At 42.0% G+C, this 112,264-nt stretch carries 79 protein-coding genes and 2 pseudogenes; 53 read left to right on the top strand and 28 right to left on the bottom strand.

The annotated features are described in order from the left end of the window. Positions 1–93: 93 nt before the first annotated feature. The 6 genes from ACM0OX_RS06645 (at position 94) to ACM0OX_RS06620 (ending at position 5,267) form a co-directional block, all read left to right on the top strand. A complete protein-coding gene (locus tag ACM0OX_RS06645) occupies positions 94–393 on the top strand; it encodes a DUF705 domain-containing protein (RefSeq protein WP_414514085.1) in 300 nt (99 codons plus the stop codon). A 63-nt stretch (positions 394–456) separates the two neighbouring features. Beyond that, positions 457–843: a BrnT family toxin gene (locus tag ACM0OX_RS06640; protein ID WP_414514083.1), complete on the top strand. Its 387-nt coding sequence runs from the start codon at positions 457–459 to the stop codon at positions 841–843. Beyond that, entirely contained in the window at positions 824–1,066 is a 243-nt protein-coding gene (locus ACM0OX_RS06635) for a hypothetical protein (RefSeq protein ID WP_300415970.1), read from the top strand. The genes ACM0OX_RS06640 and ACM0OX_RS06635 overlap by 20 nt, the downstream gene beginning before the upstream one ends. Before the next feature lie 27 nt (positions 1,067–1,093). After that, positions 1,094–2,209: a cobalt-precorrin-5B (C(1))-methyltransferase CbiD gene (gene cbiD / locus ACM0OX_RS06630; protein WP_414514080.1), complete on the top strand. Its 1,116-nt coding sequence runs from the start codon at positions 1,094–1,096 to the stop codon at positions 2,207–2,209. Positions 2,210–2,437: 228 nt separating this feature from the next. Beyond that, on the top strand, positions 2,438–4,060 hold the full coding sequence (gene guaA / locus ACM0OX_RS06625; protein ID WP_414514078.1) for a glutamine-hydrolyzing GMP synthase: 1,623 nt from the start codon (positions 2,438–2,440) through the stop codon (positions 4,058–4,060). An 802-nt stretch (positions 4,061–4,862) separates the two neighbouring features. Continuing rightward, positions 4,863–5,267, top strand: a complete 405-nt coding sequence (locus tag ACM0OX_RS06620; RefSeq protein ID WP_414514077.1) for a response regulator — start codon at positions 4,863–4,865, stop codon at positions 5,265–5,267. Positions 5,268–5,516: 249 nt separating this feature from the next. Here ACM0OX_RS06620 and ACM0OX_RS06615 read toward each other — a convergent pair whose 3' ends face one another. Then, a complete protein-coding gene (locus ACM0OX_RS06615) occupies positions 5,517–6,422 on the bottom strand; it encodes a cation diffusion facilitator family transporter (protein ID WP_414514075.1) in 906 nt (301 codons plus the stop codon). 473 nt (positions 6,423–6,895) lie between these two features. Further along, complete coding sequence (locus ACM0OX_RS06610; protein WP_414514093.1) at positions 6,896–7,429, bottom strand: TetR/AcrR family transcriptional regulator; 534 nt, start codon at positions 7,427–7,429, stop codon at positions 6,896–6,898. A gap of 165 nt (positions 7,430–7,594) precedes the next feature. On the opposite strand from ACM0OX_RS06610, the gene ACM0OX_RS06605 reads away from it, so the two are divergent. Continuing rightward, positions 7,595–8,341 carry a 3-oxoacyl-ACP reductase family protein gene (locus ACM0OX_RS06605; protein WP_334841023.1) on the top strand — a complete coding sequence of 249 codons (747 nt, stop codon included), beginning with the start codon at positions 7,595–7,597 and terminating at the stop codon, positions 8,339–8,341. Positions 8,342–8,588: 247 nt separating this feature from the next. After that, positions 8,589–8,942, top strand: coding sequence for a hypothetical protein (locus ACM0OX_RS06600; RefSeq protein ID WP_289797408.1), 354 nt, complete (start codon positions 8,589–8,591; stop codon positions 8,940–8,942). A 524-nt stretch (positions 8,943–9,466) separates the two neighbouring features. On the opposite strand, the gene ACM0OX_RS06595 is transcribed toward ACM0OX_RS06600, so the two are convergent. The 3 genes from ACM0OX_RS06595 to ACM0OX_RS06585 form a co-directional block, all read right to left on the bottom strand. Further along, complete coding sequence (locus ACM0OX_RS06595; protein WP_094347157.1) at positions 9,467–9,703, bottom strand: DUF4327 family protein; 237 nt, start codon at positions 9,701–9,703, stop codon at positions 9,467–9,469. 839 nt (positions 9,704–10,542) lie between these two features. Further along, positions 10,543–10,962: a 30S ribosome-binding factor RbfA gene (gene rbfA, locus ACM0OX_RS06590; RefSeq protein WP_414514072.1), complete on the bottom strand. Its 420-nt coding sequence runs from the start codon at positions 10,960–10,962 to the stop codon at positions 10,543–10,545. Between the two features lie 121 nt (positions 10,963–11,083). Further along, positions 11,084–11,290, bottom strand: coding sequence for a DUF751 family protein (locus ACM0OX_RS06585; RefSeq protein WP_334841026.1), 207 nt, complete (start codon positions 11,288–11,290; stop codon positions 11,084–11,086). 165 nt (positions 11,291–11,455) lie between these two features. Here ACM0OX_RS06585 and ACM0OX_RS06580 point away from each other — a divergent pair, with 165 nt between their 5' ends. After that, on the top strand, positions 11,456–12,292 hold the full coding sequence (locus ACM0OX_RS06580; protein ID WP_414514069.1) for a DNA adenine methylase: 837 nt from the start codon (positions 11,456–11,458) through the stop codon (positions 12,290–12,292). Here ACM0OX_RS06580 and ACM0OX_RS06575 read toward each other — a convergent pair. The 3 genes from ACM0OX_RS06575 to ACM0OX_RS06565 form a co-directional block, all read right to left on the bottom strand. Beyond that, positions 12,289–12,765 (bottom strand): PD-(D/E)XK nuclease superfamily protein, encoded by a 477-nt coding sequence (locus ACM0OX_RS06575; RefSeq protein WP_335181444.1) that lies wholly within the window; start codon positions 12,763–12,765, stop codon positions 12,289–12,291. The two genes, ACM0OX_RS06580 and ACM0OX_RS06575, sit on opposite strands and share 4 nt — an antisense overlap. Before the next feature lie 387 nt (positions 12,766–13,152). Continuing rightward, complete coding sequence (locus ACM0OX_RS06570; protein ID WP_414514067.1) at positions 13,153–14,373, bottom strand: HetZ-related protein; 1,221 nt, start codon at positions 14,371–14,373, stop codon at positions 13,153–13,155. 405 nt (positions 14,374–14,778) lie between these two features. Beyond that, complete coding sequence (locus tag ACM0OX_RS06565) at positions 14,779–15,438, bottom strand: L-threonylcarbamoyladenylate synthase (RefSeq protein ID WP_322694998.1); 660 nt, start codon at positions 15,436–15,438, stop codon at positions 14,779–14,781. Between the two features lie 133 nt (positions 15,439–15,571). Between ACM0OX_RS06565 and larC the strand changes: the two genes are divergently transcribed. Continuing rightward, positions 15,572–16,858 carry a nickel pincer cofactor biosynthesis protein LarC gene (gene larC / locus ACM0OX_RS06560; RefSeq protein WP_414514065.1) on the top strand — a complete coding sequence of 429 codons (1,287 nt, stop codon included), beginning with the start codon at positions 15,572–15,574 and terminating at the stop codon, positions 16,856–16,858. Positions 16,859–16,918: 60 nt separating this feature from the next. Here the strand turns inward: larC and ACM0OX_RS06555 are convergent, their stop codons facing one another. From ACM0OX_RS06555 to ACM0OX_RS06535, 5 genes are all read right to left on the bottom strand, one after another. Continuing rightward, a complete protein-coding gene (locus tag ACM0OX_RS06555) occupies positions 16,919–17,452 on the bottom strand; it encodes an REP-associated tyrosine transposase (protein ID WP_414514063.1) in 534 nt (177 codons plus the stop codon). 72 nt (positions 17,453–17,524) lie between these two features. Then, positions 17,525–19,078: an NAD(P)H-hydrate dehydratase gene (locus ACM0OX_RS06550; RefSeq protein WP_414514061.1), complete on the bottom strand. Its 1,554-nt coding sequence runs from the start codon at positions 19,076–19,078 to the stop codon at positions 17,525–17,527. Positions 19,079–19,155: 77 nt separating this feature from the next. After that, entirely contained in the window at positions 19,156–20,562 is a 1,407-nt protein-coding gene (locus ACM0OX_RS06545) for a family 2B encapsulin nanocompartment shell protein (RefSeq protein WP_414514059.1), read from the bottom strand. Between the two features lie 307 nt (positions 20,563–20,869). Further along, positions 20,870–22,273 carry a family 2B encapsulin nanocompartment shell protein gene (locus ACM0OX_RS06540; protein WP_414514057.1) on the bottom strand — a complete coding sequence of 468 codons (1,404 nt, stop codon included), beginning with the start codon at positions 22,271–22,273 and terminating at the stop codon, positions 20,870–20,872. A 96-nt stretch (positions 22,274–22,369) separates the two neighbouring features. Then, on the bottom strand, positions 22,370–24,604 hold the full coding sequence (locus ACM0OX_RS06535; RefSeq protein WP_414514055.1) for a family 2 encapsulin nanocompartment cargo protein terpene cyclase: 2,235 nt from the start codon (positions 24,602–24,604) through the stop codon (positions 22,370–22,372). A gap of 1,234 nt (positions 24,605–25,838) precedes the next feature. On the opposite strand from ACM0OX_RS06535, the gene ACM0OX_RS06530 reads away from it, so the two are divergent. Next, complete coding sequence (locus tag ACM0OX_RS06530) at positions 25,839–27,014, top strand: homospermidine biosynthesis protein (RefSeq protein ID WP_414514053.1); 1,176 nt, start codon at positions 25,839–25,841, stop codon at positions 27,012–27,014. Between the two features lie 89 nt (positions 27,015–27,103). Here the strand turns inward: ACM0OX_RS06530 and ACM0OX_RS06525 are convergent, their stop codons facing one another. From ACM0OX_RS06525 to ACM0OX_RS06510, 4 genes are all read right to left on the bottom strand, one after another. Then, positions 27,104–29,011 carry an adenylate/guanylate cyclase domain-containing protein gene (locus ACM0OX_RS06525; protein WP_414514052.1) on the bottom strand — a complete coding sequence of 636 codons (1,908 nt, stop codon included), beginning with the start codon at positions 29,009–29,011 and terminating at the stop codon, positions 27,104–27,106. Between the two features lie 676 nt (positions 29,012–29,687). Then, complete coding sequence (locus ACM0OX_RS06520) at positions 29,688–30,554, bottom strand: hypothetical protein (RefSeq protein WP_414514050.1); 867 nt, start codon at positions 30,552–30,554, stop codon at positions 29,688–29,690. Between the two features lie 657 nt (positions 30,555–31,211). Further along, on the bottom strand, positions 31,212–32,279 hold the full coding sequence (gene speB / locus ACM0OX_RS06515; protein WP_414514048.1) for an agmatinase SpeB: 1,068 nt from the start codon (positions 32,277–32,279) through the stop codon (positions 31,212–31,214). Between the two features lie 171 nt (positions 32,280–32,450). Next, positions 32,451–32,753, bottom strand: a complete 303-nt coding sequence (locus ACM0OX_RS06510) for an acylphosphatase (protein ID WP_292775585.1) — start codon at positions 32,751–32,753, stop codon at positions 32,451–32,453. 239 nt (positions 32,754–32,992) lie between these two features. On the opposite strand from ACM0OX_RS06510, the gene ACM0OX_RS06505 reads away from it, so the two are divergent. From ACM0OX_RS06505 to ACM0OX_RS06485, 5 genes are all read left to right on the top strand, one after another. After that, entirely contained in the window at positions 32,993–33,370 is a 378-nt protein-coding gene (locus tag ACM0OX_RS06505; protein ID WP_414514046.1) for a DUF1823 family protein, read from the top strand. Positions 33,371–33,723: 353 nt separating this feature from the next. Then, complete coding sequence (locus tag ACM0OX_RS06500) at positions 33,724–35,382, top strand: alpha-amylase family glycosyl hydrolase (RefSeq protein ID WP_414514044.1); 1,659 nt, start codon at positions 33,724–33,726, stop codon at positions 35,380–35,382. Between the two features lie 198 nt (positions 35,383–35,580). Further along, positions 35,581–36,639, top strand: coding sequence for a 3-deoxy-7-phosphoheptulonate synthase (locus ACM0OX_RS06495; RefSeq protein ID WP_414514042.1), 1,059 nt, complete (start codon positions 35,581–35,583; stop codon positions 36,637–36,639). 654 nt (positions 36,640–37,293) lie between these two features. After that, positions 37,294–39,486, top strand: a complete 2,193-nt coding sequence (locus ACM0OX_RS06490; RefSeq protein ID WP_414514040.1) for a transglycosylase SLT domain-containing protein — start codon at positions 37,294–37,296, stop codon at positions 39,484–39,486. 479 nt (positions 39,487–39,965) lie between these two features. Continuing rightward, a complete protein-coding gene (locus tag ACM0OX_RS06485) occupies positions 39,966–41,342 on the top strand; it encodes an MATE family efflux transporter (RefSeq protein WP_414514038.1) in 1,377 nt (458 codons plus the stop codon). 375 nt (positions 41,343–41,717) lie between these two features. Here the strand turns inward: ACM0OX_RS06485 and ACM0OX_RS06480 are convergent, their stop codons facing one another. Further along, positions 41,718–44,096: a transglycosylase domain-containing protein gene (locus ACM0OX_RS06480; protein ID WP_414514036.1), complete on the bottom strand. Its 2,379-nt coding sequence runs from the start codon at positions 44,094–44,096 to the stop codon at positions 41,718–41,720. Positions 44,097–44,350: 254 nt separating this feature from the next. Here ACM0OX_RS06480 and folK point away from each other — a divergent pair, with 254 nt between their 5' ends. The 14 genes and pseudogenes from folK to ACM0OX_RS06410 all read left to right on the top strand — a co-directional run bounded on the left by folK (position 44,351) and on the right by ACM0OX_RS06410 (position 59,028). Beyond that, positions 44,351–44,866, top strand: coding sequence for a 2-amino-4-hydroxy-6-hydroxymethyldihydropteridine diphosphokinase (gene folK / locus ACM0OX_RS06475; RefSeq protein ID WP_414514034.1), 516 nt, complete (start codon positions 44,351–44,353; stop codon positions 44,864–44,866). A 68-nt stretch (positions 44,867–44,934) separates the two neighbouring features. Further along, the gene (locus ACM0OX_RS06470; RefSeq protein ID WP_414514033.1) at positions 44,935–45,483 is read left to right on the top strand and encodes an NUDIX hydrolase; all 549 of its coding nucleotides are present in this window, start codon (positions 44,935–44,937) and stop codon (positions 45,481–45,483) included. 7 nt (positions 45,484–45,490) lie between these two features. Beyond that, complete coding sequence (locus tag ACM0OX_RS06465) at positions 45,491–46,336, top strand: ADP-ribosylglycohydrolase family protein (protein WP_414514031.1); 846 nt, start codon at positions 45,491–45,493, stop codon at positions 46,334–46,336. Between the two features lie 136 nt (positions 46,337–46,472). Continuing rightward, positions 46,473–47,024, top strand: coding sequence for a hypothetical protein (locus ACM0OX_RS06460; RefSeq protein WP_414514030.1), 552 nt, complete (start codon positions 46,473–46,475; stop codon positions 47,022–47,024). A gap of 942 nt (positions 47,025–47,966) precedes the next feature. Further along, a complete protein-coding gene (kdpA, locus tag ACM0OX_RS06455) occupies positions 47,967–49,712 on the top strand; it encodes a potassium-transporting ATPase subunit KdpA (protein WP_414514029.1) in 1,746 nt (581 codons plus the stop codon). Continuing rightward, entirely contained in the window at positions 49,675–50,331 is a 657-nt protein-coding gene (locus tag ACM0OX_RS06450) for a hypothetical protein (RefSeq protein WP_414514027.1), read from the top strand. Before kdpA ends, ACM0OX_RS06450 begins: the two co-directional genes overlap by 38 nt. Next, positions 50,235–52,295 (top strand): potassium-transporting ATPase subunit KdpB, encoded by a 2,061-nt coding sequence (gene kdpB, locus ACM0OX_RS06445; protein WP_414514025.1) that lies wholly within the window; start codon positions 50,235–50,237, stop codon positions 52,293–52,295. Before ACM0OX_RS06450 ends, kdpB begins: the two co-directional genes overlap by 97 nt. A 6-nt stretch (positions 52,296–52,301) precedes the next feature. After that, complete coding sequence (locus ACM0OX_RS06440) at positions 52,302–52,571, top strand: potassium-transporting ATPase subunit F (RefSeq protein ID WP_414514023.1); 270 nt, start codon at positions 52,302–52,304, stop codon at positions 52,569–52,571. Then, positions 52,571–53,209, top strand: coding sequence for a K(+)-transporting ATPase subunit C (kdpC, locus tag ACM0OX_RS06435; protein ID WP_414514021.1), 639 nt, complete (start codon positions 52,571–52,573; stop codon positions 53,207–53,209). The genes ACM0OX_RS06440 and kdpC overlap by 1 nt, the downstream gene beginning before the upstream one ends. Before the next feature lie 283 nt (positions 53,210–53,492). After that, positions 53,493–53,858, top strand: a complete 366-nt coding sequence (locus tag ACM0OX_RS06430; protein WP_414514019.1) for a TrkA C-terminal domain-containing protein — start codon at positions 53,493–53,495, stop codon at positions 53,856–53,858. A 130-nt stretch (positions 53,859–53,988) separates the two neighbouring features. Next, positions 53,989–54,387: a hypothetical protein gene (locus tag ACM0OX_RS06425; RefSeq protein WP_414514017.1), complete on the top strand. Its 399-nt coding sequence runs from the start codon at positions 53,989–53,991 to the stop codon at positions 54,385–54,387. Positions 54,388–54,510: 123 nt separating this feature from the next. After that, positions 54,511–55,971, top strand: coding sequence for a hypothetical protein (locus ACM0OX_RS06420; protein ID WP_414514015.1), 1,461 nt, complete (start codon positions 54,511–54,513; stop codon positions 55,969–55,971). Between the two features lie 414 nt (positions 55,972–56,385). Beyond that, positions 56,386–56,655: pseudogene (locus ACM0OX_RS06415) on the top strand (chorismate-binding protein); the annotation flags it as partial. A gap of 609 nt (positions 56,656–57,264) precedes the next feature. Then, a complete protein-coding gene (locus tag ACM0OX_RS06410) occupies positions 57,265–59,028 on the top strand; it encodes an iron uptake porin (protein WP_414514014.1) in 1,764 nt (587 codons plus the stop codon). Positions 59,029–59,235: 207 nt separating this feature from the next. On the opposite strand, the gene ACM0OX_RS06405 is transcribed toward ACM0OX_RS06410, so the two are convergent. Continuing rightward, positions 59,236–62,049 carry a CHAT domain-containing protein gene (locus ACM0OX_RS06405; protein ID WP_414514012.1) on the bottom strand — a complete coding sequence of 938 codons (2,814 nt, stop codon included), beginning with the start codon at positions 62,047–62,049 and terminating at the stop codon, positions 59,236–59,238. 526 nt (positions 62,050–62,575) lie between these two features. On the opposite strand from ACM0OX_RS06405, the gene ACM0OX_RS06400 reads away from it, so the two are divergent. From ACM0OX_RS06400 to ACM0OX_RS06390, 3 genes are all read left to right on the top strand, one after another. Further along, positions 62,576–66,877: a beta strand repeat-containing protein gene (locus ACM0OX_RS06400; protein ID WP_414514010.1), complete on the top strand. Its 4,302-nt coding sequence runs from the start codon at positions 62,576–62,578 to the stop codon at positions 66,875–66,877. A 247-nt stretch (positions 66,878–67,124) separates the two neighbouring features. Next, positions 67,125–67,487 (top strand): hypothetical protein, encoded by a 363-nt coding sequence (locus tag ACM0OX_RS06395; RefSeq protein ID WP_414514009.1) that lies wholly within the window; start codon positions 67,125–67,127, stop codon positions 67,485–67,487. A gap of 313 nt (positions 67,488–67,800) precedes the next feature. After that, positions 67,801–69,528 carry a ShlB/FhaC/HecB family hemolysin secretion/activation protein gene (locus tag ACM0OX_RS06390; RefSeq protein WP_414514007.1) on the top strand — a complete coding sequence of 576 codons (1,728 nt, stop codon included), beginning with the start codon at positions 67,801–67,803 and terminating at the stop codon, positions 69,526–69,528. A gap of 33 nt (positions 69,529–69,561) precedes the next feature. On the opposite strand, the gene ACM0OX_RS06385 is transcribed toward ACM0OX_RS06390, so the two are convergent. Continuing rightward, positions 69,562–70,548 carry a 2-hydroxyacid dehydrogenase gene (locus ACM0OX_RS06385; protein WP_414514005.1) on the bottom strand — a complete coding sequence of 329 codons (987 nt, stop codon included), beginning with the start codon at positions 70,546–70,548 and terminating at the stop codon, positions 69,562–69,564. A gap of 118 nt (positions 70,549–70,666) precedes the next feature. Here ACM0OX_RS06385 and ACM0OX_RS06380 point away from each other — a divergent pair, with 118 nt between their 5' ends. From ACM0OX_RS06380 to ACM0OX_RS06335, 10 genes and pseudogenes are all read left to right on the top strand, one after another. Beyond that, on the top strand, positions 70,667–73,249 hold the full coding sequence (locus ACM0OX_RS06380; protein ID WP_414514091.1) for a BsuBI/PstI family type II restriction endonuclease: 2,583 nt from the start codon (positions 70,667–70,669) through the stop codon (positions 73,247–73,249). 380 nt (positions 73,250–73,629) lie between these two features. Then, on the top strand, positions 73,630–74,685 hold the full coding sequence (locus ACM0OX_RS06375; protein WP_414514003.1) for a glutathione S-transferase family protein: 1,056 nt from the start codon (positions 73,630–73,632) through the stop codon (positions 74,683–74,685). Next, positions 74,682–75,566, top strand: a complete 885-nt coding sequence (locus ACM0OX_RS06370) for an aspartoacylase (protein ID WP_414514001.1) — start codon at positions 74,682–74,684, stop codon at positions 75,564–75,566. Before ACM0OX_RS06375 ends, ACM0OX_RS06370 begins: the two co-directional genes overlap by 4 nt. A 132-nt stretch (positions 75,567–75,698) precedes the next feature. Next, positions 75,699–76,118: pseudogene (locus ACM0OX_RS06365) on the top strand (four helix bundle protein). Between the two features lie 732 nt (positions 76,119–76,850). Further along, complete coding sequence (locus ACM0OX_RS06360) at positions 76,851–77,834, top strand: polysaccharide deacetylase family protein (protein WP_414513999.1); 984 nt, start codon at positions 76,851–76,853, stop codon at positions 77,832–77,834. 214 nt (positions 77,835–78,048) lie between these two features. Next, a complete protein-coding gene (locus tag ACM0OX_RS06355; protein WP_414513997.1) occupies positions 78,049–80,436 on the top strand; it encodes a dynamin family protein in 2,388 nt (795 codons plus the stop codon). Positions 80,437–80,635: 199 nt separating this feature from the next. Next, a complete protein-coding gene (locus tag ACM0OX_RS06350) occupies positions 80,636–82,633 on the top strand; it encodes an ATP-binding protein (RefSeq protein ID WP_414513995.1) in 1,998 nt (665 codons plus the stop codon). A gap of 386 nt (positions 82,634–83,019) precedes the next feature. Further along, on the top strand, positions 83,020–84,084 hold the full coding sequence (locus tag ACM0OX_RS06345; RefSeq protein WP_414514089.1) for a S66 peptidase family protein: 1,065 nt from the start codon (positions 83,020–83,022) through the stop codon (positions 84,082–84,084). 259 nt (positions 84,085–84,343) lie between these two features. Then, positions 84,344–85,963 (top strand): NAD(P)/FAD-dependent oxidoreductase, encoded by a 1,620-nt coding sequence (locus ACM0OX_RS06340; RefSeq protein ID WP_414513993.1) that lies wholly within the window; start codon positions 84,344–84,346, stop codon positions 85,961–85,963. Between the two features lie 369 nt (positions 85,964–86,332). After that, complete coding sequence (locus tag ACM0OX_RS06335) at positions 86,333–87,559, top strand: response regulator (RefSeq protein ID WP_414513991.1); 1,227 nt, start codon at positions 86,333–86,335, stop codon at positions 87,557–87,559. A gap of 296 nt (positions 87,560–87,855) precedes the next feature. Here the strand turns inward: ACM0OX_RS06335 and ACM0OX_RS06330 are convergent, their stop codons facing one another. Then, positions 87,856–88,122 (bottom strand): hypothetical protein, encoded by a 267-nt coding sequence (locus ACM0OX_RS06330; RefSeq protein ID WP_334698352.1) that lies wholly within the window; start codon positions 88,120–88,122, stop codon positions 87,856–87,858. A gap of 293 nt (positions 88,123–88,415) precedes the next feature. Then, positions 88,416–89,540 carry a THUMP domain-containing class I SAM-dependent RNA methyltransferase gene (locus tag ACM0OX_RS06325; protein WP_414513989.1) on the bottom strand — a complete coding sequence of 375 codons (1,125 nt, stop codon included), beginning with the start codon at positions 89,538–89,540 and terminating at the stop codon, positions 88,416–88,418. Positions 89,541–89,815: 275 nt separating this feature from the next. Between ACM0OX_RS06325 and ACM0OX_RS06320 the strand changes: the two genes are divergently transcribed. Further along, positions 89,816–91,207: a hypothetical protein gene (locus tag ACM0OX_RS06320; RefSeq protein WP_414513988.1), complete on the top strand. Its 1,392-nt coding sequence runs from the start codon at positions 89,816–89,818 to the stop codon at positions 91,205–91,207. A gap of 200 nt (positions 91,208–91,407) precedes the next feature. Here ACM0OX_RS06320 and ACM0OX_RS06315 read toward each other — a convergent pair whose 3' ends face one another. Beyond that, the gene (locus tag ACM0OX_RS06315; RefSeq protein ID WP_414513986.1) at positions 91,408–92,295 is read right to left on the bottom strand and encodes a sugar phosphate nucleotidyltransferase; all 888 of its coding nucleotides are present in this window, start codon (positions 92,293–92,295) and stop codon (positions 91,408–91,410) included. Positions 92,296–92,345: 50 nt separating this feature from the next. Further along, on the bottom strand, positions 92,346–93,527 hold the full coding sequence (hemW, locus tag ACM0OX_RS06310; protein ID WP_414513984.1) for a radical SAM family heme chaperone HemW: 1,182 nt from the start codon (positions 93,525–93,527) through the stop codon (positions 92,346–92,348). A gap of 405 nt (positions 93,528–93,932) precedes the next feature. Between hemW and ACM0OX_RS06305 the strand changes: the two genes are divergently transcribed. Next, on the top strand, positions 93,933–95,009 hold the full coding sequence (locus ACM0OX_RS06305; protein ID WP_292775495.1) for a PIN/TRAM domain-containing protein: 1,077 nt from the start codon (positions 93,933–93,935) through the stop codon (positions 95,007–95,009). Positions 95,010–95,076: 67 nt separating this feature from the next. Here ACM0OX_RS06305 and ACM0OX_RS06300 read toward each other — a convergent pair whose 3' ends face one another. Beyond that, on the bottom strand, positions 95,077–95,871 hold the full coding sequence (locus tag ACM0OX_RS06300) for an Rpn family recombination-promoting nuclease/putative transposase (protein ID WP_414513982.1): 795 nt from the start codon (positions 95,869–95,871) through the stop codon (positions 95,077–95,079). A gap of 519 nt (positions 95,872–96,390) precedes the next feature. On the opposite strand from ACM0OX_RS06300, the gene ACM0OX_RS06295 reads away from it, so the two are divergent. After that, complete coding sequence (locus ACM0OX_RS06295; protein ID WP_414513980.1) at positions 96,391–98,337, top strand: amino acid transporter; 1,947 nt, start codon at positions 96,391–96,393, stop codon at positions 98,335–98,337. Between the two features lie 275 nt (positions 98,338–98,612). Continuing rightward, positions 98,613–101,855, top strand: a complete 3,243-nt coding sequence (locus ACM0OX_RS06290; RefSeq protein ID WP_414513978.1) for a PAS domain-containing protein — start codon at positions 98,613–98,615, stop codon at positions 101,853–101,855. Between the two features lie 332 nt (positions 101,856–102,187). Here the strand turns inward: ACM0OX_RS06290 and ACM0OX_RS06285 are convergent, their stop codons facing one another. Both ACM0OX_RS06285 and ACM0OX_RS06280 read right to left on the bottom strand, forming a co-directional pair. Then, positions 102,188–103,030 carry a DUF928 domain-containing protein gene (locus tag ACM0OX_RS06285; RefSeq protein WP_414513976.1) on the bottom strand — a complete coding sequence of 281 codons (843 nt, stop codon included), beginning with the start codon at positions 103,028–103,030 and terminating at the stop codon, positions 102,188–102,190. A gap of 60 nt (positions 103,031–103,090) precedes the next feature. After that, entirely contained in the window at positions 103,091–105,259 is a 2,169-nt protein-coding gene (locus ACM0OX_RS06280; protein ID WP_414513974.1) for a PAS domain S-box protein, read from the bottom strand. Positions 105,260–105,909: 650 nt separating this feature from the next. On the opposite strand from ACM0OX_RS06280, the gene ACM0OX_RS06275 reads away from it, so the two are divergent. From ACM0OX_RS06275 to ACM0OX_RS06250, 6 genes are all read left to right on the top strand, one after another. Beyond that, positions 105,910–107,253, top strand: coding sequence for an adenylosuccinate synthase (locus ACM0OX_RS06275; protein ID WP_414513972.1), 1,344 nt, complete (start codon positions 105,910–105,912; stop codon positions 107,251–107,253). A gap of 102 nt (positions 107,254–107,355) precedes the next feature. Further along, positions 107,356–107,955, top strand: a complete 600-nt coding sequence (locus ACM0OX_RS06270; RefSeq protein WP_414513971.1) for a 50S ribosomal protein L25/general stress protein Ctc — start codon at positions 107,356–107,358, stop codon at positions 107,953–107,955. A 99-nt stretch (positions 107,956–108,054) separates the two neighbouring features. Beyond that, entirely contained in the window at positions 108,055–109,584 is a 1,530-nt protein-coding gene (locus ACM0OX_RS06265) for an AAA family ATPase (protein WP_414513970.1), read from the top strand. An 85-nt stretch (positions 109,585–109,669) separates the two neighbouring features. Then, positions 109,670–110,176: a hypothetical protein gene (locus ACM0OX_RS06260; protein ID WP_414513968.1), complete on the top strand. Its 507-nt coding sequence runs from the start codon at positions 109,670–109,672 to the stop codon at positions 110,174–110,176. A gap of 117 nt (positions 110,177–110,293) precedes the next feature. Continuing rightward, positions 110,294–111,085: a YdcF family protein gene (locus ACM0OX_RS06255; RefSeq protein ID WP_414513966.1), complete on the top strand. Its 792-nt coding sequence runs from the start codon at positions 110,294–110,296 to the stop codon at positions 111,083–111,085. Between the two features lie 249 nt (positions 111,086–111,334). Next, positions 111,335–111,556 carry a hypothetical protein gene (locus ACM0OX_RS06250; protein WP_414513964.1) on the top strand — a complete coding sequence of 74 codons (222 nt, stop codon included), beginning with the start codon at positions 111,335–111,337 and terminating at the stop codon, positions 111,554–111,556. Positions 111,557–111,561: 5 nt separating this feature from the next. Here ACM0OX_RS06250 and ACM0OX_RS06245 read toward each other — a convergent pair whose 3' ends face one another. Beyond that, entirely contained in the window at positions 111,562–111,783 is a 222-nt protein-coding gene (locus tag ACM0OX_RS06245) for a ferredoxin-thioredoxin reductase variable chain (protein WP_414514087.1), read from the bottom strand. Positions 111,784–112,264 lie beyond the last annotated feature (481 nt).

Raw genomic sequence — 112,264 nt, 5'->3', positions numbered from 1 at the left:
GTTTTTGTGATCGCTCCTAATTATACTTTGTCGAGAGTGATAAAAGAGGGTTAAGTAGAATTAAGCGCAAGCGTTAGCACGGAAAACTCAACTGTGGTCATTTTTGTTGATGTCGATGACACTCTTGTTCGATCGGTTGGAACGAAACGAATTTCAATACCCAGTGTCATTGAAGTAGTTCGACAGTTAAAGGCGCAAGGAGCAGTACTATACTGCTGGAGCAGTGGAGGCAGTGATTATGCTCGTGCTTCAGCAAAAGAGTTTGGACTAGAGGATTGCTTCGTCGGTTATCTCCCAAAGCCAGAAGCAATGATTGACGATCAACCATTTCAGGCTTGGCGAAGCTTACGCCATGTGTATCCATTGCTAGCTAACAGTTTGCTCAGTGAGTAGGACTCTGGACGACTGTGATAGAGCGATCGCCTAGTTTGATAAGATGGTTGGCATAGTTGGAGCTTGAACGCAGCCGAACAACTGCGCTGCAATTGGTTCTCGCTATGTTCGTCGATTCGGCGATCGCCGGAATCGTCAACGCGGATTTGGAACCTCAGTTATGATTTAGACATGGAGTTTGAGTGGGATAAGTCAAAAGCAACAGCTAATCTAACAAAGCATGATGTCAGCTTTGAAGAAGCTAAGACCGTCTTTGATAATGTACTAGCAGTTATTTTTGATGATGAAGCTCACTCAGTGGGTGAGAAGCGAGAGATTATTATTGGGCACTCCCGAAACAATCGCTTGCTATTAATTTCTTTCACCGAACGTTCTAATACCATTCGCATTATCAGTGCCCGTTTAGCCACTCGAAGGGAGCGTGAAGATTATGAACAAAACGCCTTTTGAGGAGTCATACAATTCAGATGACGAGCTTCTAGCTGAGTACCACTTTGATTATAAAAAGGCGAAGCCCAACCGCTTCGCTGCGAAAAGTAGAAAGCAACTGCTAAAAGTTGTGGTTCTAGATGAAGATGTAGCTCAAGTTTTTACAACACCAGAATCGGTCAATAAGGTGCTAAGGGCACTAATTGAGTCAATGCCACAAGTCACAGATGGCGACACAGCCTAACATTATTTTGACTTTTAAATTTAAAAAATGTCCCGTTCTGGATACACTCTTCCCGTCTTTGCCTGCGCTGCTGCTGTTGCAGCTTTACACTGGTTACACGATCGAAAACCCCTAAGCATCGCCTCAGTAGATTTGATTGAACCCGCTCAAATCGCAGAAATCCCCATTGAACAGGTAGCCGGACTATCTGAGAATACAGCTTTAGCAATTACCCGCAGCGATCCCGGTGATAATCTCGATTTGACTAAAGATACACCGATTTGGGCATTGGTGGAATGGCGAGAACAGGGTGATGATGCTGTAATTATTAAAGGTGGCGAAGGGATTGGTAGGCAATTAAATGCTGATGACAAGCCGGCTATTTATGCTTACGCTCAAAGGCTGTTGCAAGAGAATTTGCAACGGATACTAGCACCGGGGGAAAAAATCACGCTGACGATTATTCTACCCGAAGGGCGATCGCTTGCTGTTAGAACTTCAAATTCTGCCTTTGGTGTGGTTGAAGGACTTTCTCTTTTAGGCACAACTGGCATTTCGCAACCCTTAAGTACACCCGATCAGCTTGCAGTTTTTCGGGCGGAATTACAAAATAAAGCCAGTCGTTTTGAGAGTTTAGTATTTTGTATCGGGGAGAATGGCCTAGATTTGGCGCGTAAACTAGGGATTAATCCCGATCAATTGGTCAAAACTGCTAACTGGCTCGGCCCAATGTTAGTAGAAGCTAATGTGCTGGGTGTAAAAGAAATCTTATTATTTGGCTATCACGGTAAGCTGATGAAGCTGGCTGGAGGGATTTTTCACACCCATCACTACTTGGCTGATGGACGGCGGGAAATTTTAGCAGCCCACTGTGCGATCGCAGGTTTAAAATTACTAGATATCCAAGCTGTATTTAACAGTGCAACTGCTGAAGCAGCACTAACACATCTAAAATCCCTAGATGCTGCAACTGGTAGTGATTGGGTAAATAAAGTTTACAGTGCGATCGCCGAAACTATCGATGTTCGTGCCCAAGAATACATCCAAAGCCATAGCGAAAGCGGCACAAAAGTAACAATCTGTGGCTCTATTCTCTTCGATCGCGATCGCAAAATTATCGTGAAGAGTAAAACTGCTGGTCTGTTGATGGGAAAATTATGTTAATTTATTATGAATAATCGTAAACAATCCAAAAAAATAATCCTTTAAGTAACCACTCTAGGGTAGATTTATCGTTTTAATACCATCTCCAACTCCGGGGTTTGACAAAGGCACGTAAACTAGCGTTTGTCAAGGCTTTCTATACCATTATCAGCCTATCCAGGCTGGATAATAGCATCACCATAGACCACAAAGCATCTATTTATCCTTAACAGATATAACACTTCCGTCATGAATACAGCGGTGACTCTACCAACAGAACAAGCGCCCCAAACATTAGAAACTTTTGGGCGGCTCGATCGCCAATTGATTGTAATTCTGGATTTTGGCTCTCAATATTCTGAGCTGATTGCCCGTCGCATCCGCGAAACTCAAGTATACTCCGAAGTTTTATCCTATCGCACTACTTCTGAACATTTGCGCCAACTCAATCCCAAGGGAATCATCCTCTCAGGTGGCCCAAGTTCAGTTTATGGTGATAACGCTCCCCATTGTGACCCAGAAATCTGGAATTTGGGAATACCCATTTTGGGTGTTTGCTATGGGATGCAGCTGATGGTAAACCAACTCGGCGGTGAGGTAGCAAAGGCCGATCGAGGTGAATACGGCAAAGCCTCATTATATATTGACGATCCCACAGATTTGCTTACTAATGTTGAAGATGGCACTACCATGTGGATGAGTCATGGAGACTCAGTAACTCAAATGCCATCGGGGTTTGAATTGCTAGCACATACAGAAAATACTCCTTGTGCTGCTATTGCTGACCACGAAAGGAAACTTTACGGCGTTCAGTTCCATCCAGAGGTGGTACATTCTGTTGGTGGTATAGCATTAATCCGCAATTTTGTCTACCATATCTGCGATTGCGAACCCACTTGGACAACAGCAGCTTTTGTCGAAGAAGCAATTCGAGAAATTCGCGCCAGAGTTGGTGAAAAGCGGGTGCTGTTGGCGCTGTCTGGTGGAGTGGATTCTTCTACCCTGGCTTTCTTGCTGTATAAAGCGATTGGCGAGCAACTGACTTGTGTGTTTATCGATCAAGGCTTTATGCGAAAATATGAGCCAGAGCGATTGGTAAAGCTGTTTCAAGAACAGTTTCACATTCCTGTTGAATATGTTAACGCCCGCGATCGCTTTTTGGCTAAAGTTGCTGGAATCACCGATCCTGAAGAAAAACGCCGCCGCATCGGACACGAATTTATCAGTGTATTTGAGGAAACATCCAAGCGCCTCGGCCACTTTGACTATCTAGCTCAAGGAACTCTTTATCCAGATGTGATCGAATCTGCTGACACCAATGTAGATCCCCAAAGTGGTGAGCGGGTAGCGGTGAAAATTAAGAGTCATCACAATGTTGGCGGTTTGCCCAAAGACCTAAGATTTAAATTGGTCGAACCACTACGGAAACTATTTAAAGATGAAGTCCGCAAACTTGGACGTTCCATTGGTTTACCAGAAGAAATTGTTCAACGGCAACCTTTTCCTGGTCCTGGTTTAGCAATTCGGATTCTGGGGGAAGTTACATCTGAGCGGTTAAATATTTTGCGCGATGCTGATTTGATTGTGCGGCAAGAAATTAACCAACGCGGTATGTATCATGATTTCTGGCAAGCATTTGCTGTATTGCTGCCAATTCGTAGTGTTGGCGTTATGGGAGATCAACGTACTTACGCTTACCCCATTGTTTTGCGCATTGTTACTAGTGAAGATGGCATGACTGCTGATTGGGCGAGAGTGCCTTATGATGTCCTGGAAGTGATTTCGACTCGAATTGTGAATGAGGTAAAAGGGGTGAATCGGGTAGTTTATGACATCACCTCTAAGCCACCTGGAACCATTGAATGGGAGTAATCAAGTTTTGAGTTGACTTAACTAAAAGCTCATTACTTTTTGCTATGCTTCAGATTACTTCCAGGAGTTTAGATTCACATACAGCAGTTTGCAAGTTAATAGTCAAGCATACAGCAGTTTGCAACTAAATGAGGTACAGAACCAAGAATTCACAAACCAAATTATTCTTCTGCTTCCTGCCTCCTGCCTCCTGCCTTCTGCCTCCTGCCTCCTGCCTCAAAACCAGTGACTTTGTACCTCATGCAAAAGAAAACTGCTGTATCACTTCTGACTCCTAATTACTGACGCATCTAGAGCGTCTTCGGCTCCGTTTCAATAAGCTTGAGTTAAAAGTTATTAGTGTAGATAATTGGTCTTTCACGACGCGATAAATCGTGTCTCTACATCTAAGTTTTGAGCTTATCTGAACTGTATTGATTTAAAAATGACAATGCCGACCTGACTCGTTTTAAGACTCGGCATTGTCTATTTTTTTTGGCTTTTTTCAAGCTTCATCAAAATCCAAACCTGTTAGTAATAAAGCAGTCAGTAGCTAGTAAAATTATTTTTTAACTTAAACTATTTGTTAAAGTTAATTTTTTAATGTAAAGGAATTTCAACACTAACATAATTTTATCCAGTCGATAATTATAAATGCCAGTGAATAATTAAGCATCAATTGGATGGTGACAAGACAAATTGAGTTATTTTCTAGGAAAATCGGCGCGATCGCAGTAAAATTACCAATGGTATGGTGATAAAGATAAAAAATAAGCAGCTCATTGGAAATACATTTCATTCGATCAACATTAATGGAGATGTTATGGAACCTGCTCTTCCCCTTGCTGGCTTAAACATCCTCGTAGTTGATGATGATGATGATAGCCGCTTTTACATTACTACTGTGTTGGAAGCTGATGGAGCCACCATTATGGCAGTTGCATCGGCAGCGGTAGCATTGAAAGTATTACCTGAGTTGCAACCAGATGTCTTGATTTGTGATATTGCTATGCCTGATGAAGATGGCTACACCCTTATCCGCAAGATCCGGGCACTGAAGCCCGATCTTTATGGAAAACTTCCGGCGATCGCTTTAACTGCTTATGGTGATAGCGAGTATCGTAGTCGTGCTTTGGAAGCGGGTTTTCAGACTCATGTACCTAAACCAGTCGATCCCGGAGAACTAGTTACGATCGTCGCAGAATTGGTTGCTTCTTATAAGAGTTAATACAAAGATGCAGTTATTTGTCGGTCGTTATTTGTTATTTTCCCTATCATATTTTTTAATCGAAGAAATTAAGGTTATAGAATATCACTTTTAGTAAGCTATTGGCTTGGGAAAAAAATGTTGGTAATAACACAATATACTTAATTTCAGGCTTGATCCCCCCTAACTCTCCTTTTTAATGAGGGAATTAAAGCAAGCCTTTTTAAGGGGAACCAGCATAGAATAGGGCATGATTTAGAATTTCTGAGACTACTTTGCTCCAGCTTCAAAGCTAATTTGCTCAGACTTATACGCTGGTGGCTCGACGTGAATTAAAATTCTCACGGGACGAAATCGTTCTTCTAATCGGCTTTCTACTTCTTCAGTTATGTGGTGGGCGGTTTCTACGTCTGATGCATCCACTATTAAATGCATTTCAATAAATACTTGACGACCAAGAACACCACGAGAAGCGATCGCATGACAGTTAATTACACCTGGAACAGAAGTAGCGATCGCATGTATTGCTTCTGGTGCGATCGCCATTCGATCCACAAGCCAAGGCAAATTCTCTTTTAAAACTGACCAGCCACTCCAAAATACCAACAAGGCGACAGGAAAAGCTAACACCAAATCCATCCATTGATAACCTAGCCAAACTCCTATCAAGCCACCAATTACAGAGATTGTCACCCAAATATCGCTCATGGTATGTGTCGCATCAGCGATGAGAATTGAGCTACCTACCCGCTTACCTACAGCACGTTCATAAAACGCCACAAAAATATTCACACCCAGCACAATTAGTAATAACCACAATTCCGGTGGCGATATTTTTATCGGTTCACCACCACCTTTGAGAATTCGTTCGATTGCTCCTTGCAGAATTTCAAAACAGGCTATTCCTAAAAACGAGGCAATTCCTAGAGCGCCTATTGCTTCAAACTTGCTGTGTCCGTAGGGATGTTCGCGATCGGGTTGTGGAGAAGAAAATTTACTCGCAACTAATCCTAAAACGTTGTTTGCGCTATCTGTCACACTATGCAAGGCATCAGCTAATAAACTCAAAGAACCTGTCCAATAGCCCACAACTGCTTTCAATCCCATTACAAACAGGTTGAGCAATAGGGTAATAATTAAAACCTTTCTTACTTCGGCGCGGTTATCGTAAATCATAGATAATTTATCACATCAAGTTCTATGACTTCTAATGTAGACCTCAAAATAGAAATAAACACAAATGAAGTGTATCAAAGTCTTACACAGTAAGAGCTAAGTCTCTCTATAGTCTCTATTTTTTAGATCGATTTGTTGAGATTCTTTTTAACTAACAACAGCTACAAGTTGGATAGGCATTAGTAATGGCTTTATAAATAACCGCGTATATTTAGCATTAATTTCAGTAATATTTTAATTAAATTTGTTATTAATACATCAACTCAGATCGTATCGAATTGTATTCAAAGATATTATGACGACCATCAGTGGTCTGTATTTACTCTAAATAACCGATCGGCTTAATGAGTGTTATTTACTGCCTGATAAGGATAAGTAAGCTCATGGTTTGTTCTGAAAATTGTCAAAATTTGAGGAGCGAAATCTGACAGTTTCCACCTCAGATGTCTATGTGATACCAAATAGGTCTTATCCTACTCAGGCCATGCTTGCAACGCTGTCTCCACAACCCGCAGGAGTTCTGTTCGGGTAGCTCCGGTTGCCGCCAGAACTGATATTCCACAATTGACCGTCACAACAAAGCTAGCGAGAGCAGCTGGATCTGAATCGGCTGGCAAGTCCCCTTCCGAAATCGCTTGCTCGAAACGCTTATGCAGAGAAGCTTCACTCGATTTTCGGCGTGCGGACAATTCCTGCCGGATCGGATCGCCTGGATCTCCGCATGAAAGCATGCCATGAACCCAGAGACATCCCGGTGGATTGTGCGGATCGGTTCCCAAGTCAACGACCCCGTACATCATCCTTTCGGCGACCTGGCGCGCAGTTGGCTCTTTGAGAGCTTCACGAAGATAGGCTGATGGCCCGTCGGCATAACGCTCCAGCACTTTCCGGAAGAGAGATTCTTTGTTCCCAAAGGCTGCGTAAAGGCTAGGACGATTAATGCCCATAGCCTCAGTCAGATCCGAGAGGGATGTGCCTAGATAGCCCTTGCGCCAGAACACATACATTGCACGATTGAGCGCGTCATCGGTATCGAACTCGCGGGGTCGGCCTATGGCCGCAGTGGTTTTTTCCTGTTTCATACTCATCAGTATAATAATTTCTTGACAGGCTTACCCCCATGCTTTATATCTATACCAGACGATACAAAACTTTAACGACAAAAGAATACTATGAGCAACAAAAAACTTACAGGTAAGGTGGCATTGGTAACAGGTGGCTCACGCGGTTTGGGGGCAGCGATCGCTAAACGTCTTGCACAGGATGGCGCAACTGTTGCCCTCACCTACACTAGTTCGCCGCAAAAAGCCGATGAGGTGGTGCTTGCGATCGAAACAGCAGGTGGGCAAGCTTTGGCTATCCGCGCCGACAGTGCCAATGCTGAAGCGGTGAAAAATGCTGTCACCGAGACTGTAAAAGCTTTTGGCCGTCTCGATATCCTCGTGAACAATGCGGGGATCGCCACCTTGGCCACTATCGACGAGTTCTCATTAGATGATTTTGACCGAATCATCGCGGTTAACATTAAGGGCGTGTTTGTGGCAACTCAAGAGGCTGTCCGCCATATCGGTGAGGGCGGACGGATCATTATGATTGGCAGCGTCAACAGTGATATCATGCCATTTGCGGGTGGTTCCGTTTACGCTTTGACCAAGGGTGCGATCGCTAGTTTTACGCGCGGTCTGGCCCGCGATCTCGGCCCTCGTGGCATCACAGTAAATAATATCCAACCCGGCCCTGTGAATACTGACATGAACCCAGCGGAGGGTTCCTTTGCCGACACGATGAGAAGTATGATTGCCCTCCAGCGCTATGGTCGGAGTGAAGAAGTCGCCGATATGGTTTCCTATCTTGCCAGTGCGGAAGCTGGCTTCGTCACTGGTGCAAGTCTGAAAATTGATGGCGGCTTCGCAGCCTGATTCGGCGGTAACAGAACGACCAGGTAATACTGTAATTGCAAATTGATGAGAACTTGCTACGTAGTAAGCACTTTAGTGCTTAACACAAGGACTAAAGTCCTTACTACAAACTTATTTACCCAGGAAAAATACTTGTCTTGACAGACTAACGAATTACGCCAAGCTGTACTGGGAACTATCAGAGTGGGATTCAGACCCCTTCTTCCGGTAATATAAGTACTTATCAAGAAGTTTTAATAAAAAAAATATGTCTTCAATTCCTCTAACATTGAACTTAATTGAAGGTTCAGTTTCCTTCAGTTTTTCACCCCAAGCAGCACGAGAATTAAAGGCAGCGACAGATCAACTGATGGAACGCCTAAAAGCGATCGCCGCTAAACCCACTCCTGGCGGTGGTAGAGTCACTCCCCAGCCTCCCTTGGAATATCGTTATACGGGTGAAGTATTTTTAGAAGTTTTTTGTAATCCTAATATCTGGCCAACGCCTTTCGCAGCCAAAGTTTTGCTGACTGTCCGCAATGTCAACATTCGCTTGACTACTGAAGCTGAACTTACTCGCATCATTGAAGACATTAATCAATATTTAGAGCAAGTAGGATAATAGTTCATCCGATTTTTCTGGGCTTTGCAAGATTTTTTCAGAAAAAATAGTATAAAAATTTTGGATTTTGCGAAAGTTGAGCCAGTTGCTTGCGGAGGTTCCCTGTATTGTCGCAACTGGTGACGGTTAGCCCGACTTAGCAAACTTTTCAAGGCTGATTTTAGCTTTTAACAGCAAGCAGACAATCACTTCCCTCAAGTAAGGGATGCAATAAATTGCGGGTCAAATGTGAAGTTCCTACACTTCTATTGGATCGATGTAGGAACTTCGCAGAATCTATATACTAAACTCAAGCCGTGACACCAGATGTACAGAACAAATGGTTTTGATGCCTTCTTTAACTTGAAAAGTTGTATAAGTTCAGACTCAAATGCTTCTGTATTAATCAAAAACGCAAGATTCTGTATAGGGCAATGCTCATTCAAAACTAGAGATTATCCCTCAGATTGAGCGTTGAATCTTTGATGGTGACATCCACACATCAAAAACAAACTCCCAATCCCAAACCGGAAATTAAACATTGATTAGTCGTTGTCCCACTGTTCGCGACCAATTAGGTCGCCAATGCGATCGCGTAACAAAAAGTCACATTTCTCTAATTCACATTCAACGCAAACCCACTCTCTCGCTGGAATGTATTGGCAGAGGCTATATATTGGCTGTTGTCGGCTAACCATTCCCTTTTGCACCAGTCGGCGTGCTTCGTCTTGAATCACATCTAGAGAGTAGTAATTGATAGAAGGCACCGTATTCACACTCATGTTTTTTACTCACAAATTAACACTTACGATAGTGTTCCCGTTAATAATTAGGAACAAACATTACAGAAATTAGACTTGTGGCTAGGATTTTGTAGTTTGCTATACGGAACTATTTTTATTTTGACGCTACATCTCCTGAAATTATCTCAAGAAATGTTAAGAAAGTCAACGAATCCTGACATTTCTCGATAATCCGCTTTACAAAAAAAATTCCAAGTAGTTAACTTAACCTGCTTATGTAGCTGTATGACTTTGATGCCACAAGTCTGAAAGTCTTGCCATTACTGTATTTAGGCAAGATTTAGTGGGTGGGAAGGGTTTATATCGCGATCGCTTACATATCAAATAATCACCTTAAAAGCTGGATCTATAACTGCGGGTATTCATCTAAGGTAAACAACACAATAATATTTGTCAGTTACCGGGGTATAAACTGTTGCAAAACATAACGGACAAAGTATACTACGAAGGCTTAAACCATAGCATCTGTTAACAATTTCTTAAGTAAGCCTGTAATTTCTTAGTTAATTTCAGCACTAACACCATCAAATTTTCTTTTGCAAAACATCTGTAAAAGGGTCGAGTAATACTCTAATTCGTAATCAGGACACACATAAACAGGAGTCAGAATTTCAGAATTAGTGAATATTCCACCCATAAAGGAATGGAGTTCTAGCAAGAAAGAATGTTTAAACCTTGTTTTGCCTAGAAGAAAATAAGTGTCTTGCTGAATTGGGTTATGTTCACATTAAAACAGACGCGATCTAGTCACGTCTGTAAACTGTTTGGCGGATTTGCTGAGATTAATTGTTCTGAAGTTACATTGTTGTTTTAGTTACTTATTCGGAGAATTCTTCATCATTTTGAACAGTGCTGTCTTCTGCTGCTACTAGATTTTCTGGCGGGCGATCGTGGTTAAGTTGGTTTAGTAGTGCTAATACTTTATTACCGCGTTCTATAGACCGATCTTCGAGAAATATTACCTCTGGTGTACGACGTAGCCGTACCCGCGCCCCCAGTTCGCTGCGGACGTAACCTGTGGCCGACTTTAAGCCTGCCATTGTTTCTACCTTAGCTTCATCTGTTCCATAGATGCTGACGTAGATTTTGGCGTGTTGCAGATCGCCGGAAACATCAACATCAGTCACACTGACCATTCCAGTACCCACACGGTCATCCTTAATTCCGTTAAGCAGCATTTGGCTAACTTCCCGTTTGATCAGTTCAGCAACGCGGGAAACCCGACGATTTGTAGCCATAAAAATTTCGCCTCATCACAGAGGTTGTACGACAAAAATAGATGCAGGGTAGACGGGGTACTTAGCGGGAGCAACGCCAAAAGTAACCGTCTGTGGGGCATAGCCCCGATATAACGCTAGTCTAGATTGGACTCAAGCCCAGCATTGCCCGTAGGGTGAAAGTAAGAAAGACTAAGCTGCTCACAAATAACCCCAAGATAGCGATCGAGGTGATAGGGCGTTTCAACAATGGCATTAATGGCGCAAAGGTGTTCAGAAACAAGCCTAAGACGATCGTAATTAAGTATCGGGGGTAGCGAAAGACGTTATCCCAAAATCCGTCAAACATCTGAATGTAAACTGCCTTGTTATATACTTACGTTTGTTTTGATATGCTTTATCTACTCAATTGTAATATATGCGGCTGGAAAATTAGTCAGTTAATCTAAAATTTGGCTAGTCGGTTATATTGGCTTTATTTAGTCATAATTATTTTCAGTTAAATTGTAAGTAAATGGTAATTCAAGTCTCGAAGGAAACTAGCCCGCGTCCATTTTTGAAGTGGGCGGGGGGTAAAAGTCGGTTAATACAGCAATATATTCCTTATTTTCCCAAGAGTTATAAAAATTACTATGAGCCATTTTTAGGTGGTGGTGCTGTTTTTTTCTATCTCCAACCAAGTGCAGCCATTTTAACTGATATTAATGCCGAATTAATTAACACTTATTGTTGTGTTAGAGATCGGGTTGAGGATTTAATTTCTCTATTAAAAGAGCATAAAAGCCGACATGATAAAGATTATTACTATAGTGTCAGAAACGATTATAGTGGTACTGATATAGAAAAAGCGGCTCGTCTAATTTATCTTAATAAGACTTGTTTTAATGGTCTTTATCGAGTCAACTCACAGGGAAAATTCAATGTGCCATTAGGCAGATATGACAATCCCAATATTTGTCATGAAAATTTGCTGAGAGTAGCCTCCGAAGCACTTTCCTATGCAGAAATTAAACAAGCAGATTTTACAGAAGTCCTAAATCATGCGACTAGCAGTGATGACTTTGTATTTTTTGATCCGCCCTACCATCCTATCAGTGATACTAGCTATTTCACTGCTTATAGTCAAAATTGTTTTAGTCAAAAAGACCAAGAACTTTTAAGAGATACTTGTGCAGAGTTAGCAAGTCGTGGTGTCAAAGTTATGGTATGCAATTCTGATAGTGAATTTATTAGACAAATTTATACTGATATCAATTTTGGAACCTACGAAATTAAAGCAGCGCGTTCAATTAACTCAAACATAAAAAATAGAGGCGTTATTAACGAACTATTAATTACATCTTTGTTTTAAAGATTTTTATTTGCCCAAGCAATGAATCTATCTAAGCTATAAACTGCTAATAAATTATGGTTATCATTAACTCTTGCTTTCAGCCATTTGCTTGCGCCTTCTCGCATACCTTCACCGCCTAAAATTACGATAGTTGGTGCTGGATAATAGTGCTGAATATTCATGTTCAAGTAAGGAAACTTTTCATCAACTGAGCCAGGGCTTTCTTGCCATTTGCACTCAAAAATTAAACCAGATGGCATCGCAGATGAGCCGACAACATAAAAATCAACCTTCAGATAGGTCTGATAAATTCCAGTTCCAATATAAACTTCTTTGCCATAACGTTTTGGCAATAAAGTAGCATTTAGTATAAATTCTTTTTGCACATAGTTCCCTACTTGGAAATAATGATGCCCATACAAGATTGCTTCTACATTTGCTTCTAAAATATTCCCAGACTTATTTGCCCGTCCGCCTTGAGTCAGAGCCATCTTCAATCCCTCTGCCAAAAGTCCCACTTATTATAGGATTTCACAGAAGCAGTAAAAAAGGTTCAGTTGCTTAATATGAATTTTTGATTTTGACTAAATAAGGTTTGATTAATGGATAAAAAATCCGAACTTGTTGGTATTTTTGTACTAAACAAATACAAATGTATTAATAATTTTGAGTAAGGGCGAGTTAGTAATTTAGATAATAGTTATTTGCATAAGGGGGTGGGGAATTGAGAGGGGAAATTTAAACGCAAAGGGCGCGGAGGGAAGCGCAGAGGCACGCAGAGAATTCGCTACGAATTTATGAAATGTTGCACTTAGTATAAGGTAATTCGCGCTTTTCGTGCCGATGATAAGGTTTGATAATGTCATTTGACCTTAGCTTCAACCTGTCTGAGCTTCAGTATGACCGTTGCGGATAGACCATGCTATTTCTAAAAGTTGAGTCCAGCGCTTTTGCAGCTGTTTGGGGGTGCATTTGATGGTCTTGGCGATCGCAACGTCGTTTTCCCGTGCAGTTTTTAACTGTAATATTTGCTGTTGCTGTTCTGTGAGTTGATTTACAAAGATTTCCCACTGCTGGGAAGATAAACCCAATTTTTGCTCTAAACCTGCACCTAACCATTGATGTACTAATTGCCAATGGTGTTGCTTGGCAAACTTTTCGACGTGGTATTTAAAGCGCTGTTGGAGATAGTCGCGCTGACGGCTAGTTAAACCGAGAATTTGGTCAATTTCTGGGGCTGAAAGGTCTTGAAGTTTCAAGCTGAGGTAGTTCATACAATCAGATTGACCTTGAGACTCCAGGTATTTCATCAATTCAGTGATGACGCGATCGCGTTCTGATTCTTCAGATGGATCGAAATTAGTTTGGGCAATCATTTGCGATCGCAGCTGTTGCACCGCCGAGTTACGCTGGTAAGATTCTGCTTCTTCACCCTTAGCAGACTCTACCGCCATTTCAATATCCACGGTCGTTTCTTGGGGCTGACGACGAGCAAAACCTTGGGCCCGCAAGATAATCAATTGCTGATTTGCACCACCAGGTAAATTGATCCGGCGTTTGGCATACTGCTCTGTAAAAGCCATGTATTCAGCTAATTGCAGCTGAGTACGCGGCGTGTGATTCTCTGGTAATTCGTTTTCTCTACGGAAAGCTTTAATCGCTTCGATATAAAATGCTTGTAAAAAATCTTCAATCAGGCTGTAACGAGCATCAAAGCCCAACTCCGAACCAGACATAGTTACATGGCGGTAAACCATAGCACCCAAATTGCTATGTAATTCCACCCGCCCTTGTTTGGAACCTAGTTGGTAGTAACGTAAGCATTTTTGCATCCGATGCCTTCCCAAAGTCATCTGCCAGGATTTGATTTCCCCAGATGTTTGAATGCGGGAGCTTTTATCGCAAATGCGTTCTACTTCTACGGCTATGCGCTTTGCTAAAGCTTCTACACACTTGGGTGCTGCTTTCACTTGCGCTTGCATTTCCTCAGACAGCAATTGAATCAAGCGATCGCTGCTGCTATTTGAAAATTCTTCTGTCGAAACGTGGTTCTCAAAAATTGGTGTAGAGTTTGGTAGATTGACGACGTTAGCTTTCATAACTTTTCCAGTAGTATTGCACCGTAATTACAACGCAGACACAGCAATCAAGGCTGTCCAAGGTTTGTGAATCTTTAGGCATTCATCCATCAAGACTTGCCGTATATAATGCTCACATCTAAAGCTCATATATCAAAACTATAGGAAATACGAAAGAGTTACAGTTATGGCAATGTGTCGGTTTTCTTCACAAGCCACCATCTCAACGCTGGCACACGAGTACCCGCCATTTTCTTAAAGTTGTCAAATACCTTACTGTGCCAAGTTTTGCCACCATCCTCTTATATCCACTGTTTCACCGAACAGCTCATCCTAGACATCGCTTTTAAATATGACAATTTTAAAACTGGAGTTGTTTTTATCGCAATTTCCGAAACGGAGAGGTGCGCCTGTGAAGTGGGATTTTTATACCCATGCTGCTGCTGTTTCCCAACCTAAACCCCTCCGTATAATTGCTGCTTCGTCTCCGGTCATATCCAAGATGGTGGATACTTCAAATGTAGGTTCCTCGCCAGTATCTACAATTATGTCTACCAACTTGTCCAAACGATCGAATAGCTCTACCCGCGACTGAATCGTTTCAGGATCTATCCGAATCATGCCATTATCTGCTTCATCTGGTGGCAGATGTGCTGAAGTTGAAATAATCGGATTACCTAATGCTGCCAGCAACTCCAAACATACAGTATGGTTTGGTACTCTAATTCCAGTTGTTTTCCGCTTGGGGCTTTGCACCAATCGCGGTACTAACTTCGTAGCTGGGAGCAAAAACGTGTATGGCCCTGGAATCAGTCGTTTCATAATCCGATAGGCTGTGTCACTTACGAAGGCATAAGTTGCCACATTTGAAAGTGAGGGACATAAAAATGTCAATGGTTTATCGTTTGCTAGCTGTTTAATTTGCCGCACTCGTTCTACCGCCGACTTAGCATTCAAATCACAACCGATGGCATAGACTGTATCAGTAGGGTAAAGCATGACTGCGCCACTAGAGAGTGCCGACTTTATTTCCTCTATTCGGCGAATTTGAGGATTATCCGGATGAACTGGGAAAATTTTTGCCATAACTCGGTGAGTGGGGATTGGGGAGCAGGGGAAGAAGAACTATTAATTATTGATCAATTCTCAATGCCCCATGACTAATGACTAATGACTAATGACAAATGACAAATGACTAATAACTAATGACAAATTTATTATGAATAAAATCGCTTATCTTCAATGTCCGACAGGAATTTCTGGTGATATGTGCCTGGGTGCTTTGGTAAGTTTGGGTGTTCCTGTGGAGTATTTAATTGAAAAACTTAATGGGTTGGGTATTGAACAGGAATATCAGTTAAGGGCAGAATTTGTCCAACGGAATGGTCAACAGGCAACTAAAGTCCATGTGGATTTAGTACACGATCGCCATCACCACCATCACCACGATGGCGAACACAGTCACCATCACACACGCCACTTGCCAGAAATAGAGCAGATGATTCTCAAAGCGGGTTTGCCATCACGGGCAGAAGCTTGGAGTTTGGCGGTATTCCGACAGCTAGCGGTGGCAGAAGGAGCGGTGCATGGTATTGCACCTGAAAAAGTTCATTTTCATGAGGTGGGTGCTATAGATGCGATCGTAGATATTGTGGGTACTTGCCTGGGGTTGGATTGGTTGGGGATTGAGAGCAACCAGGAAGGATTGCCCCTACTTTACTGCTCGGCGTTTCCGACTGGTGGCGGCACTGTTCGGGCTGCACATGGTCAGATGGCAGTACCAGTCCCAGCGGTATTAAAGTTGTGGGAAATGCGGGGTTGTCCAGTTTATAGCAATGGCATTGACAAAGAATTAGTAACACCAACAGGAGCCGCGATCGCCACTACTTTGGCAAGAGATTTTGGTTCACCACCTGCGATCGCCATCAAGCAGATAGGATTGGGAGCAGGAACCATAAATTTACCCATTCCCAATATTTTACGCCTCTGGTTGGGTGAAAGCGCAAGTTTGCAGTCAAATTTCAGTGATTCTGAAGAAACTAGCTCAAATTTGGAAACCATCTCGGTATTAGAAACCCAAATTGATGATTTGAATCCACAAGCTATTGGCTATACGTTTGAGGCGTTGTTTGCGGCAGGTGCGCTGGATGTTTTTACCCAAGCGATCGGTATGAAAAAGTCGCGTCCGGGGATTTTGCTGACTGTGATTTGTCATCCAGAAAATTTACTCAGTTGTGAAGCCGTTATCTTCCGCGAAACTACAACTTTAGGCATTCGGCGCACAACTCAGCAACGCGCCATTTTACAACGGGAAATTCAACAAGTGGAAACGGAATATGGCAAAGTGCGCGTCAAGGTAGCATGGAAAGGACAATCAACAGAAAAAGTTATTGCAAATGTGCAGCCAGAATATGAAGATTGTGCAGACTTAGCCCGAAAACATAATATTCCCTGGCGCGAAATTCAGCGGTTGGCGCTACAGCGTTGGTATTTAGTCAATCCCTGATCCCAATTCCTCGTTCCCAGTCGGAGACTGGGAATGCCATCCAAAAGGCTCCGCCTTCCCTCACACATCAATCAACTCTATCTGTAATAAACCTATTTGCCCCATGTAACTGCGGCAACTAGAATACCTCCAATGCGCGGGATCATCCACATAACCACGCCTAACTGGATTGTTGTGAATATAATCTAACTTTTGTCTAAACATCTCCTCATCTAGAATCAAGTGCGGATGAAAACCTTCTTGCCAAAGCTGATATTGTTGTTTTGTCTTATGTTTTAATTTATAAAGATCAAGCTGGTTGAGTATGTAGTTAGAATTATTTTTCTCAAGTAAGTCAATAATACAGCGAGCCGTGAACGATTTAAAATTTCCTATTTCTTTAGATAAACTGGCGGCAGAGGCAATTAGATGGAGATGATTTTCCATAATCACGTAACCATACAAGGTTAAGCGCTGCTGACGTTGCAGAAAATTGAGGGAATCTAAAATAATTTGTGTAAATTCAATTTTGCCGAATAGTGGTATCCAATTTATAACTGTGCAGGTGAGGAAGTGCGGCTGGGTTCCTAGTACGTGGTAGCGGCTGCGTCCCATGATGTTATTTGAATTAGAGGCGGAGCCTCTAAGATGGCATTCCCAGTCGGAGACTGGGAACGAGGAATTTGACTAAGTTAGAGCTTTCATCAAATATTGTGTCAATGTAAACGCATCTACACCTAATTCGGTACGCTCTTGGGCTGCTAATATACCTGCTTGCGAATGCCACCATGCAGCAGTTGCCACAATATCTTCTACGGGAATCTGTTTAGTTGCTGCTTGCGCTAACAATCCACCCAGTAGCCCAGTTAACACGTCGCCACTACCACCACGCGCCAAGGCGGGTGTGCTTTCAGGAACAATCCAAACAGCACATTGAGGGTTTGCGATCGCAGTTCTTGCCCCTTTCAACAACACTATCGCCTCACTTTGGGCGGCAGCTTCTTGTACTGCTTTCACTTTGTCATGTTTGGCATCGGCGACATCAGGAAACAATCGTTCAAATTCGCCAGTGTGGGGTGTGAGTACGGTTACTGCTTGGCGTTTTTTTAATGTGGCGATCGCTCCCATTTGTGCCAAGATATTTAAACCATCGGCATCGAGAAGCAAAGGGCGATTGCTGTCGATCGCTTCTTGCACAATAGGCGTAGCATCTCGTGTTAAACCGGGGCCACAAGCGATCGCATTAAAGGAACTTAGATCGGTGTTTTCTGGTAGTTGTAGGTGGGCGATGGCTCCACTTTCCGTCTCTGGGCAACCGACAATTAGCGCTTCTGGTAAGTGTGACACCAAAAGAGATTTCAAGGATTCGGGTACGGCAATCGAAAGCATCCCGACACCACTAGCCCTAGCACCCAAACCAGTTAAAATTGCCCCACCTGCATAGCGCCGCGAACCGCAAATCAGCAGTAAATGTCCTTCCTTATATTTGTGAGTAACTGCTGGACGGGGTAAAGGTAAAGTAGCAAGTGCTTTTGCTCGTGTAATAAGTTTAATTTTAGGTGTATCTTTGAGAACAGCTTCCACATCAGCTAAAGGAATATCAAAATCGATTAACTCAGCTTTACCAAGATATTCCAACGCTCGATCTTGGAAGAAAGCGAGTTTCCATAAACCTAAGCAAAATGTGTGAGTGGCGCGAATGGCAGTTCCTAATACTTCGCCTGTGTCGGTGTGTAAACCTGAAGGTAAATCGATACTATAAATCGGTATAGATAATTCATTTAGCTGATTAATTGCAGAGGCAATGGGATCGATCGGGTTTCTTTCTAAACCAAATCCAAACAAGCCATCAATCAACAAATCAGAATTTGGCAGTTGCTCAATTGTTTGATAAATTGGAATGCCCAAACTCTGGGCATATTGCAAGTGCAGCGAAGTTAATTCTTTAAGCTTAGAAAAAGGAGAATAAATCCAAACCTCATACCCGCGAAAGTATAATTCACGGGCTACGACTAAAGCGTCGCCACCATTATGACCGGGGCCGACAAGAATTCCCACACGAGACCCCCTTAACAAAGGGGTGTTTGAAAAAATCTCTGGAATGCGACGAGCAATTAATCCCGCCACCTTTTCCATCAAAGCAACTACAGGCATTCCCACTGCAAAGATCCGCTTTTCAATATCGCGCATCTGCCCAGCAGTCACTACCACTTGCGAAATTTGTTCTTGCCTATCTTGCATCAGTCCTGAGTGGTGAGTTATGAGTTTCAGGGTAACTGAAAGTTTAGCAAAATTGACTCATATTCCACTCAAAAAAGTTACAAACCGATTTCCACGTCTTCAAGGATGCCGAGTGCGTCAGGGACGAGGACAGCTGCGGAGTAGTAAGCGGTGACGAGGTAGGAGATAATGGCCTTTTCGCTGATGCCCATGAATCGGACGGACAAACTGGGTTGATATTCGTCCGGGATACCAGTTTGATGTAAGCCAATCACGCCCTGATCTTTCTCACCAGTGCGGAGTACAAGGATAGAACTGGTCTGGTTCTTAGTAATCGGAATCTTGTTACAGGGAAAAATCGGTACATTGCGCCACGTGATTATTTTGCTCCCATCCATGTCGATGGTGTCTGGATAGATGCCTCGACGGTTGCACTGGCGACCAAAGGCTGCAATAGTGCGGGGATGAGCCAAGAAGAACCTCGACTTCCGCCGACGGGTGACTAATTCATCAAGGTCATCGGGAGTGGGGGGGCCACTGCGGGTGTAGATGCGCTGTTTGAGATCGGCGTTGTGCAACAATCCAAATTCGCGGTTGTTGATCAACTCGTATTCTTGACGTTCCCGCAATGCCTCAATCGTCAGCCGCAATTGTTCTTCCGTCTGGTTGTATGGTTGATTGTACAGATCCGCAACGCGAGTATTCACTCGCAACATAGTCTGAGCAATGCTTAACTGATATTCGCGGGGTGAAAGTTCGTAGTCAACAAATGTTCCCGGTAATGTCGTCTCAGTGCTATGACTGGTTGACAACGCGATCGCAGCTTCTCCATACTTGTTTTGTGGAAGTTCTGCACGAGTCCTAAATTGCTCAAGTTGAGCCTGCAACGCCTGGGACTGGTTGAGCAGTTCCCGAAATGCCTGTTGTGGTAGCGCCAATACCGTGCATCGGGTCACAGCCTTGACTGTGAACTTCCAATTGCTTTCTGACTCCACCAAAACGCGATCGCCAAAATAATCACCGTCAGCTAGCATATCCAATAGAGGCTGCTCGTCATACTTACCAATACCAATCTTGTTTACCTTGCCATGTGCGATCAAGAAAAGCTGATTGGCTGGCTGACCTGACTGGACTATGATATCCCCAGGTGCGAACTCCTGCTGAATAAACCGACTTGCCAACGCCCTTAGCATCTCGATGTCGTCAAACCCTCGCAGCAAGGGCAACTCACCAAGTTCCTGGGGAATCACCTGCACCTCGGCTCCGGTGTTGGAGAAACTCAACCGCCCATCACCTACTGTATAAGTTAACCGACGGTTCAGCCGATAAGTGCCACCCTTCGTCTGCACCCACGGCAACATCTTCAATAACCACCGCGAGGTAATTTCCTGTGTCTGCGGTGCAGATTTGGTGGTCGTGGACAAAGTACGCGCAGCATCTTTACTCAAACTCAGTTGAGGTTGTCCACCCTCAACATTTAAATTTGATTCAATAAAATCCGTCATCACCCCATCCTCTAATTACTAATAAAAGTGCCATTCAGTGCCAATACGGTTCGGTTCAGGTTTTTTGATGAAAATTCTAGATCCAAAGACGCGATAAATCGCCGTCTCTACAAGGATCAATCTTTTGTAGAGACGGCGATTTATCGCGTCTCTTGCCTTAATCAAACCGTATTGCATTCAGCGCTGAGTGCTGAGTTCCATTAGCGGATAGCTAAGGTTGAGCCAGTGCTGAGTTAAAAGACCGCCCACTTTCTTGTAGGGGATCAAAAGTCAGCCCTAATTTTTACTCACTCAACACTCCTGATATTTAGCGCCCAATTTCAACATCTTCAAGGATGCCAAGTGCGTCAGGAGTGAGGACGGCTGCGGAGTAATAAGCAGTCACGAGGTAGGAGATGATTGCCTTTTCGCTGATGCCCATGAATCGAACAGACAAACTGGGTTGGTATTCATCAGGGATACCAGTTTGATGTAAGCCGATTACCCCTTGTTTTTCTACACCAGTGCGGAGCAAAAGGATAGAACTGGTGCGGTTATTGGTGATGGGGATCTTATTGGAAGGAAAGATAGGTACGCCGCGCCAAGATGTAACTTGAACGCCGTTTACATCTACGCTTTGTGGATACAGACCCAGGCGGTTAGCCTCACGACCAAAAGCAGCGATCGTGCGGGGGTGAGCCAGGAAGAATCCCGGCTCCTTCCATACCGTCGCTAACAGTTCGTCGAGATCGTCAGGGGTGGGTGCGCCACTACTGCTGTAGATACGCTGTTTGAGGTCGGCGTTGTGCAGCAACCCGAATTCGCGGTTGTTGAGCAACTCGTGTTCTTGACGTTCCCGCAATGCCTCGATAGTCAGACGCAGTTGTTCTTCTGTCTGGTTGTACGGTTCGTTGTACAGATCGGCTACCCGCGTACTTACTCGTAACACCGTTTGAGCAATGCTCAACTCATATTCTCTGGGTGTGAGTTCGTAATCAGCGAAGGTTCCCGGCAACTCAGCCTCTTGGGGATGATCGGCTGCTAGCTCAATGGCAGCTTCACCTTGGGCAGTTTGTGGCTGGTTCAGGCGGGTGCGGAACTGTTCAACATGAGTTCCCAACGCTTCGGACTGAGCGATCGCTCTTTCAAAAGCCGCTTGGGGTAGCGACAAAACGATGGTTCTGGTAATCGCCTTCAGGGTGTACTGCCAAGTATCCTCGGACTGCACCACAGTTTCATCGCCGAAATGGTCGCCGTCAGCTAGCACATCGAAGACAATCTGCTCGCCATACTTGCCAACACCAATTTTGTTTACCTTGCCACGAGCAATTAGAATCACGCGATCGGCAGGCTGGCCCAGTTCAACGATGACATCATCTGGAGCATACTCCTGCTGAACAAACTGGTTTGCCAACCCGGTCAACACGTCAAGGTTGTTAAACCCTCGCAGCAAGGGCAACTCAGTCAGTTCCAAAGGAATCACCTGCACCGTTGCTCCGGTGTTGGTGAAAGTCACCCGTCCATCACCCACGGAATAACTCAACCGACGGTTGACTCGATAAGTACCACCTTTTGTCTGTACCCACGGCAACAACTTCAACAACCACCGGGATGTAATTTCCTGGGTTTGCGGTGCAGATTTGGCTGTTGTCGCCAAATTACGCGCCGCTGCTGTACTCAAGGTTAACTGGGGCTGCTGATCTTCCAAATTGGGATCGTTAGAATACGTCACAACTTAATCCTCCACTTTAATTAGTTACTAAAAAAACCGATCTCACGCGATCGCATACTGACCTGGAACTAACTCGCCGACAAAAAAAATCTGACCTTAAACCCTCACCGATCCAATACGCCTAGCTGAAGTACCCAGCCCTCTGGGCCCGCTAAGTAGCCGCCCTGCTAACGAATTACGCAATTCAAATTCCTTATAGCGGTCTACCGTTATATGCCACTTGAGGACGCCACACATCCACTGCTCTAGTTTCTTGACGTATCCGAGCAGTTTCTCGCGGGTACTTGCATCCAGGTCGAAATCATCGAAAAGACCTGGCAGTTCGGTGGCGACGATGTGTTGAAACTGGAGCGCCCGAGCGGTCATCAGGTTGTTGACGACCTCAACGGCCTGCGGCAAATCGCAGTTGAGGAAATTCTGAACGACCAGCACGCAGTTATGGATTTCGCCCTCGAATTCGATTTCTTTCTGATAGGAGAAGATATCGTTGGTAAAACAGGCGAAGTCGGCGGCGGAATTATCGAGCGATCGCATCGTTCGGGTGCGGTAAATTTCCTGCGGGATCTCGCTCCCCTGAGCCAGTCGGGACAGACTCATCGTCAGATCAGAGCCAAAGGTCTTACGGCGCATTTCAATATAATCTATCGGGTCGGGAATCCGATTTTGGATCTGGTTGGCGAGTTCCCACACCCAGCTGTCAGTCATATCCTGGATTGCGCGGCGGAACTGAGTCCGTGCGTTTGCGGACATGGGGCCAGCTGTACGAGACCAAATATCTGCCAAGCCGGCTTCCACCGGATTAGTCGGAACCTCGCTGGGGGTAGAGTCATCCAGAGGCATAAACGCCGACAGTCGGGCATTGAACACTTTCGCACCAGCCATATTGCGGTTATTCCCGTAGAGTGCTGGGAAGTAATCGTCGGCATAGGTTCCCCAAACAAGCCAGCACGCTGTCAGATTCAGCTCAGGGCCAGATCCATTCGGATGGATCAACGCACCGCATAGGGCTACGTCCGCAACATCAAACTTGTGGTCATCCCAGATGACGGCATCAGGAATCCCAGGTAGTGATTCCAGCATCCCCATCTCGCGCGCCCATTCCTTGGAATGCTTCCGCGCAGCATTCAAATGGGGATTCAAGCTTGTAGTGAAGGGCATGTAAAACTTCGGCAGTGTTACTGGCCCGACAGCCTGGTATGGAACGTGAGTAAAGCTCTTGAACCTTCCCAAACCCAAGGCGGCGTATAGCGATTCAATCCGCGCCGCCGATGTGCCTAGCCCTGTGGGGCCTCCCAGAAATGGCGTGGATGTCGAAGAATTGTTTCCTCCCTTGTTCATATAACGGCTCGATCGCATGTGCCACTCGTGACCGCCTGATTGCCAGTCCTGAAGTCCTTTGATGTAAAGGAGAACGTTCACACGAGCCACTGGGTCTAGTCCGTACTCCTCAAAGAGGGGGGGCAACTCGGTGACGGCAGTGTTATCAAACTGGTATAACCGCGAAGTTAACAGTTCGTTGGTAAGGTTAGCCGCCTCCTGAGTACTGACATTTAAAAAGCGCTCCAAGACCAGCACGCAGTTAGCGTTCTCGCCTTCATCCTCTACTTCTCTCTGGTAGGAGAATAAATCATTGCGAAGATGCACTCCATCGGCAAATGTGTCTTTGAGGATACGCATTGGCCGAGTCGAGGCGATTTCGGCCGGAATCTCTATAAACACGGCGTGTTCGATGAGATCCGCTGACCACGGAGCGCCACCAACTTTGCGGCGCATTTCGATGTATTCGATGGGGTTGGCGACTCGATCTTGGTTGATATTGGCGAGTTCCCACAGAGACTCTTCTAAGAGGTTCTTGGTACTCTCGAAGAATCGAAGTCGCCAGTCCACAGATTTAGTAAAGGCAGTACGAGACCACAGGTCAGCCAAGCCGCGCTCTACTGGGTTGGTCGGAACCGAAGGGGTATCAGTGGGATGCACTGGCATAAACGCTGGCAATCGGTCAAGGTACTCCTTTGCCCCCACCATGTCTTGGGTGCGCTTATAGATTTCCAGGAAGTGATCGTCGAAGAAGAACACCCAAACATACCAGTCGGTTACTAAGTCAAGCTCCGCTCCCGGCGCATCTGGATGGGTATAAGAGCAAAGCAAGGCGTAGTCGTGCGAATCAAATGTATGTTCATCCCAGATAACCGAGCTTTGCGCTTCCTCTTCTGAGCCAAGTATCCCCATCTCGTAGGCCCACGCTTTGGAATGGACTCGTGCCGCTTCCAGGTTTGGGTTCAGCCGTGCGGGCCAAGGCGTGTAAAATTCTGGCAGTTCAAAGGGTTGCATGATCTGCGCTAAACCTCCTCTGGGGTCTTCTTGCTATCTTTGTTTCGTGGCCGATCTGAGCATTGTTGCAGTTCACAAGTATCATCACTACCCAGCTAGATCCCCACATCTGGTTTGCTTGTGGTGGCTCGTTTCAAGGCGATAATATTAAGATGCTCATAATCTAAATAATGAGCTATGTACGTTTTATTTGAAGTTGTTGGCAAATAAATTTTTAATACTGGATCGTGGTGCTCTCATAATTTTTCATAGTTGTAAATAAAAAGCAATCCGTACATTGAAACCGTTAAGCAAATAGTTAAATCAAAAATTGAAAAATTAGAAGACAGTTAAGACAGTTAAGACAGTTAAGCAGATAATTAAATCAAAAATTGAAGAATTAGGAGACAGTTAAGACAGTTAAGCAGATAGTTAAAAGATTTAAGATCGTTATTAAAGAAAAAATACTAATTGTTAATTTTTTGCAACTAATATCCATTAAGGCATCACTGTTCCAAAGCCAAAAAATTACGCATTTGCCTGAAACCACGTCAGGATAAGCATTTATTCCTTATAGCAACTCAAAAATGTTTGCGACAGATATCCTGCGTACCCTCCCTGATACTTTAGCTACAGTGTACTTAATCCACCCGATATATTAGGGGTAAACATGAAATTTAGTTCTCTATGTTTCACAAAGAGAAGAAAAAAACTGACGTTAAAACCTTTATATTATTTTTTTAATGGGTATTAGCATTAGGAACGAAACCCAACATTTTTATAGCTTTATTGGGTTGCGCTTTGCTTCACCCAACCTACAATTTTTCTTAACCCAAGCGTATTGACTTATAGGGTAGACCGCGACGCGATGAATCGCCGTCAAGACAATAATCAATCTTTCGTCTTGACAGGGATTTATCACGTCTTTTTGATCTAGCATTTTCATCAAAAAACCTTAATTTAACTGTATTGGGGTGGGACGGAAAGCCCGCTTTTCCCACCTACCTCACAATAAATGATGGGATATTTTTTTATTTGAAAGCAACTTGTTCTGCTGACTACAAAGTGTATACCCACGAAATACTTTCTGGCTTTGATGCGCTAATCATCGGAAAATCCTAAAAGGGCTGAAAAAGGTTTCTTCTCCTACTCCTCACTTGCTTTTTCAAGCTAGTAGTAAAAAAGTATGGCTGTCACTTTGGGTGAAAGCTAGATACTATTAGATTCGGCGTGTTTACTGTTCGGGAGTGCCAAAATGTCTAAACAGCTGGGTCAAAAAATTGCACCCACACCTATATCAAATGATATCAATGTGGTGGATTTGATCGATCAATACTTCACCGCTTACAACTCAGCACGGTTGCGGGAAATCTGCCAACTACTGAGTCGTGATGTCCTAACGGAAGGTGTCACGGTGGGAGTTAGCCTTTCCGGTGCGATGACGCCAGCAGGATTTGGGGTTTCAGCGCTTGCACCCTTAATTCGCAACGGCTTTATTGACTGGATGATTAGCACTGGTGCAAATCTTTACCATGATATGCACTACGGTTTGGGTTTTGAACTTTTTGCTGGTAATCCGTTTTTGGATGATGTGAAACTGCGTCAAGAAGGCACGATCCGCATTTATGACATTATTTTTGGTTATGATGTGCTGCTAGAAACTGATGCGTTCATCCGCAAGATTCTTCAAGGAGAAGCGTTTCAAAAGCGGATGGGAACGGCTGAATTTCACCATTTACTAGGTAAATATGTCCGAGAAGTAGAAAAGCAATTGGGTGTGCAGCATTCCTGCTTACTCGCTACAGCTTATGAATATGGGGTACCGATTTATACGTCTTCTCCAGGAGATAGCTCAATTGGGATGAACGTGGCGGCTTTAGCATTGGAAGGTTCGCAGCTGGTGATCGATCCATCAATTGACGTGAATGAGACAGCAGCGATCGCATATAATGCCCGTGAATCAGGAGGTAAAAGTGCGGCTGTAATTCTTGGTGGTGGTAGTCCTAAAAACTTTTTGCTACAAACCCAACCGCAACTTCACGAGGTTTTGGGGTTAGAAGAACGAGGACACGATTACTTTGTGCAATTTACCGATGCACGTCCAGATACAGGCGGTTTATCTGGGGCGACTCCATCGGAAGCTGTCAGCTGGGGTAAAATTGACCCGGATGAGTTACCTAACACAATCGTTTGTTATACCGATAGCACCATCGCTCTACCACTGGTAACAGCGTATGTGTTAAACAAATGCCAGTCTCGTCCCTTGAAGCGTATTTACGACAGGCGAGAAGCCATTTTGGATAAACTGCAAAAAGACTATCTAGCAGCCAAAACCCAACCATCGGATCGGGTTCCGGCAGCAGTTGCCGACAGTGCTTCACAGCAAACAGCAACTTATCCCTGTGGGCGGCTGATTCCGAATACTCACTAGGGAATAGGGAATAGGGAATAGGGAATAGGGAATAGGGAATAGGGAATAGGGAATTTTAATATGCACCGCTCCCCATTCCCACTCCCCTTTCATCCCTTCTTTTCAATCAACAAATAAGTTGTCATCTTCCCTTTGCCTTTAACTTCAATTTCGCCTCGTTTTTCAAATACAAATTCATCACACAAGCACTTATAAGTATTTTCTGTAACTTGGATTTTACCAGCAACACCTTGGGATTCCATAGAGCGAGCGATGTTTACTGTGTCTTTATAGAGTTCATAATTAAACTTCTTCAGATCGATGACTCCTCCTACTACCGAACCGCTATGGATGCCGATACGGATGCTGAAATTTTGGTTATTCTCAATATTAAATAGAGCGATCGCAGTTTGCATATCCAGTGCCATCAGAGCGATCGCTTGAGCGCGATCTTGGCGGCGTGTAGGTAAGCCACCAACTACCACATAAGCATCGTTAATGGTTCTGATTCTCTCTAAACTATATCGTTCGGTGAGGCGATCGAAAACTGAGAAAATTGGGTTGAGTAGGTTCAGCAGTTGAATTGCACTCATAGAAGTCGCAATTTCAGTCAAGCCGACGATATCTGCAAATAAAACTGTGACATCAGCAAAGTCTTCGGCAATGCTAGCTGGTTGTTCTTTGACTTCTCTAGAAATTGCGACTGGCAAAATATTCAGCAATAAACGTTCGGTTTCTTTCTGCTGATAACGAAGTGCTTCTTCTGCTGCTATTCGCTGGCTTACATTGCGAAAAATGCCGCGAATCGCAACTGGATGACCTTCAACAAATTTACAATTAATATTACCTTCTAGAAAGATTGTTTGATCGTCTTTAGTAACAAATATAGCTGTTACTTGCCCAAGGTTTTCTCCTGATAGTACGCGATAAAATCTTTGCAAACAGCTTTGTTTAAACTCTGGATGTATAATATCGAAAATATTCATATTCGCAATTTCAGCTTCGCTATATCCCAAAGTTTCTCGCCATGCACGATTGACATACAAAAAATAACCAGATGGATTGACACATTGAATCAAGTCATTAGCATTTTCAAATAAATCTCGATATCTTTCTTCACTTTCTATAAGAGCATCTTCTGCTTGTTTGCGTTTGATAAATTGGGCAATTTGGCTACCAATAGAACCCATCATTTGCAATAGGTCTTTATCTTTTGGTAGTAACTCCCGGCTAAAGAAAACCATCACTCCTAAGATTTCACTATCGTCTAAAATGGGGAAGCCAAAAGCTGCATATAATCCAGCCTCCGCAGCAGGTAGCGATCGCCTATTATCTCCATCTACTGTGATATCTTTAATCCACAAAGGCAAACGCCCGATCCAAATTCGACCAGGTAAGCCAACACCGGGTGTATAAGTAGTTTGCCAGGTGATTGCCTTAAACTCTCGCGCAGAAACTAATCGACTTGACCAAATTTCTACACACCTTAGTACTGCATTGAGACTATCTCCTTGTACGGAAGTGCCAATATATTGACTTGGTGTCCAAAGTTCGCCTAAATCCCATCCCAAGTTTTGACAAATAGACTGCAAAATTTGGGGAATTCCCTGCTTTATGCTCTGTGATTCTGATAATATGCGAGTAATAGAATACTGGATACTTGTACGCTGTTCCCGGCGTTGCCAAGCAGTAATATCCCGACCAATGTAGACAATATCTTCTAGTCCTTCTGTTTTTTTGGGAATCACTGAGCAAGAAAAAGCAATCAACAGTTTTTCTCTAGTTTTAGTTCGACAAACTACTTCTAAATTCTGGGAATTACGCTTTAAATAAGAATGTTGATAAATAGCTTTAATTACAATTTGATCCTCGTCAATGATTAGTGAGATTGGTTGATTTATTAATTCTTTTTCTTCAAAACCAAATAATTGTTGAGCAGCAAGATTTACTTTTTTTATTGTTCCTGAATTACTGGTTACTAACAAAGCATCTGCCATTGAAGTAATGACTTGTTCCATGTAATTAATGTTTGATTAATATACAAGCCTGTGTTTCCAAACTTTATAGAATTTACTATTACTCATTTTTTTACTAAGTTTATAGTACTTGATTAAGCGTGCTGTTTTTTATATCAATCGAGTATAGTTGAGCAAAAACGACTAGTTCGCTATGGCGGAAATTTGCCTACCTTTAACAAGTTGTTCAGAGCAACTTATCTAGTTAATTGAGATAGTAGCTAGATTTCTGTTGTGCTGTACTAGTGCAATGTCTAAGCTAGTACAAGAGGTTTTGTAATAAGCAATTTAGTCCTTACTACAAACTTGCTTACCCAATTTAAACTAAATAAGCTTGATTAATATTTTGAATATACTTCTTTTGGGGGATTGACAATTTAATATAATATTGGTGTTTGAGTAGTTTATAGTTAACAGTTGGCTTCATGTTTAATTTTAATCCTATGTGGTGTTTTACAAAACGGCGAATTAGATAAGTATTTTAACCAAATATTGCCGTAAACACCTTTCATTAGTTTCGCTATCTTGAAAGTTGATTTTTCAAGATAGCGCGTAGGCGTAGCCCGTCGTAGACATCGCCAGCATCTGGGAAATTTGAAATCCATCACTTTATAAGAGAGTAGCGAGTCTGTAGCTAGGTTCCCGCCACTCTCTTATTCTTCTATTCCATCAATTAAGTTTATGATTGTGCGCTGGCTACAATTTGATTCCAGGCTTTGACTGCTGTCTGTAAATTCTTTGGCAGATTATTTTGAGAAATATCATTGTACTGAACCGTACCTTCTTGGCTAGTGAGGGTGTAGGTGATATAATCAGCAGCACCACTGGGGGCTGGGTAACTCAAATTCCGAAATTGACTAAACTGAGAACGTTTTAGCGATCGCACAAATTCTTGTACCTGTTGTACAGAAACACGGCGAACACTACGTTCCGAATCATTGGCATCACCAATCCGTACGCGAATCAGTCGCCCATCTTTGAGTAAAACAGTCTTATAGGTTCTGCCAGCAAAACCCCCACTGGAGATTTGGCGAAATACTATATCTCGATCTAGCGGTGGTGGTAACTCACTAGCTGGAATTTGCACAGGGCCCAGCGTAGTTTCGTTAGCCTTTTGATTCAGCCTGAGTGCGGAACCTGTTTGATTGGTATGATAAACCCAGTTTTCTTTACCATTAGATACCACAATCCGCCAACCAGGAACTAACGCTTGGGTACAAAATTCATCAGCTTTAGGCAGTTCCAAGCAACCATTGCGCCAAGTTTGTTGATTGTAGTCAATAATTTGCAGTTGTCTAGTAAAAACTCCCTGTCTGCGGGCTAAATCTCGCAGTACTGCATTAGCTACTGGACGTGGCAAGCGGTTTGGTTTAATATTGTCTTTGAGAACTTCATTGCTTGTTTCTAGAGAAAAGTTTTCAGAAGCGCCCGTAGCACCTTTGACAAGTGTTAAACCGCTAGCAACAGACAAAATTCCAGTCAAAATCAAAGCAGTAAAAATTCGCCCTTGATTGGTGTTAAAGTAGTTTCTTAGCATGATTTTCATAGTAAGATATAACAAAGAAATACTATTCAGCCATTAATAGACAATAAAGTATATAATTCCAGAACTTTATCAGCTGGAATTATTTTAGTATCTGTATTCTGAGAGATATATAGAGACAGACGCTGATGTACTGATTGTTTGTTCCTTATACCAATTCTGCTTGAAGAAGAACTTAGAATTCAGGAGTCAGAACAATCAGTGGTGGATACCCTGCGGGATCTTGCTACAGACCCGCCACTGATTGAAAACCACTAAATCTTCTCTTTCATGACGTTACGTGAATGATTTAACAGGGGTTATAAACCCTCTTATTCATCCGCCAGCCGTACAGAATTAACGTGAGTTTGATGCACAAGATTTTGACCTCACCCCCAGCCCCTCTCCTAACAGACTACGGTGTACACACAAGTCCTAAAAACCTAGCTTGATAAGACTTTCCTCGTTCCCAGTCTCCGCCTGGGAATGCATTCATTGAGTCTCTGACTCAATGCCAGATTGGAGGCTTTGCCTCCACGAGGAGCATTCCCATGTAGAGCTTGTGTTCGAGATAAACGAGAGAAGAATGGAAAATCAAGCTTTTTTCGACTTGTGTGTACACCGTAGCTCCTCGCAGGAGAGGGAGGCTGGGTGGTTGAGGCCTGTCGAATTCACGTAGAATTAATGCTGAATTCTGACTCCTGACTCCTGAATTCTGTTTGATAAATCCATCAAATTTGCCAGTTTGTAAACTACTCGCGCTCCAACATTACCATCCCACTCTGCATCACCGACTTCGCAGATATCAAAGCCAATAATTTTTCTTCCACTATTGACCAATTCTCGGAAAAGACAAAAAGTTTGCTCTAATTCCAACCCACCTGGAACAGGAGTACCCGTACTCGGACAGAGTTTTGGGTCTAAACCATCTACATCAAAGCTAATATAAACATACTCAGGTAAATGACCGATCATTTCTTGGCATAAATCAATCCAAGTTTTTCCAGAGTAAAGCTTTTGCTTAATAGCCGGATCGTAATAAGCAATAATGCGACTATCAGATTGGTCAATCATTTGCACTTCATCATGACTAATATCACGCAAACCTACCTGCACTAACTTAGAAATTTGCGGGATTTTCATCGCATTAAACATAATTGACGCATGGGAAAACTCAAATCCCTCATAAGCATCGCGTAAATCTGCGTGGGCATCAATGTGCAAAATGCCATAGTTTGAGTATTTAGCTGCTAATGCTTGAAAATAACCTAAAGGCGAACTGTGATCTCCACCAATGACTGCAACTCGTTTACCATTATTAAATGCTGCCTGACAATTTTCAAACAGCCATTGATTGACCTGCTGACCAGCCTGATTAATTTCTGTCAGCACAGATGTTAAGTCTGGTGTATCGGAAAGTTGTTTACCTTCGGCTAATCGTTCAATAATTTTTGCTGCCAAGGCACGGTAGTATGTGTTCTTCTCTAAAATATCCTGGGGAATTTCTTCCATAAAAATTCCCTGCTTCCAGCCATCAGGGTTATCGAAATCGAACAAATCTAATTGAGTCGAAGCATCTAGAATTCGCTGTGGGCCATTAGCAGTGCCAGCACCATAGGAAACAGTCACTTCCCACGGTACACCAAAGACAATCAAGTTTGCAGACTGATAATCGCAGGGCAAACCTAAGAGGTTGCCATTTATTTCACCTACGCCGCTGGGATTGTAGTCTTTTAATTGATTACTCATTGAGTATCTTCTGGATTTACGTGGATAGACAGCACGCCGCCTAGTTGACATCTGCATTGTAATCAAAATTTTTCACAGGCGGTAAACTGCTTCAAGGGATGAGCAGGAAAAACCCATCAGTATACAGGTCACTTCAGCAGAGTTTTTCTTTTTTGTACCCTTGTTAACTCCCTACTCAACCCGCTTAACTTCAAATCCCCGTAACCCTTCCGGTTCCTCATATTCAACCACAACATCTTTAACCACAGCAGCAGGTGGCCCAGAGTGGCACCAGCGAACCATATCATCTACAACCTCTCGTGCCCCTTCAAAAACTGCCTCTACTCGATTATCGGGGAGATTCCGCACCCAACCGGTTAATCCCAATTGCCTAGCTGTATCGACAGTGGAATAGCGATAACCTACTCCTTGGACTCGCCCAGAAATGAATACATGGGCGCGGATAATCTTTGGCAGTGCTGTAGAATTCTGCATAGACTGGTCTAATCTTTACGATTCCAGTCTACCTAGTTTGTGTATACACAATCTGTTTTTAACTCCAACTCGCCAAATTAATCCCAGTCTTTCTTAATACCTACTAGTTTTTGTATATTTCCCGAATTTTTCAAGTAATTGAACTACCCTACTCTTCATTGAAGTCCTAGTCTAAATACCTGAAAACTGCTGTAATTTAATCAGTAGTTAGTTATTCCACTTGGAATTTTGAATTGTTTATGTCTAACCTGCCACCACTTAATACAGAAACAATTTGGGCGATTCTTGACGAGAAACTTGATGATGCCACAGTCAACCAATTGCTATGGCATTATTTAGGCTATCGCTATGACTCCTCAATTGCACAATGGGACGTTAGCCAAGTTGCACCAGAATGGCATAATGAGTACCCACAACCACCAGATTTCATTGAATCTCGCCCTGCAACTGTCAAGCTGACTCGTTCCATTCCTGCTGAAAATAAACAAATGCTAAAAGAAAAGCTGGGTTTCAAAGGTTACAAAATTGGGGAATTTGGGCCTCGGCAAACTCGCAGGGCAACAGCGGCGAATTGGTTGTTAAGTTATCTACAACAAGCTAATAGCAAAAAAGATTAATTCTGTAGTATATATTTGATAAAAACATCCTATTTTTACCAAATATATACTATCTTTAAACATTATTAAAAATATTGTTTTATTTAATATTTTTATGTCTTTGTATGAGATAGGTTAAAAACATTAGTTTTATAGACAATCTTTCCAAGATAGTAAATCCGTATTTCAGTCAACGAATACATACTATAAACAGCCAAAAATCAAAAATATTCAGTTAAGTTTTATAAATTAAGAGATAAATTATTCCTGAAGATAGAAGCACTCACGATCTAATTATTTCTCTAGAGCTATTTGCAAATTCAATTCAGCATCAGAGAATATTTCTATCAACCCTTGATATTACAAATACTTCTATGGCAAAGCCAATTGAATTTAGTTTATTTGCACCTTACAACAAAGGAGCCGCATTAATTGGTTCTTTTTCTGATTGGCAAGAAATTCCAATGGAAAAAGGTGATGATGGTTATTTCCGCACAAGTGTTGAATTAGAAGACGGCGTTTATAAATATAAATTTCGCGTTCAATCAAATTCATGGTTTTTTGAACCAGAGCAATGGGTTGATGTTACAGATCCTCAGGCAACTGATATAGACGAACAAAGTGGAAAAGACGATGGTGTTATCCGAGTCAAAGATGGGAAAAGGATTACCGATACTTATGTTTGGCAACATGATGATAAACCTTTGCCTGCTGACCACGAATTAGTAATTTATGAATTGCACGTTGGTGACTTTTCTGGTGGCGAGGACGATCCTTATGCACGAGGTAAGTACAAACACGTTATTGAAAAGTTAGACTATTTATGCGAACTAGGAATCAACGCTATTGAGTTGATGCCACTTAAAGAATATCCTGGTGATTATAGTTGGGGTTACAATCCCCGTCACTTCTTTGCGACAGAATCAAGTTATGGTTCTACTGCTGAGTTAAAAAATTTGATTGATGAGTGTCACGCTAAAGGTATTCGTGTAATTCTTGACGGTATTTATAACCACTCAGAAGCATCTGCTCCATTAACACAAATTGACCACGATTATTGGTATCATCACGAACCTCGCGATCCTGATAATAATTGGGGGCCTGAGTTTAATTACGAACATTATGACGAAAAATTAGATATTAAGCCAGCCTGGAAATTTATTGGTGAGACAATCCGTTTTTGGATATCAGAATATCATCTTGATGGTATTCGCTATGATGCGGCGCGGCAAATTGCTAACTACGACTTCATGCACTGGATTGTTCAGGAAGCCAAAAAAACTGCTAGCATGAAGCCTTTTTATAATGTTGCCGAATACATACCTGAAACTACCAGCATTACCAATGTAGATGGGCCAATGGATGGTTGCTGGCATGATAGTTTTTATCACTGCATTCTCGAACATATTTGCGGTGATACATTTGATTTGGAGCGTCTCAAAGATGTTATTGACTGCAAGCGCCAAGGCTTTTTGGGTGCTACCAATGTAGTAAATTATCTCACCAACCACGACCATAATCATGTCATGGTTGAACTGGGGAACCGTGAGATTTTTGACGAAGAAGCATTTCGGCGGGTCAAATTAGGAGTAGCCATCCTAATGACTGCTATTGGTGTGCCTTTGATTTGGATGGGAGAAGAATTTGGCGAGTATAAACCTAAACAACCTGAATCATCCAAAATCGATTGGACGCTGTTAGGTAACGATCTAAATCGTGGTTTATTTGAATCATACAAAGGTTTAACCAACCTGCGTAAAAGCAATCATGCTCTCTACACAGAAAATATTGATTTTATCCACGAAAATCCTGAAGCAAAAGTATTAGCTTATACTCGTTGGAATGATGAAGGTTCTCGTGTAGTCGTAATTGCAAATTTCTCAGAAAACTTCCTAGCAGGCTATCATATTCCTAACTTTCCTAGTGCTGGTACATGGCATGAGTGGACAGGCAATTATGATGTCCAAGCTGGTGATGATGGCATTATAATTGACTTGGGGCCATACGAAGCTAAAGTGTTTGTATGGGAGTAATGATATACACTACTACTAAGTCGGTAGTCCAATAAAAAAGAAAAAGGGGAAAATATTTCTCCTTTTTTAGTTATGATTTTACTCGTCTACAGTCTAATTAGAAATTTGTCAAGCAGAAAATAAGCTATTTTAAAATTTCATAGGTTTGTGTTACACTTTTGAGTTGAAGTGCGTCTATAGAATTGCCAAAGCATCCCCATGCACAACAAATTATTTAATAGTAATATCGACAACGCTAACATTGAGAACGATCGCATTTTATTAACTCCCAATGAAATCAAGTCAAAATTACCTTTAACACAATTAGCTGAACAAAGAGTTTTAGCATATAGACAGGAAATTGAAGATATCCTCGATTTTAAGGATCGCAGGAAATTTATAGTAGTTGGCCCATGCTCAATCCACGACCCAAAAGCAGCGCTCGAATATTCTGAGAGATTGAAAATATTGTCCGAGCGAGTCAAGGATAACTTGCTACTAATTATGCGAGTGTATTTTGAAAAACCAAGAACAACTGTAGGCTGGAAAGGGTTAATTAACGATCCAGACATGGATGATTCTTTCCATGTAGAGAAAGGTTTATTAATTGCACGGGAACTACTATTAAAAATTACAGAGTTGGGATTACCTGCTGGCACAGAAGCACTAGACCCAATCATCCCTCAATACATCAGTGAACTGATTACATGGTCTGCCATCGGCGCACGCACAACCGAATCACAAACTCACCGTGAAATGGCAAGTGGGCTTTCGATGCCTGTGGGTTTTAAAAATGGTACTGATGGCAATATTCAAGTAGCTTTGAATGCCCTACAATCTGCTGGAAATCCGCATAATTTTCTGGGAATTAATCAAAACGGACAGGTCAGCGTCTTTCAAACTAAAGGTAATGGCTACGGTCACGTAATTTTAAGGGGTGGTAGTCAACCCAACTTCGATCCAGCAAATGTCAAACTGGTAGAAGAGAAATTAAAACAGGCAAATTTACCACCCAGAATTGTAATCGACTGTAGCCACGGCAATACCAATAAAGATTACAAATTACAAGGTGCTGTCTTAGAAAATATTATTCAGCAAATAGTGGATGGGAATACATCAATTGTTGGCATGATGCTGGAATCGCATTTGTATGAAGGTAGTCAAGCAATTACTGGTAAACAAGAAGAATTAAAATATGGTGTTTCTGTAACCGACAAATGTATTCGCTGGGAAGAAACTGAAAAAATTATTTTGGCTGCTCACGAAAAACTTAAATGAGAAGTCAGAATTCAGAATTAAATCAATGGGGGGATTTAGAGAATGTTTGTCAAGTCTGAAAGTATACTAAAAACCCCGCTTCCATTCCTCTCCCTGTTTAGGCTACGGTTTACACACAAATTGAAAAATCTGCTCCACATTAGCTTTAATTTTGTAGTGGCGTGTCAAGACTAAATTTGTGCATCAGCAAACTCTTGTGGGATGGGCATCTTGCCCGTCCTAACTGGCGGGCAAGATGCCCGCTCCACAAGAAAATTTATTGCAACATTTTAGTCTTGTCACGCCACTACAAAACTAATGATCTGGAAAAAACGCTCAAGTGGTGACGACGAATTTTATTTATCGAGAAAAGGTTTAAGAGCTTCGCTGTTGTGTAAGCTTGCCGCAGGGTACGAGAGTTCAGTGGCCCCAAATCAGTAGGAGTCGAATCCCCAACAGAAGAGCTACCTCCTGCCATATTTAACCATTAAGATATACCTAAGATAGATGTAATAGTATCTAAGATGTGCTAATTACTCAATACTACCAACTGAAGGATTGAAAATTAGTATTTTTCTACATAAAATTAAAAATCTAAAATTAAAAATTGGTAACACTGATGGTTAGGAGTGTTAGAGTTTCAAGAAATTCACCGAAACTTTTCAGCGGGTATTCATGCTGAAGAAACTACAGAAAAAGCAAATTTCGATAATTGCGGGTGCAGCACTGTTTGCCTTTTTAACTGGGGCAATGGTATCAGCACCTGAGATTGGCAAGTCTCTGGGGAAGTGGCTCAAACTGAGTCAGAATCAAGCAGAGCAAAAATCGGACGGTAGTGTTGCTCAATCAGCGGTTTTTCCGTTGATATCGCAATCGCTGCCAGAACGAGCGGCAAAACTAGCAGCGATCGCTCAAGAATCGCGATCGCCAGATCGGAATCGCGCTCGTTATCTTTTGGCGAGTGATTATATTGAAAGAACCCAAGGGCAAAAAGCTCTAGTTCTACTCCAAGGATTAGAGAAAGACTATCCCATCCTCGCACCCTACATTTTGCTCAAACAAGCCCAGGCAGAGGATATGCTGGGCGAGGACGGCAAAGCCTCGGATCTCAGGCAAAGGGTGCTGAAACAGTATCCCAAAGAAGCGGCCAGCGTGAAAGCGCTATATTTGATTGCTCAACCAAAGCAACAAGAAACTGCTATCGCTCAATTTCCTTCCAATCCTCTAACTTGGGAAATTATCCGCAAACGCTTGCAAGAAAATCCCAATCAGCCACAATTACAATTGATTTTGGCTAAGTATGCCTACGATCAACCAGGTATAGTGGGCGTTTTGGATCAGCTAGCAAAACAGACTACCCTCAAACCTGAAGACTGGGAACTCATTGGTACTAGCTATTGGGAAAATAGTCAATTTCCGAAAGCGGCCAATGCTTACGCCAAAGCACCCAAAACATCGCGCAACCTCTACCGTACTGCACGGGGGTTACAGGTGGGAGGCAAAGATAAAGAAAAAGCGATCGCCACCTATAAACAATTAGTGCAGCAATTTCCCAATAGTGAGGAAGCTGGGATGGCACTACTGCGGTTAGCAGAAACTGCAAAAACACCTAAAGACGGCTTACCGTATCTTGACCAGGTAATTAGTAAATTCCCCAAACAAGCTGGTACTGCACTGGTACAAAAAGCCAAAATCCAAACTCTCAAGGATCAAAAGTCAGCTAGCGCGGCGTGGCAATTACTCATAAGTAAATACGGTAGCTCTGACGAAGCAGCAGAGTATCGTTGGAAAATCGCCCAAGATAAAGCCGAAGCCAAAGATTACGTCGGTGCTTGGCAATGGGCAGAACCAATCGTCACTAATAACCCCAATAGCATTTTGGCTCCAAGAGCAGGCTTTTGGGTAGGTAAATGGGCGGCTGCACTGGGGAAACAGCAAGAATCTAAAACTGCTTATGAATATGTGGTTAGCCAGTTTCCCTACTCTTACTATGCATGGCGAGCTGCAACAATGTTGGGGCTAAATGTCGGCAACTTCGATAACGTGCGCGTCATGAACCCGGAAGTAATCGCACCCCAGCGTCCATTACCGCCTGCTGGTTCTGAAACTTTCAAAGAATTGTATCTGCTAGGTCAAGACCGCGATGCCTGGTTACAATGGCAAACAGAATTTCAGAACAAAATTCAGCCAACAGTAGCAGAGCAATTTACTGAAGGGTTGATGCGGCAGGCTAAGGGAGAAAATCTCATCGGAATTGATGAAATTTCTAAATTAGAAGATCGAGAAATACCAGGCGAACTTGCCCAATATCAGACTCTGAGTAAACAAATCACCTACTGGCAAGCGCGTTATCCATTTCCCTATCAGCGAGAGATTGAAAAGTGGTCTATTGACCGTAAACTTAATCCTCTGCTAGTAACTGCTCTGATGCGTCAAGAGTCACGGTTTGAACCAAAAATCAAATCTGTCGCTGAAGCTACTGGTTTAATGCAACTGTTGCCAAGTACAGCTAAATGGATCGCGCCCCAAATCAAGGTGGATTTCAAAACAATAAACTTAGAAAATCCCAACGATAACATCATGCTGGGTACATGGTATTTGGGTCATACCCACGATCAATATAACAATAACTCTTTGCTGGCGATCGCTAGTTACAATGCTGGCCCCGGCAATGTCTCCAAATGGTTGCAAACTTTAACCACAAAAGATCCAGATGAGTTTGTTGAACAAATTCCCTTTGATGAAACTAAAAACTATGTGCGGCAAGTATTTGGCAACTACTGGAATTATCTAAGGCTTTACAATCCTGAGATTTCTGGCATAGTGACAAAGTACTCGACCACACACCCACAACTACCAGCGCGATAATTTGAGAAAGTTATGAGTTGTGAGTGTTGAGTTCAAGCAATTTTTTGATTCAAAGTTCACAACTCATAGTGATATCTGTTTAGCTAATTACTAAAAGAATATTTAAGATTTAAGCATAATCGTAGGTTGTAACAGCAAAGTCTGCTAAGGTCTGATTAAAAAATTAGGCGTTGCTGAATCAAGGGATGATTCTTGTAGGGTGGGCGTCTCGCCCGCCCCGAAATACAAGGGACGGGCAAGATGCCCATCCCACAAAACTAGCAAAATCATCCCGCAAATATGCAACGCCAAAAATTACTTTTACCCGGATTGACCATGCGCCATTCTTGACAGTTTAGCTTGTAAATAGCTTGTTATGTGCTGGCAAAAGTGTGATAAAACACAATTTTTGGAGAGGCGATCGCTAATAGGTTGAGTTTATTTCACGTATAGGCGTTAATATATCTTAATGTATTCGGTATTGCTTTTTTAGCGCCCCAATGGAGTTAACCTCAAAAGAATTTAAGTCAGAACTGATATTAGAAGTCCAAGCCTGCCTGCAATTAGCAGTTCCTTTGGTAATTACTCAAATATTAGAAGCGGGCATTCCTTTATTGGATGGGGTGATGATGGGCTTACTTAACAGCCAAGCTTTAGCTGCGGGTGCTTTAGGTGCTGTTACGTTTTCTACCCTAGCTTCCGTTTGTCGTTCTATTCTTTCAGCTGCGGGTGTGAGTGTCGCCAATGCTTTTGGTGCAGGAAAAATAGACCAAGTGAGCCGTGCTACCGGTCAAGGAATTTGGTTAGCTGTGACGATGTGCTTACCTATAATGTTTATCATTTGGCACTTTGACTATATCCTGCTGCTAACTGGTCAAGAAGAAAGCAATGTATTATTAGCTCAAACATATTTGCGGTCTATTGTTTGGGGTTTTCCGGCCGCACTCGGTTTTTGTATCTTAAAAGAAGTTAGCTCTGCCCTCAATCGCCCCCAATTCTTAACAGTAATTACGGTAGTTGGACTATTATTAAACGCGGTTGCTAATTACGTGCTAATGTTCGGTAAATTTGGTTTACCAGCCCTTGGTTTAGCCGGTATCGGTTGGGCAAGCACACTCATTTTTTGGCTTAATTTTATCGCTGCCGCCAGTTGGATTTGCTTTGATAACTATTTTAAAGACTATCAGCTTGATTGTGCTTTGCATCAGTTCGATAAAGATATGTTTATAGATATCTTTCAAACTGGGTGGTTTTTGGGATTGCAGTATGGAGCAGAAATTGGAGTATTCACTGCCACAGCTTTAATGATGGGGTGGTTTGGAACAGAGACGTTAGCAGCCCATGAAATTACCGTCGAGACAGAAAGTTTTGTCGAAACAGTGTCTATAGGTATTTCCTATGCTGTCACGATGAGAGTAGGACAGTTGAGGGGACAAAATGATCTCAAGGGTGCAAGCAGAGCGGGATTAGTCTGCATTGCCCTTGTCACTCCTTTTGTGAGTATTGTGGCACTAATTTTTTGGCTGTTTCCTAACTATATTGTGGCAATGTATTTGGACACCAGTAATTTAGATAATATCGAGATAGTAAAAACGGCAACTTCTTTCCTCGCTGCGGGGGCAATAGTCCAAATATTTTATTCTATTCAGACTATTGCTGCTGGTGCTTTAATTGGGTTGAAAGACACCAAAGTGCCAGTGTTAATTACTATGTTCGCTTACTGGGGAGTAGGTCTAGGTGGAGGCTATCTGATGGCATTCACTTTCGGCTGGGGTGCTATAGGTTTATGGTTGGGTTTAGTACTAGGGCTACTTATGGGTGCAATGCTTTTAACTGGGCGTTTTTATCTTTTGACTTCTGAAATTGAGTCTGGTTGACTAAAAAGATAGAGGGGCAAGGGGGAATGGCACTAAGTTAAGATACACAACTGGTTCCCAACCTCCAGGCTGGGAAACCATTCTCGGAGGCTCCGCTTCCTCTTTCTTGACAAGAGGCAGAGCCTCTTGGAACTCATTCCCAGCCTGGAGGCTGGGAACGAGGATATAATAGTCTTTGGGCTTTTCTTAGTGCCATTCGGGCAGGGGGAAAGACTTATTGCAAGTTCTCACTCATCTTTCCTTGTCTCACCTGTCCCCTGCCCTACCATTAAAGGTATAGATTGTTACACAGCGATCGGGAATAAAGCATAGAAGTCAGTGGGCTAGGTAACTCAATCACTAGTCGTGCATAGTGTCAACAATGCCCACTTCTCATTACTGGTTAGAAGGTCTAAGTCTATCCCGCCAAGATGGTTGTGACGATGAAGAACCTGAAGAACCAGAACTATTTGCAGGAGATGACTCTCGCCGACTTCTTCGAGGCGGGGGTGAATCAGATTCTACTCTTCTAGAGCGTCGCCGTGGAGTAGATGATTCTGAGGAGGAGTTACTAGAACTTGATTCGCTGCGATCGCGTCTTCTCCGTCTTGGAGTATAATCGCTCGATTGCTGTTCTTCTTGAGAATATCTTCTTCTGCTTCTACGTCTCCTAGATGAACCACTGTCATCAGAATTTCTCGCACTTTCCCCTTCTGAGTCATCATCTTTAGAGGCAATAGAACGATTCAGGATTTGTTTCGGCTTGATGGACTGGGCTTTGATAGTGCCTTTGCGACCGTCTAACTTGGGTCGTTTGGGAAACTTTTCTACAGGCATCCCCTCTACCGCTTTTTCCATAAATTCGTGCCAAGTGTAAGCGGCACTACTACTACTGCCATAAGTGGGGCGGTTGTTATCGTTACCTAGCCATACCCCTGTCACCATCTGAGGAATGTAGCCAATAAACCATAAATCGCGGGCTTCGTCGGAGGTGCCGGTTTTGCCTGCAACTGGTCTATTATCTAATTGAGCAGCACCGCCAGTTCCCGCTTCGACGACGTTGCGTAGCATCCAAGTCATGATGGCGGCACTGTCAGCATCAAGGGCGCGTTTTGACTTGAAATTAGCTGACCAGATGACTTTGCCTTGGCGGTTGAGGATGCGGGTAATACCATGAGGTTCTGCGTGCAATCCCTGAGTTGCAAAACTACCATAAGCGCTGGTTAACTCTAGCAGATTGACTTCATTTGAACCAAGAGCCAAGGAGTAGGTGGGTTTAAGTTCAGATTTTATCCCCATATCATGGGCAAGTTTAATGGTTGGTGTAAATCCCACATCAATCAACACCTTGACCGCAACAATATTAACAGAGCGGGTGAGGGCATCTCGGATGTTCATTGAACCCCGAAAGTTTTCACTATAGTTTTTCGGTTCATAGCCGTCTACGACAAAGGGCGCATCCTCGTAGCTATCGTAAGGGCTTTTGCCAGTAGCGATCGCAGTGGCATATACAAACCCTTTAAATGTCGATCCTGGCTGCCGTTGTGCTTGGGTAACTCGATTAAACTGGTTTTTACCAAAGTCTTTTCCCCCAACCATTGCCTTAATTTCACCGTTGCGGGGGTCTATGGCCACCATTGCCGCTTGCTTAAAGTTTTCCCAGCGTCCTTGATTTCGCAATGTTTTTGCAACTGCCTCTTCTGCCACCTTCTGCCAACTTGGGTTAAGGGTGGTTTCTACTACTAGACCTCCACTTTTTAGCACATTAGCAGAAACATACTTGGGCAATTCTTTTTGGATGTAACTGGTAAAGTAGGGTGATTCTACTTGGACTCGTTTAGGTAAACTGCTTTTGAGGGTTAATGGCTCCTGAATGGCTGCTTGCCTTTGCTCTGGTGTAATTACTTTATCTTCTTGCATCCGTAGCAATACTAAGTCTCGCCGCCGTTTTGCCGCTTCGGGATTTTTGTCTGGGGCGTACAAGCTAGGAGCAGGAGCTAATCCCGCAATCGTTGCCATTTCCGCAAGGGAAAGTTGATCTGGCGTCTTACTAAAGTATACCCAGGCGGCATCTGCCACACCATAAGCTCCAGATCCCAAATAAACCAGATTTAGGTAACGCTCTAAAATCTGATCTTTGGTTAATTCTTGCTCCATTTTTTGGGCAAGGCGGACTTCCTTGAGTTTGCGCCAGATTGTCTGCTCTTGTTTCAAAAACAGAATCCGCGTTAGCTGTTGGGTGATGGTGCTACCACCTTCTACCACACCTTGCGATCGCAAATTATTCAAACCCGCTCTGACAATCCCTTGCGGATCGACTCCGTTGTGTTGCCTAAATCTTCTATCTTCTGAGGCGATGAAAGCTTTTTTTAAATTATCTGGTATTTGTTCTAGCGGTAGCTGTTCTCTAGTCGCTTCACCTTGTTGTTGTAATATGCTGCCATCAGCAGCTTTAATGGTCAGTGTTTGCTCTCTGAGCACAGCATTCAGCTCGGACTGATCTGGCAAAGTCCGATCTATTAAACTGATGCCGTAGATCGAGGCAACTATCCCACCGCCAATACTCAAACCTGCCCAAAACCAGAAGCGGCGATAGAGTGGTCTAGCGCCAGTTGCCCGATTGACCCTCATCCTAGATGGTAAAATTTTCATTTTGCTCAGTAACTGCCTCGTCTGCGCCAGATGTGCTGGTGGTAAGCTCTCATTCGTTCCTCCTTGTCCAGAGTCACTCAAATTAGTTGGTCTTCGCTTGAACCAGGAGGTAAGCTTCCCCACGTCAGTTCCTCGCTCAAAGTAGTAAGCAATTATATAACCACCATCAATCAACTTTGGGGTTATACCACTACCATTGTGTTAGTATAATATCCTATAAATAATTAACTGAATTCACTATAAAATAATGTTTTTTAAATTTGGTTAATTTAATTTTGTAAAAAATACGGTAATTTTGATAACTACTGCGAATATAAAAGCTATTGACAAGCATCCGCAAAGACAGCCCGAAAACTGGCTTATTTCAGGAAAGTATAATGTCTACATCGGGCTACGACGAAGCAGAGCGAAGACGAAGCGCCGTTGCTCTTGGTAGTAATATCGGCGATTCCCAGACAATTTTAGAAGCAGCTATAGAGACTTTAGCCCAAACGCCAGGTATTGTTTTAGAAGCCAGATCCCATTGGTATCAAACCAAAGCTGTCGGGCCACCACAGCCAGATTACCTTAACGGCTGCGTCACATTGCAGGTAAAAATACTCCCTCAGCAGTTATTAGAAATTTTGTTAGGAATTGAACAACAATTTGGGCGCGTGCGTCAGGAGCGCTGGGGGCCACGAACCCTAGATTTGGATTTGTTATTATATGATGACATTACTTTGGACACACCAAATCTCCAGATTCCTCATCCACGAATGCGGGATCGGGCCTTTGTGTTAGTTCCGCTGGCAGAAATTGCCCCAGATTGGATAGAACCAGTTTCCGGGTGTGTTATTAAAGAGCTGCTGAAAGAGGTAGACTGTTCTGATGTACATTTATGGATGGACAATTAAAATTACCATCCTTAAAAGCAGAAGAACACTGATTTTGCCTCTGTATTCACAGATAATCAGATTTTACTATGCCATTAGGTAGAGAATTACCACAACTGCTGAGACAACGCCTGTTTCATAAAGGACGCAAGTTTGATTTTGAAGTTAATCGCTTGCGTTTGCCGAATAAATCGGAAGGAGAATGGGAATGTATTCGTCACCCTGGCGGTGCGTTAGCTGTGCCAGTGACAGCGGAAGGTAAACTTATACTGGTGCGCCAGTACCGTTTTGCGATTCAGGGACGGATATTAGAATTTCCGGCGGGGACATTGGAAGGAACTGAAGAGCCTTTAGAAACAATACAGCGTGAAATTGCCGAAGAAACTGGCTATAGTGCCCAAAAATGGGACAAATTAGGCGAATTTTTCCTAGCTCCTGGCTATTCTGATGAAATTATCTATGCTTTTCTAGCGCGAGATTTAGAAAAGCTGGAGACACCACCACCACAAGATGGAGACGAGGATATCGAAACTGTATTTATGACTCCTGAAGAATTAGAAAAAGCTATTCTGGAGGGAGAGCCGGTAGATGCTAAATCAATTTCTAGCTTTTTTCTGGCGCGTCCGTTTTTAATTTAACACCCTTATGCTGCTAGAGTTAGCGATTGCAGATGCCTACGGTGCAGGCTTTGAATATGCAGACGAAACGATCGCTAACAACGATTTGAGTCGATACGTTGAACATCCGCGGTTTCGACTCAATCCTGGCAGCTACACCGACGACACCCAGATGAGTATTGCCATTGCGGAAGTGATTGTCGCTCAAGCACCGTGGACGCCAGAAGTTTTAGCCGATAGTTTTGTTAGAGCTTTTAAACGCGATGAGAGGGAAGGTTATTCTCGAAACTTCTACCATTTTCTGCTAGAAATTCAGGATGGGGAAGAGTTTTTAACCAAAATTAACCCTGATAGTGACAAAAGTGGGGCGGCGATGCGTGCAGCACCCATTGGCATCTATCCCACACCAGAAAAAGTCATTGAGGCGGCAACAATTCAAGCGGCAATTACCCACAATACACCTGATGGGATCAATGCTGCCGTTGCGGCTGCCTTAATGTCGCATTATTTTATCTATCGATTGGGAGCAAAACGCAAATTAGGACGGTTTCTCGAAGGTTATGTATCTGGAGAGTGGAATAAACCGTGGGAAGGTAAAGTCAAGTCTAAAGGCTGGATGAGTGTCAGAGCAGCGATTACTGCGGTGATACGAAATGACAGCATGAGCGAACTTTTACAAGATTGTATCGCTTTTACTGGGGATGTAGATACAGTAGCGGCGATCGCACTGGCTGCTGGTTCTTGTAGCGAAGAAATTACTCAAGACATTCCCAATCATCTTGTTACTGGCTTAGAGAATGGAGTTTACGGTAGAGATTACCTCATCGAACTAGATAAGCAGTTAATGAGTTTGGTGGGTAAAAAGATCGGCTAAATCTAATACATCAGAGTAGCACTAGGTAATCTTAATTTTCTAATTTTGGAGCGAGTTGAGTTCAGATGCTCAAAAGGCTAGATTTTAGTGTTTAATTTTAAGTTAGATAATCGAAAGCATATTTCAAGCCAAATTGATGAATCATACTCTAGCTTCTACTTTAGGAGAACTACAAACAAAAATATATTGGCTACATGATGCTGAAAAATTTGCTGAATTGGCAGAAGCAGCAACTGAAATATATATTAAACTTGGATATGACCAACAAAAAGCAGAAAATGTTGGCCGTTTAATTAGTGAAGCCTATCAGTTATCTGATGATGCTGATTTATCATACAAGGCTGGAGAAATTGAAAAAGAAATAAAATTTTATAATCAAGTCAAAGATAAATTTATAGAGATTGAGGCTATATTAGGTCTACAAAAAAATATAGCCGAACATCAAACAAAATGGTGGATACATTTTCGCCATAGACAGAAACTTCAAGTTATATATCACCTCTTTTTGCAACATTTAAAACCTTTGGGTTTAAATTATTTATTTATAGCTCTACAACTAACATATTATATGTTAAATATCGGCAAAGGTCATAATTTGCGCGATATAGAAATAACTCAAAAAAACGCTACAAAATATTGGATGCAATTATTGAAATGTAATATTACCAAATATCCCTATTTAGGTTAATTTGGTGTTTTGTAAAATATTTAAAGAAGCGAAGCGTAGCATTTAGTAGAGAAAGTGATTTGATAAATTAAGCTTTTTAGTGAATTGCGCGTAAATCGTGGTTTTGTTTGTATCGTTGCAGTTGACAACCACCTTTTTAAGAGGTTGTTTGAAAAGTGGTTGGCTATGATTTTAGGCACTAACTGATCCCCCCTAGCCCACGCCAGTCGCTCCACTTGGGGAGACCCCAAGACCGCGCTGGCTCCCCTTAAAAAGGGGGGAACCGGAATCAAAGTCCCCCTTTTTAAGGGGGATTTAGGGGGATCTAGAACGTTTTGTTACTGAGAAGAAAACTTTTCAAATATCCTCTAAGGTTCTCAATACTGCTCGGTTAAGCATTTTTAAATTGGAATTGGGTTTGGGGAAAAGGTTAAAGGGTAAAGGTTAAAGGTTTTTTCTTTCCCCTTCCCCTTTTCCCCTTAACCGACAAGTATTGCTAAGGTTCTTACTCATTCCCTACGTAGTCAAAAAAGCTGAAAATTACTGTAATCCTCAAAGACTCAGCTAGTTTTAGTGTCAAATAGCTATTTGTTTAGTATTTAGCCGTCCTTCTATATTTGCAGATATATATCGAGATAAACACTCTTATACATATAAACATATATTTCTTATATAGCCTAGTTTAAATATCAATTTATACCTTGTGTTCTTTCAAAAAAAGCTCCATGATTGATTTAGAAAGGCCATAACTATAGGTTGGTTAGTTAATAAGTTAGGACTTACGCACAGGTAACGGAAAATCGAACCACAGAGGCACAGAGAACACGGAGGAATAAGAGTTTGAGAGGTATTTTGCGTAAGTCCTGTAAGTATGCCGATATAGTTCATAAATATTTCCGGTTCATAACCAGAAAATATCTGATATTTATCTCAAATTTACTTAGGTTGGAGTTTGATTAACTCATGCTAGAAGGATGGATTCAAATTGTATTAACGCTACTAATTGTAGTAGCAATTACTCCTGTTTTTGGGCGCTATATGGCGCGTGTCTACCTAGAGCAAAGTACTTTTCTCGATCCGATTTTGAATCCCGTTGAGCGAGTGCTTTATTCTTTGGTTGGCGTTAAAACCAAAGAAAATATGACTGGCTGGCAGTATGGGCGGGCAATTTTATACAGTAACGTCGCAATGGGGTTGCTGATTTTCTTCATCATCATTAATCAAGGATGGCTGCCATTAAACCCAACTAAGATAGATGCGCCAACCTGGGATACTGCGCTGCATACGACTATTTCTTTTATTACTAATACTAACCAGCAACATTATTCTGGTGAAACCTACATGAGCTATGGTAGCCAAATGTGGGGACTTGGTTATCACATGTTTACTTCTGCTGCTACTGGTTTAGCGGTGGGGATTGCCTTTATTCGGGGATTGACGGGTAGATCGTTGGGCAACTTTTATGTAGATTTAATTCGCTCGATTACGCGAATTTTACTGCCTATTTGTCTTGTCGGTGGCATTGTCTTGATGGCAGCTGGCGTTCCCGAAACACTGGGGGGTGCGGTTGTATTCCCCACCTTGGAAGATGCGAATATCAGTCAGGCGATCGCTCGTGGCCCTGTTGCTCACTATGAAATTATCAAACAATTAGGAGAAAATGGCGGCGGCTTTTTCGCCATCAACTCAGCACACCCCTTTGAAAATCCCAACGGATTTTCTAATTTGATTCAGATTGTCGCCATGCTTTCGATTCCTACATCCCTAATCTACACTTACGGGTTGTTTGCGAATAACACTAAGCAAGCTTGGTTAGTCTACGGCATGGTAGGCATTCTCTATTTAGTATTTATCATCGTCACTGCCATTGGTGAATACAACGGCAATCCGGCTGTGAATGGACTACTGGGTAGTCAGCAACCGAATTTAGAGGGTAAAGAAGTCCGGTTTGGTTGGGCACAATCTGCACTATTTGCAACGAGTACAACTGGTACTATGTGCGGCGCAGTCAACAGTTTACACGACTCTTTCATGCCCAACGGCGGTTTTATTACCCTTTCCAATATGTTCCTGCAAATTATTTGGGGTGGACAGGGTACAGGAACCGCTTATTTGTTCGCTTATCTGATTCTGGCTGTGTTCGCTACAGGGTTGATGGTGGGACGTACACCAGAATTTCTCGGACGCAAGATTGAGAAGCGCGAGGTTGTACTTGCAAGTTTTCTGATTCTACTAGTTCACCCGATCGCAATTATGATTCCCGCAGGTATCGCCTTGGCATTTCCCGATCAATTAGCAGGAATTAGCAATCCCGGTTTCCACGGCTTTGCTCAAGTTATCTATGAATATGCTTCCGCTGCTGCTAACAACGGTTCTGGCTTTGAAGGTTTGGGAGATTCACAACCGTCTCCTTTGGCGATCGCTACAGGTGCAAAAACCACTGCAACTGCTTTGTGGTGGAACTTGAGTACCTGCTTCAGTTTAATTGCTGGACGCTATATTCCCATCATCGGTTTACTGTTTTTGGCAGATAGTATGTCTCGTAAGCAAGCTGTTCCCTACACCACTGGTACATTGCGAACCGATACTGGACTATTTACAGGCGTTACCGCAGGTGTGATTTTAATTCTGGGCGCACTTACATTCTTCCCAGTCTTAGCATTAGGCCCCATTGGTGAAGCTTTCTTTATTGCTAAAGGTATCGGCTAGGGAGTGGGGAGCGGAGGTGCGGAGGTGCAGGGGAGCAGGGGAGCAGGGGAGCAGGGGAGCAGGGGAGCAGGGGAGAGTTAGAACACCATTCATCGACCTCGGAACTCCGTTCATCGACCTTGGAACTCCATTCATCGACCTCGGAACTCCGTTCATCGACCTTGGAACTCCGTTCATCGACCTCAGAACTTCATTCATCGTCTTCGGAACTCCATTCATCGACCTCAGAACTTCATTCATCGTCTTCGGAACTCCGTTCATCGACCTCAGAACTTCATTCATCGACCTCAGAACTTCATTCATCGACCTTGGAACTCCATTCATCGACCTTGGAACTCAATTCATCGACTTCGGAACTCCATTTATCGACCTCGGAACTCCATTCATCGACCTCGGAACTCCGTTCATCGACTTCAAAGACTCATGCTCAAAATTTAATGTATGCCAATTACTACTGATTCTCCCTCCCCCCGTATTCCATCTGGAACTCGTGACTCGCGCAAACACACTCCCAAAACAGATATGCGGGGACTTTACCAGAGAGCAATTCGTGAGTCATTTATTAAGCTCGATCCGCGAATTACTGTCAGAAACCCAGTTATGTTTGTTGTTTGGGTAGGGACAATTGTCACCTTGCTTGTTACCCTAAACCCAAATCTGTTTGGCACAATCCAGGCAGATGTTAACCAACAACGCGTCTTAAACGGGTTGATTACCTTTATTCTCTTTTTCACCCTCGTTTTTGCCAACTTTGCCGAAGCCGTAGCTGAAGGACGCGGGAAAGCACAAGCTGATTCACTGCGATCGACGCGATCGGATACGATCGCTAATAAAATCCTCCCCGATGGTTCCATAGTAAAAGTCAATTCTACGGAACTGCGACGGGGCGATTTGGTAAAAGTGGTTGCAAATAATATGATTCCCGCCGATGGGGATGTAATTAAAGGCATCGGCTCAGTGGATGAGTCGGCAATTACTGGGGAATCTGCCCCGGTATTGAAGCAACCAGGTACAGATATTGCTAGTTCGGTGACAGGTGGTACACGCCTACTCTCCGATGAGTTGACAATTCGCATTAGTGCCGATCCCGGTCAAGGCTTTATCGATCGCATGATTGCCTTAGTAGAAGGAGCAGAACGCAGCAAGACTCCCAATGAAATTGCTTTGACGGTACTGTTGGCAGTGTTAACACAGGTGTTCTTAATTGTGGTAGCGACAATGCCCCCATTCGTCGGCTACATCGCCAGTTTTATCAGCACAGCCTTTGGAGTTGAGGCAGGAAACAGTTTGCGGGCGGGTGCTAGCGTTGCTATTCTCATCTCGCTATTGGTAGCATTAATTCCCACAACTATCGGTGGTTTACTCAGTGCGATCGGTATTGCAGGGATGGATAGAGTTGCCCAGTTTAACGTCATTGCGACCTCTGGTCGAGCAGTAGAAGCTTGCGGTGACATCAACACCTTGGTGCTTGATAAGACAGGCACGATCACCTTGGGGAATCGGATGGCTGACGAGTTTATTCCTTTGGATAATCACTCAATCATAGATGTGGCACGAGTCTCCCTAGCTGCTAGCTTGTTTGACGAAACGCCAGAGGGCAAATCGATTGTGATATTGGCAGAAAAGTCCCAGGCTGGGGTAGACTTTAACATTGACAAAGCCGAAGGTGTAGAATTTTCCGCCAAAACCCGGATGAGTGGTACGAATTTACCCGATGGTAAACAAATTCGCAAAGGTGCGGTGGATGCCATTAAGGGATTTGTCCGTTCCCGTGGCGGTAACGTTCCTGATGATATAGATGCAGCTTATGAGCGAGTTTCCCGGTTGGGCGGTACACCCTTGGCTGTTTGCCAAGATGACAAAATTTATGGTGTCATCTATCTCAAAGATATTGTCAAACCCGGTTTGCGGGAACGATTTGACCAACTCCGCCGCATGGGTGTTCGCACCATCATGCTCACAGGTGACAATCGAATTACCGCTTCGGTGATTGCCGAAGAAGCTGGGGTGGATGATTTCATTGCCGAAGCGACTCCAGAAGACAAAATTGAAGTGATTCGCTCGGAACAATCTCAGGGGAAACTGGTGGCAATGACAGGGGATGGTACGAACGATGCACCTGCTTTGGCTCAAGCAAACGTGGGTGTGGCGATGAATTCGGGGACGCAAGCTGCCAAAGAAGCTGCTAACATGGTGGACTTAGACTCAGATCCCACGAAGCTAATTGACTTAGTAACCATAGGTAAACAGTTGCTGATTACTCGTGGGGCGTTGACAACATTCTCCATCGCTAACGATATTGCCAAGTATTTTGCGATCATTCCCACAATCTTTGCCGCCGCTGGAATCGGCGCACTTAATATTATGGGATTAAAGAGTGCCCAATCTGCGATCGTCTCGGCGCTGATTTACAACGCCTTAATTATTCCGGCATTAATTCCGCTAGCACTCAGAGGGGTGAAATTTTTACCTTTAACAGCAGATCAACTGCTACGTCGTAACATCTTGATCTTTGGTCTTGGCGGTATCGTTGCTCCCTTCATTGCCATCAAACTGATAGATATAATCCTACCTTTGTCTTAATTTACTATGAAACCCGCTCATATCCGACGCACTATTGCTACATCCCAAGTATTAGAAGAAATAACTGAAATCTGGTGTCAATGGCGTAGACAAAAGCTACCACTGTATTTATTCTTGGCGATGTGTTTCAACCTAGTGGTTGCACCTATGGTTTATGCAGCTACTGGTGAAGAACTTTCCCGCAGTCAATCTTGGGGATTGGGATTGTTAGGACTGACGACACTAGGGCTTTCCATCTATTTATTTTTTGTAATGTTTGTACCGGAGAAATTCTAATGAGTTTTGCACGTGAAGCTGGTAGAGCTGTTCGGTCTACCTTAGTACTCTGGGTTATTGGAGCGATTATTTATCCTTTTGCGATGATTGCCATTGGGCAAATTGTGTTTCCCTTTCAAGCAAACGGTAGTCTCCTGAAAAATGCTACAGGTCAAGTTGTCGGTTCTGCTTTGATTGGTCAACCTTTTAGTAGCGATCGCTATTTTAACAGCCGCCCCAGCACTACGAGTTACAGCACAGCCGATCCCAAAAAAGATGATGCGGGAGTTTTGCAAACCGGGGTTTCTGGCGCTAGTAACTTGGCTCCCAGTAATCCCGCATTAATGGAACGCATTAAGGGTAAAGATGACCCAGACCCCAGCAAAAAAGTAGAGGGTGACTTCAATCGTCTGAAAAAAGCAGGTGTGCAGCCGACTGGCGATTTAGTCTACACCTCTGGTTCTAGCCTTGATCCGCATATTACCCCGGAAGCTGCGATCGCGCAAATTGCACGAGTAGCCAAGGCGCGAGGAGTTCAACCGAATCAACTCGAAACTTTGATTGCTCAAAACACCGATGGGCGCTTTCTCGGCATCTTTGGCGAACCTGGAGTTAATGTGTTAAAGCTGAATTTAGCTCTGGATAAGATTAAAGGATAAAAGCTTAGTAAATAGTGAATAGTCCTCCTATTCGGAATAGTAATCTTTAATGATTACTGAGAATTGAAAACTTTAGATTCTCGATTTATTTAATAAATCGAGAATCTTGTTTTTACTAGGGATAAACAAAATCTATATCTCTAAATATATACCTGTTTATCTAATTAATAAATGCATATTTTATTTAATTAATACATACTATATATCTTCAAAATATATCCTAAGAACAGCATATTTTTTATGCAAAGTATTGCACAATACTATTAGAGTTAAAAAACATTTTGTGTTGAAAAATAAAAAAGCTTTAGAACCAAGCCTGTTTGGTGTTTTTATCGAAGATAATAGCGTTTACTGTGGCATTAATTTAAGTGATATTAAGTTACCGAATAAATGCGTTTTTCTAGGAGTTTTAAGAGAGACTCAAGTCATTTCAGCAACAGATAATCCTAGTATTTTCGCCGGAGATTACATTTTGGCAATAGCAACCCATCCTATGATTGTTCCCGCTCTCAAAGTTACTCTTAAAAAAATCCATTCTGTTTACTATTCCCTGAATAGTTGCTTATTGGAAGCTCGACTAACAGACAGTCAATCTGTTAATTCAGATTACTCAGAACTATCAAGCACTTTCAATTCCACATATTATTAGTAAAGATGAACATTTCCCGAAGAAAAGTAGAGGAAAATTTGAGCTTGCGGCAGTAGAAAGAAAATATATTTTTACCGCCTGCCTCCCTAAATTTACTGAATTTGAGTTCGACTAAATAAAGGTTTTTAATATGCATACTTCGGAGTTTTTCCGACTTTATGTATCCGCCCAAAAAAGTGTTCATCAGTCTACCCTGATTGAAGCTAACCTGTCTAAAGCAACACATAATGACACCAAACCACATGACGGAGACATTCCCTTTTTAGCAGTGTTTTTAGCTCACATTTCCTTCATGTTTGTTTGGGCAATTGTTGTTTTTCTCGTTTCATCTGTCTGCAAGGCACTAGAAGATCCCCCAGAAAATGCGGCACAAGATAAAGACGAAATAGTAAGCATCAAACACTTAGAGCAACATACCTGTAAAAAATGCCAATTTTTTAACAATAACTATTTCCTAAAGTGTGCAGTACATCCTACTACTGCTCTAACGAAACAAGCACTCAATTGTTCTGACTACAGCCCGAAATAGGTGAGTTTCTCACTATATATAATTCTCATGTAGCTGTAATCAGAGCGATGCCGTGTTAACCTGACAACCTTTAAACAAAGTTTGAAGCTTGGAAACTTCATTTGAAAAACCCAAACAAATTTTATGAAACAAAAAGAAACGGTATTTGTTATTCCGACTCATCGACTGAGAGATGTAGCACAGACTATCGAAAAGTATGATGAGAATTTCTGGGCAAATGGTCATGCTGTAAAAATTATCGTCTTTGATGATTCCAGCATTGCCAACCATGAGAAATATTACCCGCTTTTAGAGCAGACTAAGACAGTCAATGATGTGTTTTATGTCGGCCCTCAACAGAAAGAGCAATTTATTACATTTTTAAACGAAAGACTGCGCGATCGCAAGCTAGAATCACTAGTCAAAAACTTATTCCGACCTAGTTATGGAGGAAATCGCAACTTCACGCTGATGTATACCCTTGGACATTTAATGGTTAGTGCAGATGATGATATGCGCCCAGATGCCTTAATTGAAACTAGCCCAGAATCTTTATCAGGTGATGAAATATGTCGAGGAAAATTAATCAAGTCTAGCCAACAAGGTGGCTACGTCCACAAATCTTTTGACTTACTCACAGCTTTTGGTGATGTTCTAGGTCAAAAAGCCAGTCATGTACCAGAAAACTTCGAGGCTGGAGAATTAGTTCTTGATACAGCAATGGATTTAGAAACCAATACAACTAAAGGTTACTTTCGAGAGAATAGCCTTTTATTACAACAGGGGAGAGTATTAAATAATGCGATCGTTAAGATTGCCCAAACTTTTCGCACAGGAACTAATGATATCGATACACTTGATTTTATTCACATGTATCTCAATGATGAGAATCAAATTAGTCCCAATGACCTGAATGATTTTTATATTCTTACCAATTTTCGGCCTGTTATTACTAACAAAAATTGGAGAATGGATTGTGGAGTCGCTGGATATGATAATCAACTAGGTTTACCACCCTTTTTTCCCACTCGACTCAGGTTTGAAGATTATATTTATAGAATTTGGATACAGCAAGAAGGCATTGTGGCTGCACACGTTGATGCAGTCCAAAACCACATTAGAAATAACTATATGCGTAATCCTTTAGCTAGCGAACTATTTAATGAAGAAATATGTAGCTTGCTGAAAAAGAAGATTAAAAGCAGTGTTTATCATCTTGATGATTTGGGAATCAAGTTTGATTACTCTGGCGAAGTCACTTTACAAGACTCTGAGGAAATTTTGGAAAAAATCTCTGCTATCCACAGACAGGTAGTCAAAGCCTCAATTTCTACTCAGAATGAAGAACGTAAACTGTCTCTTCAATTATTTGCTGAGAACTTATCGAGAGTATTTTATGGATTTGAACCAGACTTTTTTCAGCAAAATGTTTCCAGAATTATCGATGATGTTATTAGCCAATTTCACGGTTCTCTAGAAATATGGCCAACTCTAGTAGAAATATGTTACTTTTACAAAGACAAAAAAGATTTACCACAAATTAGGGTAAAAAACAAGAAAATCAAGTCTAGGAATGGCACAAAATCGAGCGAAATTCTTGTATAAATATGACCTTTGGCAAATAAACAATCTGTAAGGTTTTATGATTCTTCATCCAGGGAAATTCTCTTAGTACACAGTTTCGTAAATTCGTTACCAATTCAGGGTTTAAGTTTTAACGCAGAGGAGCGCAAAGTTTGTTTGAGTCCATTCGCTACGAACTTAGACAAAGCTGTACTTAGACATATTCTTTCAAGACTTATACCAATTTAATGTGAAGTTGCACATATCTTGATCCCCCTAAATCCCCCTTAAAAAGGGGGACTTTAATAGATGTTTTTCCGGTTCCCCCCTTATTAAGGGGGGCTAGGGGGGAGCGAATTATATGCAGCTTCATAAAGAATTGGTATTAGGGATTTGAAAATAAAAAAATATCCCAAATATTTTTGTGATATGGGTGTCCTTACCCATCTCATATTCATAGGCTTTTTGGGGTTGAATGGTTCAGCCGATTTGAATATTGTGATTCGGACTGCTGTTTTGACTCCCAGTCAAACCTCCATTGGTATCGGTGGCGGAATCATAGCCCTTTCTGAGCCGGAGATGGAGTTTCAGGAAACGCTGGTTAAAGCTAAAGCCTTAATCGATGCTCTGCTTCTGACAATACACGAAACATCTGAACCAGATGTGTATCCCATTCTGGGATTAGAAGCAACAACCGCTGATAGTTATGAAAAATTATCTGACTAAATCAGGGGATTAATAAAGGATGGAGATGTGTTTGGGGTCGCTATCCCAACACAAAACTGGCTACTATTAAAGATTATTTACACTAACATTTATATTCAAATTCCCTTGGATAAAGATTTTTGGTACTGATTTTCAACCTGTAGAGACGCGTTAGTGCAGCCGTAAGAAGTACAATTTTGTGTATCCACCAAGGATTTTGGGCTTAACTGAACAGTATTGATTTATCTCCGACATTCGGCAGGTTGGAGGTTCAAAATAATTAACAATCAATAATTACTAATTTATGAGCAAAACCCCATATAGAAATAAACTTCCTTGATTCAGGAATAAATTTAAAGATAAAAAGCAAATACTGCAAATCAGGATTAAAAACAAGAAGCTAAAGTCCGTAAATAGCACAAAAACGACCGAAATCACCTTATTATAAACTCAACCTTTGGCAAATAAGCCATCTGCAAAACTTGACAATTCCTTATCTGTAAAAATTTTCTTAGATATATAGCTTAGGTAACAGCAATCTGATAAGATTCCCAACAAGTAGAATAATCACTTGTTCTCTTTTTCTTGAACCAACTGATTTTGGTTATTTTTTGGAAAAGGAAAATAAAAATGTCTCATCTATTGTGGAAAACTCTGGTACTAAGTCCAGTAGTTTTGGGAGTGACGGTGTTGGTTTCCGCTAAGGCTATGGCTGCTGCTGAAGTAGCAAGTTCTTCTGAAGATACAAAGCCAATAGCTGCTAATGCTTCAATATTCATTCAAACAGAGCAACCAAAAGTTAATCAGCAATTGGTTGCCCAAAAGACTGATGAAAATAAGGTTTTAGAAGAGGTTAATCGCTACAGCAACGAAGGCAAGAACCAGAATTCACTGTCTCAAGTCACATCAGTTTCTCAATTTTCTGATGTACAGCCGACTGATTGGGCATTCCAAGCTTTGCAATCCTTGGTTGAGCGCTACGGTTGTATTGCTGGATACCCAAATTCTACTTACCGTGGCAATAGGGCACTGACTCGTTATGAGTTTGCCGCAGGTTTGAATGCTTGTTTAGATCGAGTTAATGAACTGATTGCGACAGCAACTGCTGACTTGGTAACAAAACAGGATTTGGCGACTCTCCAGCGTTTGCAAGAGGAATTCTCGGCAGAACTGGCAACTCTGCGTGGTCGAGTAGATTCTGTAGAAGCACGGACTGCGGAACTTGAAGCTAATCAGTTTTCTACTACCACAAAATTGGTGGGTGAAGCCATTTTTGCCGTTACTGATATTTTTGGCAATAATAGTGGTGATGCCAATAATACTGTCTTTCAAGATAGGGTACGTTTAGACTTGCAAACCAGCTTCACGGGTAAAGACGTTTTACACACCCGTCTTGCAGCCGGGAATGCACTAGCCTTTACTCAAGTAGGGAATGGTGGTGGTGCTATCGATACTGCTGAAGGTACGCAAACATTTCAACTCGGCAGCACTAGTAACAACAGTGTCATTATCGACTGGCTGGCGTATTACGTACCCATAGGCCCAGCCCAAGTCTACTTTGCGGGCACCGGAGGTATTCATAGCGATTATGTTGCCACTAACAACCCTTACTTTGAGGATTTTGATGGCGGTAATGGTGCTTTGTCTACCTTTGCTTCTGAAAGTCCGATTTATCGGATTGGTGGTGGTGCAGGTGCGGCACTGACTTTACCCTTTGGTAAGGGTGGCAATTTTTTCAAACCAAGTTCGCTGACTATAGGCTACTTGGCATCAAATGCTAATAATCCTGGGACAAATCAAGGTTTGTTAGAGGGTAACTATGCAGCCTTGGGACAATTGAACTTTAGTGTTGGCGATCGCTTATCTATAGCTGCTACCTACGTTCATGGTTATCATGGTGCTGGAGGTGGTAATTTATTCGATCTAGGTGGTGGTTTGGGTAGCACTAACCGCGTCGTAGGTACTGGTCAAGCTAACACTCTAACTACCCTAAACGGATCTTCCAGTAATTCTTACGGTATAGAAGCAGCTTTTAGACCCAGCGACAAACTGTCAGTCAGTGGCTTCGTTTCTTACCACGATATCACAGGCTTTGGTGCTGGTGATGATTATGAAGCTTGGAGCTACGGTCTTGGGGTAGCCTTACCTGACTTCGGTAAAAAGGGTAACGTTTTAGGGATTTTTGCAGGTGCTGAACCTTATGCCTTTAACCGAGGCGGAGCTTTTGCTGGTACTGGTAATGATATACCTTATCACTTTGAAGGCTTTTACAAGTATCGCGTGTCAGATAATATCTCAATCACCCCTGGCGTAATCTGGTTGACCTCTCCTGGTCAAAACAGCAATAACGATGATGCAATTATCGGTACGCTGAGAACAACTTTCACCTTCTAAAGGTTTACGCAATTTGCTTTAGGGACGCATAACTATGCGTCCCTTTTGACTTCCGCCTTGCGGTACTGGGGATCTTTTTCAGGCGTTGCTATCAAGGGATGATTTTTGTAGGGTGGGCGACACGAGAGCCCTGAAATACAAGGGACGGGCAAGATGCCCATCCCACAAAAATAGCAAAATCATCCCGCAAATATGCAATGCCCTTTTTCAAAGCCAATTACCGATCGCAACCATTGGAGCCCAATATGCAGGATGATCGTACATAGTATTAACACCTTCAGATGGCGGTAATTTCTTAGCATGAATCATTCTGATTTGAGCCGTTTGCAAAGCCTCTGCAATACTCATGCCAGTGTTGCGATAGTTGGTGTAAAATGTTTTCACTAGTTCGGATGTCGATTGATCGGTAACACTCCACAAAGATGCGATCGCACTTTTAACCCCAACTTGCAATGCAACTCCAGCTAATCCTAGTGTGGCACGGTCATCGCCAACTGCGGTTTCACAGGCAGTTAGTGTGAGTAGTTCGACACTATCTGATTTGCTGTTGAGGTTTCGCAGTGAGTTTTCTAATTGGCTAATGGTAAGTTTTTGGTTTTTCCCGGTGACAATGAAGGTGTCTTCAGGAATAATCCCAAATTGAGCGTGACTAGCTATGTGAATAATGGGATATGTGGTTTTATCAAGTGTTTGTTGAAAACTTTCGGCGAGAAAATTATCGTCAATCAGAGGGGTATGATTGGGGAATATACTTTCAACTGCACTGACTTCATCGGGAACTGCAAAAAGCTGTTCAAAAGTCTTGCCGTCGATAGTGGCTTCTTTTGTCAAACCCAAAATTAACGCCTTTTGTGTACTGCGATCGCGTAGTTTAGGTGTGTTAAGTCGTAAACTGGGAGTTGTAGCAACCGCGTAGGTTTCAACTAAATATTTATTGAGTTTGCTGTCATAAAGTGCCGCCATTGGAATGCTACGCAAAAACCCATCCTGAATAAATACCAGAGTTTTGACTTTCTCCGGTTTGATATCCTCAGCAAAGGGGCGAATTATCCAATCATAAAGCTGTGATGCAATTGTTGTATCGTAGTTAATTTCTTCTCTTTTAACTAGTCCGGTGCGAAACTCGGCAATTTTTTTCTGTAAAGTATCGCTGCTAACTACTTTGTCACCTTGTTGATTGGGGTCTTCAATCCACTTAAATTTAGTTGCTTGATTCGGTAACTGCAATAATATCCCGGTTTTGCCATCTAAAATTATTGAACTCAAAAAGCCAGTATTCTTAAACGCTACACTATTATCTTCGAGGAGTTCGCCCACCTGTTTGGGATTCAACCCGCTCAAAATGCAATCATTGCCAAAATAATTCTGTAATTCTGCAAGTTTCAATGCATCGATGGTGTTAACTACTTTCGATAGTTCCTTGGCACGTCCTTCGTCTGCAATTGCCCCAACTCCTAGCAAATCGAGCCGCGACTGTGCCAATGTCCGGTATAGTGGGCGAACAACATCACGGAAGTCAAATTGTACATCCCGTTCGGCGGTCAAAATATCCTGGCGGATATCTTCTAAGGTATCAAATGCTCGCTGATAAGATGCGATCGCTTCTTCATTTCGCTTCTGTTCATCTAAAATCCGTCCGGCTTGCCACTCCCACAAATACAAGCTATCTTTTGCGCTTAACTTGCTGTCTGCTGCGATGATAGCAGCTTGGGTATATTTTAATGCTTTTTCATTCTTTAATGCTTTTTCGTTATCTGGGCTACATTCCCAGAAATGACCCAAAGCACCATTAGAAAATGAAATTAGACGATTGTCTTGTAATTTTTTACTTGTTAATACTGAGTTTTCAAGTAAATTTAATGCTTGGTTGTCACCATATAAAACCAGATGAGTTGGACAGTAGGTAAAAGGTGAACTTCCTTTAGCATCGTGCTGCAAGTATGCTAAATCAATTGCCCCATAGACTTTTGTGGCGGAATCGGGCAAAGCTTCGAGAACTTTTAAAGCATCCTTCAGGGCTGTGTTAAACTCCTCATCATTAATAAATTTGCTCTTATTTGCCTGGGAAGCCAACTGAATGAAATTTAATAATCCCCGTATCTCTGCTAAAGGTTGTTTTTCGTTGCGGGCAAATTTTATACTATCTTGAAAATATTGATAAGCTTTGTCGTAGTCTTCTTGTGACTTTTTAGTAAATTCATTTTCTCTACTAAAAATCCCAGCCTTCTTTGCCGAATCGGCTTGTAACTCTCGCAATTGACCGCGACTTTTGTAAGCATTACCCAAACTATTAAATACCAAAATTTTAGATTCTGGACTAACTTGTTGGGCCGTGTCTAAATACTTAATTGCTTGGTCGTAACTTCCGATTAAACGATATGCTTCACCGAGAATACCCAAAGCCGCAACATGACCGCGTTTGTCGTTGTATTTGGTGGCGATTTGTTCGGCACTTTCTGGAGTGCATTTTTCTGCCTGAATTGGTTGATTTTCGGAGCTTTTCGACTTATCTACTAGTTTGCCACACAAAAGTGCGATCGCTTTACGAGGTTGTCCCAAACTGCTGTAAACTTGGGCAAGTTCCGACTTCATACGTCCAACTTGCTGGATATTATTCACCGTATTATAGTCATGAATTGCTGCCGAAAACGATGCGATCGCGGCTTTATTTTCTCCTGTTTTTTGGTAAGCGCGCGCCAAATTTTCATTTACAACCGCCATAACTGACGGATTATTTTTATCCTGATTTAATGCCTCTTGCCAATTTTTTATGGCATTCCAAAAATCTCCGGTATTATAGTTTTTAATTCCTTGCTCAACTAGTGCAGTGACATTTGGAGTTTGTGCAGATACAAGTTGTCCAAAAAATAAACATATTACGAGACTTGCCAAAAATAATACTTTAATTAATCGATGGCGATTTAGTTTTTGGTAATGCTGGGTGAAGAGACGAATTCGCTTTGTGCAAAGTCGCAAAGGCATAAAAAGTAAGAGTTTGAGATATTTATTTTGGAATTTCATATTTTAATTTAGTAATTTGTATAGCCAAACCAGTGCAGTCTTTTCCCTTAGAGGCTGTTTGATTAGTGTTAGCTTCAGGTAGACGCTTTAGAGAGTCCGCAAGCGTCTGGGAGTTTCGCCCATAAGCAACTAGCATGTGAATTCTGTTTGCTTTTATTTTTTAACTTACCAGAAATAGGCATTGAAAACCAAGCTTTCGGAAAGTGTGCAGTTTTCTGCAATTTATAGGACTTACGAACTGTGCCAACTAGTCATGGTATGCTTTTGGCAGGCGGTTTAAGGCTGATCGTACTCCTCAAAAACCAAAATGCGATGGCCTAGTTTCAATATAAAACTTATGTACTAAATAAATGCGATCGCACCTTGCATTAAGAACGTTGCTCTAGGGAAACTTCAAAAAACCGAAGAATGCAGGAATGCGATGCCCTATTGCAGAAAACTGCATAATTAACAAATATCGCCTCTTTATATTGTCCAAAAGTGCAGTTTTATTAGATACTCAAATAATCTATTATGAATAGCACCTATGACGATCAAATACGCCTTAAATAAGTTTTTGCAGTTAGGATTGACGGGGTTTCTGGGTTGGTTAAGTATAAATCTGTTCATTAGTAAAAGCCTGGCACAGCAAAGTAATATCGTACCTGACAACACACTTGGCGCTGAGTCATCTCAAGTGATAGGCAACTTTCAGGGACAACCAATAGAAGTAATTACAGGTGGTGCGGTTCGCCAAATCAATTTGTTTCATAGCTTTGGAGAATTTAATGTTAGCGCGGAACGGGGGGCGTATTTCTTGAGTCCTAGCGCGGATATTCAGAATATTTTGGCACGGGTTACTGGTAATAACCCTTCCGAAATTTTGGGGATATTAGGCACATTTGGTAGTTCTAGCCCGAATTTATTTTTAATTAATCCCAATGGGATTGTGTTTGGAGAAAATGCCAGGTTAAATGTCCAGGGTTCATTTGTGGGGACGACTGCGAACGGGGTACAGTTTAGCAATCAGGGAAACTTTAGCGCCACAAATCCCAAAACAGTGCCATTGTTGACTATTAATCCTTCAGCGTTGTTGTTTAATCAGATTAATCAAGGTGAAATAATTAACCGTAGTAGCCAACTTGCAACACTGGGAAGTCTTTACTTAATAGGTGGAGATATTACATTTGATGGTGGCATTGCAGGTTCGCAGGGAAATCGTTTGGAATTGGGTGCAGTTGCAGGAGGAACAGGAAATGTTGAGTTGATTGGTAGTGGTAATCAAATGCAGTTAGCCTTCCCAGAAGGTTTATCAAAAGCGGATATAGTTCTGCAAAACAACGCCTTAGCTGCGACAAATGGAGGGGGCGCAATTACAGTTAACGCTCGTAATATCAGCCTTTCTGGTAGTAGTTTTATTAGTTCAACACTTCAATCTGGGGAAGGTCAGCCGAGTATTGCTGCGGGAGATGTAGTAGTTAATGCAACTGGCGATGTCACGCTAGATAATCTTAGCGGTATTGTCAGTTTGGGTTTAGAAAACTCTTTGGGCGATACCGGAAATGTTGCAATTAATGCTGAATCCATTCGCCTCACAAACCAAAGCCAAATCGGTAGTAATGGTACTAGAAGTCGGGGAAATATTATTTTAAATGCGAAGGATAACGTTAGTCTCGACAACAATAGTTTTATTAATACCACTGGAATATTAAATTCGATGGGTAAATCTGGTGATATTAGAATTACAACTCAAAACATTAATTTAAGTAACCAATCTAAAATTAATTCTACCAACATTGGACAAGGGCAAGGCGGAAAGATAACTCTAAACGCTCAAGAAGCAATTTCACTTAATAGTGAAAGTAATATTTCAAGTAGTTCTTCTGCATCTACTTTTGGTCAGATTAATAATCAACCTAGTGGTAATATTGAAATTAAAACGAGAAACCTCACACTTGATGGTAGCAATACCTTTATTAGTTCTTCAAATCTTGATGAGGGAAGGGGTGGCGATATTCGCATTAGCGCTGATGATTCAATTTATTTGAATGGTGATAACACTAACATTAGTTCAACATCTGAGAAAAGCGATGGTGGAAATATTCAGATTGAAACGCGATCGCTTATACTGGCCAATGGTGGAAACATTAGTACGCAATCGTCAGGAAGTGCTAATAGTGGCAATTTATTAGTTAACGCTTCAGACTCCGTTAGCTTAAGTGGCATCACAACATTTACTAATCCACAAACTGGAGAGGCAATTACTACAGGAAGTAGATTAGCAACCGGCGCTTTTGGTACTGGCAAGAGTGGGGAACTAACTATTAATACACAACGATTGAGTCTTAACGATGGTGGAGATATTACCACTAGTACTGAGCTTGGTCTTGGAGGAAATTTGACAATAAATGCCAAAGACTCAGTAGAGGTTGTAGGTCGCTCACCCAATGCTTCCAGTACTATCTCTACTAGTACTTTTGGTTCTGGAAATGCTGGAAGTCTTAATATTAGTACAGGTCGTTTAAGTATTCGTGACAGTGGAGTAGTCACAGCCTTAACATCTGGTACAGGTAAAGCAGGAAATTTGACCATAGATGCCAAAGGCTCGGTAGAGGTTGTAGGTGGTTCACTTAGCTCACCTAATAGTCGCAGCAGTATCTCTACTATTACTTTCGGGTCTGGAGATGCAGGGAGTATGAGGATTAATGCGGCTAGTTTCAGTATTCGTGATGGGGCACGAGTCAGTACTTCTACCTTTGGTAAAGGTAATGGAGGAAATTTGACTGTTAATGCAGACGGTAGCGTGGAAATTATTGGTTCTTCTGCTGATGGTCGTTTTTTTACTGGTTTGGCTGCTTCTGCTGAATCAGGCTCATCTGGAAACGCAGGAGATTTGACAATTAATAGCCAAAATTTAATTGTGCGAGATGGCGCACAAGTTAGTACTGGTACATTTGGTGCAGGCAAGGGAGGGAATTTGACAGTCAATACCTCTAACAAGGTGCAACTAATTGGTACTTCTGCTGACGGTCGTTTTTTTAGTAGTTTGGGTGCTTCTGCTAATTCAAACTCAACTGGTGATGCTGGAAATTTGACGATTACTACTCAAGATTTACTTGTGCGAGATGGGGCAGCAGTTATTGCTGGAACATCTGGTGCAGGTAAAGGAGGGAATTTGACAGTCAATGCAAGCGGTAGTGTGGAAGTGATTAGTGTGTCTGCTAATGGTCTTAGCAGCTTGAATACATCCGCGAACCAAGGCTTAACAGGAAATGCCGGAGACTTAACGATTAACGCCCAAAATTTACTTGTGCGCGATGGTGGACAGGTGGGTGCAGTTACATCTGGTCAGGGTAAAGGGGGAAATTTGACTGTTAATGCCACAGAAAAAGTAGAACTGATTGGCACATCCGCAGATGGTAGTGTTCCCAGCGTTTTTTCGACTTCTGCTCTGGCAGGCTCAACTGGGGACGCAGGAAATTTGACAATTAAGGCTCAAGATTTATTTGTACGGGATGGGGCACAGATAACTGCTGTAACATCTGGGAGAGGTAAAGCAGGTAATTTAACTGTAAACGCTTCTAAAAAAGTAGAACTAATTGGTGCCTCAGCGGATGGTCGTATTACTAGTGGCTTGGCTGCTTCTGTTCAACAAGGTTCAACCGGAAATGCAGGAAGTTTAACGATTAATACTCAAGATTTACTTGTGCGAGATGGGGCACGGGTATTTACTGGTACATTAGCAGCAGGTAGGGCAGGGAATTTGACAATCAATGCCTCGAATAAAGTAGAACTAATCGGTACATCTGTTAATGGTTCTCCTGGTGGTTTGATTGCTTCTGCTGAAGCAGGTTCGACTGGAGATGCAGGAAATTTAAAGATTACTACCCAAAATTTACTGGTGCGAGATGGGGCACAAGTGTTAGCAAGTACGTTTAGTTCTGGTCGAGGGGGAAATTTAACTGTAAATGCTTCAGAAAGTGTGCAACTGATTGGTCAGTCAGTTAATAATAAGTTTCCCAGTGGTTTATTTGTTTCTGCGGAACCCAATTCAACTGGAGATGCAGGAGATTTGCAGGTTGATACCCAAAATTTACTTATAAGCGATCGCGCTGGGATATTTGTAAATAGTGTCGGGACAGGTAATGCAGGTATAATCACCATTAACAGCGATCGCATCAACCTAGACAACCAAGGTTCCCTCAACGCCAACACCCGCAGCCCAAATAAAGACCCCAACCGCGAACAAGCAACCATTAATCTTAACACCCAAAATTTAACCCTTCGTCATGGTAGCAACATTACTACCAATGCCACAGGCGAAAATGTCTTTGGTGGCAATATCAATATATATACAACAAAATTCTTAATCGCTTTAGAAAATAGCCGCATCAGCGCTAACTCAGATAATTCTCGCGGTGGTCGAGTTGTAGTCAACTCCCAAGGTGCATTTGTTGGTACTCAACCTAGCGATGTTTCCAAATATATTACAGCGACTTCTGGAGTCGGCTTATCGGGAACTGTTGAAGTTAATTCCCCTGACAATAGTTCCATTCAAAACAGCTTCATCGGATTATCACCAAACGTCATCGATACTAATGCACTCATCGCTAATAGTTGCATTTCACGAGGCACCAAGCGACAAGAAAACTCTTTTACCATTACAGGTTCTGGTGCTTTACGCAATAGTCCGGGAGATGTATTAATTTCAGCCTACACAACTGATGATGTGCGTAGTGTGGAACCAACACCACGTCCTTGGAAAAAAGGCGACCCAATAATTGAACCACAAGGATTGTATAGATTACCAAATGGGCAATTAATCTTGAGTAGAAGTTGTTCAAAATAAATATTGCACATATTGGGAAAATTCTATATGCAGTTTTCTGCAAAATGGGACGCACAATCATGCGATCGCACCATCCAAATCATGCAACTATATATGCATAAATGGTGAATGCATTAATTAGTCAATATCCCTTAATCTGAGTATTAAAGAAACGGTTAATAAATCGAAAACAACCAAAACCATCATTGATTAACCGTTGCTGATAAAAATCTTGTAATTTTTATTCACTCAGATTGAGAGGTTGATTATGTTTGCCAAACTATTTCGCAATACACTTTTAGCAACAGCTTTGGCATTACCAATAGTGCCATTAACCAACCAAAATGCTCTTGCAGACGAGCGCGATTTTTTAGTTTACAACAACAATGAGTTAGAAATCACTCAATTGTATGTATCCTCCACGAAATCTAAATATTGGGGTAGCAATATTCTCAATTCAGATATTGTTAACGGTTCATTTGACACCGTTACCTTTGGCAATAAGAGTAATCATTGTACCTATGATGTCAAAGCCATTTATAGCGATGGTACTTATGATGTCATGCGTCAGGCCGATCTTTGCAGTACCTATGGAATAACTTTTTATGGTCATGGAGGCGAGCATCAATAATCTTAGAGATTTCCAAATCGTTTCTTGATGATTTGCACTTTTATGCAATCATCAAGAAAACTATTATGGTATTTTAATTAAATAATAATATACTGTCCCAGACTTCAGCCTGGGAACACAATTTTAGAGAATCTACTAAGATCATGTCTGCTCTACTAATTATTAATATAGACATGATATAACATCATGTCTGCTTGATTAATTATTAAACATAAGTTGGATATCTGAGTATTTTATCCTCTCAGATACCCGATAGTGACTTGCAAAAATTTAGACCTTATCTTTTACAAATTTTACATATCATATATCAACAATGGGTTCATACTTTCGGTTTCCAAAGCTTTTTTTCATATTACTTACCTGCATCAGCATCACTCCACTTGCAGTATTTGCACAATCGACACCCCCACCAGGAGTCACAATTCCCCCCGATACACCAGGGAAAGTTGAAGAAACTCTACCCCAACCATCACCTACACCAACACTTGTGCCTACACCAGCGACACCAACTGTTCCCATACTCCCATCACCCCCACAGGAAAATCTACCCGATAACATCTTTCCTAGCGGTGAAAAGTTCTTTGTCAAAGAAATTCAAGTCACAGGCTATTCTGTTTTAAAAGATGAAATCATCAAGTTAAAACAGCCTTTAGAAAATAAAAACATCACATTTGAGCAGTTATTACAACTGCGATCGCAAATCACTAAACTCTATGTTGATAATGGCTATATCACCAGTGGTGCATTTATTTCTAACAATCAAAATGTCGCTAGCGGTGTCGTGCAAATTCAAGTTGTCGAAGGCGAACTCGAAGGAATTTCCATTTTAGGGTTACAAAGATTGCAGCCTGGGTATGTGCGTTCCCGGATTAAACGCCTTGCAGGTAAGCCTTTAAATCAAAAAAGTATCGAACAAGCGCTACAACTATTACAACTTGACCCGGTGATTCAACGAGTTAATGCTGAGTTAACCGCAGGTAGCACTCCCGGAAATAATATTTTACAGGTGACAATTACCGAATCGCCACCATTCCACCTTGGAGTTACCTTTGCAAATAACCAATCAACTAGCGTCGGCTCAGAACAAGGGAGTGTTTTTCTTGCTCACGATAATTTATTAGGATTTGGCGATAAATTTAGTGCTGAATATGCTGTTAGCGAAGGTTTAGACATTTACGATATCAATTATTCTATTCCCTTTAACGCCTTAGATGGAACCATTGGTGTCCGCTACAGCAACAGCGCTAGCCGCATTATTGAAAGCGAATTTCGTGACTTAAATATCCGCAGCGAAGCCGAAACCCTTTCTTTTAACGTCCGTCAACCGCTAATCCACACGCCAAACAGAGAATTAGCTTTGGGTTTAGCATTCGATTTACGGCGCAGTCAAACTTACATCCTGAATGATATCCCCTTCTCCTTTACCGAAGGGCCCGAAGATGGGGAATCAAGAGTTACGGTAATCCGTTTTTCTCAAGATTGGTTACAACGTAATGCTAACAGTGTTTTAGCGGCGCGATCGCAATTTAGTTTTGGGATTGATGCAATTGACGCAACCGTTAACGATAGTGGTACTGATGGGCGCTTTTTCTCTTGGGTGGGACAATTTCAATGGGTACAACGCCTATCTCCCCGCATCTTGATGCTAGCCAAAGTTAACACTCAACTTACTCCTGATTCCTTACTTTCCTTGGAAAAAATTAGCATTGGAGGAGTTGATACAGTGCGCGGTTACGATCAAAATCAAATTGTGGCTGACAATGGGGTAGTTGGAGGTGTGGAAGTTCGGATTCCCCTGGCATCAAATGTAGAAACAATACAGCTAATTCCGTTTTTTGACATCGGTACAGCTTGGAATAATCGCGGTATTAATGCCGACTCGCAAACAATTGCTAGCTTGGGGTTGGGTTTGAACTGGCAACCTTTTAACGGTTTGGTATTGCGTGCAGACTATGGTATACCATTAATGGGCACAAGCGATCACGGTAGTTCTCTGCAAGAGAATGGCTTTAATTTTTCAGTGCGATATCAGCCTTTTTAAAAGCGAGATTTTTAGATTGAGGGCGTTTATAATTCACGTCTGATGTGAATTATAAATTTCAGGATTGACACAATTAGCCAAGCGATCGCCCCTCAACCCCGCAATTAAATTAGCGATCGCCATTGTTGCCATTTTTGAGCGCGTTTGACGGCTGGCACTGCCGATATGCGGGGCAATAATTAGATTTTCTAAGGTTAACAACAGGCTATTACTAGGAATCGGTTCGGGTTCAGTGACATCTACAGCCGCAGCAGCAATTTGACCGCTTGCAAGGGCGCGATATAGAGAATCTGGATCTACAATAGTTCCTCGCGCCGTGTTAATCAAAACAGCCGATCGCTTCATCAATTCAAATTGGCGATCGCTAATTAAATGATAAGTATCATCAGCCGATGGTGTGTGCAGTGTCACAAAATCTGACTCTTGGAGTAAGTGTTCTAACGTAGCAAACTCCACACCTAAAGATTGTTCTAATTCCGAGCTGCATCGTTGCCTACTCGTATACAAAATCCGCATTTCAAACCCTTTGGCACGACGAGCGATCGCTTGACCAATTCGCCCAAAACCAACAATTCCCAAGGTTGCACCTGTAACATTTGGCCCCAACAATAAATCTGGTTCCCAAGTCTGCCACAAACCTGCACGCGTAAACCGATCTGCCTCCACTACGCGCCGTGCAGCTGCCATTAGTAATGCCCAGGCGAAATCTGCGGTAGCATCGGTTAACACCCCAGGAGTATTACCGACGGGAATTTGTCGTGCCGTAGCGGCGGCAATGTCAATGTTATCGTAACCCACCGCCATTTGACTTATGACTTTGAGTTTCCCGGTTTCTATGAGTTGCCGATCGATTTGGTCAGTCAGCAGACATAGCAATCCATCTATTTCCTTCACTTTTTCTAGTAAAATTTCGTATGGAGGGGGTTGGCGTTCTGGCCAAACTTCGACAATGGCAAGCGATCGCAGTTGCTCTAATTCGATGGGTAGGCGACGAGTAATGAAGACTTTAGCCTGAAGCATAGTTTTAAAATGATTTTTGGATAAAGGGACGCTTCTTGCATCGGTTTGTCCTTAAAATATCATGGCGTAAATTCAAAACCTGATAAAGTTGGTTTTTATTCTGTGAAAATGAGCCGTGATGTTCCAATCAAGCAGTAGAAAGTTTACAGACAATCATCACAAGCCGTTGGAATTCAAAAGCTTGTCAAAATGTTCTGCCAGAAACTTACTCGGTGAAGTAGACTTTCTGAGGATTGCTGTAAGCTTGAAACAGGATCAAAAGCAAAAAGGAAAACTGGGTCAATTTTTGACTCCTGCTCCAGTAGCAGAATTAATGGTTGGGATGTTTGGCAAACTCGATCTTCCTCAAATATCTTTACTTGATGCTGGAGCAGGAGTTGGCTCATTGCTTGCAGCCTTTGTAGCTAAACTTTGTCACAGTCAAAAACGTCCAGCTAATTTAGATATTATTGCCTATGAAATCGATCCTTTTCTGATTGGGTATTTGCATCAGACATTGAAATTATGTGATAGAGAATGTCAAATAGCTGGGATCTCTTTAAACTATGAGATCCGAGATACAGATTTTATTGAGGATGCAGTCAGACTTATTGCCCCTAGTTTGTTCGATAATCCTGACAATTGCAGATTTACCCACGCTATTCTCAATCCCCCATATTTAAAAATTAACGCTAATTCCAAAGTTCGTGATTTGTTACGTTCCATAGGATTAGAAGCCAGCAATCTATATACAGGTTTTATCGCTGCTACAGTTCAGCTTCTTGAATCAAGAGGAGAGCTTGTAGCTATTTCGCCGCGTAGTTTCTGTAATGGGCCATATTTTAGAGACTTCCGCAGAATGTTTTTGGAAATGATGGCTTTAGACCAGATACATCTTTTTGAATCTAGACAAGATGCTTTTAGCGATCGTGAAGTTTTGCAGGAAACAATTATTATTCATGCTGTTAAACAAAAACCAAAATTTGACAATGTAACCATCAGTACAAGTTCAAATGCTGATGATGATTTTATGCTGTCAAATTCATTAGCTTATACAGAGATAGTTCTTCCTAATGACTCACAACAATTTATTCACATTATCCCCGATACATTAAGTCAGCAGGTCATTGAAAAAATGGCTAATTTTACCTGCACATTAAAAGACCTAAAATTAACTGTATCAACTGGACGTGTTGTAGATTTTCGTGCTAAAGAATATCTTTGTTTAACACCAAAAGAAGATACTGTCCCCTTGATTTATCCATTGAATTTTTCAGCAGGATATATTGAGTATCCCAAGGTAACTAAAAAGCACCAAGCTCTGGTATATGCAGAAGAAACTGCATCTCTTTTAGTACCAAATGAACATTATGTTTTGACTAAACGATTCTCCTCAAAAGAGGAAAAAAAACGAGTTGTTGCCGTTGTATATGATGCCAACCAAATTAATTGTTCTTGGGTAGGTTTTGAAAACCACCTGAATTATTTTCACAAGGACGGAAGAGGACTTAATCTTACCCTAGCACGTGGTCTTGCTGCTTATCTTAACTCTAGTCTGGTTGACGCATTTTTTCGGTTGTTTAATGGACATACTCAGGTTAATGCTACCGATTTACGAAATTTAAAATATCCGACAATAGCACAACTAATGACTATAGGGCTATATATTACTGAGCATTTTCCATCGCAGAAAGAAATTGATCAACTTCTGCAAGAAGAGTTACTGAGTATGAGCAATCAGTCTGAAAACAACCCCTTAATAATTAAAACCCGTATTGATGAAGCACTACAAATTCTCATTGAACTTGGACTTCCACGAGCACAACTTAATGAGCGTTCAGCCTTAACTCTGCTGGCTCTAATTAACTTAAAGCCAACAGATCATTGGGAAACTGCTGCATCTCCCCTAATGGGAATTACGCCAATGATGGAATTTATGGCACTGCACTATGGCAAAACATATAAACCTAATACACGGGAAACTGTTCGCCGCCAAACAGTCCATCAATTCTTAGATGCGGCTTTGATAATTGTAAATCCAGATGCACCTGAACGCCCCGTTAACAGTCCGAAAACAGTATATCAGATTGAAGAAAGTGCGCTTGAACTTTTACGTACTTATGGAACGACTGAATGGAAAAAGAGTATTCATACTTACCTTGCTTCAGTTGAAACTTTGAAACAACGATATGCTCAGGAGCGGGAACTATCGCGTATTCCGATAGTGATTGAAGGAGAAGTGAAAACTCTATCGCCAGGTGGACAGAATATTCTGATCGAAAAGATTATTAAGGAGTTTGCAGAACGTTTTACACCTGGAGGAAAACTGATTTATGTTGGTGATACAGATGAAAAATTCGCGCATTTTAATGAAGTGGCATTGAGAGATTTAGGTGTTACTATCGATTCTCATGGTAAAATGCCTGACGTGATTATCCATCATCTAAAAAATGATTGGCTGGTTTTAATTGAAGCTGTAACTTCTCATGGGCCAATTAACCCTAAACGGAAGAAAGAACTTGAAGTTATCTTTGCCGATCTAAAAATTCCCCTTGTAATGGTGACAACTTTTTTAAGTCGGAAAGCGATGGTAGAGTATTTGGCTGAAATTGCTTGGGAAACCGATGTTTGGGTTGCGGAAGATTCTACTCATCTCATTCACTTTAATGGAGAATATTTATTACAGGCTTACAAAGTAGATAGAGACTCTGAAACAGATTGAAGAAGAATTCAGAAGTCAGAATTCAGGAGTCAGAATCAAGACGCTCGTGGACTCGCTAACGCTACGCTATCAGTCGGGGATTCAGACCCGCAACTTTCTTGTTGACCACTAAATTGGAAATTTAGTGGGGGTGCAAAAACTCCGATTATTCATCTGCTTTTTCAGTCAGAATACCCAACTGAATTCTGACTCCTGACTCCTGAATTCTGTTCGATAAACTATTATTAAAAGTAAACGATCGCTAGCTTATAAGTTGTCTTTGAAGCAATATCGGTATCAACAATATTGTCATATAGATCCAATAGTTCATACAAAGCGTAGTAGAGTTAAAGTAAGAAATCTGAAGGTACGTCGATCGCTCCCAAAGCAAAATTGTCGCCATGACTAACTCAACTCCAATGGATGACGAGAAAAAGCTCCCCAAGAAGAAAGGCAAGTCCCTTCCTCCCAAGCTGATTATCTGGTTAGGAAAGTTTATCTGGACGACTATGTGGCAGATAATGATGTCAAACCTTGCTCCTCGCAATCAGTCGGGAGCATATATTCGTCCTAATAGCCAGTTTCGCAAGTTCATCGGCACAGATGAAGGGAATCCACACCCACCAGCCACGGGGCGCTACAAACTCTATGTTGGGCTGGGCTGTCCTTGGGCGCATCGAACTTTAGTTGTGCGATCGCTTAAAAAACTCGAAGCGGTAATATCAGTATGTATCGTCTCTCCTTCGCCCATTGAAGGCGGTTGGATATTTAACGATGAAGTTGAAGGTTGTCGCACACTGGCTGAATTTTATCAGCAGGCAGAACCCGGCTACAGTGGACGCTCTACAGTTCCAGTACTATGGGATAACCAAACAAAAGCGATCGTCAATAATGAGAGTTCAGAGATTATCGTCATGCTGAACTCTGAGTTTAACGAGTTCGCTAACAATCCGACGCTAAATCTTTACCCAGAAGAACTTAAAGAGAAAATTGACTGGTGGAATGAAAAGATTTATCACGCGGTAAACAACGGTGTGTATCGCTGTGGCTTTGCCCAGACTCAAGAAGCATACAATCAAGCTTGTAATGAACTGTTCGCAACTCTCGATGAAATTGAACTTGCATTGCAGACTAATCGCTATCTCTGCGGTGAAAAGCTGACACTTGCAGATGTGCGTTTATTCACAACATTATTTCGGTTTGATAGTGCCTACTATGGGCTGTTTAAATGCAATCGGCAGCGAATTCGAGACTATCAGAATCTCGGAGCTTATCTGCGCGATTTGTATCAGCTTCCAGGTGTGGCTGACACTTGCGACGTAGAAACTGTGAAGCGGGACTACTACGGAAACCTATTCCCACTCAATCCCGGCGGGATTATTCCCAACGGCCCTGATATGTCCTATCTTAATCAACCACACGATCGCGATCGCATTGGCAAAGTGAATGCTTCATGAACCAGATTAATCGAGTTGCAATTGTCGGTGGAACTCATGGCAATGAATTTACAGGAGCCTACCTAGTCCAAAAATTTGCCCAGTTTCCCGATTTAATTACTAGATCGAGTTTTGAGACAGTCACCCTGTTAGCAAATCCTCATGCTTTTGCCGCCGGAAGACGATATTTAGAAAAGGATTTAAATCGCTGTTTTCTCAAGCAAGATTTACAAGATCCGACTTTGAACAGTTACGAAGATTTGCAAGCTAAATTAATTCAGGATACCCTAACATCAAATGGGGATAAACAAGCCGATTTCATCTTAGACTTGCACAGCAGTACAGCTAATATGGGTCTGACAATTATTCTTGATAATAGTCATCCCTTAAATTTAAAATTGGCTGCTTATCTAAGCCAGCTTAATCCTTTAGTTAGGGTTTATCGCTGCTCTTTTAAATCAATTGCAGAAAACCCATTTGTCAATTCTCTGTGCGAATTAGGCTTTGCATTTGAGGTTGGCCCAATTGCCCAAGGACTTTTAAAAGCAACGCTGTTCCAACAAACAGAGGAACTTGTTCGCGCCCTTCTGGACTACCTAGAACAGTTTAACCAGGGTAAAATTCCATCAAATAACGAAACCTTGATTCTCTATGACCACTTATCAGTTGTGGACTACCCAAAAAAATCGGATGGTACAATCTTTGGGATGATTCATCCAGAGCTTCAGGATAAGGATTATCAAGCCTTGAACCCAGGAGATCCAATCTTTATAACTTTTGACGATAAAACAATTATTTATGAAGGTGTGTCTACTGTTTGGCCAATTTTTATTAATGAGGCAGCTTACTACGAAAAGGGAATTGCCATGTGTTTAACCCAAAGGCAGCAAATCAACATCTAGGAGGGAGCAACGCGATTTTGTGAGAATTCTGCGTTCAAGGCAGGAGGCAGGAGGCAGGAGGCAGGAGGCAGGAGGCAGGAGGTGTATAATGATGTAATTTCTCCCAACTTCCTACTTCAAACTTCTTGCGCCATGAGTTACAGAGAACAATTTATTTGGCAGCGTGGTGTCAAGCTTGCCATTAACTGCTATCGACTTACCGAACAATTCCCGAAATCTGAGCTTTACGGATTAACTAGCCAGGGGGCAGAAGGCAGGGGGCAGAAGGCAGGGGGCAGGAGGCAGGAGGAAAGAAGCAACTGTTTTTTATTAATATGTAAAAGCGAGAACAAGGCGTTATTTTAACCTCCTGCCTCCTGCCTTTTAACTCCTGCCTCCGAATATATTCAATTTCTACACATTGCTTTAGGTTCGCTTCGAGAACTTGATACTCAGTTGATTATTTCTAAGGAAGTCGGATTAGCATCGGCTGAACTATTTATTCCTGTTTTGGAAGAAGTCGATAGGTTTCAAGGAATTTTAGTGTCAAGTATTCAAAAGATTAAGTCTTAAAACCCTTCTGTCTCTTGCCTCCTGCCTCCTGCCCTCTGCCTCCTGCCTCACCTCACAAAATCGCATTGCTCCCCATCTAGGATGTGGATCTCAAAGTACACACAAGTTTTTTAGAGTGGCTCCATAGACTTTTAATCCCCCCAAGCCCTCTCGAAAAAAAAAGCTGTTTTTTATTTCCTCAAAGGCTCAAAAAAGACTTGTGTTGCGAACGAAAGTACTTTGAAAAATGATTGCGACAGATGGATAATAGGTGTCAACTTAACGCTAAACCCGCTTGTTGACAACGTTTTGCCCTCACCCCCAGCCCCTCCCCGCAAGCCTACGGTGTACACACAAGTCTTTGAGAGTTGCCTCACAGCGTTTAGATCCCCCCTAGCCTTAAAAAAGGGGGAACCAGAGTCAAAGTCCCCCTTTTTAAGGGGGATTTAGGGGGATCTACGACGATTTTGGTTTTATACAAAGATGTGTGTACACCGTAGCTCCCAAGGGAGAAGGGGTTAGGGGATGAGGGCGTGAGGGATTGGTAAAACGCCTGTCCGATATAGTTTTCGGTTTAAGTTGACACCAATGCAGATAGATTCACACTAAGCCAGACGCACCAAGGTAATTCCCAATCCAAAATCCAAAATCTAAAATGGTATCAGCCCCGCTCGAACTATAGAACTTGACCAATAAAGTCCAAACCTTAGACTATAATTGACGCTTAAAATTGTCTAAATAATTTAACTCATAATGAAAACAAAGCAAAAAGGAAACAAACCAATAGCCAGTCTTTCTTTAGATTTGGATAATATTTGGTCTTATTTAAAAAATCAGGGCGTTCCGGGTTGGGAGACTTATCCTTCTTACCTGGATATCGCAGTACCTCGTTTCTTAGATATTCTCAAGCAATGGGATTTGACAATCACAGTATTCATTGTCGGTCAGGATGCAGCGTTAGAAAAGAATACCAAAGCAATACAAGCGATCGCTAGCGCCGGTCACGAAATTGGCAACCATTCATTCTATCACGATCCTTGGCTACATCTGTATTCAGAGAATGAGATTGAAGAAGAGGTAGCACTCGCCGAAGAACATATCAAGCGCGTCACTCATCAACATCCTATCGGCTTTCGGGGGCCAGGATACAGTTTTTCTCCAGCAGTATTGAAAGTTTTAGCACGACGGGGATATGAATATGATGCTTCGACTTTTCCCACATTTTTGGGGCCTATAGCACGAGCATATTATTTAATAACTTGTAAATTGAGCAAGGAAGAACGTAAAAAACGGGAAGCGCTATTTGGCGGTTTTAAAAAGGGTTTGCAGCCTCTAAAACCTTACCAGTGGAAACTAGATAAGGATAAATTGACTGAGATTCCCGTTACTACCATGCCAATTTTTAAAGTGCCAATTCACTTCAGTTACATAATGTTTCTGAGTACATTTTCTTCGGAAGTGGCGTTACTGTACCTGCGAATTGCCCTTTGGCTGTGTAAAGTTACACGCGTCCAACCTTCTTTGCTACTCCATCCTACAGACTTTGTAAGTCAAGAGGATGTACCAGAACTTTCATTCTTTCCTGGTATGAGTGTTCCCACCTATAAAAAGCTGGCAATAGTGAACAAAAGTTTAGAAATTATATCGAGTCAGTTTAATGTTTTGACTGTTGGACAACACGCTAAATTTGCAGCCGATGGACGTAAACTGCCTGTATTAGTGCCTCAAAATAGATAAAAATACGATTCCTAATGAGCAACAAAACGCTCATGTAGAGACGCGATTTATCGCGTCTTGAAAAACAAATTATCTACACCAATAATCTTTAACCAAAGCGTATTATATTATAAATCTTCAGGGATAAACCACATATAATTCTCAGGAAATTTACTGAACCATCAAGACAATAAATATTACTAATATATAGAGAAATATTGTCAGGATGCTGAATATGTCAGATTTACCGCTTCAGTGCCAAAATTTGAAAGATCGGGTTGAATCTATATTACAACTTTTACAACAAGAACCAACACTACGTTCTCAAGATATTACACATATACGAACTTCTTTAAGTAAGGCGATTTCTCCCAAGTTTGAAATTGTATTTGCAGGTGCATTTAGTGCTGGAAAATCAATGCTAATAAATGCACTATTAGAAAGGGAATTACTCTATAGTGCAGAGGGACACGCTACAGGTACGGAATGCAAAATCGAGTATGCAGAAGTAGATAAAGAACGTGTTGTTTTGACGTTTTTAAGTGAAGCAGAAATTCGAGAACAAGCAGTTTCTTGGTGTCAGCAACTAGGATTTCAGACAGTCACTAATATTAACCAAGCTGAGGTAATTAACCTGCTACGTCAAGGTTCTGAAGCGATTATTCAACAGGAGGGTGGTGAGAGTAAATCAGAACGTGCAAAACAGGCGAAGGCGTTAATGTTGTTGCTAGAGGGATATATAGTAAACCGCGATCGCATCTACACGGTTAATAATGCTACATATTCAATGGAGCAATTTAACTTTTCTAACCTTAAGGAAGCGGCTGGATATGCCCGCCGTGGTAGTAATAGTGCCGTGTTGAAGCGAATAGAATATTACTGCAATCATCCTTTGCTACAAGATGGTAATGTAATTATTGACACGCCGGGGATAGATGCACCAGTAGAGAAAGATGCACAAGTAACTTATGCCAAAATTCAACATCCTGATACTTCGGCGGTGGTGTGTGTGCTAAAACCTGCTTCGGCGGGTGACATGACAAAAGAAGAAACCGAACTTTTAGAATTAATGCGGGAGAATGGGGGAGTACGCGATCGCGTTTTCTATGTCTTCAACCGGATCGATGAAACTTGGTATAATACTCAGCTACGGCAACGATTGGACGATTTAATTAGTGGGCAATTTGCCAATTCCAGAAAGGTTTATAAAACCAGTGGATTATTAGGATTTTATGGCAGTCAGATTAAACAGACAAGCCCACAAGATAGATTTGGTTTAGATTCTGTTTTTGCAGAAAGTATTAAAGGTTTAGATGGTAAAGAAGAAACTCCACAATTTGTCTATGCGTTTAACAACTACTGTGTAAATTCAGGAAAGCTATCTTCCAGTAAATTCCGTGTCTCTGTTAACGGCTTTGAAACTCCAAATCAAAATTATGTGCGGATTCTGGGAGAGTGGGGAAATGAACTGATAGAACAGTTAATTCAAGATAGTGGTACTGAAGAATTTCGCACAGCTATTACTCGTTATCTTACCGAAGAAAAGCGCCCACAATTATTTAAAAATCTTGCTGATGATTTGGAAGATGTTTGTATTAAGCTCAAAAAACATTATCAGAGTGTCCAACGCGATTTAGATAGTCAGCCCCAAGAAATTGAGACGATGAAGGCGCAAGAGTTACAACGCCTAAATCAGCAACTCCAGCAAATTGGGAGAGAATTTAGCGAGCATATCACAGAAGAAGTGAACCATGTAATTAATAATTCTTGTGATGCTTTTGAAGCAGATTTTAAGCAATTGCAATCACGAATGATTCGCCGCTTAGATGAATTGCTAGATACTTTTTCTGTAGCTTATGCTTATCGACGTGCAACCATTAGCCACCCTCGCAACGCTACCGCACCTTTGATTGCTATTTTAGTAGAGGCATTTTATTACTTAGCAAATCAATTAGAAGATATTTTGATTGAATCTTCTCAGCAAGTAGTTGCAAATTATTTCCAGCGGTTGATTGAAAAGATTCGCAAGTCAGAATATTATCGCCAACTGTATCGTTTATTAGATAATGATGGTGGCATTGAACAAGAGATCGAGAATTTAGAAAAAGTAGTTACTCAAGCATTAGTTAGTGCAGCTAGTGTAGAGTGCGATCGCTTTGTACGAGAAAGCCCTAGATTTTACGATGAAGGCACTTTTTCTATATATCAATTTCGCCAAACTTTATCACAAACTTCTCAAGGTTACGACGCTGAAAGTATCGTGGAAGCAGAACCAGCAATTAGGCAGTTATTGAAGTTAGATTTTGAACCAAAAGTTTCTCATACTATTCGTAAATCTTTCCGTCAAACCATTAATCAAACATTGAAAACTCAATTGATACCAATGGCAAATCAGCAATCAGATGAGATTTTGCAGCAATACCCACAGGCGCGTGCTTATTTGGAGAAAACATTAGGACAAGAAGCTGAAGAAAAAATTGCGAATAATCGACGATTATTAAATATTGTTGAAGAAAATATTGCAGCATATAATTCAGCAGCATCTAGTATTAATACTTGTTTACAGGCGATGCAATTATATGACAATCTTTTGCCTGTAATTGGTAATACAGATTTTATATAGAAATCCAGTTCAATTCTTGAAATAAATTACGAGTAAATACGTAGGGGGGAATATATTTAACAATTTAAATATATTTGATCTACCCCCTACTTTATCTTTGATTTATAAAAATTCTATTTTCTTAAATTTATTAATATCGAGTTGAATTTAAACCTTTTTTAGGAGAGTATTAGATACACATATAAAATGATTTTTGTTTATGAACTTACATTTAGAGGCATCAAGTAAAACAACTGAATCAAACAATAACTGGTATAAAGCCGATAATTTATCAATGAATTTCAGCTATCAATCCGCAGTGAATGCACTAGGACAAAAAGCACTCTCAGGGATTGAATTGTCATATTTGTTCCAAGATACAGTTATTTTAGTAGCTCAAATATTAGATATAAAATATAGTCGAATTTGGCAAGTACTTTCAGATAGTCATTCTTTACGTAAAGTAGCTAGCATTGGAGAGAACTCGTTAGAAACAGACTCTTCTGAGATTAATATCATAACGAATCAGCAAGTACAGAAGTTCTTGGAGAATACTCAGCCAATTATTCAGATCAACACATCCTATTGTCAGATAGATGAATTAACTATTCCTTCTCCTTCAGATAGTGTTGCTGGATTGAGTGTGCTAATTCCTGGTGCGAGTAAACCTTTAGGTTTCCTAGAAGTATATGCTACCGAGGCGAGGAATTTTTCTCCAGACGATATTCATTTTTTACAATCCATAACTCATATTTTAGCAACAGCGATTGAACGCAAGCGTTCAGAAGCGTTAATGTACACCCAAAGCCAAATTTTAGAACAAGTGACATTTGGGGTTAACCTATATGAAATTTTTAATAACCTTTGTATTTTGCTAGAGCAAGAATTACCAGGAGCATATTGCTCAATTTTAGTTGTAGATCGAGAAAATCACCGACTGCGGGGAGGAGCAGCACCAACTTTACCCCAAGAATATGTTAAAGGTGTTGATGGTTTGATGATTGGTGAGTGTTGTGGTTCTTGTGGTACTGCTGCTTATAGAGGAGATTCAGTATTTGCCACTGATATTGCCAATGATGTTTTATGGGCTGATTTTCGAGATTTTGCTCTAAGTTACAATATTAGAGCTTGTTGGTCATCACCTTTTACTTCACAAACTGGTGAAGTTTTAGGAACATTTGCCATATCTCATAAATTTCCTTGTCATCCTACTCCGCATCATTTAGAAATTCTCAAAACAGCCACCCATATTGCCAGTATTGCAACAGAAACCGTCAGAGCCGCAGAAGCTTTACAAAAGGCTAACAACGAGTTAGAACGAAAAGTTGCAGAACGAACATCTGAATTAAGAAAAGCTTTACTTGACTTACAACAGACACAAGCTCAACTAGTTCACAGTGAAAAAATGTCGAGTTTAGGACAAATGGTAGCAGGTGTTGCCCATGAAATTAATAATCCCATTAGTTTTATTGCTGGTAATCTCGAATATGCAAATCGATATATCAATGATTTACTAGATTTGATTGCAGTTTATCACGAGCAATATCCCCAGTTAAATCCCACCATAGCAGCCAAAATAAAAACTATTGATTTAGAGTACTTGTGTGACGATCTACCGAAGTTAATGGCATCTATGACAGTAGGTAGTGAGCGAATTACAGAAATTGTTCTCGGCTTACGAAACTTCTCACGACTAGATGAAGCAAAAATGAAGTCTGTAGATATTCATGAAGGTATAGATAATACATTAATGATTCTGAATCATCAGTTGACACTACCTAATAATTTACCTGATATCCAGATAGTTAAAGAGTATGGTAAACTCCCCAAGGCTAAGTGTTATGCCAACCAGCTAAATCAGGTTTTTATGAATATTCTCAATAATGCGATTTATGCCTTAAAAGAGAATCTGAAACATTGGCAGTCTACAAATCAGACACCAACTATTCAAATTAAAACTTCACTCATAGACAAAGAGATGCTTTTGATTAGTATTAAAGATAATGGTTTTGGGATGAATTCAGAAGTTCAGGAACATATTTTCGATCCTTTCTTCACTACTAAACCTGTTGGTAAAGGAACTGGTTTAGGTTTATCAATCAGTTATCAGATTGTTGTTGAAAAGCACCAGGGTAAGCTCAGTTGTATCTCTGCATTAGGTCAGGGAACGGAATTCCAAATTGAAATTCCTATTGAGATTTTAAGTAGTCAGCAATAACATCGCTTTGGCTCTTTGGGGTTCTGATTTTTGATTTATGCAAGAGGACTAATGATTTACACTTGCCATAACGACTCTGTACAAAACTAGATATGGGAGCATCTCACCATTGCAAATATACCAGGCGATTAGAAATCGCGGCTACACAAACAAAGTCCGCCTACGCGGACTCAAAGAATTTGAAACCCACGGAGGTGGGTTTTGTTTGTATAGCCACGAATTCCATTCGCCAGGACAGGCGCGTTTTTACACTCATTGAGATGATCCCACTAGATACTGGGTATTATGGAATTCCAAATAAAAAAATATCCGAAAACTGAAGCAAAAATCTTCTCTATTTCTCCTCGCTCTGTCTTCTTTGCGTCTAGAGTGGTTAGTTTATGGTTATGACTATCAAGCGTCGGGAATTTCTTGCAACCTGTGGGCTGGCTACCTTAGCCACTCAAATACCAACACTTACCGCCCAAGGTAAGCCATCTCTAAACACCATCCGCAAGCCGCCCCGCCTGCAACCTGGCGATACCGTAGGATTGATAGCCCCTGCGGGTATCGTTGACCCTAAAGACATTGAAGCAGCACAGAAATCAATCTCACAGTTAGGATTAAAAGTCAAGCTGGGGAAGCATATTTTAGATCGTTACGGCTATTTAGCGGGTAAAGACAGCGATCGCGCCCAGGATGTAAACTTGATGTTTAGCGATCGCACCATAAAAGCAATTATTCCCATGCGTGGTGGTTGGGGCTGCAATCGCATTTTACCCTTACTCGATTACTCGCTAATCCGTTCCCATCCAAAAATTATCATCGGGTATAGCGATATTACCACCCTGTTGTTGGCAATTAATGCCCGTAGTCAAATGGTTACTTTTCATGGGCCAGTTGCTACGTCTACCTGGAATCAATTTACAGTAGATTACTTCAAGCGCATCCTATTTAATGCTGAAGCTGTGACTATGCAAAATCTCAATCCTAGCGAAGTGCGGTTGGAGGTAATAGCACCGGGAAAGGCAAGGGGTAAACTTGTGGGTGGAAACTTATCAGTACTATCAGCAATGGTAGGTTCACCTTACCTACCTTCCTGGAACAAGAGCATTCTGTTTGTGGAAGAAGTTGGCGAGGATGTTTATCGTATAGATAGGATGCTGACGCAGTTAAAAACTGCTGGGATACTTAATCAAATTACAGGTTTTATCTTTGGGCAATGTACTAAATGTAGTCTTGGAGATGAACCGTCATTTACGTTAATGCAAGTATTGCAACAACACATACTTCCTTTAGGTATTCCTGCTTGGTATGGTTCAATGATTGGTCATATTAAGGATAAATTTACCTTGCCAATCGGTGTGGAAGTGGAAATAGATGCTGAACTTGGGACAATACGAATGTTAGAGGTGGCAGTCAGCCCCTTTGGGGAAGTCAAAAGTCAAAAGTCAAATAATTTTGGATTTTAAATTTATTTTGCGTAGCTTGCTTATTGCGAAGCGAGTATAAGTGATTTCCAAGAAATAAACGAACCACAGAGACGCAGAGAACACAGAGAGGGGAGAAATAGAGAGGGTTTTGTGTCCTTGGAAGTCCCTAAATTCGGGCGCAACTCATGGAGATAAATTCGCGTTCGGACTTTTTGAAATTTGGGATTGAAGATTCAAAATCTAAAATTCGCTGATTTTGATTAAGATTTTGATAGACAAGTATGCATTTCTCCTCGCTATGTTACGACTAACAGAAGTAAAGCTCCCGCTCGATCATCCTGAAGATGAGATCAAGACTGCCATCCTCAAAAAGCTGCAAATTACAGACGAAGAATTGATCGGTTATTCCATCTTCAAGCGTAGCTACGATGCCCGTAAGAAAGGAGAGATCGCTCTTGTTTATATTCTGGATGTAGAAACAACTCAGGAAACCCATCTACTCAAGCGCCTGAAAAAAGATCCCCATGTCATGGCTACGCCAGACATGAGTTATCGCCCAGTGGCACAAGCACCGAGCAATTTGACGATTCGCCCCATCGTGATTGGTACTGGGCCTTGTGGCTTGTTTGCGGGTTTGATGCTGGCGCAAATGGGCTTCCGTCCCATCATTTTAGAACGTGGGAAAAAAGTTCGCGATCGCACCGTTGATACCTTTAACTTTTGGAAGAAAAAATCAGACTTCAACTCAGAATCCAATGTTCAATTTGGCGAAGGTGGGGCGGGTACATTTTCCGATGGCAAACTCTACAGTCAAGTCAAAGATCCTCAGCATTATGGGCGTAAGGTACTAACCGAACTCGTCAATGCGGGAGCCTCACCAGAAATTCTCTATATCAATAAACCGCACATCGGCACCTTCAAACTGGTGGGAATCGTCCAAAGTATGCGTGCCAAAATCGAATCCCTCGGTGGCGAAATTCGCTTTCAAAGCCTAGTGGAAGATATTAACATCGAAAATGGACAGGTGCGGGGAGTCACCCTCGCCAGTGGGGAATATATCGCCAGCGATTATGTAGTTCTGGCGGTAGGTCATAGCGCCCGCGATACCTTCCAAATGCTATACGATCGCGGGGTTTACATTGAGCCAAAACCTTTTTCCATCGGCTTTCGGATCGAACATCCCCAGACTCTCATCGACCAATGTCGTTTCGGCGCTCAGGCTGGTCATAAGCTTTTAGGTGCTGCCGATTACAAACTAGTTCACCACTGCCAAAATGGTCGTTCTGTCTATAGTTTTTGTATGTGTCCGGGAGGTTTGGTAGTTGCAGCCGCATCAGAACCGGGGCGACTTGTCACCAATGGGATGAGCCAATACTCTCGCAATGAGCGTAATGCCAACAGTGCGATCGTTGTGGGCATCACTCCCGAAGATTATCCAGGAAATGCCTTGGCAGGAATCGACTTTCAACGGCGCTTAGAAGAACGGGCTTTTGAATTGGGCGGCAGTACTTATGAAGCTCCAGGACAGTTGGTGGGAGACTTTCTCAACCATCGTCCCTCGACAGTATTGGGCACTGTTAAACCGTCTTATACACCTGGAGTACACTTGGGTGATCTAAGTCAGAGTTTACCAGATTATGCGATCGCAGCCATTCGTGAAGCACTTCCCGCTTTTGACAAACAAATTAAAGGATTTGCAATGGATGATGCCGTGTTGACTGGGGTGGAAACCCGCACATCATCACCAATTCGGATTAAACGCAAAGAGGATTATCAAAGTTTAAATACAATCGGTCTTTATCCAGCTGGTGAAGGCGCGGGATACGCCGGGGGAATCCTCTCGGCTGGTATCGATGGTATCAAGGTAGCGGAGGCGGTGGCTTTAAGTATATTGCGAACCGTAAATCAAAAAATCTGAGAAGATACGTTTTATGGATGGTTGTTTCTAAAAGGGGAAAGGCGATCGCATCTTAGGAAACAATATCTATTGGTCGGGGTCTAAATCCCCGTCCCAAAACGGAATTGCTCTCTTCTCTACGAGACGCTCCGCGAACGTAGCAGGGCGAAGCCCATTGCGAATTGCGAATTGCGAATTGCGAATTGTTTTAACCCTTGGAATCATCAATCAAAGAACAGCCTTACTTAGTTCAAAACAGAAACTTTATTCAATATCTGTGGATTATATCGTGGTAATTAATCCTGATGATGTTTACACTTGCCATACATAAAATCAATTCAGTTTATTACTTGTAAACGCTTCAAAATTTCTTTTATAAAAAGTAGCTTTATGAATATTACCAGCATTTTATCAAACACCCAGATAACAGAAAAAGTTCGGATTCTGGTTGTTGAAGATGAGTATATCCTGTCAATGAATTTACAAGAAACTTTAGAACTGCTGGGATACACTGTTTTAGATATTATTGATACGGCAGAAACGGCCATTGAGAAAGCTGGTGAACTGCTCCCAAACTTGGTTTTAATGGATATCCAGTTGCGGGGTCAGATGGACGGTATTCAGGCGGCGGAGCTAATCTGGAATCGTTTTCAAGTCCCTGTCGTCTATATTACCGGACATTCTGACAAAAGCACTGTGGAACGAGCTAACATGACATTTGCTTTTGGTTACATCCTCAAACCTGTCAAAGAACAACAACTTTATGTTGCTATTCAAACAGCACTCAATCGTTATCAACGGGAGCAATTGTCACAATCTCAACGGCTTAACCAGTTGAAAAATAATTTTCTAGCAACCGCCTCTCATGAAATGCGAATGCCCTTATCGAATATCAAAACGACAATCTCCGTGCTAGAAAATATTCTGGAGCGAGAGGGCATTTTAAATTCAGAGCTACTTTCTCCATTTGAGTCTGTAGCTGGCTACGTAACTATTCTGCGTCAACAATGTGAAAACGGGCTAGATTTGGTAAACACTTTGCTGTCTTTGCAAATGATTGATACAGATGTATATCCATTAGAATTAACTTCATTTCAACTTCAAGATTGGCTTCCTCATCTAACCTTGTATTTTCGAGAACTCGCTCGTTCTCAAAAACAGATTTTCCAGGTTAATATTCCTCAAAATTTACCACCTATGGTTTCAGACTTAGGTGTTGTTAGCAAAATTATCTCCGAATTACTCAACAATGCCTGCAAATATTCTCCTCCTGATGAAGAGATTAGATTAACTGTCCAGACTATCTACATGACAAAAAGTGCAATCGATAAAGACGATCGATCTGGTATGACAATTAATTCTCAAGTACCCTTCTTTCAAATTACAATTAGCAACTCTGGTGTAATAATCCCTAAAACAGAGCAATCTCGAATATTTGAGCCATTTTACCGAATTCCTTACAACGATTTCTGGAAAATTGGCGGGACAGGATTGGGCTTGACATTAGTTAAGAAGCTTATAGAATTTCTCCAAGGCACAATAGAAGTTACCAATATTGAAGATTGCACAAGATTCACTGTCTTATTACCGTTAAGCCTGTCAGATTTATCATCTTAAGCAAACATTATATTTCTCTCCACGCGCAGAGAAAGAAAATAGATTTTACAAGTCACCTGGAAAAGCCTAGTCTTATACAGAAGAATTCAGGAGTAAAATACGTTTTATACCTTTCTTTCAGCTTTCTTCTATTTCATTCTGTGATGTTATTCATGCCAATATCAATTCTAATATCAAGCCCCACCTAGATACATTTCGAGGTAGGGCTTTTGTTTTTATGGCTGGAATCGATATGCAATCATGTATTAAGCGCGATGGCGTACACGCCCTTTCCGGTGGCGATCGCACTGGGAAATTTAGCCGAACGTTAAAGCTGGTTCTTCACAGAAGTTAAATACGGCTGACTCACTTTCTGATTCATCTTCAAATACAGCAGATATATACCATTCACAGGGCGAATCATTCGTATATTCAGCCCAAGCAATTGTCACTGTTTCACCCGATGGAATTCCTGAATCACTCAAGGTAAATGAAGCCCACTCTTCATCATCGACAGATACCCACAACTCTGTAATTGCTTGTTCGGTATCATTGGTAACAGTAAACGTGAATTGATCTGACATAAATAGCCTTGCCTTTTAGCGATAAATAAATTGCAGGTTGTCAGTCACCGATTATACTGCCACTTTTTTTAAACGTTGTCATCATAACTGCCAGAATATAGATTCAGAGGTCGTTTCAAGCTTTTTTGGCTAAATTTAAATTTGTTAAAGAGTATTAAAAATATCACAGGTAAGACGCGATGAATCGCCGTCTCTACAATAATCGGTCTTTTGTAGAGACGGCGATTTATCGCGTCTTTGTGATGATTTATCGCGTCTTTACGATCTAACAGAAGTAGTTGAGAGCGATCGCCTTAATACAACTCATATTTCATTAACTGACAAGGCAGCGCTCCGTTATACACCGCAATTCGCTGGGATGATTTAAGTCCAATTGATTGAGATAGTTCCTTGTTACCACTGAGTACAAACGCAGTCCAGCCTTTGAAGCGTTGTTTCAATACATCGCCCAAAAGTTTGTAAAATGCCCCTAAATCGCTATCTCGCCCCAGTCGTTCGCCATAGGGTGGATTGCAGAATAAAATCCCACTATCTGCGGGGGCGACAACATCAGCCAGCTCCATTTGAGAAAACCATACATGGTTATCAACGCCGCAATTTTGAGCATTATTAATCGCTTGCTCAATTATATTTTCATCGCGATCGCTTCCCCAAATAGGTGCAGTCAGGGTATCTAGTTGGCTCTCCTTAGCTTCTTGGAGCAGCTTTTCTAAAAGGGGCAGATCGAAATCGAGCCAATTTTCAAATCCAAAGCTATCGCGAAACAGCCCTGGTGCAATGTTCAGTGCCTTTAAGCAAGCTTCCAGAGGTAAAGTGCCAGATCCACACAGAGGATCGTAGAACATCTGGTTTGGTTGCCAACCCGAAAGTTGAATCAGGGCAGCAGCCAGAGATTCCTTGAGAGGGGCTACTCCCACCGCAGGACGGTAGCCTCGGCGATGCAGACTATTGCCAGAACTGTCGAGTTTTACGGTACAAAAATCGCGTTCAATATGAACATTAACCCGCACATCTGGGTCATGAAGCTCTACATTTGAACGCTCGCCCAGATTTTCTTGCTGCTGGTCAACGATCGCATTTTTCACCTGAAGAGAAGTGAAGTGGCTGTGGTTGAGGTGCTGGTTTTTGCCCGTGACATTCACCGCCAGGGTCATATCTGGCGTCAGATAGTTTTGCCAATCGATAGTCTGGATACCGCGATAGAGATCCTTGGCATCAAGGCATGGAAACTCATTGATATTCACCAAGATTCGGAACGGCAGCCTAGCCCAAAGATTGACGCGATAAAGTAAAGTGCGATCGCCCTCAAAGGCTACACCGCAAAACCCCGGCTCTACGGAATGGGCACCCAGTTGCTCTAACTCCTGAGCCGCAAGGGTTTCTAATCCGCGAGCAACCGTTGCAAAATACTGATTCATCCTCTAATCCAAAGCATTATCTTCACTGCTCACCCATTGACGCACTTTAGCTTAACTTATATCTGGTGACATTCTCTCTCGTTAAGTCTGCAACTATAACCTTAAATAGATTAGAGGCAGGAGTCAGGACACAGTAAATATTTTTTGAAAGAGATTATATTTTCTTCAGTTTAAGTACTATCTTAAATTAATTAACCTTGCTAATATCAAGCTGAAATAGTATTTAGCCACTTTCCAATACAACCCATCAATAAAAATAATCAGAGGGAAAAACTATGAATTTAGTATCTGATATTGTTCTGCTGCAAGACTTAACATCGTCATCTAATGAGGGTGTAGTCCAGCTTAAAGCCGTACTTCCTGCGACGGTAAATCGCTTAACCAACCCGAAGTTAGCAAAGATATTTGGTGATGACCTGAAATTTGGTATTGCCTCTTTCAAGGATAAGCCACTTGTGCCTTTTGGGGGTTACGCTGACTATGTATATCAACCAGAAGTCGCTTTGACAAATAATGTCACAACAATTAAAGACAAAATCTTTGGCTTTGAAGCTTTTGGTGGCAATGATGGGCCAGAATCACAATTATTTGCGCTCTTGTTCGCAGCTTTAGATAACGGCAGTCTTGGTTACAGAGTAGGTTCATTTCGTGTTGTGATAATAGCCACCGATAGTATTTATCACGTTGCCGGCGATCGCGCAGCAGTTAGTCCAGATAGTATTGGCAATAATGGAGATGCGATAGCTGATGCTTTTGAAGATTATCCACAAGTCGGACAAGTAAAAACTGCGCTAGAAGCAAATAACATTATTCCAATTTTTCTAACTACGAGTAATGTTGCAGCCAATTACGAGACACTAGTTACCCAGCTTGGTCGAGGTGGTGTACTGACTGTTGGTTCTACAAGTGAGAATCTTGCCGATCTCATAAAAGAGGCAGTTGCTCGAGCTAGAAATGCGATCGGTACTGATGTCGCTACAACCAAGGGAGACGATACCTTTAGTTGTGTGAATTTTTCGGCTGGCAATAAGGTTATTTTTGCTGGGGATGGTGATGACAGTATTTCGCTTTCTGGTGTTATTGGTAATCATTACATTGATGGGGGGGCAGGTTCTGACATCCTTTTTGGTGGAGCTGGTGCAGACATCATAGATGGGGGTAGTGATGACGACAACCTTCTGGGAGGCAAAGGTGATGATATTCTTTTTGGCAGTAGTGGAAAAGATATTCTGATCGGCAACCAAGGCAACGATTACCTACAGGGAGATAGTGGGGACGACTTACTAACAGGAGGCGCTGGTTCAGATAAGTTTGCATTTGCAACAGGATCGAAGTTTAATATTAGGGAACTCGGAGTTGATACTATTAGTGACTTCACTCTTGAGGAAGACAAGATCCAACTATCTAAATCTACCTTTACGGCTCTAAGTAATTCAGTCTTTCCGACTCAATTAAATTCCGCAGACTTTGCCACAGTGACGAGCGATACTTTAGCTGCAAGTAGTAGTGCAGCGATCGTTTATAATAGCGCAAATGGTAGTCTCTTTTATAACCCTAATGGTTCGGCGGATAATTTTGCTGCGGTTAATTCCGGGGGTAAATTTGCACAATTGGATGCTACCTCTTTTCCTGCTCTAACTACCGCTAGTTTTGAGGTAGTTTCTTAAGGTTTGTGTCTGATTTAGAGTCCTGCATTTTGTAACTCATCTACCTGAAAACTGCTTTAACAAAAAAAGAGGCGATCGCCAGGAGCAAATTAGACGGTATAGTTTCAAGATGTCTCTGCTTACCTCAATAGACTACTATCTATTTGAACCATCTTAAAAAGTGAGAACCTCCCAGGCAAATGAATTGAACCGAGATTAATCTATATTTTTCTAAAATCAATCATTGTCTGACGATAAGCATCTGGCAAACCTGTATCAAAACACTTGCCTTTAACAACATATCCTGTCATTCCCTCTTCCTGACGCAATTCTTCAAGACAAGATGTTAACTGAAATTCACCTCGTTCTCGGAAATTTTGGTTGATATGTTCTGCTAAAAAGTCAAAAATTTTCGGGGTTAGTAAATATAAGCCAAATATACCTAAAAAATCATTTTCTGACATTCCCTCTACACGTAAATGCTGTTGTGCATACTCAATAGTCGGTTTTTCATAGAGTTGGGTAACTGATAAAATCGAGTTTACCTCTTGCCAAACTCCTGTTACACACCCAGCTTTATGAATAATTTCTGCTGGCATTGTAGTTAAGCCAACAACATTTTGATTAACTTGTTCGTAAACATCTAAAACTTGACTAGCACAAGATTTTTTAATGTCAGATGCATAAATGTGGTCGCCTAACATGAGCAAAAACGGCTCATTTTGTACCCAATCCTTGGCACAAAATACTGCATGACCATAGCCTAATTGCTCCTCTTGTAACAAAATGGTAATTCTGCTACCTAAATCTTCCAAATATCGGCTATATTCTTGATTTTGTGGTGAAAGTTTTTCTAAAAGTTCTTTTTTGGGTGGGTTTTTCAAGAAATCTGCAAATATTTCTTTGTCATCTGGCTGCACCACAATCCCCACTTCTGTAATTCCAGCACTAATTGCCTCTTCAATAATTGCGAGAATCACAGGTTTTGCCCTACCATCTCGATCGATAATCGGAAAAAGTTCTTTTTTGACAACTTTAGTAGCTGGAAACAAACGAGTCCCGAAACCAGCTACCGGAATCACAGCTTTTCTAACTTTATTTTTTTGCATAAACCTCTCCTCCCCTCCTCTCTCTGTGCCCTCTGCGCCTCTGCGGTTCGTCATCCCAACTTCTCAAACAATTCCGCCAACACCACATTAGAAAATAAAAACCCTTGGGGATCAATCAAACGCAATCTTCCCTCTACAATTTCCACCCAACCTTTCTCAAAATACAATTGCAAATACCTGCAAATTTCCTCCACCTTCCCTTCACCATAAGCTTCCGCCAACGCCGCCAAACTCAAACCCTCAGCCAAACGCAACCCCAACATTAACGTTTCTAACAATACTTCCTTTAGGGGAGTTACATCACAATCAATTACACCGCCAGCTTGTACCCACTGGTAATACTCCCTAGTTTTACGCGAACGAGTGAAGCGTTTCCCCTCAACATAACTCGCCGCACCCATACCGAAGCCATAATAAGGGCGGTTTTCCCAATACACTCGATTATGCCGACATTGATGACCAGGTTGAGCATAATTGGAAATTTCATAATGCTCATAACCTGCATTAGTTAAAACCTGCTGCCCCATCTGGTACATTTTGACTGTGGCTTCATCCGTAGGCAAAGGAGTATCGCCAGGTTTGTAGTAACGACCAAAGGCTGTACCTGGTTCGATGGTAAGATCGTAAATGGAAATGTGAGTGGGTGTTATTGCTACGGCTTTTTCTAGGGAATCTTGCCATTGATCCAAAGACTGATGCGGCAATCCAGAAATTAAGTCTAAGCTAAATACGGGAATCTCGACTTGGTGGATTAGTTCCACAGCTGCAAAAATATCTTCAACTGAGTGCGATCGCCCCGCCCTTTGCAATAATTCTGATTGAAAGGCTTGTACGCCCAAACTTACCCGGTTCACGCCTGCACTGCGATAGCCTGCTATGTGGGCTAAATCAAAGGTGCCTGGGTCAATTTCCATAGAAATCTCTGCCCCAGACGCAATCCCAAAATGCTTCTGTAGCTCTGTGATTATCCGTTGTAGCTGCTCTATTGAGAGCAGCGAAGGAGTACCACCACCGAAGAAAATTGTCTTCAGAGGTTGACCAAATGCTGGTGTAATGGCAATTTCTTGACATAGCACCTCAACATATTGGGAAATAGTACCAGATGTTTCGCCCCGCAAGCGATCGCCTACAACAGACACCGGGAAATCACAATAAAAACACCGCCGTCTGCAAAAGGGAATATGCACATAAGCGGAACTCGCAATTCCAGAAATACTAAATTTTTTACTCATTTTGAGAAAAGTTTTAAGTTAATCCAACTGCGAATTAGAGACAATGAAAAGGAGGTGAGAATCCAGAAGTCAGGAGTCAGGAACCAGAATAATTGTCAAATCAAGCGTGTAATAACTTCTTGATTTTATTAAAATTATTAAGTTTGGGTATCAAAGTCTTCTTAATTCTGACTTCTGGATTCTGGATTCTGAATTCTTACAAAATAAGTAGTTTATTTACAAGTTTTTGTCTTTTTACAACAAAACAATGAAAAATATTAAGATAAAAGCCTTTAGTTATAATAATTGCAGATATTGTCAGCCTAAACCCTTAGTGTAAGTCAATATTGATTAGTTTATCTTACCGATGAAATAAAAAATACTTAACTTTATCGGTTAACACAGTTGCAGGAAAACAAGACAACCATGCTTGACGCCATTATTATTTTCTCATTTATCCTAGCAGCGTCGGGAATAGGGTTCTACAGCATTGAACTACTACCCAATGGGGCGCTAGATCAGGTAACGAATCTAGAAGCTTTACGCTTAGTTGTTGCCGTCTTTGCCGCTATTATTGGTGGTGCGATCGGGCTGAGTTTCCAGACGACATATCGTCGCCTAGAATCACAAGTCAAAGAAATGCCTCTAGAAGTGATTTTAACTCGTGCGATCGGCTTAGTGATTGGGCTATTACTAGCCAACCTGATGCTAGCCCCACTATTTTTGCTCCCGATCCCGGCAGATTTTGGATTTATTAAGCCATTGGTGGCAGTTGTCGGTAGTATCATCCTCTCCGTCACTGGCATGAATTTGGCAGACACCCACGGGCGAGGCTTATTGCGGTTCATTAATCCCAACACCGTTGAATCGATGGTAGTGGAAGGAACATTAAAACCAGCCAATACCAAAGTTCTAGATACTAGCTGTATTATTGATGGTCGTATTGAAGCCTTACTAGAAACAGGGTTTTTAGAAGGGCAAATTCTCGTACCGCAGTTTGTCTTGCAAGAACTCCAACAAGTAGCGGATGCTAGCAAAGACCAAAAGCGGGTGCGGGGAAGGCGAGGGCTAGAAATTCTCAACCGTATTAAGGAAGATTATCCCGATCGCATCCTGATTAATGCAGTTGACTACGAAGATATTCCCACAGTGGATGCCAAGTTAGTGCGCTTTGCCCAAGAAATTAGCGGCACACTGCTAACCAACGACTACAACTTGTCTAAAGTTGCCAGTGTTCAGAAAGTACCTGTTTTGAATGTGAATGATTTAGTCAATGCCGTTCGTCCCAGTTATTTACCAGGCGACAACCTGGATTTAAAAATCCTCAAGGAAGGCAAAGAACCTAGTCAAGGCATTGGCTACCTAGATGACGGCACAATGGTAGTCGTTGAAGAAGGTAGCAGTTACGTGGGTGGTGAACTGCGAGTAGTAGTTACCAGTGCTTTACAAACTACAGCAGGAAGAATGATTTTTGCCAAACCCCAAGCTTCAGCATTGGCGTGAAACAATGGGATGTTTGTTCAATTCGAGTGACACTTGGTAATCGGTGCAGTCAACCTGCACCGATTATTTATTGATTGGACTCACGAGACTCACTGACCTGTAAAGACTGTAACTGCTCAATTGATAACCCTGTGACTCTGCCGATTTGCTCTAATGGCATACCAGTACTAAATAGATTTCTTGCCACTTCGAGTAACGCTTCAGCCTTGCCTTCAGTCTTGCCTTCAGCCTTGCCTTCTTGTAGAATGTCTTGATAAATCGCTGACTCGCGCATAATATCTGACCTCAAAACTCGTTTAATAACCTCTTTATCTAATACTAAACCAGCTAAAATCGCTGTAGAAGCAGCAATATTACTTTGAGTTCTTAATTCTGTAATACCGTTAATTTCCCGTGCCACTTCGTTAAGTATAACTTCTGGATCGATTGTACTGCTTAACACCGCCAAAGGTAAAAGTCCAGGTGTTCTCAAAAATACTTCTGTAGGTTGTTCCCAAAGTCTGATAACTGCAAATTCATGTCGTGTCCCAGCAATGGCAAATGTATTTTGTTGTACCAAATTTGAATTTGTCTGCTTGAGGTAAATTACGACTTGATGCATTGCTTTGTTTGGAAAGCGGCGATATACTCGCAATCGATAGTCAATCATCCGAAAAGGAATTTCCGCATCGACTTGGGTTTGAAATTCCAAATGCAATATGCTTTGCTCCGACTGCAACAGAATTAGAGCATCAGCCCGAATGGGTTCGAGAGATAATTCTTTTGGACTTAGTTCTGTTAAATTAATAGATTCGCCTAATAACCATGTAGCGAAGTCACTGGAGAAGTTCTCAACTAAAAACTTACAGATATTGTCAAACATCTGAATTAGTGTAGTTGGTGCAGATGGGTTCGTATGATGCTAGAAATTTATCTAATACATTGTTTGTATATTGTGTACGACTATATGTCTATAATTCCATCAAACTAAAGTCTACGGCTACACAAACAGAGTTATAGATTACCACGCTAATTACTTTATGGTCATTTATACAAACATAATATAACTAAAAGTGACTTTTATTTTAGAGATGATTTGTTGATTGCGTACATACCAAGTTTCGCAGCGTCGTTTTTTTAGAATTTATATGGCTTAAAGGTGCTAAGAGTGCAAAAGCATTAATCCCAAAATATACGGTTGCAGTATTGATTATTCCTATACCAAAACCTGCAACCGATCTTTATATGGTAGACGACTACGAACAACTACTATATATTTTGTAAATCGGACAGGATGCTTAACATACAATAATAGTGCTATGCCTTTGTAGTTAAAAATTTTAATAAACCACAAAGGCTTAAAAAAATCACAAAGCCGACTTTTGCAACACAACCGTATTTGATGGCTAAATCAATTGTTTCAACAAAACGGCTCGGCAGTCAGTTAATCCACTGGTTGCTTGAAGAAGACCGACGAGAAAAAAAAGGGCCTTATCGCAAGGAAGAAGTACATCGCCAGCATTCTTGGTGGCAGGTGATGTGCTTGACTGGTGTAGATTATTTCTCGACCCTTGGCTATCAACCAGGGATTGCAGCACTGGCAGCTGGCGCTCTTTCTCCTATAGCTACCCTGATTCTGGTTTTGCTGACGCTCTTTGGAGCGTTGCCAATCTATCGGCGCATTGCTGCCGAAAGCCCTCATGGTGAAGGGTCGATCGCAATGTTAGAACGTTTACTTCCCTGGTGGCAAGGCAAATTACTTGTACTGTGCTTACTTGGCTTTGTGGCAACTGACTTTATTATTACCATTACTTTGTCAGCAGCTGATGCCACAGCCCATATCATCGAAAATCCGCTGACACCAATTTGGCTTCACAATCAAACGATCGCAGTTACCCTGATATTAGTTGCATTACTAGGTGCAGTTTTCTTGAGAGGTTTCCGAGAAGCCATTGGAATTGCAGTAGTTTTGGTGGGAGCTTATCTGCTGTTAAACTTCATTGTCGTTAGCGTCGGTGTGTATCAGATATTAACTCACACAGAAGCGATCGCTAACTGGCAAACTGCACTTTTTGCACGCCATTCTAACCCTTTGATACTAATCGGCATCTCTCTCATCATCTTCCCCAAACTAGCGCTGGGATTGTCAGGTTTTGAGACTGGTGTTACCGTTATGCCTCTGGTTAAAGGCAGTAGTAACAGCACTCCGCAGCATCCCAAAGGGCGGATTCGGAACACACGCAAGCTGCTTACCACTGCTGCTCTAATTATGAGCTTCTTTCTGCTTACCACCAGCTTTATAACCACTCTACTGATTCCAACCGCAGAATTTGCATCGGGGGGCAAAGCCAACGGACGGGCACTTGCTTATTTAGCACATCTGTATTTAGGCAATGGCTTTGGCACAATTTACGATTTAAGTACTATTTCTATTTTGTGGTTTGCAGGTGCATCTGCAATGGCAGGGCTGTTAAATATCGTGCCTCGCTATCTACCACGCTATGGTATGGCACCCAATTGGGCACGAGTAACCCGACCTTTGGTGTTAGTCTACACAACAATCGCTTTTGTTGTGACAATTATCTTCAAAGCAAGTGTAGAAGCCCAAGGTGGGGCTTACGCAACTGGTGTGCTGGTGTTGATCACCTCAGCCGCCTTTGCCGTCACCTTATCGGCTCACCGTCACCGACAGAAGCGGGCCAGACTCGTTTTTGGCATCATTACACTGTTATTTTTATATACCACCATTGTTAATATCATCGAAAGACCAGAAGGGATTAGGATTGCTGGTTTTTTCATCGGTGCAATCATTTTTACCTCGCTGGTTTCTCGTGTTTGGCGTTCAACAGAACTGCGAGCAGAGCGAATTGAAGTTGACGAACTTGCTGGTCAATTCCTTGCCCAAGAAAGCCAGGGAGTAATACGACTGATTGCAAATCGGTTGAATACGGGCGATGTCCTAGAGTATTTTATGAAAGAGAAAGAGGTACGTGAAGACAATCATATTCCACCCAACGATCCAATTCTGTTTCTAGAAATTCATGTATCCGATGCTTCGGAATTTGCGGATGTGATTGTAGTAAAAGGGGTGCAAGTTGGTGATTATCGCATCCTCCGGGCTGAAAGTGCAGCAGTACCAAATGCGATCGCAGCTTTACTACTTTACATTCGCGACCAAACAGGTAAGATTCCCCATGCTTACTTCGGCTGGGTTGAGGGAAATCCCATACAATACCTATTGCGTTTTATCTTGTTTGGCGAAGGCGACATTGCTGTAGTTACCCGTGAAGTACTGCGTCGGGCTGAAAAAGATCCCCACATGCGACCTGGTATTCACGTTGGGGGTTGATTCAGGAGTGCTGAGTAATGAGTGCTGAGTAATGAGTAATGAGTAATGAGTTCTCAGTGCTGAGTAAATTAAAATCACTCGGCACTGTTTCGTTAACAGAGTTCTTTTTTCTCCTCCTCCTCTTGTCCTATAAAAAATATGTGGCAAAAAATAAACCAATGATAGAAGTAGCGATTCGCAGCTTTTACCTCAAGATGGAAGAAATTGCCTTAAAATTTATGTAAATATGAGCCATTCACTTTTAGATTAACTTTAAAATTATTTAACTTTTTAGAATGCCAGACGCGGAAAAGTTCCACAACCAGCTGGCTAATCACAAGCTGCTGCATCGGCAAGTTAGTAAAAAGGCAAATTCTTCGCTAGTCGCCAGTGGAGAAGAAGGAATGGTGCTTCAGTTGCCTGATGGCACTATCCAGGCTTGCAATGCTGCTAGCGATCGCATTTTGGGACTAACCGCCCAACAGCTTGTAGGGCAAAATTTGCTCGATCCCAAGTGGCAATTTATTCATGAAGATGGCTCTCCTTTACTCAGTAAAATCCATCCTACGAGTGTTACCCAAAAAACAGGTAAGCCTTGTTTAAATGTAGTGTGTGGCTTTTATAAGCCAAATGGTGAGCTAGTCTGGCTCTTGTTGTCCTCCCAACCTCTGTTTCAAACTGAAGCAAGCAATCCCTACGCGATCGTCACCACTTTTTCGGATATTACGGCATTTAAGCACGGCCAGTTCCAGGATGACTGTAGTTGCGAACAAAATACTCAACAAGTTGATGCAGATGAATTCCAGACATTGTGGGATAGTCAACGTCTGTTTCAACAAATTGCTGGCACTCTTCCGGGAATACTCTACATTTATGACCTAATTGAGCAGCGAAATGCTTACGTTAATTACGAAATTGCTCAAGGTTGGGGCTACACACCATCAGAAATCCAGGCAATGGGAAAGGAGTTATTTACTCAACTTCTACACCCTGAAGATTTGGCTCGACTCCCTAGCTATCTTGAAAAATTTAATTCTACTCATCAGGGCGAAGTTCTCAGCTTTGAATACCGAATTCTACACGCTAATGGAGAGTGGCGCTGGTTTTGTAGCTATGACACTGTGTACAGCAGAAATGTTGATGGATTGCCGCAATATCTTTTGGGGATCGCTTTTGATATTACAGAGCGACGACACATAGAAATTTCCCTACGGCAAAGTAATGAAAGGTTTGAGCTAGCAGCAGAGGCAGTTAATTGCCTAATCTATGACTGGGAAATTGGCAGAAATACTGTGGAAAGAACTCAAGGTCTAACCCAGGTTTTTGGCTACACCCAACAAGAAACTGAACCGACCTTCCAGTGGTGGCAAGAACGCATTCATCCCGATGACCAACAAAGAGTTAATGACCAATTCATGGCTAGTATGGCCAATGGAAACCGTTATAGGATTGAATATCGAGTGCGTCACCAGGATGGCCGCTATTTGTGGGTGGTAGATCAGGGGTTTGCTGTCCGGGATGCAAATGGTCAAGTAGTTAGGGTAGTTGGTGCGAGTACTGATATTACCGAACAGCAAGCTGCCCTATGGGAACGTCAAAAAATTGAAACAAATCTGCGCGAGAGTGAAGAACGGATTCGGTTGGCCACTAATGCTGCTGAAATGGGTATGTGGTTTTGGAATATCACCACCAACGAGGTGATTTGGACAGACAAATGTCGGCAGCTGTTTGGAGTGTCCCTAGAAGCCGAAATCGACTTTGAGATTTTCCTCAACTGCGTACATCCAGAAGACCGCCAATGCATTCATGAAGCGATCGCCCGCTCTCTGGAGGAAAATGTTGAGTGTGACATCGAATACCGCATCCCTTGGTCTGATGGTAGTATTCATTGGATTTTTGCTAAAGGTCGCGTCTTTTATGATGCCGAGGGTAAGCCAGTACGAATGATGGGTACTACCCAGGATATTACCCAACGCAAACAGGTAGAAAATGATTTACGCCAGCGTGAAACTCAATTAAGGCGGTTAGTTGATTCCAACATTATTGGCATTATGTTCGCCACACCTAATTACATTACTGAGGCGAACGAGGCTTTTTTAGAAATGGTGGGTTATACGCGAGAGGAACTATTGACAGGTAAGATACGCAGACAACATATCACCCCACCTGAATATCATGCTCTCGATCGGCAAGGAATAGAACAACTTTTAACGGTTGGGCTATTTACTCCCTTTGAAAAAGAATACATCCGCAAGGATGGTTCCCGCATTCCGATACTAATTGGTGGTGCCTTGGTGGAGAGAGATCCCACATCTTGGATCTGTTTTATTCTTGACCTCACCCCCAGAAAGCAATTAGAAAAAGCACTTAGACAACAAGCAGAGGAACTCAAACAGGCAAACCGGAATAAAGATGAGTTTCTCGCTATTCTCTCTCACGAATTGCGATCGCCCCTCAACCCGATTTTAGGGTGGTCATCGCTACTCAAAAGCCGCAAATTTGATGAAGTGACTACAAATCGTGCTTTAGAAACCATCGAAAGAAATGCTCAATTGCAGATTCAATTAATTGATGAGTTGCTGGATGTTTCCCGAATTATTCGCGGTAAGTTGAACCTGACTTTTGCCACTGTTAACCTAGTAGCTGTAATTGATGCTGCATTAGAAACAGTCCGGTTAATCGCCGAAACTAAATCTATCCAGATTAAAGTACAGGTTGACCCCAATGTTGGTAAAGTGTTAGGCGATTATAATCGCTTACAGCAAGTTGTAGGGAATTTACTCTCGAACGCAGTCAAGTTTACTCCCTCTCGTGGTTCAGTCGAAGTCAGTTTATCATTGAGTCGTGAATTAACTTTCCACTCTGCACTAATTCAAGTTAAAGATACAGGTCAAGGTATTTCCCCTGAGTTTCTACCCCACGTATTTGAATATTTTCGTCAAGCCGATAGCAGCACAACCAGGACATTCGGCGGATTGGGACTGGGATTGGCAATAGTTCGTCACTTAGTAGAGTTGCATGGTGGTACTGTAAAAGCAGCCAGTCCAGGAATTGGACAGGGAGCAGTTTTTACTGTCAGACTGCCCGTAATGAAGGAGAGTGACGGTGCAGAGAAAGCAGGAGGAGCAGGGGAGAAATTTAACTCGTCAGTTCTGCGTGGACTACGGGTATTAATTGTCGATGATGATGTTGACACACGGGAGTTTCTGCACTTCTTGCTACAACAGAATGGGGCGTTGATAACTGCCGCAGCATCGGTAAAAGAGGCGCTAAAGATTATAGCACAGGCTGTACCTAATTTATTAATCAGTGATTTAGGAATGCCAGAAATGGATGGCTACAGCTTGATTAAGATGCTTAGAGCCATGCCCAAAGAGGAGGGCGGAGAAATTCCGGCGATCGCTCTTACCGCCTATGCTGGAGAAAGCGATCGCGATCGAGTCTTAGCGGCTGGTTTTCAGAAACACATTGCCAAACCAGTACAACCAACTGAATTACTCACCTCAATTGCAGATTTGCTAGGGCAAAATCATGGCTAAAACTTGCGATCGAATGTTATGTAACGTGAGTTCGATGAACCTCTCCCTCCCAGCCTCCCTCTCCGAAACGGAAAGGGAGGAGCAACGAAAATTAAGCTTTTTACTCCCCTTTCCGTGTCGGAGAGGGGTTGGGGGAGAGGTCAAATAAGACTTGTCGAACTCACGTTAACAAAGGTGTATAATTTTGCCTTGGCCAAAGTTAACACCACAACTCCATGTCTCTCAAATCACCCTCTCCACTGCTTGATTTTTAAATACCTACCCTTGAAAGACCCCACCTTCCCCTTTACCCCGACAAATGCCAAGAAGTCTATACTTTACTGGATATGAAATTATTCGCGGGTTGGTAATTTTATTAGAGGTATCGTAGCAATATTATCCAAATTGATTGATTGTAATAAGCTTTGCCAATCTTCTTCAATAGATGTATCTTTATAATTAGAAATGTGTATTTCTGCTAGCAGATTTAAAGCGTCAAACCAAATCCCTTTTTCAGCATAGATTATAATTTTTTGTCGAGGCTCATTTGCGGCTTCTATTTGTTGGATAACACGAGAATCTAAATTAATTCTTTTAATGTCCCCTTCTACATATACAGGAATGCTTGCTGTCTCTTGGCTACAACGTACTTTTAAATACCAGCGATATGTCTTATCTACTTCTAATGAAGCAGTACTAGGGAGAGAAATACCAATGATACTTGGCTTTGAAGGTAGGGCGATCGCATTTCTATAAACATCATTTTCGGCGCTATCCTGTAAGCTAAATTCAGCGCTTGAGTTAGACAAATCCTTAGTGTAGGGGATGTAAAACCAAAACGTAGGTCGTTCTAAAGTGGTTAGTCCCTCTACAGCCCCGACAATTGAATTGTTTGTCTGTTCGCCAACCTTTTGTTCCTCTTGAAATGGTACTAAAGCAGTGAGCGGGATTGAAACCGCAGGGCAATTATCTCGACTACCCATTCCTGCTCTACGCCCAGATACAGGACTTAATGGAGCAGGTGCTTTTGGCAAAATAAAAACTGGCCGAGAAGTAGGTTGTTGAGGTGAAGCAGGTGTTTTAACTGGTTGTGCAGGTTGTTTATTAGTAACTGGTTGTTTAGTTTGATCTATTACTTGTGCTGAATATTGGGTAGTGCTGCTCAAAATCAGAGCAGTTGTTAAGATCCATTTCATTGACTTAACAGGTACGATTTTTGCTTGTTGCTATCGTCATCATAAAGGTTGTAGGTATATTTAGCTATCTTTTATAACTGATTCCAATTGTTGAGACAAAGAATGTGTGTCTCTAAATGTTGAGGTAGGCAAGTACACTGTAAATTGAGTACCTCTGCCTACTTGACTGTAAACATTTACAAAACCATCGTGATTCTTAATAATACCCAACGCCGTAGAAAGTCCTAAACCTGTACCTTTGCCTACCTCTTTGGTGGTGAAAAATGGTTCAAAAATCCGTTGCTGAACTTCTGACGACATCCCCATACCAGTATCCGTCACCACGATCGCAATATAAGAACCAACTTTCGCATCTATATTTATCTGGGCAGAATGTTCGCCAATCACTAGATTTTCCGCCGCAATTCTTAAAATGCCACCATTGGGCATAGCGTCGCGGGCGTTGATTACCAAGTTTATCAATACCTGATGTAGTTGAGTTATGTCTCCACGAACGTACCAGAGATTTTTAGGGATATCTATCTGGCAACTAATGGATTTGGGGAATGTTTGAGCGATAATTTGCTCAATCTCTGCCATCAAAGGCTGAATTTCCACAATTGTCCGTTTATCTTCAATACCGCGTGCAAAAGATAACACTTGTTTAAGCAAATTAGCGCCGCGTTTGACATTATTTTCTAAAGTTTGCAGTATTTGCTGACTCTGCGAATCGGGCAATTTCTTCTGCAACAGTTGAACTGACATTAAAATTGGCGATAGTATATTGTTGAGGTCGTGAGCGATACCGCCAGCTAGAGTGCCAATACTCTCCAAACGTTGCGATCGCAAAAGTTGAGCTTCTAGTTGTTTCTGTTGCGTAATCTCAGTGTTCACACTCAAAATAGATTTGGGTTGTCCATTATCATCTCGAATCGATGTCCACCGACTTTCAACAATAATTACTTTGCCTTCCCTTGTCAGTTGATGCAACTCACCCCGCCACTCACCTGTATTCATCACCCTCAAGTAAGCATCTTTTAGCTGTGGTGAAATTTCTTTATATAAAAGTTGTAAAACATTCTTACCCACAACTTCCTCAGCTTTCCAGCCGTATAGACGTTCAGCACCTTTATTCCAAAATAAGATTTGGTGGTGGATATTTCGCACTAAAATCGCATCAGTTGATACATCCAACAGCGCTGCTTGTTCGCGAATTTTCTGTTCTGCCTGTTTTTGCTGGGTTATATCTCGCGTCAGTGCCAAATGGATAAACGTGCCATCAGATTCGTTACGTAGTGGTACGGCATGAGTTTCTATGTAGCGGCGAGTGCCTTTAAATCCCACGATTTCAAACTCCAAAGTCCCCTTGTTACCTTGGCAGACACTTTTATGCAAGTCGGCAAAGGCTGCTTTATACTCTGGTGCAACTACAGCATCAACTGGTTTACCAATCAAGATATCAGCACTTTCCACTTCCATCATTGCCAGCCCTTCTGCATTAATTTCTAAAAGGGTGCCATCTTTGGCAATTAGCTGGATGCATTCTGGTTCTGCATCTATCATGGCTCGTAAACGATTTTCGCTTTGACGTAAAGCCAGTTCTGTTTGCTGAAGTTGCCTGATATAACGCCACAACAAATCGTACAGCAACGCCACCAGCACCAAATCCACAATCGCAGCGATAAAAAATATCACTATCGCCTTTTGGGAATTCGCTTGTGACTGCTGCATTTCCTGCTGTAATAAATTTTTCTCGGCTTTCAAAGAGTCGTTAATCAACTGGTGAATCTCTTTGCCAATTTGTTTGTCATTATCAGATAATATTTGCTGCCGAACTGCTTCTAATCCCTGGTTTTTTCTGAGGTAAATTTCTTGTTGGAGAATATTGAGTCTCTTGGTAATTTTCAGCTCTAGTAAAGCAATCCACTGCTGCTTTTGACGGTTATTAACAGTTAAAATTTTAAGAATCTGAATATTGCTATTGGTTTGTTGATAAGCTGTAAGATAAGTTTGTAAATCATCTGCATCTGCTGTAATTAAATAACTACGTTGTGCAGTTTCAGTATCTTTGAGTGTAGATTGGATACTTTCAATTTGGGTAATAACTTTATAGGAGTATGTTAGCCATTGCTGGTTGTGAATCAGCTTCACAGTGTTGCTATACGAAACTACAGCATTAGTAAATACAACTGCCAATGCTAGGACAAATATTGCTTTCAGCTTTTGGACTCGATACCATTTTTTGCTCATGCGATCGCCCCTTCTGCCGCAGATGCCCTCCATCAGTTAAGATTAGAGATTAAAAACAAATACTGAAAATATTTTAAGGATTTTAATAACACGGGTAGCAAAATACAATCTGTTGTAGTTGTAAATATCTGGATTTTTAAGGATGATGATTTATACATGATACTCATAAATAAATCCGCTAAATTTTAATATAAATTTATTTTGAGCTGTAGTATCGCTAATACAGTTCAGATCGGGTAATTTGCCTATCCATAATATTTGCAGAGACGTTGCAGTGCAATACGGTTCGGTTAAAAGGGAAAGGTTTTGAATACATCCTTTATCCTTTACCCTGACTTTTGCAAGAAGTCTATTATGTTTATTTACGCGATGCTGTGCTATTGGGAGACTCTAATACTTCTTGTGGTTGTCCTTGTTTACAAATTTCGACGCGACGTGTTTTTCAATCGATTAGCCAACCAAGTCGCACTTTTGCATCCATATTAAAGTTGATGGTAATCGCTGTCATAACAGGGTGACATCATAGATCCACAATGGAATTTACTGTTGAGGCGCACGTCTGTACGTTCTTACTACAATTATCTTGACACAACCTAAGCAATATGTTAATAATAGTAGTTTGTGGAAACTTTACTTCTTAATATAAGCTCTTGGCTAACGTCATTGTCATAGGTGCCCAATGGGGCGATGAAGGAAAAGGTAAAATAACTGACTTACTCAGCCGTTCCGCAGATGTTGTGGTGCGTTACCAAGGGGGTGTCAATGCTGGACACACGATTGTAGTTAAAGGTCAGACCTTTAAACTGCACCTGATACCCTCTGGGATTTTGTATCCAAATACCGATTGCATTATCGGCTGTGGAACAGTCATCGATCCACAGATTTTGATCGCAGAACTCGACCAACTAAAAGAATTAAATATTTCCACTGACCACCTGCTGATATCTGAGACAGCCCACGTAACGATGCCTTATCATCGATTGATTGACCAGGCATCTGAAGAACGACGGGGAAGCTATAAGATCGGCACAACAGGTCGGGGCATTGGGCCGACTTATGCTGACAAATCTGAACGTACAGGCATTCGGGTTTTAGACTTGATGAACCCTGATGGGCTGCGCGAGCAGCTGGAGTGGACGATTAATTATAAAAACGTCATTTTAGAAAAGCTTTACAACTTGCCGCCTCTAGATCCACAAGAGGTGATTGAACAGTATTTGGGTTATGCAGAACGCTTGCGGCCTTACGTTATTGATACATCGTTAAAAATATACGATGCAATTCAGCGACGGCGCAATATTTTGTTTGAAGGCGCACAAGGTACGCTCCTAGACTTAGATCATGGAACTTATCCTTATGTCACCTCCTCTAACCCGGTAGCGGGTGGGGCTTGCGTTGGTGCAGGGGTAGGGCCGACAATGATTGACCGGGTAATTGGGGTGTCAAAAGCCTATACAACCCGTGTCGGAGAGGGGCCATTTCCCACCGAATTGGATGGCGAGTTAGGAGAATTATTGTGCGATCGCGGTGCCGAATTTGGCACAACTACCGGACGCAAACGGCGCTGTGGCTGGTTTGATGCTGTCATCGGTCGCTATGCCGTGCGGATTAACGGCATGGATTGTATGGCGCTCACCAAACTAGATGTTCTCGATGAATTAGAAGAAATCCAAGTTTGTGTCGCTTATGACATAGATGGCCAACGCAGCGAACACTTCCCCACCAGTTCTCGTCAATTTGCTAGATGTCGCCCCATCTACAAAACCTTACCGGGGTGGAAAGTGTCAACAACTCACTGCCGCACCCTAGAAGACTTGCCACAAGCAGCATTGGATTATCTCAAATTCTTAGCCGAATTGATGGAAGTCCCGATCGCGATCGTCTCATTAGGAGCCAGCCGCGATCAAACCATAATCGTAGAAGACCCCATCCACGGGCCCAAACGCGCTTTATTGCACCCCGACGGTACACCTGCTACCCTACTTAGTGCTTAGTTAAGAGTGAGGAGTTAAGAGTGAGTAATTCAATCAAAATTCCTAACTCCTAACTCCTAACTCCTAACTATAATTAACAACTAACTCTAATTAACAACTTCTATGGCTATTACAGTCGAATCTCAAAAACGTCCAGAAGGCAGCAAGCCAAGAGCTTTGCGCCGTGCTGGACTGATACCTGCCAATTTGTATGGTCATAAGGGTACAGAATCCATTTCTTTGACCATTGAAGCTAAAACTGTTGAGCGTTTGCTCAAAAGAGCTTCCGTTAACAACACCTTGATTGAGTTGAATGTTGCTGATGCACCTTGGCGCGGTAAAACCTTGCTGCGGGAACTTCAAATCCATCCAGCCAAAGGTACGCCTTACCACCTAAGCTTTTTCGCGGTTGCTGGCCACGGTGACACCACTGTAGAAGTACGTCTGCGTTTTGTGGGAACTGCTGTTGGTGTTAAACAAGAGGGTGGTGTGTTAGACACAGTAATTTCTGAATTACAAGTGAGTTGTGCGCCAGAAAACATCCCAGATGTCATCGAAATCGATGTCTCTAACCTGCAAATTGGCGACAGCTTGAGTATTAGTGATATAGCCTTTCCTGAAGGTGTAACACCTCTAGCTGAATCAGAACGACTTGTTGTCAGCGTTTTGCCACCACAAATTAGCGCTGAAGATGCTGGTACAGAAACTGAAGCAGCTTCTTAAGCTAGGTAAACTGTGTAATAATTTTTGATGACACCAGGGGGGAACTCCTGGTTTTTTTGTATTTGAACCGCAGAGGCGCAGAGAGCGCAGAGGACAGAGATGACAGAAGCGACTCTTCCAGCTTTAATTCAGCACATGTTGCAGCCGGGATTTTATCCCCATAAGGTAACAGAACCCATTCAACTAATTCAAACTCACATTTCTTATGTGCTGTTGACTGGAGATTACGCTTATAAGCTGAAAAAACCTGTGAATTTTGGCTTTTTGGACTTTTCCACCTTAGATAAGCGGCAGCATTTTTGTCAGGAAGAGTTACGGTTAAATCAGCGGGGTGCTGGTGAACTGTATTTAGAAGTTTTGCCCATAACTCTGGTAGGGGAGCAATACCAGTTAGGGGGAACGAGCGAGGCTGTTGAATATGTGCTGAAAATGCGCCAGTTTCCTCAAGAGTCGCTATTAAGCACACTTTTTGAAAAAGGTAAGTTAAATGAGACACACCTAGATGAGTTGGGAAGGGTAGTGGCTCAATATCATGCCGAAGCACAGACGAATGATTACATTCGCACTTTTGGTGAAGTGCCAAATGTCCGGGCTGCCTTTGATGAGAATTATCAGCAAACTGAGAAGTATATTAGTGGCCCCCAGACTCAGGCGCAATATACAGAAACACAGCAATATACAGATAAATTTTTTGCTGAACGTCCAGAATTATTTGCTAGCAGAATTCACAACGATTATATTCGTGAATGTCACGGAGACTTACACCTGAGAAATATTGCCCTGTGGCACGATAAAATCTTGTTGTTCGATTGCATTGAATTTAATGAGCCATTTCGCTTTGTCGATGTGATGTACGATGTGGCATTCACGGTGATGGATTTGGAAGCTCGCCAACGCAAAGATTTAGGTAATGCGTTTTTAAATGCCTATATAGAGCAAACTGGAGACTGGGAAGGCTTACAGGTGTTGCCCTTGTATTTAAGTCGTCAGGCTTATGTCCGGGCGAAGGTAACTTCATTTTTGCTAGACGATCCGAGTGTACCTGCGACGGTGAAGGAAGAAGCGACAAAAACTGCCGCTGATTATTACAAACAGGCTTGGGAGTACACTAAACCAAATCTGGGACAACTAATATTGATGTCGGGATTGTCGGGTTCTGGTAAAAGTACCACAGCAAGGTCTTTAGCTCGTCAACAGGGAGCGATTCACCTGCGTTCGGATGCAGTGCGGAAGCATTTAGGGGGAATTCCGTTGTGGGAACGGGGTGGCGATGATTTGTATACACCAGAGATGACCGAGAAAACTTACACACGGCTGTTGGAATTGGGAATTATCCTGGCTAAACAAGGTTTTTCGGTGATTTTGGATGCCAAGTATGATAAACAACAATTACGGCAAGAAGCGATCGCACAAGCTACAAAACATCAACTTCCCCTTCAGATTATCCAATGCACAGCACCGTTGGAAGTTCTAAAGGAGCGTTTAAACAATCGCACTGGTGATATTGCTGATGCCACCGCCGATTTATTAGCTTCACAAATCAAACAAGCTGAACCTTTCACTGAAGAGGAACAACCTTATGTAAAGATTTGGGATACAACTCAATCACAACAGGCACAATTAAAATAATTCGTAATTCGTAATTCGTAATTCGTAATTTTCTATTCAATTACGAATTACGAGTTAGTAATTAGTTAAATAAGTTTTTTATTTTATGGCAGACAAAAAGAACGACTTTTTCAGTATTTCTCCCAGCTTCTTTTCTCAATTATTATTTGGGGCATTTTTAACATTTATATTAATAATGACCGGCTCCGCACCAGCCCTGAGCATCTTTTTAGGAATCATGGGCGGTTTCATTTTAAGCTGGATCGCAAATTTAACTGATAATAGCCCCCAGACTCCAGCTGTCGCCTCATCTGATGGTGTCGATACAGGATTGAAATACTGGTTATTTTTCATGCTGGGTTTTGTATATTTGGGCTATCCAGCACCCATGAGTATCTTGCTAGGTGGATTAGGCGCTTTAGCTGGAGGCTGGATTACTGCTTGGTGGGGAAGTAAGGAAGAAACTAGAACTCAGTTACAAGTTGAAGAATCAGAAGAGACAGAAGTTGAACCAACGAACGAAAGGATCAACAAACGGCAAATCAGAAGAGCCGGTCGCCGTTACCGTCGCGCTCCTGGAAGTAGTTTCAATTTCAAGTTTTGGGAAAGGTAGTAATTTGGGAATAGGGCACGAAAGGCAGAGGGGCAGAGGGGAAAGACTTACTGCTGCTACTTCTCCTCTGCTCCCCTGCCCCCCTGCTCCTTGCTTCCCTGCCCCACGCCCTAAAATATGTTTTTATATCTATCCAAATTACTGCCGCTATTTTTTTATCCACTAGGATTAGCCTGTGTAAGCTTGGTAGTAGCATTAGTGACTTTGTGGAGACGACCGCGGACTGCTGCGATCGCAATTGCTTTTTCCCTAACTTTATTGCTATTTTGTAGCAATGCTTGGATCGCTAAATCATTAGTGCGATCGCTAGAATGGCAAAATCTTCCACTCGCCCAAATACCTAATGCAGAAGCGATTGTAGTTTTGGGTGGCGCAACAAAATCAGCTTTTCCCCCAAGACCTACCGTTGATTTAAGTGAAGCAGGCGATCGCGTCATCTACGCCGCACAACTATATCGCCAGAAAAAAGCGCCTATAATCATTCTGAGCGGCGGGCGCATTGATTGGCGTGGAAGTGGTTCACCAGAATCAGCAGATATGGCCACAATACTTACATCTATTGGTATTCCATCTGAGGCGATTATCCAAGAACCTGACTCTCTCAATACTTATCAAAATGCTGTAAATGTCCGCAAAATCTTGTTATCTCGTGGGATAAATCAAGTATTATTAGTTACTTCGGCAATGCATATGCCGCGATCGCTTCAGATTTTCCAGCGTCAAGGAATCAATGCTATTCCTGCACCTACAGACTTTCTAGTGAGTGAGGGTGAGTTGCAAGAACTCAGTAGTACTCCCAAAGCCGCTATACTAAATTTATTACCTGATACTGATAACTTACACCAATTTACCACCGCTTTAAAAGAGTATATTGGTTCTTTAGTTTATCGCTTACGCGGTTGGCTTTAATTAAGTTATGAGTTATGAGTTATGAGTTATGAGTTATGAGTTAAGCTGTTCCACATTTAAATTGCATAATTACGGCGGGCAAGATGCCCACCCCACATGAGTTATATAAATTTTAGATATGCAAACTAGATGTGGTTTAGCTTATGAGTTATGAAGTGCGGTAATTGCCTGAATTGGAAACTCTTAATGACCAATGACCAATGACCAATGACCAATGACCAATGACAAATGACAAACTAAATCAACTTTATGTCAAAAAATTTACCTTATATTATTCCAGTTGCTCAACCCGAAGTTGAGGAAGCTTTTGCCGCTTACCAAACAACCCATCAGTTTTACCACGAAGTTCGGTCACGGTCGGAGTTTCAGCGTTATTGTGATTGGTATTATACAACAGCAGAGGAAAACCGCCAAGAGCTTAAAAGAATGCGCGGCGAACTGAATATTTTTCAGTGGTTTCGCCGCCGATAAGTGCTTTAGATGACTTCTAACTCATTTTCACGCAAGTGGGCTTTAAACTTTTTACCAAACTGGACTACAATCGGCAGATTAGCGCTTACTGGTCTGTCTCGCCATTGGGTGGCAATAGCTACTACATCGCCTTCTGTACCTTTGATATCAAAAGGCTGATTCCGATGTTCAGGATGATGATACACCACTACCGAATCTTTAACGCGGACGCGATCGCCAACTTTCATAACAACATTTACACCTAGCATTTTCTTTTCCACAAGTATCTGCTACAAAATATATGATTAAATCGCTTAGAATTTGATTTAATCAGCTATTTCTTGACGCTTCATCGGGGTGCAACGGCTTAACCCTCTGCGTCCAGGCACGTCTTAGCAATCCGCGCGTACTTTTTTCAGTTTTTTGCCACGTTAATAAGTATCGCCCATAGCCTTTCTCTTTAACCCAAAAGCAGGGAAATGAAAGAAAATCAGGCGATATCGGATGTGCTTAGTACTTTGACAAGATATCCAACCCTTTTATCTTGACTCTAGGATGTTCCCCAGGTCAACTCTCTCACGAATTTTAGTGTATGGCAGATGCTTGGTTATTGCGATCGCTTGTTTGTTTTGTATGCAATAGAATTTGACCTCTCTCCAAACCTCTCTCCTAAGAGGCTATCCATTACCCGCATCTTTCTTAACATTGTTGTAAGGCAGACTGTGAGGG

Origin of the sequence: Nostoc sp. PCC 9305 (assembly GCF_963920915.1) — a bacterium.
In the GTDB taxonomy this organism is placed as follows: domain Bacteria; phylum Cyanobacteriota; class Cyanobacteriia; order Cyanobacteriales; family Nostocaceae; genus Nostoc.
This window is presented reverse-complemented; position numbering and strand designations above follow the sequence as displayed.

Bases quoted from the DNA above. Each gene is read 5' to 3' on its own strand.
- ACM0OX_RS06635 (WP_300415970.1), top strand. From the start codon at position 824: ATGAACAAAACGCCTTTTGAGGAGTCATACAATTCAGATGACGAGCTT.
- cbiD (WP_414514080.1), top strand. From the start codon at position 1,094: ATGTCCCGTTCTGGATACACTCTTCCCGTCTTTGCCTGCGCTGCTGCT.
- guaA (WP_414514078.1), top strand. From the start codon at position 2,438: ATGAATACAGCGGTGACTCTACCAACAGAACAAGCGCCCCAAACATTA.
- ACM0OX_RS06620 (WP_414514077.1), top strand. From the start codon at position 4,863: ATGGAACCTGCTCTTCCCCTTGCTGGCTTAAACATCCTCGTAGTTGAT.
- ACM0OX_RS06615 (WP_414514075.1), bottom strand. From the start codon at position 6,422: ATGATTTACGATAACCGCGCCGAAGTAAGAAAGGTTTTAATTATTACC.
- ACM0OX_RS06610 (WP_414514093.1), bottom strand. From the start codon at position 7,429: ATGTATGTGTTCTGGCGCAAGGGCTATCTAGGCACATCCCTCTCGGAT.
- ACM0OX_RS06605 (WP_334841023.1), top strand. From the start codon at position 7,595: ATGAGCAACAAAAAACTTACAGGTAAGGTGGCATTGGTAACAGGTGGC.
- ACM0OX_RS06600 (WP_289797408.1), top strand. From the start codon at position 8,589: ATGTCTTCAATTCCTCTAACATTGAACTTAATTGAAGGTTCAGTTTCC.
- ACM0OX_RS06595 (WP_094347157.1), bottom strand. From the start codon at position 9,703: ATGAGTGTGAATACGGTGCCTTCTATCAATTACTACTCTCTAGATGTG.
- rbfA (WP_414514072.1), bottom strand. From the start codon at position 10,962: ATGGCTACAAATCGTCGGGTTTCCCGCGTTGCTGAACTGATCAAACGG.
- ACM0OX_RS06585 (WP_334841026.1), bottom strand. From the start codon at position 11,290: ATGTTTGACGGATTTTGGGATAACGTCTTTCGCTACCCCCGATACTTA.
- ACM0OX_RS06580 (WP_414514069.1), top strand. From the start codon at position 11,456: ATGGTAATTCAAGTCTCGAAGGAAACTAGCCCGCGTCCATTTTTGAAG.
- ACM0OX_RS06575 (WP_335181444.1), bottom strand. From the start codon at position 12,765: ATGGCTCTGACTCAAGGCGGACGGGCAAATAAGTCTGGGAATATTTTA.
- ACM0OX_RS06570 (WP_414514067.1), bottom strand. From the start codon at position 14,373: ATGAAAGCTAACGTCGTCAATCTACCAAACTCTACACCAATTTTTGAG.
- ACM0OX_RS06565 (WP_322694998.1), bottom strand. From the start codon at position 15,438: ATGGCAAAAATTTTCCCAGTTCATCCGGATAATCCTCAAATTCGCCGA.
- larC (WP_414514065.1), top strand. From the start codon at position 15,572: ATGAATAAAATCGCTTATCTTCAATGTCCGACAGGAATTTCTGGTGAT.
- ACM0OX_RS06555 (WP_414514063.1), bottom strand. From the start codon at position 17,452: ATGGGACGCAGCCGCTACCACGTACTAGGAACCCAGCCGCACTTCCTC.
- ACM0OX_RS06550 (WP_414514061.1), bottom strand. From the start codon at position 19,078: ATGCAAGATAGGCAAGAACAAATTTCGCAAGTGGTAGTGACTGCTGGG.
- ACM0OX_RS06545 (WP_414514059.1), bottom strand. From the start codon at position 20,562: ATGACGGATTTTATTGAATCAAATTTAAATGTTGAGGGTGGACAACCT.
- ACM0OX_RS06535 (WP_414514055.1), bottom strand. From the start codon at position 24,604: ATGCAACCCTTTGAACTGCCAGAATTTTACACGCCTTGGCCCGCACGG.
- ACM0OX_RS06530 (WP_414514053.1), top strand. From the start codon at position 25,839: ATGTCTAAACAGCTGGGTCAAAAAATTGCACCCACACCTATATCAAAT.
- ACM0OX_RS06525 (WP_414514052.1), bottom strand. From the start codon at position 29,011: ATGGAACAAGTCATTACTTCAATGGCAGATGCTTTGTTAGTAACCAGT.
- ACM0OX_RS06520 (WP_414514050.1), bottom strand. From the start codon at position 30,554: ATGAAAATCATGCTAAGAAACTACTTTAACACCAATCAAGGGCGAATT.
- speB (WP_414514048.1), bottom strand. From the start codon at position 32,279: ATGAGTAATCAATTAAAAGACTACAATCCCAGCGGCGTAGGTGAAATA.
- ACM0OX_RS06510 (WP_292775585.1), bottom strand. From the start codon at position 32,753: ATGCAGAATTCTACAGCACTGCCAAAGATTATCCGCGCCCATGTATTC.
- ACM0OX_RS06505 (WP_414514046.1), top strand. From the start codon at position 32,993: ATGTCTAACCTGCCACCACTTAATACAGAAACAATTTGGGCGATTCTT.
- ACM0OX_RS06500 (WP_414514044.1), top strand. From the start codon at position 33,724: ATGGCAAAGCCAATTGAATTTAGTTTATTTGCACCTTACAACAAAGGA.
- ACM0OX_RS06495 (WP_414514042.1), top strand. From the start codon at position 35,581: ATGCACAACAAATTATTTAATAGTAATATCGACAACGCTAACATTGAG.
- ACM0OX_RS06490 (WP_414514040.1), top strand. From the start codon at position 37,294: ATGCTGAAGAAACTACAGAAAAAGCAAATTTCGATAATTGCGGGTGCA.
- ACM0OX_RS06485 (WP_414514038.1), top strand. From the start codon at position 39,966: ATGGAGTTAACCTCAAAAGAATTTAAGTCAGAACTGATATTAGAAGTC.
- folK (WP_414514034.1), top strand. From the start codon at position 44,351: ATGTCTACATCGGGCTACGACGAAGCAGAGCGAAGACGAAGCGCCGTT.
- ACM0OX_RS06470 (WP_414514033.1), top strand. From the start codon at position 44,935: ATGCCATTAGGTAGAGAATTACCACAACTGCTGAGACAACGCCTGTTT.
- ACM0OX_RS06465 (WP_414514031.1), top strand. From the start codon at position 45,491: ATGCTGCTAGAGTTAGCGATTGCAGATGCCTACGGTGCAGGCTTTGAA.
- ACM0OX_RS06460 (WP_414514030.1), top strand. From the start codon at position 46,473: ATGAATCATACTCTAGCTTCTACTTTAGGAGAACTACAAACAAAAATA.
- kdpA (WP_414514029.1), top strand. From the start codon at position 47,967: ATGCTAGAAGGATGGATTCAAATTGTATTAACGCTACTAATTGTAGTA.
- kdpB (WP_414514025.1), top strand. From the start codon at position 50,235: ATGCGGGGACTTTACCAGAGAGCAATTCGTGAGTCATTTATTAAGCTC.
- ACM0OX_RS06440 (WP_414514023.1), top strand. From the start codon at position 52,302: ATGAAACCCGCTCATATCCGACGCACTATTGCTACATCCCAAGTATTA.
- kdpC (WP_414514021.1), top strand. From the start codon at position 52,571: ATGAGTTTTGCACGTGAAGCTGGTAGAGCTGTTCGGTCTACCTTAGTA.
- ACM0OX_RS06425 (WP_414514017.1), top strand. From the start codon at position 53,989: ATGCATACTTCGGAGTTTTTCCGACTTTATGTATCCGCCCAAAAAAGT.
- ACM0OX_RS06420 (WP_414514015.1), top strand. From the start codon at position 54,511: ATGAAACAAAAAGAAACGGTATTTGTTATTCCGACTCATCGACTGAGA.
- ACM0OX_RS06410 (WP_414514014.1), top strand. From the start codon at position 57,265: ATGTCTCATCTATTGTGGAAAACTCTGGTACTAAGTCCAGTAGTTTTG.
- ACM0OX_RS06405 (WP_414514012.1), bottom strand. From the start codon at position 62,049: ATGAAATTCCAAAATAAATATCTCAAACTCTTACTTTTTATGCCTTTG.
- ACM0OX_RS06400 (WP_414514010.1), top strand. From the start codon at position 62,576: ATGACGATCAAATACGCCTTAAATAAGTTTTTGCAGTTAGGATTGACG.
- ACM0OX_RS06395 (WP_414514009.1), top strand. From the start codon at position 67,125: ATGTTTGCCAAACTATTTCGCAATACACTTTTAGCAACAGCTTTGGCA.
- ACM0OX_RS06390 (WP_414514007.1), top strand. From the start codon at position 67,801: ATGGGTTCATACTTTCGGTTTCCAAAGCTTTTTTTCATATTACTTACC.
- ACM0OX_RS06385 (WP_414514005.1), bottom strand. From the start codon at position 70,548: ATGCTTCAGGCTAAAGTCTTCATTACTCGTCGCCTACCCATCGAATTA.
- ACM0OX_RS06380 (WP_414514091.1), top strand. From the start codon at position 70,667: ATGTTCCAATCAAGCAGTAGAAAGTTTACAGACAATCATCACAAGCCG.
- ACM0OX_RS06375 (WP_414514003.1), top strand. From the start codon at position 73,630: ATGACTAACTCAACTCCAATGGATGACGAGAAAAAGCTCCCCAAGAAG.
- ACM0OX_RS06370 (WP_414514001.1), top strand. From the start codon at position 74,682: ATGAACCAGATTAATCGAGTTGCAATTGTCGGTGGAACTCATGGCAAT.
- ACM0OX_RS06360 (WP_414513999.1), top strand. From the start codon at position 76,851: ATGAAAACAAAGCAAAAAGGAAACAAACCAATAGCCAGTCTTTCTTTA.
- ACM0OX_RS06355 (WP_414513997.1), top strand. From the start codon at position 78,049: ATGTCAGATTTACCGCTTCAGTGCCAAAATTTGAAAGATCGGGTTGAA.
- ACM0OX_RS06350 (WP_414513995.1), top strand. From the start codon at position 80,636: ATGAACTTACATTTAGAGGCATCAAGTAAAACAACTGAATCAAACAAT.
- ACM0OX_RS06345 (WP_414514089.1), top strand. From the start codon at position 83,020: ATGACTATCAAGCGTCGGGAATTTCTTGCAACCTGTGGGCTGGCTACC.
- ACM0OX_RS06340 (WP_414513993.1), top strand. From the start codon at position 84,344: ATGTTACGACTAACAGAAGTAAAGCTCCCGCTCGATCATCCTGAAGAT.
- ACM0OX_RS06335 (WP_414513991.1), top strand. From the start codon at position 86,333: ATGAATATTACCAGCATTTTATCAAACACCCAGATAACAGAAAAAGTT.
- ACM0OX_RS06330 (WP_334698352.1), bottom strand. From the start codon at position 88,122: ATGTCAGATCAATTCACGTTTACTGTTACCAATGATACCGAACAAGCA.
- ACM0OX_RS06325 (WP_414513989.1), bottom strand. From the start codon at position 89,540: ATGAATCAGTATTTTGCAACGGTTGCTCGCGGATTAGAAACCCTTGCG.
- ACM0OX_RS06320 (WP_414513988.1), top strand. From the start codon at position 89,816: ATGAATTTAGTATCTGATATTGTTCTGCTGCAAGACTTAACATCGTCA.
- ACM0OX_RS06315 (WP_414513986.1), bottom strand. From the start codon at position 92,295: ATGCAAAAAAATAAAGTTAGAAAAGCTGTGATTCCGGTAGCTGGTTTC.
- hemW (WP_414513984.1), bottom strand. From the start codon at position 93,527: ATGAGTAAAAAATTTAGTATTTCTGGAATTGCGAGTTCCGCTTATGTG.
- ACM0OX_RS06305 (WP_292775495.1), top strand. From the start codon at position 93,933: ATGCTTGACGCCATTATTATTTTCTCATTTATCCTAGCAGCGTCGGGA.
- ACM0OX_RS06300 (WP_414513982.1), bottom strand. From the start codon at position 95,871: ATGTTTGACAATATCTGTAAGTTTTTAGTTGAGAACTTCTCCAGTGAC.
- ACM0OX_RS06295 (WP_414513980.1), top strand. From the start codon at position 96,391: ATGGCTAAATCAATTGTTTCAACAAAACGGCTCGGCAGTCAGTTAATC.
- ACM0OX_RS06290 (WP_414513978.1), top strand. From the start codon at position 98,613: ATGCCAGACGCGGAAAAGTTCCACAACCAGCTGGCTAATCACAAGCTG.
- ACM0OX_RS06285 (WP_414513976.1), bottom strand. From the start codon at position 103,030: ATGAAATGGATCTTAACAACTGCTCTGATTTTGAGCAGCACTACCCAA.
- ACM0OX_RS06280 (WP_414513974.1), bottom strand. From the start codon at position 105,259: ATGAGCAAAAAATGGTATCGAGTCCAAAAGCTGAAAGCAATATTTGTC.
- ACM0OX_RS06270 (WP_414513971.1), top strand. From the start codon at position 107,356: ATGGCTATTACAGTCGAATCTCAAAAACGTCCAGAAGGCAGCAAGCCA.
- ACM0OX_RS06265 (WP_414513970.1), top strand. From the start codon at position 108,055: ATGACAGAAGCGACTCTTCCAGCTTTAATTCAGCACATGTTGCAGCCG.
- ACM0OX_RS06260 (WP_414513968.1), top strand. From the start codon at position 109,670: ATGGCAGACAAAAAGAACGACTTTTTCAGTATTTCTCCCAGCTTCTTT.
- ACM0OX_RS06255 (WP_414513966.1), top strand. From the start codon at position 110,294: ATGTTTTTATATCTATCCAAATTACTGCCGCTATTTTTTTATCCACTA.
- ACM0OX_RS06250 (WP_414513964.1), top strand. From the start codon at position 111,335: ATGTCAAAAAATTTACCTTATATTATTCCAGTTGCTCAACCCGAAGTT.
- ACM0OX_RS06245 (WP_414514087.1), bottom strand. From the start codon at position 111,783: ATGAAAGTTGGCGATCGCGTCCGCGTTAAAGATTCGGTAGTGGTGTAT.